The organism is Thermotomaculum hydrothermale (assembly GCF_016592575.1).
Classification (GTDB): Bacteria; Acidobacteriota; Holophagae; order Thermotomaculales; family Thermotomaculaceae; genus Thermotomaculum; species Thermotomaculum hydrothermale.
This window is the reverse complement of sequence record NZ_AP017470.1, coordinates 807,399-922,741: the sequence shown is the minus strand read 5'-3', so window position 1 is coordinate 922,741 and position 115,343 is coordinate 807,399. Positions and strand designations below refer to the sequence as shown.

At 34.2% G+C, this 115,343-nt stretch carries 99 protein-coding genes, 2 tRNA genes and 2 pseudogenes (2 of these 103 cut by a window edge); 31 read left to right on the top strand and 72 right to left on the bottom strand.

What is annotated here, in order from left to right; translation table 11 throughout:
• The 13 genes and pseudogenes from TTHT_RS10910 to TTHT_RS04160 form a co-directional block, all read right to left on the bottom strand.
• Window positions 1-250: the beginning of an ABC transporter substrate-binding protein gene (locus TTHT_RS10910; RefSeq protein ID WP_269089407.1), read on the bottom strand. The gene continues 785 nt to the left of window position 1, outside the view; 250 of the gene's 1,035 nt are visible here — the first part of the coding sequence; it begins with the start codon at window positions 248-250; its stop codon lies beyond the left edge, outside the window.
• Between the two features lie 20 nt (window positions 251-270).
• Complete coding sequence (locus tag TTHT_RS10905; RefSeq protein ID WP_201328790.1) at window positions 271-2,412, bottom strand: methyl-accepting chemotaxis protein; 2,142 nt, start codon at window positions 2,410-2,412, stop codon at window positions 271-273.
• 45 nt (window positions 2,413-2,457) lie between these two features.
• Window positions 2,458-3,757, bottom strand: a pseudogene (locus tag TTHT_RS04210) (acetyl-CoA hydrolase/transferase family protein).
• A gap of 16 nt (window positions 3,758-3,773) precedes the next feature.
• Window positions 3,774-4,886 carry an alanine dehydrogenase gene (locus tag TTHT_RS04205; RefSeq protein ID WP_201328787.1) on the bottom strand — a complete coding sequence of 371 codons (1,113 nt, stop codon included), beginning with the start codon at window positions 4,884-4,886 and terminating at the stop codon, window positions 3,774-3,776.
• Window positions 4,887-4,991: 105 nt separating this feature from the next.
• Window positions 4,992-5,786 carry a DUF481 domain-containing protein gene (locus TTHT_RS04200; RefSeq protein ID WP_201328786.1) on the bottom strand — a complete coding sequence of 265 codons (795 nt, stop codon included), beginning with the start codon at window positions 5,784-5,786 and terminating at the stop codon, window positions 4,992-4,994.
• Entirely contained in the window at window positions 5,744-9,211 is a 3,468-nt protein-coding gene (gene smc / locus TTHT_RS04195; protein ID WP_201328785.1) for a chromosome segregation protein SMC, read from the bottom strand. The genes TTHT_RS04200 and smc overlap by 43 nt, the downstream gene beginning before the upstream one ends.
• Window positions 9,202-11,073, bottom strand: coding sequence for an ABC-F family ATP-binding cassette domain-containing protein (locus tag TTHT_RS04190; RefSeq protein WP_201328784.1), 1,872 nt, complete (start codon window positions 11,071-11,073; stop codon window positions 9,202-9,204). The genes smc and TTHT_RS04190 overlap by 10 nt, the downstream gene beginning before the upstream one ends.
• Window positions 11,074-11,079: 6 nt before the next feature.
• Window positions 11,080-12,399, bottom strand: a complete 1,320-nt coding sequence (locus tag TTHT_RS04185; protein WP_201328783.1) for an OmpP1/FadL family transporter — start codon at window positions 12,397-12,399, stop codon at window positions 11,080-11,082.
• Entirely contained in the window at window positions 12,396-13,604 is a 1,209-nt protein-coding gene (locus tag TTHT_RS04180; RefSeq protein ID WP_201328782.1) for an acetate/propionate family kinase, read from the bottom strand. The genes TTHT_RS04185 and TTHT_RS04180 overlap by 4 nt, the downstream gene beginning before the upstream one ends.
• On the bottom strand, window positions 13,601-14,476 hold the full coding sequence (locus tag TTHT_RS04175; RefSeq protein ID WP_201328781.1) for a 3-hydroxyacyl-CoA dehydrogenase family protein: 876 nt from the start codon (window positions 14,474-14,476) through the stop codon (window positions 13,601-13,603). The genes TTHT_RS04180 and TTHT_RS04175 overlap by 4 nt, the downstream gene beginning before the upstream one ends.
• Window positions 14,477-14,761: 285 nt before the next feature.
• On the bottom strand, window positions 14,762-15,985 hold the full coding sequence (rmuC, locus tag TTHT_RS04170) for a DNA recombination protein RmuC (RefSeq protein ID WP_201328780.1): 1,224 nt from the start codon (window positions 15,983-15,985) through the stop codon (window positions 14,762-14,764).
• 8 nt (window positions 15,986-15,993) lie between these two features.
• A complete protein-coding gene (locus tag TTHT_RS04165; RefSeq protein WP_201328779.1) occupies window positions 15,994-16,266 on the bottom strand; it encodes a EutN/CcmL family microcompartment protein in 273 nt (90 codons plus the stop codon).
• Window positions 16,263-16,526: a EutN/CcmL family microcompartment protein gene (locus TTHT_RS04160; RefSeq protein ID WP_201328778.1), complete on the bottom strand. Its 264-nt coding sequence runs from the start codon at window positions 16,524-16,526 to the stop codon at window positions 16,263-16,265. The genes TTHT_RS04165 and TTHT_RS04160 overlap by 4 nt, the downstream gene beginning before the upstream one ends.
• Before the next feature lie 202 nt (window positions 16,527-16,728).
• Between TTHT_RS04160 and TTHT_RS04155 the strand changes: the two genes are divergently transcribed.
• The 5 genes and pseudogenes from TTHT_RS04155 (at window position 16,729) to TTHT_RS04135 (ending at window position 22,982) form a co-directional block, all read left to right on the top strand.
• Entirely contained in the window at window positions 16,729-18,939 is a 2,211-nt protein-coding gene (locus TTHT_RS04155) for a nitric-oxide reductase large subunit (RefSeq protein WP_201328777.1), read from the top strand.
• Window positions 18,940-19,030: 91 nt separating this feature from the next.
• Complete coding sequence (locus tag TTHT_RS04150; protein ID WP_201328776.1) at window positions 19,031-19,504, top strand: phosphate-starvation-inducible PsiE family protein; 474 nt, start codon at window positions 19,031-19,033, stop codon at window positions 19,502-19,504.
• 17 nt (window positions 19,505-19,521) lie between these two features.
• Complete coding sequence (gene yedF / locus TTHT_RS04145; protein ID WP_201328775.1) at window positions 19,522-20,124, top strand: sulfurtransferase-like selenium metabolism protein YedF; 603 nt, start codon at window positions 19,522-19,524, stop codon at window positions 20,122-20,124.
• A gap of 66 nt (window positions 20,125-20,190) precedes the next feature.
• Window positions 20,191-21,174, top strand: a pseudogene (gene selD / locus TTHT_RS04140) (selenide, water dikinase SelD); the annotation flags it as partial.
• A gap of 2 nt (window positions 21,175-21,176) precedes the next feature.
• Entirely contained in the window at window positions 21,177-22,982 is a 1,806-nt protein-coding gene (locus TTHT_RS04135) for a U32 family peptidase (protein WP_201328774.1), read from the top strand.
• Window positions 22,983-23,027: 45 nt separating this feature from the next.
• Here TTHT_RS04135 and TTHT_RS04130 read toward each other — a convergent pair whose 3' ends face one another.
• The 4 genes from TTHT_RS04130 to TTHT_RS04115 all read right to left on the bottom strand — a co-directional run bounded on the left by TTHT_RS04130 (window position 23,028) and on the right by TTHT_RS04115 (window position 29,811).
• Window positions 23,028-24,407 (bottom strand): MFS transporter, encoded by a 1,380-nt coding sequence (locus TTHT_RS04130; protein WP_201328773.1) that lies wholly within the window; start codon window positions 24,405-24,407, stop codon window positions 23,028-23,030.
• Between the two features lie 128 nt (window positions 24,408-24,535).
• On the bottom strand, window positions 24,536-28,021 hold the full coding sequence (locus tag TTHT_RS04125; RefSeq protein WP_201328772.1) for a vitamin B12-dependent ribonucleotide reductase: 3,486 nt from the start codon (window positions 28,019-28,021) through the stop codon (window positions 24,536-24,538).
• A 132-nt stretch (window positions 28,022-28,153) separates the two neighbouring features.
• The gene (locus TTHT_RS04120; RefSeq protein WP_201328771.1) at window positions 28,154-28,630 is read right to left on the bottom strand and encodes a peroxiredoxin; all 477 of its coding nucleotides are present in this window, start codon (window positions 28,628-28,630) and stop codon (window positions 28,154-28,156) included.
• Window positions 28,631-28,641: 11 nt separating this feature from the next.
• Entirely contained in the window at window positions 28,642-29,811 is a 1,170-nt protein-coding gene (locus TTHT_RS04115) for an FprA family A-type flavoprotein (protein WP_201328770.1), read from the bottom strand.
• A 197-nt stretch (window positions 29,812-30,008) separates the two neighbouring features.
• Here TTHT_RS04115 and TTHT_RS04110 point away from each other — a divergent pair, with 197 nt between their 5' ends.
• The 4 genes from TTHT_RS04110 (at window position 30,009) to TTHT_RS04095 (ending at window position 36,468) form a co-directional block, all read left to right on the top strand.
• Window positions 30,009-31,244 carry an endonuclease Q family protein gene (locus TTHT_RS04110; RefSeq protein WP_201328769.1) on the top strand — a complete coding sequence of 412 codons (1,236 nt, stop codon included), beginning with the start codon at window positions 30,009-30,011 and terminating at the stop codon, window positions 31,242-31,244.
• 124 nt (window positions 31,245-31,368) lie between these two features.
• Window positions 31,369-33,150, top strand: coding sequence for an acyl-CoA dehydrogenase family protein (locus TTHT_RS04105; RefSeq protein WP_201328768.1), 1,782 nt, complete (start codon window positions 31,369-31,371; stop codon window positions 33,148-33,150).
• Between the two features lie 184 nt (window positions 33,151-33,334).
• A complete protein-coding gene (locus tag TTHT_RS04100) occupies window positions 33,335-35,350 on the top strand; it encodes a dipeptidyl-peptidase 5 (RefSeq protein WP_201328767.1) in 2,016 nt (671 codons plus the stop codon).
• On the top strand, window positions 35,347-36,468 hold the full coding sequence (locus TTHT_RS04095; RefSeq protein WP_201328766.1) for a M64 family metallopeptidase: 1,122 nt from the start codon (window positions 35,347-35,349) through the stop codon (window positions 36,466-36,468). The genes TTHT_RS04100 and TTHT_RS04095 overlap by 4 nt, the downstream gene beginning before the upstream one ends.
• Here TTHT_RS04095 and der read toward each other — a convergent pair.
• On the bottom strand, window positions 36,465-37,805 hold the full coding sequence (der, locus tag TTHT_RS04090) for a ribosome biogenesis GTPase Der (protein WP_201328765.1): 1,341 nt from the start codon (window positions 37,803-37,805) through the stop codon (window positions 36,465-36,467). The two genes, TTHT_RS04095 and der, sit on opposite strands and share 4 nt — an antisense overlap.
• 4 nt (window positions 37,806-37,809) lie before the next feature.
• On the bottom strand, window positions 37,810-38,154 hold the full coding sequence (locus TTHT_RS04085) for a histidine triad nucleotide-binding protein (protein ID WP_201328764.1): 345 nt from the start codon (window positions 38,152-38,154) through the stop codon (window positions 37,810-37,812).
• Window positions 38,155-38,344: 190 nt separating this feature from the next.
• Here TTHT_RS04085 and buk point away from each other — a divergent pair, with 190 nt between their 5' ends.
• Genes buk through TTHT_RS04070 form a run of 3 tightly spaced genes read left to right on the top strand, consistent with a single transcriptional unit; the run spans window position 38,345 to window position 40,870 of the window.
• Window positions 38,345-39,412: a butyrate kinase gene (buk, locus tag TTHT_RS04080; RefSeq protein WP_201328763.1), complete on the top strand. Its 1,068-nt coding sequence runs from the start codon at window positions 38,345-38,347 to the stop codon at window positions 39,410-39,412.
• 10 nt (window positions 39,413-39,422) lie between these two features.
• Window positions 39,423-40,271 (top strand): phosphate acyltransferase, encoded by an 849-nt coding sequence (locus tag TTHT_RS04075; protein WP_201328762.1) that lies wholly within the window; start codon window positions 39,423-39,425, stop codon window positions 40,269-40,271.
• Window positions 40,271-40,870, top strand: coding sequence for a phosphate acyltransferase (locus TTHT_RS04070; protein ID WP_201328761.1), 600 nt, complete (start codon window positions 40,271-40,273; stop codon window positions 40,868-40,870). The genes TTHT_RS04075 and TTHT_RS04070 overlap by 1 nt, the downstream gene beginning before the upstream one ends.
• Here TTHT_RS04070 and TTHT_RS04065 read toward each other — a convergent pair.
• Genes TTHT_RS04065 through TTHT_RS04035 form a run of 7 tightly spaced genes read right to left on the bottom strand, consistent with a single transcriptional unit; the run spans window position 40,857 to window position 47,627 of the window.
• Window positions 40,857-41,603, bottom strand: a complete 747-nt coding sequence (locus TTHT_RS04065; protein WP_201328760.1) for a response regulator — start codon at window positions 41,601-41,603, stop codon at window positions 40,857-40,859. The two genes, TTHT_RS04070 and TTHT_RS04065, sit on opposite strands and share 14 nt — an antisense overlap.
• Window positions 41,600-42,847 carry an ATP-binding response regulator gene (locus tag TTHT_RS04060; protein WP_201328759.1) on the bottom strand — a complete coding sequence of 416 codons (1,248 nt, stop codon included), beginning with the start codon at window positions 42,845-42,847 and terminating at the stop codon, window positions 41,600-41,602. Before TTHT_RS04060 ends, TTHT_RS04065 begins: the two co-directional genes overlap by 4 nt.
• Complete coding sequence (gene tsaE, locus TTHT_RS04055) at window positions 42,825-43,244, bottom strand: tRNA (adenosine(37)-N6)-threonylcarbamoyltransferase complex ATPase subunit type 1 TsaE (RefSeq protein ID WP_201328758.1); 420 nt, start codon at window positions 43,242-43,244, stop codon at window positions 42,825-42,827. The genes TTHT_RS04060 and tsaE overlap by 23 nt, the downstream gene beginning before the upstream one ends.
• A gap of 22 nt (window positions 43,245-43,266) precedes the next feature.
• A complete protein-coding gene (locus TTHT_RS04050) occupies window positions 43,267-44,808 on the bottom strand; it encodes an NAD(P)H-hydrate dehydratase (protein ID WP_201328757.1) in 1,542 nt (513 codons plus the stop codon).
• Window positions 44,805-46,052 carry a sensor histidine kinase gene (locus TTHT_RS04045; RefSeq protein WP_201328756.1) on the bottom strand — a complete coding sequence of 416 codons (1,248 nt, stop codon included), beginning with the start codon at window positions 46,050-46,052 and terminating at the stop codon, window positions 44,805-44,807. Before TTHT_RS04045 ends, TTHT_RS04050 begins: the two co-directional genes overlap by 4 nt.
• Window position 46,053: 1 nt before the next feature.
• Entirely contained in the window at window positions 46,054-46,272 is a 219-nt protein-coding gene (locus TTHT_RS04040; RefSeq protein ID WP_201328755.1) for a hypothetical protein, read from the bottom strand.
• A gap of 8 nt (window positions 46,273-46,280) precedes the next feature.
• On the bottom strand, window positions 46,281-47,627 hold the full coding sequence (locus tag TTHT_RS04035; protein WP_201328754.1) for a sodium-dependent transporter: 1,347 nt from the start codon (window positions 47,625-47,627) through the stop codon (window positions 46,281-46,283).
• 154 nt (window positions 47,628-47,781) lie between these two features.
• Between TTHT_RS04035 and TTHT_RS04030 the strand changes: the two genes are divergently transcribed.
• Entirely contained in the window at window positions 47,782-49,308 is a 1,527-nt protein-coding gene (locus tag TTHT_RS04030; protein WP_201328753.1) for a J domain-containing protein, read from the top strand.
• A gap of 3 nt (window positions 49,309-49,311) precedes the next feature.
• Here TTHT_RS04030 and glmS read toward each other — a convergent pair whose 3' ends face one another.
• Window positions 49,312-51,144, bottom strand: coding sequence for a glutamine--fructose-6-phosphate transaminase (isomerizing) (glmS, locus tag TTHT_RS04025; RefSeq protein WP_201328752.1), 1,833 nt, complete (start codon window positions 51,142-51,144; stop codon window positions 49,312-49,314).
• A gap of 275 nt (window positions 51,145-51,419) precedes the next feature.
• On the opposite strand from glmS, the gene TTHT_RS04020 reads away from it, so the two are divergent.
• From TTHT_RS04020 to TTHT_RS04005, 4 genes are all read left to right on the top strand, one after another.
• Window positions 51,420-51,510, top strand: a tRNA-Ser gene (locus tag TTHT_RS04020).
• Window positions 51,511-51,560: 50 nt separating this feature from the next.
• Window positions 51,561-51,652: transfer RNA gene (locus tag TTHT_RS04015), tRNA-Ser, on the top strand.
• Window positions 51,653-51,766: 114 nt separating this feature from the next.
• Window positions 51,767-52,573, top strand: coding sequence for an enoyl-CoA hydratase-related protein (locus TTHT_RS04010; protein ID WP_201328751.1), 807 nt, complete (start codon window positions 51,767-51,769; stop codon window positions 52,571-52,573).
• Window positions 52,566-53,282: an enoyl-CoA hydratase/isomerase family protein gene (locus TTHT_RS04005; protein WP_201328750.1), complete on the top strand. Its 717-nt coding sequence runs from the start codon at window positions 52,566-52,568 to the stop codon at window positions 53,280-53,282. Before TTHT_RS04010 ends, TTHT_RS04005 begins: the two co-directional genes overlap by 8 nt.
• Window position 53,283: 1 nt before the next feature.
• On the opposite strand, the gene TTHT_RS04000 is transcribed toward TTHT_RS04005, so the two are convergent.
• From TTHT_RS04000 to TTHT_RS03960, 9 genes are read right to left on the bottom strand one after another with little or no spacing between them, the layout of a single operon-like run.
• Window positions 53,284-54,243, bottom strand: a complete 960-nt coding sequence (locus TTHT_RS04000) for a FecCD family ABC transporter permease (RefSeq protein WP_201328749.1) — start codon at window positions 54,241-54,243, stop codon at window positions 53,284-53,286.
• The gene (locus TTHT_RS03995) at window positions 54,230-54,928 is read right to left on the bottom strand and encodes an ABC transporter ATP-binding protein (RefSeq protein WP_201328748.1); all 699 of its coding nucleotides are present in this window, start codon (window positions 54,926-54,928) and stop codon (window positions 54,230-54,232) included. The genes TTHT_RS04000 and TTHT_RS03995 overlap by 14 nt, the downstream gene beginning before the upstream one ends.
• Window positions 54,916-55,719, bottom strand: a complete 804-nt coding sequence (locus TTHT_RS03990; protein ID WP_201328747.1) for an ABC transporter substrate-binding protein — start codon at window positions 55,717-55,719, stop codon at window positions 54,916-54,918. The genes TTHT_RS03995 and TTHT_RS03990 overlap by 13 nt, the downstream gene beginning before the upstream one ends.
• Window positions 55,719-56,183, bottom strand: coding sequence for a 6,7-dimethyl-8-ribityllumazine synthase (gene ribH / locus TTHT_RS03985; RefSeq protein WP_201328746.1), 465 nt, complete (start codon window positions 56,181-56,183; stop codon window positions 55,719-55,721). The genes TTHT_RS03990 and ribH overlap by 1 nt, the downstream gene beginning before the upstream one ends.
• Before the next feature lie 14 nt (window positions 56,184-56,197).
• Window positions 56,198-57,391: a bifunctional 3,4-dihydroxy-2-butanone-4-phosphate synthase/GTP cyclohydrolase II gene (locus TTHT_RS03980; RefSeq protein ID WP_201328745.1), complete on the bottom strand. Its 1,194-nt coding sequence runs from the start codon at window positions 57,389-57,391 to the stop codon at window positions 56,198-56,200.
• 49 nt (window positions 57,392-57,440) lie between these two features.
• Window positions 57,441-57,842 carry a riboflavin synthase gene (locus TTHT_RS03975; protein ID WP_201328744.1) on the bottom strand — a complete coding sequence of 134 codons (402 nt, stop codon included), beginning with the start codon at window positions 57,840-57,842 and terminating at the stop codon, window positions 57,441-57,443.
• Entirely contained in the window at window positions 57,839-58,054 is a 216-nt protein-coding gene (locus TTHT_RS03970; RefSeq protein ID WP_201328743.1) for a riboflavin synthase family protein, read from the bottom strand. The genes TTHT_RS03975 and TTHT_RS03970 overlap by 4 nt, the downstream gene beginning before the upstream one ends.
• Before the next feature lies 1 nt (window position 58,055).
• Window positions 58,056-59,108, bottom strand: a complete 1,053-nt coding sequence (ribD, locus tag TTHT_RS03965) for a bifunctional diaminohydroxyphosphoribosylaminopyrimidine deaminase/5-amino-6-(5-phosphoribosylamino)uracil reductase RibD (RefSeq protein ID WP_201328742.1) — start codon at window positions 59,106-59,108, stop codon at window positions 58,056-58,058.
• 51 nt (window positions 59,109-59,159) lie between these two features.
• Window positions 59,160-61,766 carry a pentapeptide repeat-containing protein gene (locus tag TTHT_RS03960; protein WP_201328741.1) on the bottom strand — a complete coding sequence of 869 codons (2,607 nt, stop codon included), beginning with the start codon at window positions 61,764-61,766 and terminating at the stop codon, window positions 59,160-59,162.
• A 228-nt stretch (window positions 61,767-61,994) separates the two neighbouring features.
• Here TTHT_RS03960 and TTHT_RS03955 point away from each other — a divergent pair, with 228 nt between their 5' ends.
• The 10 genes from TTHT_RS03955 to TTHT_RS03910 are packed head-to-tail and all read left to right on the top strand — an operon-like array spanning window position 61,995 to window position 71,341.
• A complete protein-coding gene (locus TTHT_RS03955; RefSeq protein ID WP_201328740.1) occupies window positions 61,995-62,762 on the top strand; it encodes an MlaE family ABC transporter permease in 768 nt (255 codons plus the stop codon).
• Between the two features lie 9 nt (window positions 62,763-62,771).
• Window positions 62,772-63,542, top strand: coding sequence for an ABC transporter ATP-binding protein (locus TTHT_RS03950; RefSeq protein WP_201328739.1), 771 nt, complete (start codon window positions 62,772-62,774; stop codon window positions 63,540-63,542).
• The gene (locus tag TTHT_RS03945) at window positions 63,539-65,014 is read left to right on the top strand and encodes an MlaD family protein (protein ID WP_201328738.1); all 1,476 of its coding nucleotides are present in this window, start codon (window positions 63,539-63,541) and stop codon (window positions 65,012-65,014) included. The genes TTHT_RS03950 and TTHT_RS03945 overlap by 4 nt, the downstream gene beginning before the upstream one ends.
• 4 nt (window positions 65,015-65,018) lie before the next feature.
• Entirely contained in the window at window positions 65,019-66,374 is a 1,356-nt protein-coding gene (gene radA, locus TTHT_RS03940) for a DNA repair protein RadA (RefSeq protein WP_201328737.1), read from the top strand.
• Between the two features lie 60 nt (window positions 66,375-66,434).
• On the top strand, window positions 66,435-66,863 hold the full coding sequence (queF, locus tag TTHT_RS03935; protein ID WP_201328736.1) for a preQ(1) synthase: 429 nt from the start codon (window positions 66,435-66,437) through the stop codon (window positions 66,861-66,863).
• Window positions 66,860-67,690 carry an agmatinase gene (speB, locus tag TTHT_RS03930; protein ID WP_201328735.1) on the top strand — a complete coding sequence of 277 codons (831 nt, stop codon included), beginning with the start codon at window positions 66,860-66,862 and terminating at the stop codon, window positions 67,688-67,690. Before queF ends, speB begins: the two co-directional genes overlap by 4 nt.
• Complete coding sequence (locus tag TTHT_RS03925; RefSeq protein WP_201328734.1) at window positions 67,680-68,369, top strand: MTAP family purine nucleoside phosphorylase; 690 nt, start codon at window positions 67,680-67,682, stop codon at window positions 68,367-68,369. The genes speB and TTHT_RS03925 overlap by 11 nt, the downstream gene beginning before the upstream one ends.
• Window positions 68,357-69,610: an amidohydrolase gene (locus TTHT_RS03920; RefSeq protein ID WP_201328733.1), complete on the top strand. Its 1,254-nt coding sequence runs from the start codon at window positions 68,357-68,359 to the stop codon at window positions 69,608-69,610. Before TTHT_RS03925 ends, TTHT_RS03920 begins: the two co-directional genes overlap by 13 nt.
• Window positions 69,611-69,669: 59 nt before the next feature.
• Window positions 69,670-70,386 (top strand): tetratricopeptide repeat protein, encoded by a 717-nt coding sequence (locus TTHT_RS03915; RefSeq protein WP_201328732.1) that lies wholly within the window; start codon window positions 69,670-69,672, stop codon window positions 70,384-70,386.
• Window positions 70,355-71,341 (top strand): DUF3187 family protein, encoded by a 987-nt coding sequence (locus tag TTHT_RS03910; RefSeq protein ID WP_236578206.1) that lies wholly within the window; start codon window positions 70,355-70,357, stop codon window positions 71,339-71,341. Before TTHT_RS03915 ends, TTHT_RS03910 begins: the two co-directional genes overlap by 32 nt.
• A gap of 146 nt (window positions 71,342-71,487) precedes the next feature.
• On the opposite strand, the gene lpxC is transcribed toward TTHT_RS03910, so the two are convergent.
• The 27 genes from lpxC to TTHT_RS03775 form a co-directional block, all read right to left on the bottom strand.
• The gene (gene lpxC, locus TTHT_RS03905) at window positions 71,488-72,396 is read right to left on the bottom strand and encodes a UDP-3-O-acyl-N-acetylglucosamine deacetylase (RefSeq protein ID WP_201328730.1); all 909 of its coding nucleotides are present in this window, start codon (window positions 72,394-72,396) and stop codon (window positions 71,488-71,490) included.
• Between the two features lie 122 nt (window positions 72,397-72,518).
• On the bottom strand, window positions 72,519-76,433 hold the full coding sequence (locus TTHT_RS03900; RefSeq protein ID WP_201328729.1) for a S8 family serine peptidase: 3,915 nt from the start codon (window positions 76,431-76,433) through the stop codon (window positions 72,519-72,521).
• Window positions 76,434-76,481: 48 nt separating this feature from the next.
• A complete protein-coding gene (locus tag TTHT_RS03895) occupies window positions 76,482-77,423 on the bottom strand; it encodes a carboxypeptidase-like regulatory domain-containing protein (RefSeq protein WP_201328728.1) in 942 nt (313 codons plus the stop codon).
• Window positions 77,424-77,440: 17 nt separating this feature from the next.
• On the bottom strand, window positions 77,441-78,757 hold the full coding sequence (gene rimO / locus TTHT_RS03890; protein ID WP_201328727.1) for a 30S ribosomal protein S12 methylthiotransferase RimO: 1,317 nt from the start codon (window positions 78,755-78,757) through the stop codon (window positions 77,441-77,443).
• Window positions 78,758-78,762: 5 nt separating this feature from the next.
• Window positions 78,763-80,052, bottom strand: coding sequence for an asparagine--tRNA ligase (gene asnS, locus TTHT_RS03885; protein WP_236578198.1), 1,290 nt, complete (start codon window positions 80,050-80,052; stop codon window positions 78,763-78,765).
• A gap of 24 nt (window positions 80,053-80,076) precedes the next feature.
• Window positions 80,077-82,287 (bottom strand): polyribonucleotide nucleotidyltransferase, encoded by a 2,211-nt coding sequence (locus TTHT_RS03880; protein ID WP_201328726.1) that lies wholly within the window; start codon window positions 82,285-82,287, stop codon window positions 80,077-80,079.
• Between the two features lie 26 nt (window positions 82,288-82,313).
• Window positions 82,314-82,580: a 30S ribosomal protein S15 gene (gene rpsO, locus TTHT_RS03875; protein ID WP_408033903.1), complete on the bottom strand. Its 267-nt coding sequence runs from the start codon at window positions 82,578-82,580 to the stop codon at window positions 82,314-82,316.
• A 189-nt stretch (window positions 82,581-82,769) separates the two neighbouring features.
• Window positions 82,770-83,642: a GTPase Era gene (era, locus tag TTHT_RS03870; protein ID WP_201328725.1), complete on the bottom strand. Its 873-nt coding sequence runs from the start codon at window positions 83,640-83,642 to the stop codon at window positions 82,770-82,772.
• A complete protein-coding gene (locus tag TTHT_RS03865; protein ID WP_201328724.1) occupies window positions 83,635-84,840 on the bottom strand; it encodes a hemolysin family protein in 1,206 nt (401 codons plus the stop codon). The genes era and TTHT_RS03865 overlap by 8 nt, the downstream gene beginning before the upstream one ends.
• Complete coding sequence (gene ybeY, locus TTHT_RS03860) at window positions 84,841-85,296, bottom strand: rRNA maturation RNase YbeY (protein ID WP_201328723.1); 456 nt, start codon at window positions 85,294-85,296, stop codon at window positions 84,841-84,843.
• A complete protein-coding gene (locus TTHT_RS03855; protein ID WP_201328722.1) occupies window positions 85,293-87,644 on the bottom strand; it encodes an HD family phosphohydrolase in 2,352 nt (783 codons plus the stop codon). Before TTHT_RS03855 ends, ybeY begins: the two co-directional genes overlap by 4 nt.
• Window positions 87,613-88,614 carry a PhoH family protein gene (locus TTHT_RS03850; protein WP_201328721.1) on the bottom strand — a complete coding sequence of 334 codons (1,002 nt, stop codon included), beginning with the start codon at window positions 88,612-88,614 and terminating at the stop codon, window positions 87,613-87,615. Before TTHT_RS03850 ends, TTHT_RS03855 begins: the two co-directional genes overlap by 32 nt.
• Before the next feature lie 15 nt (window positions 88,615-88,629).
• Window positions 88,630-89,502 (bottom strand): LysM peptidoglycan-binding domain-containing protein, encoded by an 873-nt coding sequence (locus TTHT_RS03845; protein ID WP_201328720.1) that lies wholly within the window; start codon window positions 89,500-89,502, stop codon window positions 88,630-88,632.
• Window positions 89,503-89,596: 94 nt separating this feature from the next.
• Window positions 89,597-90,931 (bottom strand): peptide MFS transporter, encoded by a 1,335-nt coding sequence (locus TTHT_RS03840; RefSeq protein WP_201328719.1) that lies wholly within the window; start codon window positions 90,929-90,931, stop codon window positions 89,597-89,599.
• Window positions 90,932-91,015: 84 nt separating this feature from the next.
• On the bottom strand, window positions 91,016-91,588 hold the full coding sequence (gene ruvA / locus TTHT_RS03835) for a Holliday junction branch migration protein RuvA (RefSeq protein WP_201328718.1): 573 nt from the start codon (window positions 91,586-91,588) through the stop codon (window positions 91,016-91,018).
• Entirely contained in the window at window positions 91,589-93,286 is a 1,698-nt protein-coding gene (locus TTHT_RS03830; protein WP_201328717.1) for a transglutaminase domain-containing protein, read from the bottom strand.
• Between the two features lie 3 nt (window positions 93,287-93,289).
• Window positions 93,290-93,670, bottom strand: coding sequence for an FxLYD domain-containing protein (locus TTHT_RS03825; protein ID WP_201328716.1), 381 nt, complete (start codon window positions 93,668-93,670; stop codon window positions 93,290-93,292).
• 2 nt (window positions 93,671-93,672) lie between these two features.
• Window positions 93,673-94,032 carry a hypothetical protein gene (locus TTHT_RS03820; protein WP_201328715.1) on the bottom strand — a complete coding sequence of 120 codons (360 nt, stop codon included), beginning with the start codon at window positions 94,030-94,032 and terminating at the stop codon, window positions 93,673-93,675.
• Between the two features lie 9 nt (window positions 94,033-94,041).
• The gene (locus TTHT_RS03815; RefSeq protein WP_201328714.1) at window positions 94,042-94,713 is read right to left on the bottom strand and encodes a class I SAM-dependent methyltransferase; all 672 of its coding nucleotides are present in this window, start codon (window positions 94,711-94,713) and stop codon (window positions 94,042-94,044) included.
• Window positions 94,714-95,367 (bottom strand): hypothetical protein, encoded by a 654-nt coding sequence (locus TTHT_RS03810; protein WP_201328713.1) that lies wholly within the window; start codon window positions 95,365-95,367, stop codon window positions 94,714-94,716.
• Window positions 95,345-96,223 carry a branched-chain-amino-acid transaminase gene (ilvE, locus tag TTHT_RS03805; protein ID WP_201328712.1) on the bottom strand — a complete coding sequence of 293 codons (879 nt, stop codon included), beginning with the start codon at window positions 96,221-96,223 and terminating at the stop codon, window positions 95,345-95,347. The genes TTHT_RS03810 and ilvE overlap by 23 nt, the downstream gene beginning before the upstream one ends.
• An 18-nt stretch (window positions 96,224-96,241) precedes the next feature.
• Window positions 96,242-96,637 carry a methylmalonyl-CoA epimerase gene (gene mce / locus TTHT_RS03800; RefSeq protein ID WP_201328711.1) on the bottom strand — a complete coding sequence of 132 codons (396 nt, stop codon included), beginning with the start codon at window positions 96,635-96,637 and terminating at the stop codon, window positions 96,242-96,244.
• Window positions 96,634-97,542 (bottom strand): bifunctional methylenetetrahydrofolate dehydrogenase/methenyltetrahydrofolate cyclohydrolase FolD, encoded by a 909-nt coding sequence (gene folD / locus TTHT_RS03795; RefSeq protein ID WP_201328710.1) that lies wholly within the window; start codon window positions 97,540-97,542, stop codon window positions 96,634-96,636. The genes mce and folD overlap by 4 nt, the downstream gene beginning before the upstream one ends.
• A gap of 75 nt (window positions 97,543-97,617) precedes the next feature.
• Complete coding sequence (locus tag TTHT_RS03790; protein WP_201328709.1) at window positions 97,618-98,358, bottom strand: MBL fold metallo-hydrolase; 741 nt, start codon at window positions 98,356-98,358, stop codon at window positions 97,618-97,620.
• Entirely contained in the window at window positions 98,355-99,077 is a 723-nt protein-coding gene (locus tag TTHT_RS03785) for a lytic transglycosylase domain-containing protein (protein WP_201328708.1), read from the bottom strand. Before TTHT_RS03785 ends, TTHT_RS03790 begins: the two co-directional genes overlap by 4 nt.
• Window positions 99,074-101,683 carry an alanine--tRNA ligase gene (alaS, locus tag TTHT_RS03780; protein ID WP_201328707.1) on the bottom strand — a complete coding sequence of 870 codons (2,610 nt, stop codon included), beginning with the start codon at window positions 101,681-101,683 and terminating at the stop codon, window positions 99,074-99,076. Before alaS ends, TTHT_RS03785 begins: the two co-directional genes overlap by 4 nt.
• Window positions 101,684-101,740: 57 nt before the next feature.
• Window positions 101,741-102,961, bottom strand: coding sequence for a dicarboxylate/amino acid:cation symporter (locus TTHT_RS03775; protein WP_201328706.1), 1,221 nt, complete (start codon window positions 102,959-102,961; stop codon window positions 101,741-101,743).
• Window positions 102,962-103,047: 86 nt separating this feature from the next.
• On the opposite strand from TTHT_RS03775, the gene TTHT_RS03770 reads away from it, so the two are divergent.
• Window positions 103,048-103,350: a hypothetical protein gene (locus TTHT_RS03770; protein WP_201328705.1), complete on the top strand. Its 303-nt coding sequence runs from the start codon at window positions 103,048-103,050 to the stop codon at window positions 103,348-103,350.
• On the top strand, window positions 103,347-105,200 hold the full coding sequence (locus TTHT_RS03765; RefSeq protein WP_201328704.1) for a hypothetical protein: 1,854 nt from the start codon (window positions 103,347-103,349) through the stop codon (window positions 105,198-105,200). The genes TTHT_RS03770 and TTHT_RS03765 overlap by 4 nt, the downstream gene beginning before the upstream one ends.
• Here the strand turns inward: TTHT_RS03765 and TTHT_RS03760 are convergent, their stop codons facing one another.
• On the bottom strand, window positions 105,201-105,800 hold the full coding sequence (locus tag TTHT_RS03760; RefSeq protein ID WP_201328703.1) for a class I SAM-dependent methyltransferase: 600 nt from the start codon (window positions 105,798-105,800) through the stop codon (window positions 105,201-105,203).
• A 99-nt stretch (window positions 105,801-105,899) separates the two neighbouring features.
• On the opposite strand from TTHT_RS03760, the gene trxB reads away from it, so the two are divergent.
• Both trxB and TTHT_RS03750 read left to right on the top strand, forming a co-directional pair.
• On the top strand, window positions 105,900-106,838 hold the full coding sequence (gene trxB, locus TTHT_RS03755; RefSeq protein ID WP_201328702.1) for a thioredoxin-disulfide reductase: 939 nt from the start codon (window positions 105,900-105,902) through the stop codon (window positions 106,836-106,838).
• Window position 106,839: 1 nt separating this feature from the next.
• Window positions 106,840-107,328 (top strand): DUF456 domain-containing protein, encoded by a 489-nt coding sequence (locus TTHT_RS03750; RefSeq protein WP_201328701.1) that lies wholly within the window; start codon window positions 106,840-106,842, stop codon window positions 107,326-107,328.
• On the opposite strand, the gene TTHT_RS03745 is transcribed toward TTHT_RS03750, so the two are convergent.
• From TTHT_RS03745 to TTHT_RS03710, 8 genes are all read right to left on the bottom strand, one after another.
• A complete protein-coding gene (locus TTHT_RS03745) occupies window positions 107,275-107,880 on the bottom strand; it encodes a hypothetical protein (protein ID WP_201328700.1) in 606 nt (201 codons plus the stop codon). The two genes, TTHT_RS03750 and TTHT_RS03745, sit on opposite strands and share 54 nt — an antisense overlap.
• Window positions 107,870-109,015, bottom strand: coding sequence for a DUF4388 domain-containing protein (locus tag TTHT_RS03740; RefSeq protein ID WP_201328699.1), 1,146 nt, complete (start codon window positions 109,013-109,015; stop codon window positions 107,870-107,872). The genes TTHT_RS03745 and TTHT_RS03740 overlap by 11 nt, the downstream gene beginning before the upstream one ends.
• Window positions 109,006-110,739, bottom strand: coding sequence for a tetratricopeptide repeat protein (locus TTHT_RS03735; protein WP_201328698.1), 1,734 nt, complete (start codon window positions 110,737-110,739; stop codon window positions 109,006-109,008). The genes TTHT_RS03740 and TTHT_RS03735 overlap by 10 nt, the downstream gene beginning before the upstream one ends.
• A gap of 78 nt (window positions 110,740-110,817) precedes the next feature.
• Window positions 110,818-111,702 carry a glycosyltransferase family 2 protein gene (locus TTHT_RS03730; RefSeq protein WP_201328697.1) on the bottom strand — a complete coding sequence of 295 codons (885 nt, stop codon included), beginning with the start codon at window positions 111,700-111,702 and terminating at the stop codon, window positions 110,818-110,820.
• 10 nt (window positions 111,703-111,712) lie between these two features.
• A complete protein-coding gene (locus TTHT_RS03725; RefSeq protein ID WP_201328696.1) occupies window positions 111,713-112,276 on the bottom strand; it encodes a LemA family protein in 564 nt (187 codons plus the stop codon).
• 9 nt (window positions 112,277-112,285) lie between these two features.
• Window positions 112,286-113,968, bottom strand: coding sequence for a hypothetical protein (locus tag TTHT_RS03720; RefSeq protein ID WP_201328695.1), 1,683 nt, complete (start codon window positions 113,966-113,968; stop codon window positions 112,286-112,288).
• Between the two features lie 43 nt (window positions 113,969-114,011).
• Entirely contained in the window at window positions 114,012-115,124 is a 1,113-nt protein-coding gene (gene hemW / locus TTHT_RS03715; protein ID WP_201328694.1) for a radical SAM family heme chaperone HemW, read from the bottom strand.
• Window positions 115,108-115,343, bottom strand: the final stretch of a protein-coding gene (locus tag TTHT_RS03710; RefSeq protein WP_201328693.1) for a hypothetical protein. It continues 394 nt past the right edge of the window; 236 of the gene's 630 nt are visible here — the last part of the coding sequence; its start codon lies off the right edge, out of view; its stop codon occupies window positions 115,108-115,110. The genes hemW and TTHT_RS03710 overlap by 17 nt, the downstream gene beginning before the upstream one ends.

The following is a 115,343-nucleotide window of genomic DNA, read 5'->3' as shown; positions in this document are numbered from 1 at the left end:
TAAGGTACGTTTCTTCACCTGCAAAAATAAAATCAATCTCGTTTTTCTCAAACCTTTCAATAGCATATTTATTTCCTTCCTGGCTTAAATCAAAAATTACTCTATCAAGAAAAGGTCTGTTGTGAACAAAATAAATTTCATTTTTCTTTAAAACAATCTTTGTATCTGAATTAAAAAACTCCACCTTAAAGGGGCCTGTGCCAACAAGAGAGACTGTTTCTTTATTGGAATGGTAATCTGCCTGTGATATTATTTTAGCCCCGGTTAAAGTTAATAAATCAAGGAAAAAACAAGAGGTTTTTCAAGGACAAACTGAACAGTATAGTCATCAATAACCTTCACCCCATCTAAATAATTAGTTTGCCCTTCATAAAAAGTCTTAGCTCCTTTTATTGAAAAATAAAGACCAGCCTTTGGAGAGTTAACATTTTTATCCAGTAATCTTTTAAAAGTAGCTAAAACATCATTAGCTGTAAAAACCTGACCATTATGAAACATCACATCTTTTCTTAAATAAAAAGTATATTTTAAACCATCGTCAGATATTTCCCAATGGGTGCACAAATCAGGCACAATATTTGTAAGATGGTTGTACCTAACAAGGCCTGAAAAAATCAAATCAATTATCTGGGTTTCACCTATGGTTTCAGCAAAAGCCGGGTCTAATTTTTTATATGGAATGGTAATCCCACAAACCTTTAAGGTTCCCCCCTGAAATCTATAAGGTAGTCTGAAAAAATCTATTGTTTCTCCTAAGTATTCTCCGTATTTTTTTAAAGAGAGAGAAGTATTGGACATGGTTAAAATATTTTTAAAATTCCTGTTAAAGCCTTCTTTAATCTTGTTTATTGAACCACTCGCCACAGAGTTATTAAGCTCAAGCTCCTCACTTTGCCTCTGAATACGCCTCGTTGAATTTTCAACCTCTTTAAATTCTTTAAGTAACTCCTGAACTTTATTTGCCTGAGCATTTAATGATTTAGTGAGATTATCAATTATTTCAGACATAAAAGTAGTTTTTGTTCCTACATATGCAACAATCTTATCTTCAGCAGACATCAAGTTTGCAATATCCTCTGACAAATCACTTATCTGATGTGCGGCATCCCTAATCTGCTGAGTTCCAAGAGAATGTTCGTTTGAAGCAGTGGCAATATTGTAAAAATGATGACCTATTTCATTTAATCTATTTGAAATATCAGAAAAATTTTCAGTGGTTTGATACATATTTTTTAGAGCTTTTTCCATTGCCTGACTTCCTTCTTTCCCTAACTGGGAAAGCTCCAAAATTACATTCTCAAACTGGACAATGATTTGAGATATTTCTTTTAAGGCAATAGTTGAAGATTCTGACAATTCCATTATTTTTTCAGTAATTATCTCAAAATCGTGGCCATCCCCCTGGCTGTTTTGTGAAAATATTGTAGCGTTTAGGGCAAGCAAATTAGTTCTTTCACCTATTCTTGAAATTGCATCAACAATTCTCTCTATTTTAGAGGATTGTTCCTTTAGCAAATTAATTTTCAAAATAAATGTATTTAAAACCTCTCCTACCTTTTCAACACTAACAAGTGTTTCTTTAGATTGATTCATTCCTAATTTTGAAATTTTTATAATCTCTCTTGTTAAACTTTGGGTGTAATCTATATACTTTGATATTTCTTTAAAGGTTGATTCCATTTCGGTTATTGCACTAAAGGTTTCAAGTGAAAGGGAAGACAAATTCTCGGTATTCTCCGTTACCTTTCTTGTATTTTTTTGAATTTGTTCCATAGCCTCTTTGTTTTCATGTATATACATGGACAATGAATCTACTGTTATTCTTATGTCTTCGTTTTGATTTGAAAAACTTTCAAGAAATTTTACAGTTTTGTCGGTATGTTTTGAAAGATTTTTAGTATCCTGATTTATTTTAACCAATAAATCTTTAACCTCTTCCAGTAGCCTTCCTGTTTGCTCTATACTCTCAATATGATTTTTGGCGTCATAAATATAAACAACCAATTGGTCATCAATTCTGTAAGAATTTTCCTTAATATTTGAGGTAATCCCCCTTAAATTAGCCACAATGCTTTCAAACCTGTTTGTAATTCTAATTAAATCTTCATTAACTTTTGTTAATATTTCATCTTCTTCTTTTGAAGAATGAACCAAAACATTAAAATCTCCCTCACTGAATTTAGATAACTTTTTTTCTATAAGATTTAAAGCGGATTTTACCTTTTTGTTTTTTAAATATACGGTTACCAAAAAATAGCCTGAATAAACCAGAAAAACTGCTATGCTGAACCAAAATTTATTTAATAGGTCATAAATACTTAGCAAAAAAATAATGCTTAATACAAAAATAATAGTTTCACTTGATAGAATAAATTTAAAAAATTTCTGGATCAGGTTTTTATTCTTATTCATACAGGTTAAATATACTAAAAAAAGGGGAGAAAGGCAAGTTCTCCCCTAAACAAGATACCCCAGATTTTTTGCATCTTCTTCAAGTTTATCTCTAAATTTAGGATGAGCTATAGAAATTAAAGCCTTGGCTCTTTCTTCAAGGGATTTACCAAAAAGATAAGCAACTCCAAATTCAGTAACGACATAATGTACATCTGCTCTGGATGTAACAACACCTGCCCCCTGTCTTAAAGTTGGAACAATCCTTGAAATTTCTCCGTTTTTTGCAGTAGAAGGAAGGGCAATTATAGGCTTGCCTCCTTCGCTTCTTGCAGCACCTCTAATAAAATCAACCTGGCCACCAAACCCACTGTAAATCTTTGTACCTAATGAATCAGCACAAACCTGGCCAGTTAAATCAACCTCAATTGCTGAGTTTATTGCAACCATTTTTTTTGTTCTGTGCAATAATAAAGGGGTCATTTCCATATTCAGTAGGATGAAACTCGAAAAGGGGATTATTGTTAATAAAATCATAAAGTTTTTTAGTCCCCAAAGCGAAAGTGGCTACTGATTTGCCTCTGTGAATTGACTTTCTCTCGTTGGTTATAATTCCTTTTTCAACCAGGGTTAACAAGCCATCGGAAAACATTTCTGTATGAATTCCAAGATGCTTTTTATCGTCTAAATAATGTAAAACAGCATCAGGAATGGAACCTATCCCCATTTGAAGAGTTGAGCCATCCTCAATTAATTCAGCACAAAACTGCCCTATTTTGTCTGTTACAGAATTCATTGGTTCTGTTTTTAACTCCATTAGAGGGGTATTTACCTCAACGAAACAATCTATCTTATTCACATGGATAAAACTGTTCCCTAATGCTCTTGGCTGATTGGGATTAACCTCTGCAATTATATACTTTGCGACATCACACGCTGCTTTTGTTATTTCCACCCCGGCCCCTAAACTGCAAAATCCAAATTCATCTGGAGGTGAAACTGATATTAAAGCAACATCTATAGGATAAAGCCCTAATTTAAAAAGTTTTGGAATTTCACTTAAAAAAATTGGAACATATTTGGCATTGCCAGAATTTACCGCTTTTCTTGTATTTGCCCCTACAAAAAATGCCCTGTGGATAAAAGACTTTTTGTATTTTTCATAAGCATAATCAGCAAACCCAAATGTTAGAATGTGGGCAATTTCAACATTTGACAACTCATCCGCCCTTTTAGTAAGTGCTTTTAAAAGAGTCTCTGGAGTGCACGCGCCGGGATGAACATAAACATGGTCTCCAGACTTTACAACTTTAACAGCATCGTCAGGGGTGCAAAGCCTGGAGTTATATAATTTAACCCAGGTCATTTTTTCTCCTTGTTTTTTAGAGCAATGATTCTATGTTTTTAACTGCGTACCCGAAAACATTCTTTAAAACTGGATGGATAGGTATTCCTCTATAAATATAAACCCCTTTCCTTAAAGCATAACTTTTCTGCAAGGCCTTTTCCAGACCCAATTCACTTAAAAGCTCAACATAAGGGTACAAAACATTGTCCAGCGCTAAAGTACCAGTCCACCCTACACATGAAGGGATATTGGGAATACAATAGTGGGTAATACCATGCACCTTATAAACTGGAGATTGAGGAGTAGTAGGTCTTGAAGTTTCAACGCAGCCACCCTGGTCAATTGAGAGATCTATTATAAGAGAACCTTTTTTCATCTTTTTTAACATCTGCTTTGTAATAACATGGGGAGATTTCTCTCCTTTTATTAAAACTGCTCCTATTACAACATCTGCAAGGGAAATAGCTCTTTCTATTGATTTTTTATTTGCGATTGAAGTAATCGCCCTTTTTTGGAATAGCCTCTCTATCTCTCTTAATTTCTCAATATCTTTATCCAGAACAATCACCTGGGCGCCTGCACCTAATGCAGCCATACAGGCGTTTCTGCCAACAGTACCAGCTCCAATAATCACTATAACAGCTGGAGGAACACCTGGAATTCCCCCTAATACAATCCCTCTTCCTCCCCTTATAATTTTCAAGTATTCAGCCGCTATCTGAATGCTCATCTGACCTGCAATTTCACTTGTAGGATAAAGAACAGGCAAATTTCCTTCTTCGTCTTCAATTAATTCATACCCTATTATTGTTACCTTTTTTTCTATCAGTTTTTGAATCATTGAAGGAGAACATACCGCAAGGTGGTGGAAAGCCATGATTATTTGTTCTTCCTGTATTAGGTCTGCCTCTTCTTCTGCAAGTTTTTCTGCTTTAACAAGAAGATTTGCCCTTCCAAAAACTTCTTCATGAGAAAAAACAATTTTTGCACCAGCCTTTTCAAATTTTTCATCAAAAAAATGAATTTTTTCACCTGCTTTTGATTCAACAAAAATATTATTACCTGTTTCTTTTAATATAGCCACACTTTCTGGAGTTAACGCAAGCCTGTTATCACCGCTCATTTCTACAGGAATTCCAATATTCATATAATACCTCCTGAATTAGAAAAATATATTTTAAACTATACCTAATCGCACCCTTTTATAAATGTCATTTTAACAAAAAACTAAAATGCTCACAAAATTAAAATCCTAAAATCTGAAAACTATGTTTACCGTTGTTGTGGTATCAGTTTTCTTTTTACCTGGAACAGGAAGATTCTTAAATTGGTGCAAATAGTTAAATTCTATTGCCATATTTTTATTTAATGACGATGAGTAAGAAATATTGTTAAAAAGCCTGTAATCCTCTGTATCTGAGATATTAACCCTTGTCTCATTTTCAAATTTTAATTTATTTGCATTGTTAAAAGCATATTGAAAACTAAATTCAAAGTACGCAGCAAGACTGGAATTGGTTTTAATTGAATCCTGAATAATTTTTTCCTCTTTAAAACCTTCAAAGCCCAATCCAAATTTCCCTTTCCTTTTTTTACTATCTGAAATTATCCTTGAATAACCACTCGCTATTGATAGATTCTTATTTATTCCTGCTGGCTTGTTTTTAAGCCAGGAAATATTGGCAAAAATACCACTTTTCTTTCCTTTTTTATAGTTGGATTTGAAAGTAAAATAATATTTCTCATCGGTTCTATTTGTTTGGCCTGTGGACACATTTGTAACATCTGTAAAGATGTAGTATGCCTTTGTTTCAAAATAAAACTTTTTAAAAACATATGAAAAATCTACTTTAAAACTACCAGTTGTACTTTTAGCGTTCCCTGAAAGAGAAACATAACCAATTGCCAGGTTTAAACTCTTCTCGTTTTTCCCCTTTGTACTGTATGATGTTTCACTTGAAATAGGAGAAGAAAAAACTGTTAGGTTGAAACATATTGTCAAAATTAAGAATAATCTTCCAGTCTTACCGATAAAACCTTTGAACATCCTGGTTCCTCCAATGTTACTCCATATAGATAATCACATAATTCCATAGTGGTTTTGTTGTGAGTTATCACAATAAACTGTACCCTATCTTTATATCTTTTTAAAAACTTCCCAAATCTCAAAACATTAGCCTCATCCAATGGTGCGTCAACCTCATCAAGAACACACAAAGGGGCAACCCTGTATTCAAAAAGAGCAAAAACAAAGGCAAGAGCAGTCTTAGCCTTCTCTCCCCCTGACAATAGGCTAATTCTTTTAATCGTTTCCCCGGGAACCTTAGCATAAATCTCAACTCCTGAATCCAGAACATTTTCTTCGTCCGAAAGTTTTAAATAAGCTTTCCCCCCTCCGAACAATTCTTTGAAAATCTCGTCAAACTTTTTGTTAATAAAATCAAAAGCATTTGAAAAAAGTGTTTTTGTTGTCTGATCAATCTCTCTAATATCTCTGGTAAGGTTTTTAATAGACTTTTCCAGGTCTTTTTTCTGTTCCATCAAAAAGTTATACCTTTTTTCCTGTTCATCACACTCTTCAATCGCAAGAAGGTTTATTGCACCGAAGTTTTCTATTCTTCTTGAAAGTTTTTCAAACTGAATGTTTAGTTCTTCAAAATTTTCTGTTTTTTCTGATTTAAACTCACCAAAACGAGAAATTTGATAATCCTTTAAATTGTTGAACTTTACTTTAAACTCTGCTTTCTTTATTTCCTTTTCCTGTTTAGCTTTTGTTAACTCTTCCTCTTTTCTTCTTAAATCAAAAACCTTTTTTTCAAGAATAGATAATTCACTTTTCTTTTTTTCAAGGATTTCTTTTTTTTCAGTTAATACTGCTGAAATTTTACGGTATGCATCTACCATAGTATTGGCTTCTGTTTTAAGGTTTTCAATCTCTTTCTCAAGGGTTGCTATTGTATTTTTGTCATTTTCCTTATCCTGATAGGACTTTTCCATTCTGAATTCAATTTCTTTTCTCCTCTGTTTTATAAACTCAAGCTCTTTCTCTATGCTTTTAATAACTGAATTTCTCTTTTCAGCAATCAGTTGAATCTCACTTAACTCCTCCTGCATATATTCAAGTTGTTCTTTGATTTCATTTAGTTCAAGAGATTTTTTTTCTTTTTTCTCGTAAGATTTTTCAATTTTTTCATTCAATTCGCTTAACCTGGAAGATAAATCCTTTATCTTTGTTTCAAGTTCAGCGTCTGTTAGCTTTAGTCTTTCTATTTCACCCTCTAACCTTGACTTTTCCTGTTGCTTCAATTCAAATAGCTGATTGTTTTTATTAAATTCTGTATTAAACGAGTTTAGTTCTTCCTGCAATTCTTCAAGGTTTATATTAACCCGATTAATTTCATTTAAAATTTCATCTCTCTCAAATTTCAGGTTGTCAATCTCCTCATTTATTGCTTTTTCATTGCCTTTTAAATCAATTAATTTCAATTCAATTTCCTTAAGCCTTGCCTTTAAAGAGAGAAAACCATTCTCATCCTTTGTCCCTATGTAATAAATTCCACTATCTGCAAAATAATAATCTCCATTTATAAAAACTGCATTCTTTTCAATAGTTTTGTTACTGTTTTCTATCAAGAAATTTTTCAAAAAAGATTTAAATTTTTCAGGGAGATTTTCTTTGAAAATAAGAAAATCAGTTAAAGAATTTTCTATATTTTCTCCTTTAGAAGGGATTGCATCAGGATTAAGAATTCCTATTCCCTTAAGACCTTTTTCATCACAGTATTCTACAAGTTTTTCAAAACTTTCTTTATTTTTAGGAACAATTATCTGATAAAATCGGGAAATAAAATTATCAAAAAAATTAACCTTTATGTCTTTTGCTTCAATAAAATCCCCTATTACCCCTGAAATCAACTCTGACTTTTCTTTAATCAATTTTTTAACATTTTCTGAAAACCCTTCTCTATTTTCAAGAAAACCCTTTATCTGAGAATATCTATTTTCAAGGGTTTTTATTTCAACTAAAAGCGAGTTTTTCTCATTTTCCTTATTTGTTAATGCCTGATTTAATTCTTCCAGCCTGAAGGCAAGCTCCTGTTTTAACTCCCTTAATTCACCTATTTTTGTTGTCAACTCTTCAATATTTACTTTCACATTTTCTATTTTCTCTTTAAATTCATTTATTTTTTCTTCTATTTCTTTTATCTCTTGTTTTTTGTTTTCAAATTCAGACAACACTGATTCTTTTTCTTTTTTAGAATAATTTAAATCAGAAGAGATTTTATAACTTTCAGTTTCAAAATCCTTTAATTCTCTGTCTATGGAAAAATATTCTTCTTCTTTACTTTTTAATTCCTCTTTAAAAGAGGCAACCTGAGCGGAAAGGGATTCTGTTTTTATACTTAGAGATTCAAAATCCTCTTTTGCAAGGTCAAGGTTTTGCTTTTCCTTATTCTCCTTTTCATCTAAATCGGTTAACTCTTTTTCAAAAAGTTTTAACTCTGTTTCGTAATTCTCAAGCCTTTTTCTTAAATTTTCCAATTGTTCAGTTTTGTTTTTTATCTCTGTTTCAAGCCTCTCAGACTTGAGTTTCTTCTCAAAAAAATCCTTGTTTAAAAGAGCAATATCGTTTTCTCTTTCAAGAATTTCACTTTTTTTAGTCTCCAATTCAGCCCTTATTGAAGCTACCTCGGTGGATAAAGAAACTATATTGTCCTGAATTGAATCAATTTCGCTGTTAAGTTTTTTCAAATCCTGCTCAATCAGGGCTATTTTGTGGGCAGTTACTTTTTTTTCAATAGAAATCAGCTCTTCCTGCAATTTTTTAAACTGCCTTGCCCTTGCTGCCTGCTGCCTTAAACTGTTGAGATTTTTCCTTACCTCTGCAATTATGTCTTCAACCCTGTCAAGGTTTTCCCTCGTTAATCTAATTTTGGATTCTGCCTCTTTCTTTTTTAATTTGTATTTAAGAATACCGGCGACCTCTTCAATAAATACCCTTCTCTCTTCAGGCTTTGCCTCTATCATCTGGGTTATCCTGCCCTGCTCTATCATTGCAAAGGATTTAGAACCAAGGCCTATATCGTAGAGAAAATCCTGTATATCTTTTCGTCTTACCCTCTTCCCGTTTAGCCTGTATTCTCCTTCCCCTTCTCTATAAAACCTTCTCAAAATTTCAACATATCTGTCTTCCCCTTTTTGAGGGTTTAGTTTTTCAAACTTTAAAACAACTTCAGCCATGCCCATTGGAGGGAGTTTGTCTGTCCCTGCAAAAATAACATCTTCCATCTGCCCACTTCTAAAAGCACTGGGAGCCTGCTCGCCCATAACCCAGATCAAGGCTTCTGCAATATTACTCTTACCACTGCCGTTTGGCCCGGTAATTGCCGTAATGCCTCTTGAAAAATCAATTACAGTTTCTCTTGGAAAGGTTTTAAAGCCGTGAAGTTTAAGAGATTTTACTACATACATATTTCACCTAATCTCTGCCATTCGGATAATAATTCTTCAAGTTTTTTGTCAAGTCTATTAAGTTTCTCAGATAATTCTTTAACTTTCAAATAATCGTTTAACACATTTTCCTGATTCAGCAAATTTTCAATTTCCTCTTTATCTTTCTCAAGAGTTTCAATCTCTTTTTCCACCTCTTCAAGCCTCCACTTTGCTCTTAACAACTCATTTTTTGAAATTCCATTTTTCTTTTTTGATACTTCTTTTTTCTCATTCTTCTTTTTTTCAGCCTCAATCTGCGTTTGTTTTTCCTCTTCTTCTTTCACTTTATCAAAATAATAAGAAAGATTGCCTAAAAACAACCTGAAATTACCATCTCTTAATTCTATCACTCTATCTGCAATACTGTCTAAAAAATGTCTATGGTGAGATACAGCCAAAACACTACCTTTAAAATTCTTCACAGCAAAGGTAATAGCATCTGTTAAAAGTATATCAAGGTGATTTGTTGGTTCGTCAAGAATAAGTAAATCATACTCACCTCTCATTAAACAAGCCAATTTTAACCTGCTTCTTTCCCCACCTGACAAAAATTTTACCCTGCTTTCAACCATTTCTTCTCTAAAATAAAAGTAAGCAAGGTAGTTTAAAACCTCGTCTCTATTTAAAAAAGGATCCGCATCCCACAAAGTTTGCAAAACTGTTTTGTTTTCATCTTCAAATTCAACATTCTGGTCAAAGTAAGCCACTTTTATGCCTGGAAAAACTTTAACTTCTCCCTCTAACGGCGAAATTTTACCTGCAATTGTTTTTAAAAAAGTTGACTTCCCGCTTCCGTTTCTTCCAACAATCCCGTACTTTTCTCCCCTTTGAACAAGTAAATTTATACCTTTAATCAATGGGCGATTATAACCAACAATTAAATCTTTACACTCTAAAATATACTTTGATTTTTTTTTGCTTTCTTTAAAGTTAAGATTTATCTTAATGTCTTTAAATAAATTTCTCTCTCCAATTTCAATTTTTTCTATCTTTTTTAGCCTTGATTTTGCCTGTTTTGTCTTTTGCCCTGCAATATTTCTTCTTACAAATTCCATCTCCCTTTCTATCTCTTCCACTTTTCTCCTGTATTCCTTCTCTGCATTTTCTGCAAGCTCTCTTCTTTTCTTCTGATAAAACTTATAATTTCCATTAAAAACAAACACCTTCCCGGCGTTTATTTCAATAATTTTAGACACAGCATTGTCAAGAAGATACTGGTCATGTGAAACAAGGACAAATGCATTTTTACAATTTCTCAAAAAGCTTTCAAACCATTTAACAGCAAAAAGATCGAGGTGATTTGTAGGTTCGTCAAATAAAAATAAATCAGAGTCTGATACAAGCACTCTTGCAAGAAATACCCTTCTCAATTCCCCACCACTAATTTCATTAACAAACCTATCTTTTAAGTGGTATATGCCTATCCCCTGCAATACCTCTTCAACTTTAGCTTTATACCTGTATCCGTCTATTTTCTCGTATTCTTCAAAAATCCCTGTCAAAACTTTTGTATCTGCTACCTTTCCTTCTTCAGCCTCTTTTATCTTTTTTTCAAGTTCAATAACCTTCTCATTTCCCTGATAAACAAAATCAAAGACACTTACACTTCTATCTATTGACTGCAATTGTTCAACATATCCAATTCTTAACCCTTTTTTTCTTATTATCTCTCCACCGTCAAGGTCTAAAATCCCGGCAATTGCTTTAACAAGAGTGGATTTTCCGCTTCCGTTAATTCCAACAAGGCCTATTTTGTCGCCATAATTAATATTCAGGGAAAGGTCTGAAAAAATAACCTTTCCCCCGAATTGTTTATAAGCTTGATTTAAGCTTACAAGCATAGAAAATTAAAACCTGATGTGGTAAGAGTATGTAAAGCCTACAAAGTTTCTATCATATTTACCTGTTGCATCCTGCAGAAGCTCAAGGTAACCTTCTCCAATAGGGCTAAATGTGTACTCCTGCCCCGACACAACATAGTCTTTGTAGTTTTTGAAAAACATTGCAAATTCAAAACCGTTACCTTGGTCAAGATATGAAATTCCCAAAGATATCCAGAACATTTCCCCATTTGCAACAGCAGGATGCCAGTCATCAAGAGGGATAACATCTGAACCGTATCTCATAGCACCCATTATTTTTATCTTCTTTGTAGCCGTGTATTCAAGAGAAAAACCATAGAGACTCATATCATCCCATTTTTTAGAATATCCCCTATCAATAATTGAATCGTTGTTGATAGAATAATCAAAATTTATAACATCGTTGTCAGAAGTGCTTAAACTTAAATAATCCACCTCAATCAACCACCTGTTTGTAGGCCTGTAAGCAACCCCTATAGCAAACTGAGATGGAATTTGAAATTTCGTTGTTAAGGTTTCATTTAGATTTCCAAAAAGCCTGTTGAATGATTCTTCAGCATTTGAAAAACCAACTTCAGTTATTTGCTCAAAACTAACTGGAACATTTTTGAAATCAAAATCCTTTTCTGTCTTGTAACTAAAACCCAATGTCCATTTGGGAAGAAAATTGTACTGAATCCCTACAGTAAAACCGGTATCTGTTTGAGTATCGTCAATTCCACCTTTAACCTCAAAATAACCTATCAATTCATCTGTACCAGTAAGATAATCGTAATAGGGGGATTTGAAAAAGTTGGAAAATTTTAAATATGTAGAGCTGTAATCTACTGAAAAACCAACATTTATCTTTTCGGTTAATTTATATCCCAGCCCTAAAGACAACTCATTTGTCCTTATTTCATACTGGCTTGTAAAAAACCTTCCAGGGAAAGAGTTTTCCCACTGGTCATTCTTAAAAACAGGGGTTGTTATTCCCAGAGCAAGAGTAATTTTCTCATTTAAGGGGTGAGTATAAAAGATACTAACAGGAATATTGCCTTTTTTGGCTGCATCATACTTTGTTCCATCCTGAGATGAGTAAGATAGGTTAGGCAAAATCAATGATGCGTTAAGTTCTAAATCCCTTGTATTAACATTTGCAAGCCCTGCTGGGTTGTAGTAGAGAGCAATACCGGAATTTGTTGATGCTACTACCATTCCGCTTTTTGCAATTCCCTTTCCCCCCTGATCAATCAAATACATATCATTTGAAAAAACAAAAATACTAATTAGTAAAAATAAAAAACTTACGCAAAATTTCTTCATTCTTTTTTCTCCTTAACAATCTTTTCTGTATCTATTGCAATAATATACTCTTCATCAGTTGGGATAACAAATATATCAACTTTTGATTTATCTGTTGAAATCTTTCTCTCTTTTTTGCTCTTTTCATTATTCTTCTCATGATCTAATTCAATTCCCATAAATTCAAGGCCTTCACATACCTTTTGCCTTACATAAGAGCTATTCTCTCCAACACCTGCTGTAAAAACCAAAGCATCTACCCCACCTAAGGCTGCAGCATAGGCACCTATGTATTTCTTAATTCTGTAGCAGTAAATATCAAGGGCAAGCTTTGCCCTGTAACTGTTATTCTGAATCTCCTCTTCTAAATCCCTTACATCGCTTGAAATTCCAGATATGCCTATCAAACCGCTGTGCTTGTTCAAAAGGGAATCAGCTTCCTGCTTGCTTAATTCCTGCAATTCCATTATGTAAAGTATTAAAGCAGGGTCAATATCACCGCTTCTCGTACCCATAACAAGCCCTTCAAGGGGAGTAAATCCCATTGAAGTATCAACAGAAACCCCATCTTTAATGGCACACATACTTGCACCGTTGCCTATATGAGCGGTAATTACCTTCAACTCTTTCAAATCTCTATCATAAAAATTCTTTAACCTTGAAAAAACATACCTATGGGAAGAGCCATGGAAACCATACCTTCTAATCTTGTATTTTTTATAAAAAATGTAAGGAATTGGATAAATATAAGAGTGCTCAGGCATTGTTGAGTGAAAGGCTGTATCAAAAACTGCAACATGTGGTTTATCAGACAAAACCCTTTGAGCAGCCTCAATACCCCTTAAATTTGGAGGATTATGCAACGGAGCAAGCTTAAAATTTTCCTTAATTTTTTCTTTAACTTCATTTGTTATAAGACATGATGCTTTAAATTCTTCCCCACCGTGTACAACCCTGTGTCCCACTGCGTCTATTGCATCGTATGAAGAAATAACCTTTAACTCCTTGTCAACCATCAAATGAAGAATTCCGTCAATTGCCATTGTATGGTCTAAAATCTCTTTTGTTATCTTTTTGCTTTTTCCCTGAGATGTTGAAATTGAAAGAATGGATTGAGCCATTCCAATCCTTTCAACAGAACCCTTGGCCAATTTCTCCCCGGTTGAAGTGTCAATTAATTGGTATTTAACAGAAGAAGATCCACAATTTAATGTCAGAATTTTCATTTTGACACCCTCTTTCCTTCTTTATCATATTTGAAAAAACCCTCACCTGTTTTTAAACCTAACTTCTCTTCCCTGACTAATTTACGCAACAGTGGGCATGGCCTGAACTTTGCCTCTCCCAACTCTTTAAAGAGTGATTCAAGCCATTCAAGTACATAATCAAGCCCAATATAATCTGCAAGGGCAAGTGGCCCCATAGACATGTCGTAGCCTAACCTTATTGCTTTATCAATATCTTCAGCAGTTGCAAGGCCTTCCATTAAAACATGCATAGCCTCATTCAATAACGGTAAAATCACCCTTGTGGTTACATATCCAGGATACTCAAAAACCTCAATGTACTCTCTGCCTAAATCAGAGAGAAACTGCTTTGTTCTTTTAACTGTTTCAGCAGAGGTTTTCAATCCTTTTACAACCTCAACAATAGGCACTTTATATACAGGATGGATAAAGTGAAGCCCTATAAGCCTTGAAGGGTCTCTTAAAATTTTTGAAACCTCAGTTACACTTATTGTTGTTGTTGTCATAATCAACAAAGCTTCTGAATCACTTATAAAATCAAGGTTTGAAATAAGTTCTTTCTTTTCTTCTTCACTCTTACCCTTTGACTCAAAAAAAATGGCAGCGTTTGCAAGGTCTGCCTTTACTGTCGTTGTCTCTATTCTGCTTAAAACCGCTCTCTTTTCACTTTCAGTCATTCCCCATTTTTCAATCTCCCTGTCAATGGAAAACTCAATCCCTTTTAAAGCCTCCTTTAAATCATCTTCGCTTTCATCATAAATAATGACATCAAGGGCATTACGCGCAACAGTCATCGCAATTCCCTGGGCAATTGTTCCTGTTCCAAGAATTGCCACCAAGTTCTGTTTCATAAAGCCTCTCCTTATACAATGTTCAAGGAAATTTTATCATAATTTTATTACATTAGTTGTGAGACATTAATTGTTTCGTAAATAAATTATTTTGTGGAAATCCTTTCATAATAGAAAAATTGTTAAAAGTTCAAATTTTTATTTAAGTTACAGCTAACTTACTGAAAATAAACGCTTTATATCTGCACATATTTTTGTGCAACCTGATTGCAATTAAATGCTGCCCATACTTTACGAATTTTAAACAAGGTTTTCCACAGGGTATTCCACAAAAACTGTGAAGAATTACAAATTTCTGAAATTCTCTATTGAACGGGAAATTTTATTGAGTAATTCAATTGCCTCATCGGTTTTCTTTGAGGCATTTGTAAGGTGGGTTTTTAAGGTTTCAAAACTCTTTACAGAGTTATTTAAATCGTTCTGAAAGGAAACAATCCTGTTTAAAACCTCTTCAACCTTTTCCTCAAGTTCAAAGGCGTTTAATCCCTCTGTAATTATGTGAAAGTAAGAATACAGCGTATTAGGTGAAACAGGAAAAACCCTTTTTGAGACTGCATACCTGTACAACGCTGTGTTTTCCACAAACATTGAATACCATACACTTTCCGAAGGGATATACATAAATGCAAAATTTGTTGTATTCCCCTCAGAAGTTAAAACCTTTATGTATTTTTGAGAAATACTGTCAATCATTTTTTTAATGCCTGAAACAAATTGCCTTGCTTCTCCCTTTCTGTAATCCTCAAACCTGTCAAGGGGAAATTTTGCATCTATTGGAAGTATTTTACCTTCAAGAAAAATTACCGCGTCAACCTTATCATTTCCTATTGAGAATTGAATATCAAACCTGTCGGCTGGGAGAGTATCTTTCAAAAGGTTTTCAAGTAATATTTCCCCAAATACCCCCCTTTGCTTCGGCGGTTTAAGAATATCCTGTAATTGTTTGATATCAGAGGATATTTTTTCAAGATTTTCCAATTTTTCAGTCATTGAGCCTATCTTTGTTGATAAACCTGTTGTTTGCTCCCCAAATGTTTTATTTATATCCCTCATTGTTGTTGTAATCTTATCCATTAAATCCTGTGTTGTATTTGTAAGAGAACGGTTTACCTGAGCAATAGTTGCATTTACTTTGCTTTCAAGCTCTGATAACCTGTTTTTAGTCTCGGATAGGGATTCTGAACTTGTTGATTTTAAATCTAACTTTGTCTTTGTTACCTCTTCTTTTAAACCTGACAAAACATTGACAATTTGCTCCCTGGTATCTGCAAGGCCTCCGGTTACATTCTTCAACAACTTATTTTCAAACTCAAGGTTGAGCGCTGACAAACCAGTTTTTATATCGTTTAAAAGACTTGAATAGATTGATATTTGCTCCTCAAGCCTTGCAAGTTTTTCTGAATTGGCATTTTTCCCTGATTTAACAAGGATAACAATTAAAAGAATTAGGATTATAATCAAAATAACTATGGAAACAACAAGCCCAACACCTAAAAAAGAAAATGACATTAATCCCCCTAATCTATCTCATCAATATGGTCTATCTTTGCCACAATAACAGCATCAACAGGGGCATCATGGTATTTTATTAACTGTACTGCGGCATCACCCTCAATTGTTACAATAACCTTCTCCCCTATTCCCACCCCCACTGTGTCAAAAGCAACCACCTCTTCCCCTGTTTTTTCACCGTTTAAATCAACAATGTCAAGAACATAAAGGGGATAGCCTTCAAGCCTTTTGTTTTTTTCAGTTGAAATTATCTGCCTTGAAACAATTCCTATCTTCATTTTGCTATCTCATCAACCTTTGCTATAACTGTTGAATCTGTTGGAACAATTTGTGGAAGAAAACAATGGGAAGCCTCGTATCCCTGAACAAAAACCACATACTCCCCCTCTCCCACTCCAACACAATCAAGGGCATAAAAAGGCTCTCCATAAGGCTTATAGTTTTTGTCTATCCTTCTTATTGCAAGTATTCTCTTTCCCTCTAAAGGCTTATTCTTGACTGTACTCCATAATTTCCCAACAACAACACCTAATTCCATATCTATCTCCTTATTCAGTTAAATTATAACAAAATTTATTTTCTACAAAATATAACCTTTACCTTAAAGGTAAAATATTTTTACTTTTTTGTAAAATTTATTTATTTTCTTGACATTTGTCAAATATTATATTAATTATTACTTTAAAATAAAATCAACAATTAGCCCTAATTAGGGGCTTCAATAATAATTAGGAGGTTTTATGAGAGGTTTTATTGATAAGATGCTTGAAAAAAAGTATCTTTTCACAGCTTTCTGGTTTATTGCAATTGTAATGGTTGTTGCATTAATCGGATTTACCGCAAGTATGGTAAAAGAGGTTCCACCTATTCCAGAGAAAGTTGTTTCTGAATCAAATGAGGTTTTATACACTTATGATGATGTTGTTCAGGGAAAGGCCTACTTTCAGGAATTTGATTTAATGGACTATGGCACCATGCTTGGTATGGGTGCATATTTAGGACCTGACTTCCCTTCAGAATTTATGCATAGAAGGGTTAAATTTCTTTATGATTATTATTCAAAAGCGCTATACGGGGAAAAATACGATGAATTGCAGGAGCCTATTAACAAAGGTTCGGTTAAGGCTGCCGTAATAAAAGACATAAGGGGAACAAAGTTAAGCGACAAAACTGTTGTTTATACCCACGCATCTGCAGAAGCATATAAAAAGAATGTTGAGTATATTGTAAATTTCCTGGTAAACGGGAACAAAGAACTGGCCTTTCCAGGTGGAGTTATAAAGCCTGAAGAGGCAAAAAAGATTGCTGCATTCTTTGACTGGGGGCAATTAGCAGAAACTTGTTACAGACCTGGCAAAAAAATCACATACACTAACAACTGGCCACATGAGCCGCTTATTGACCAGGATGTAACATGGTCATCAATTGTCTGGTCTTTATTCCAGTTGTTAGCATTGTGGACATTGACAATAATTATTCTCTACCTTGTTTATGAACACCTATTAAACAAAGAAGATAATGACCTTGAAGAACCGCTTAAACTTTCTTCACTTTATCCTTCCCAGAGAAAATTATTTAAATATATCCCGCTTGTTGCCCTATTTTTTGTAATACAGGTTTTCATAGGCGGTTATATTGCACATATTTATACTGAACCTGCTAAAAACTTTGTTTTAAGCCAGAGCATTCTCCCATTCAATGTAATGAGAGCATTACACATTAACATAGCAATTGTATGGGTTGCAATCGGATGGCTTGTTGGCGGTATGTTTATCGCACCGCTTGTAGGAAAAGAAGATTTAAAATTCCCATGGCTCGTCGACCTTTTATGGCTTGCCTTAATTATTGTCGGTGCTGGCGGGTTAATTGGTATTTATATGGGTGCAACAGGGCACATGAGAGATGTCTGGTTCTGGCTTGGAAACGAAGGAAGAGAGTTTTTAAACCTTGGAAGAGTCTGGGATATAGGACTTGTTGTAGGACTTGTACTCTGGTTCTTAATGGTGTTCTCCACAATCAGAAAAGCAAAAGAAAACAATGTAATGGTTGGCACTATAATCTGGTCTGCCTTTGGTATTGCAACACTTTACATGGCAGGTATGGCGCCTGTTCATAAAATCTTCCCCAACTTTACCGTTGACGATTATTACAGATGGTGGGTTGTTCACCTCTGGGTTGAATTAACATTTGAGCTTTTTGCCGCTGGTGTTCTCGCTTACCTTGCCGTTATTTTAGGGCTTGTTTCAAGAAAATCAGCAGAAAGAATTATGCTTTTAGAGCTTGTTTTAGTAATGATGTCAGGGACATTAGGCGTTGCTCACCATTACTGGTGGCAGGGACTTTCAGAATACTGGGTTGCACTTGGAAGTATTTTCTCTGCATTAGAGCCTGTTCCTCTTGTTCTCTTAATGGTGGAAGCATGGAAAGAATATAGACATACAAAAGAAAAGGGAGATTTCCCATTTACAATTCCTTTCCTCTGGCTTACAGGCTCAGCCTTCTTAAACTGGCTTGGTGCAGGTTTTCTTGGTATGGTTGCAAACCTTCCTATCGTTAATTACTATTCACACGGAACATATCTAATAATGCCCCATGGCCATGTCGCATTATTAGGTGCATTCGGTTATATCTCAATTGCGTTCCTTTACATTGTTGCAAGGTCAAAGGCTGCGGTTGACGGCACTGAATGGGACGATAAGTTAAGTAAAATTGGCTTCTGGCTTGTAACAATTGGTATAATTCTCTTTGCAATCCCGACACTTGTTATAGGCTTGCATCAAACTGCAGTTGCAAAAGAATTGGGCTACTACGCAGCAAGGTCAAGAGAGACTATTGAACAGATTATAACCTGGTCATGGATAAGAGTTGTTCCTGATTCAATGATTATATTAGGAGCATTAACAGTATTCTTTGATTTATTCAAGAAAACATATTTAGCAAAGAAAAAATAAAATAATCTAAATTTCAGGAGGGGTTATCCCCTCCTTTTTTTATTTATAGAAAATTTTTACAATTTTATTTTGATTTTAGTATAATTTTAATATGAAGAAGATAACGAAAAATACTATAGACTCCCTCGACAACTTATACAATTTTGTTGAATTGATAATAGCCTATATACTTGTATTCAGTGCAATTGGGTTAATATTTTTTTCCGTTTACGAAGTTATAATTGAATTCCTTGAACATAGAGACACAGTGAAGATTGTTGTAACCCTGATCCATCATTTGCTTTTAATCATGATTATTTTAGAGATTTTATGGACTGTAATCCACTATATGAAGACAAAAAAACTCTCTGTTGAAGCATTTATAATTATTGCAATAATCTCTTCTGTAAGAAAAATCCTCGTTATTAGTGCGTCCCAAAGTGTAGCAGATTCAAAAAGCGCAAGTATAATCAGCAGTTTAACAACAGAAAGCTTTGCCCAGGGGCTTATTGTACTAATTATGGTAATTGCAATCTTTATACTCAGAAAAAGCAGATTGTTTTTAAAAGAGCTTGACGAAGAGTAATTATCCCGGAGGAAAATATGGCTGAAAAAATTGTTGATGCAAAAGGATTGGCGTGTCCACAACCTGTCATTATGACAAAAAATGCATTGAGCGAGATTGAGGAAGGAATTATAAAGGTTTTGGTTGATTCAATTGCCTCAAGGGAAAATGTAAAAAGGTTTGCGGAATCTCAAGGGTGCACTGTTGAGATAAAGGAAAAAGACGGGGTTTTTGAGATTGAAATTGTAAAGGGATACCAGTGCGGTGTTGTTTACAATGATGAAACTGAAGAAAGTGTTTCAAACAAGGTTGTTTTTGTCTCATCAGATGCAATTGGCCCTGATTATGAGCTTGGGAAAGAGTTAATGAAAGGGTTTTTAAAAACCTTTCTTGATTTAGACAAAAAGGATTTGCCGAAGAAGATGATTTTTGTAAATAAAGGCGTTCACATTACCTGCTTCTGGGAAGAGACAATTGAACACTTAAAAGAATTGGAAAAGAGAGGGGTTGAAATATACTCCTGCGGTGCGTGTTTAAATTACTTTAAAATTACCGATGAATTGAAAGTTGGGCAAATTGGCAACGCTTTTGATTCAGTTCAATCCCTTATGCAGGGGGAATCTGTAATAAATTTAGGATAAAAGATGGATAAAAGAAAAAAGATAACCTCATTTGTAAAGGCTGCCGGGTGAGCAGGGAAATTAGGTCCGGGAGACCTTGAAGAGATAATAAAGGGAATAATTCAAACAAATGACAATAAAAATATTATTGTGGATATGCAGACAAACGATGATGCCGGGGTTGTAAGAGTACACGGAAACAAGTGCCTTGTTCAAACTGCTGATTTTATTACTCCAGTCGTTGACGACTTGTATATGTACGGGAAAATTGCCGCAGCAAATTCATTAAGCGATGTATTTGCAATGGGGGGCGATGTTTTAACTGCATTAAACCTTGTTATGTATGACTCCTGCCACATTGAAAAGGAAGAGATGAGGGAGATTCTAAAAGGCGGATTTGACGCTGTTAACGAAGCTGGCGGAATTATTATAGGCGGCCATACTGTTGAAGATAGTGAAATGAAATACGGGCTTTCTGTTACCGGTATTGTTGAAGAGGAAAAGATTGTAAGAAACAATAATGCAAAGGTTGGAGACAAAATCATTCTTACCAAACCGCTTGGAATGGGAATAATTACCACAGCAAACAAGGTTGATATGGTTTCAGAAAAGACGATGAAACAGGCAACAGAGATAATGGGCCACTTAAACCTGTACGCAAAAAATGCAATGATTGAAGTTGGAGTAAACTCTGCAACAGACATTACAGGTTTTGGGCTAATAGGCCACGCATTTGAAATGGCAAAGCATTCAGGTGTTAGTTTTCTCTTTAACACAAAAGAGATTGATTACCTTGACGAGGCCTTGTATCTATCTTCAATAGGTATGGTGCCTGCAGGAAGTTATAACAACAAGCATTACACTGAAAAATATGTTTTATTTGAAAGAGAATTGAAAGATGAAGAGAAGATGATATTCTTTGACGCTCAAACATCAGGCGGTTTGTTAATTTCAGTGCCAGAAGAAAAAGCCTCTTTGCTTGTGGATAAAATAAAGGAAAAAGGCGGAATTTACGCAAAGGTAATAGGCGAAGTTATTGAAAAACAGGACAAAATCCTCATTTTTTCATAGATATGGAAAAACATTTTGAAATTATTGCACCTGCTGGAAATATTCAATCCCTTGCTGCAGCGGTAAAAGCAAAAGCAGATGCTGTTTACTTTGGATTTAAGGGGCAAAATGCAAGGGGAAGGGCTGAAAACTTTGACGAAAAAACAATATTAAAGGCAATAGCATACTTAAAAGAAAAGGGAATTAAAAGCTATATAACCTTAAACACTGTTTTAACCGATAATGAACTTTCCCTTCTTGAAAAAAGGCTTAAAATTCTATCTGCATATCCCCCTGATGCAATAATTATTCAGGATTTTGCAGTGCTTGAACTTGGCAAAAAGATTTTGCCTGACACTGTTGAATTCCATGCTTCAACTCAGATGGGAATTTGTAATTTAGACGGGTTGAGGTTTACAGAGAAAATTGGCTTAAATCAGGTTGTTTTAGCAAGGGAGTTAAGCTTTAAAGAGTTAAAATATTTATCTGAAAACACAAAACTTAAATTAGAGGTTTTTGTTTTTGGTGCAATGTGTTACTCCGCATCTGGCTTTTGCTATGCTTCTTTAAAAGAGCAGAGAAGAAGCGGAAACAGAGGAATATGCGCCCAAATTTGCAGGCACAGATTTAACAACAATTACCCCTTTTCAATGAAGGAGTTAGACTTGATTGAGGAAATACCTGAATTTTTAAACATTGGAATAAAACACTTTAAAATTGAAGGAAGAATGAAAGGGGCAGATTATGTTTACACAATAGTTTCAGCCCTCAATGAATTAAAGAAAGATTTGTCAAATAAAGGCATAGAAAGGGCAAGAGAAATTTTAAAGGAATACCTGTTTTTAAGGGATAGGGGCAAGGGATACTTTTACTTCCCGGAAAACAAAAAGATTTTCACAGAAAAAAAGCATTCAATCCAAATTGAAGCAGGAAAGGTAAAATATGCAAAAGGCAAAACAATAACATTTGAAAGGGAAAACCCCTTATTAAAACAGGGAATAAGAATAAAGATAGGGGAAAAAGCATCAACAATAATAAAAGTAAACAAAAACATTGTTACTCTATCCTCTTTTATTCCAGCAAAAAAGGGGGATAAGGCTTATATCTTTCCAAACAAAGAGAGTATTAAAGGGATTAAAGGCATTGTAAATGAGATTGAAAAAAGAGAGGTTAAACTGAAAATTAACTTAAAGGCTGAAATAACTAAAAATAAACTTAATATTAAAGTGTTTACTAACAAAAAAGTATTAAAAGAGTTTAGTTTTGATATTGAAACTGAACAGGCAAAAGCCAGGCCTTTAAATTCTGAAACACTTTTAGTTAAACTAAAATCCCCTTACTTTGAAATTGAAAGTGCTGAAATAAACAAAAATAATTTTGTAATTAAACACAGTGTTTTCAAAGAGATAAAATCAAAAATTAAAGAGATAATTAAAGAAGAATTAAACAAAATTTTTAATTATTCACCTGATATTTACAAAGAATATCCCCCTTTTAATTATTTGAACCTGAAAGAAAACTGTCAGATTTTACCCCCTGTTTACTATGAGAAAATAAAAACAAATGATAAATGCATAATTGTGAATAATGTTGGTCAACTGATTTTTCCAAATGAAAAGTATACAGGAAAATTTCTGCCAGTTTGCAACAAAGTTGCGGCCTATTTTTTGAAAAAGAATTTTAAGGTTAAAGGCTTTTTAAAACCCTATGAACTTGAACCAACAAAAGACACCCCCCATTTTGTAGTAAGGGTTAAGCCTGAAAAATTGCCCAAAAACTTTAAAATTGAAAAGCAGGGAGAAATATATCTAATTTATAAAATAAATTAATATCCATACCTTTTAAGACTTTTTTAAATAAGGTTAAATTTTCTACTACGCCACCCCATTTTCGTGAAGGTTGCCAAAAGTCTTTTGATATATAAAAAATGCAATAAGGGAAATCAACCCTATTACAGCAAAAGAACCCCATAACATTAAGGGATTCCTTGCCCCCTCTATCGGACAGTATTTTGAAACAAGAATGCCAGCTATCCAGCCACCTAAAAAAGAGCCAACAGCAACCTTAATATGTGCAAAACCTAAATATAGCCCTATTTTATCCTTCGGTGCAATTGAAGCAACATAGTCTAAAAACCTTGGTTGAAATGTCATCTCTCCAAGAGCAAATGTCATTATTGCAATTATAACCCCTGTCATTGTTGGGAAATTGCCCATTATTATCATTGAAACAATACATATTGAAAGCCCTAAAGCCATTGCCTTTAAAGAGGATAGCCTTGAAGTTAATTTTGCAACAGGTAATTGAAAAATCATTATCATACCTGGATTTATAGCAACAAGCCACTCCATAGGGGCAACTGGTGATATCTCTCTTTGAATATAGAGAGGCATTGCAAGGTAAAGTTGCCAGAACATAATCTCAAAACCTGCAAAAATTAAAATAAAAAGCAAAAACCTAACATCTTTAAAAACTGTTACAATACTTGAAACAACCTGAGAAACAGAAGGCTTGTCCCCTGTCTGAATTGTCTTATCCTCAAACTTTAAAATTACGAGAGTAAGAGCAACAAGTGCCATTATTGCAGAAAATGTACAGGCGACCTGCATTCCAAAGCTCTGCCATTGAAGAATATCCCTGACCTGTTCCGGAGTGAAGCCTTTCATTTTCTCCATAGCCCCTCTAACAAGTGGGGAATTTATATCAAATGGTGGAAGTGTTTTAACATAGGCCTTTAATGCATCAAAATCACTCTCCCTGAGCCAGTTTCCTATGTTTAATCTCATAGGCTTAACAATAACCTTTCCTAAAAAACCACCGATATTAACAATCATGTAAAAAATGGCAAAGCCTAATTTACTCTCTCCCTCAGGTGAAAGTTTGGCAACAGAACCGGATATAGTTGGTTTAACAAAAGAACCACCTATAGCAATTAGAATCAATGAAACTATTGCCATCAATTTTACAGGGAAAAGAGCAAGTAAAAAATAACCTGAAAACAGAGTCAAAAAAGCAATTATTAAAGCCTTTCTAAACCCAATTTTATCTGCTATAGCACCGCTAAATGTAGGCAAAAAGTATAAAAATAAGATAAATGCACCACTTAAACTTAGAGCCTCTTTATCTGAAAATCCCACCCTCTGAGTTAAATAAAGGGCAAGTATAATGTTCATACCATAGTAAGCAAGCCTTTCCAACAATTCAACAGTATTTGCAACCCAGAATGTTTCAGGAAACCTTTTAAAAACGCTCATTGCATCTCCTTTTCAATAACTTTTTTTTATTAACAATCTTTTCAATAATAAGGAAAAAATAATTTACAATCAATAAACAAATACAAAAAAAGCGGGGAAAATCCCCGCAATTTTACAATTACAAAATGTCAACTGCAACCGGAGGTTGAACCACATGTTTCACATTTTAGACATGTGCCGTTTCTAACCATTGTAAAGTTTCCACAATTTGGACATGCGTCTCCCTCATATCCCTTCATTTTTGCAATTCTTATTTTTTCAGCAATATCATCAAGCTGGTCAGGTTTCTTGTTTTTACTGCCATTGTATTCAACATTCACATTTTTAGAGTAAGGATGATTACCGTTTTTCTTTTTTTCCTTTTCGCTTCTTATTGCGTCAGAGCGAATATCCTCTGGCTCAACCTGCGCAAGGTCAAACCTGTTAAGATAGGTAATTGCAAGCTCTCTAAATATGTAATCAATCACTGAAGTTGTCATCTTTATGTATGGGTTACCAAAAACCAATCCATTTGGCTCAAACCTTGTAAAAACGAAAGCATCAACATATTCTTCAAGGGGCACACCGTACTGTAAGCCCAGAGAAACAGCAATTGCAAAGCAGTTCATTAAACTTCTGAAAGCAGCACCCTCTTTATGCATATCAACAAAAATCTCTCCAAGCCTTCCATCTTCGTATTCGCCAGTTCTTAAAAATACTGAATGCCCACCAATTTTTGCCTTTTGAGTGTACCCTGCCCTTCTGTACGGCAGTCTTTCCCTCACAGCTTTTCTTGCAAGGCCTTCAGCAACCTTGCCTATGTTTTTCTCAACTATGTCATCAACATTTAAATCAATGTCTGTAAAGGAGGAAAGAGGCTGTGAGAGTTTTGAACCATCTCTATACAGGGCAATTGCTTTAAGCATATATTTATGGGCTTTTAAATAGATATCTTTCACATCCTCAATAGTTGCATGGTTTGGAAGGTTAACAGTCTTTGAAATTGCCCCTGAAATGTACGGTTGTACCGCTGCCATCATCAATAGGTGGCCTTCAGGGGAAATATACCTCTTTCCATACCTTCCACACTTATTTGCACAGTCAAACACTGCTAAATGTTCTTCTTTTAGATAAGGCGCTCCTTCAACAGTCATTGTTCCGCAAATATCGTCATTTGCTTCCTTTATTTCTTCATCACTTAAACCTAAGTATTTTAAAAGATTAAAATTGAAATCATCTAATAGTTTAGAATCAATCTTCAACTCTTTTTCAAGGGTTTCTTTTCCAATATTCCAGACAGAAAAAGCAGATTCAATGTCAAACATTTGAGGAAGAGAGTTTTCTATTTTATCTATAGTTGCATCAGAAAAGCCCTTTGACTTTAAAAACTCTCTTGTCAGTTTTGACTTAGTTCTTGAAAAACTCTGAGTACCAAGGCAATAATCTACAATAGCCTGAATCTGATTTTCTTTATATCCTAACTTTTTTAAAGCAGGGATTATTGAGCGGTTGATAATCTTAAAATAACCGCCACCTGCAAGTTTTTTAAACTTTACAAGGGCAAAATCAGGCTCAATTCCGGTTGTATCACAATCCATAACAAGCCCAATGGTCCCTGTGGGGGCAAGCACTGTAACCTGTGCATTCCTGAACCCATGCTTTTCTCCTAACTTTAGTGCATCATCCCATGCTTTTCTTGCCGCTTTTAAAAGTTTTTTCGGAACAGCATCCTCTTTAAACGGTAAAGGAGTTACACTTAATCCTTCGTATTCACTTGCCTTTGCATTGTATATTGCCCTTCTATGATTTCTAATAACCCTTAACATATGCTCTTTGTTTTTATCAAACTCCTCAAAAGTGCCTAACTCTTTTGCCATTTCCGCTGATATTTTATAGCAAATTCCAGTCATTAAACCAGAAATTGCAGAGGCAATAGCCCTTCCATCAGGGGAATCATAGGGTAACCCCATTGTCATTAATAGGCTTCCAATATTTGCGTAACCAAGGCCAAGTGTTCTGAATTTATAAGAGATATCCGCTATTTCAGGGCTTGGAAATTGAGCCATTAAAACGGAGATCTCAAGGGTAATTGTCCAGAGTTTTGTCGCATGGATAAAAGCATCAACATTAAATTTGCCTGTTTCAGCATTGTAAAATTTAATCAAATTCAATGACGCAAGGTTGCATGCTGAATTGTCAAGAAACATATACTCTGAGCAAGGGTTTGAGGCATTTATCCTACCTGACGCCGGGCAGGTGTGCCATTCGTTAATTATTGTGTCAAACTGCACTCCAGGGTCTGCGCAACTCCAGGCTGCATACCCAATCTTGTCGAATAAATCCCTTGCCTTAACCTTTTTAGCAACCTCTCCGCTTGTCCTGTAAGTTAACTCCCAATCACCATCTTTTTCAAGTATTTCAAAAAACTTAGACGGAATTCTAACAGAGTTGTTTGAATTCTGGCCTGAAACAGTATTATAAGCCTCAGATTCCCACGCTGTATCAAATTCATCAAATAAAATTTCCTTAACCCCCTGCTTTGCAAGCTGTATCACCCTGTAAATGTATGTATCTGGAATTCCTGCCTTTCTTGAATTGTAAACTGCTTCTGCCAATTTTAAATTCTTTTTAGGGTCAAAAGCGTCTTCTCCATCTCCCTCATTGCATGCCTTTAACACATTATTCAGATGAATATTACACTGCCTGCTTCCAGAAACCAAAGCAGCAACCTTTTGCTCTTCCTTTACCTTCCAGTCAATAAACTCCTCAATGTCAGGGTGGTCAAGGTTTAAAATAACCATTTTTGCAGCTCTTCTTGTTGTTCCTCCAGATTTAATAGCTCCTGCGGCTCTGTCTCCAATCTTCAGAAAACTCATTAACCCTGAAGAATATCCTCCTCCGGATAGCGGCTCTCCCTTTCCTCTTATCTTTGAAAAATTAGTACCTGACCCTGAACCGTATTTGAAAATCCTCGCCTCTCTTACCCACAAATCCATAATACCGCCAGGATTAACAAGGGTGTCGTCAATCGAAAGAATAAAGCATGCATGTGGCTGAGGCCTTTCATATGCGCTTGTGGATTTCTTTACCTCTTTTGTATCAGGGTCAACATAGTAATGCCCCTGCGAGGGGCCATCTATTCCATAAGCCCAGTAAAGGCCTGTGTTAAACCATTGAGGAGAGTTAGGTGCTGCTATCTGATGAGAAAGCATGTAAAGCATTTCATCGTAATAAGCCTTTGCATCGTCTTCTGTATCAAAGTAACCGTATTTGTAACCCCAGTATGTCCATGTCCCTGCAAGCCTCTCAAAAACCTGCCTTGAGTCTGTTTCACTGCCAAATCTTTCTTCTTCAGGGAGTTTTTCAAGATACTCCTCATCTGGGACACTTCTTTGAATCCACTCCGGGATTCCCTTTTCTTTAACCTTTTTTGTTTTTTTAGGAACTCCAGCCTTCCTGAAATACTTTTGAACCAGAATATCAACAGCAACCTGAGACCAATTTTCAGGCACTATAATATCTTTTGCTTCAAATATAACTGTCCCATCTGGGTTTATAATTTTTGAATCCCTTTTAACAAAGTTTAAACCAGCATAGGGACTCTTATCCTTGGTAAAAAACCTCTTAATCTTCATAACCTGACCTCTCTTCTTATATTTTGTATTGCTTAAATTTTATACCACAATATATTGTGTTATTCAAGAAAATTATCCAATAAAAAAAGGGGATTAGTAAAATCCCCTTTAACATTAACAAAACAACAAAATTTATAACTCTTCAAGAATTTTCTTTACCTTTTCAACATGCCCTTTTGCCCTTACATTCCTCATTGCTTTTAAAATCTTTCCATCTTCATCAAGGATAAATGTTGAGCGAATAACACCCATTCTAACCTTTCCATACATCTTTTTCTCACCATAAGCACCAAAATCTTCCATAACCTTTTTTTCAGTATCGGAGAGAAGTGGAAAATTTAACTCAAACTTTTCTTTAAATTTTTTGTGGCTTGCAATACTGTCAGGGCTAATTCCCAACACAAATGCTTTATCACCTATTGAATTTAAGTTATCTCTAAAATCACAGGCTTCAGTTGTGCAACCTGGCGTGTTATCTTTGGGATAAAAATACACAACAACTTTTTTACCTTTTCCAAGAAAATCCTTTAAACAAAACTCTTTTTCCTCGCCTTCAGCGGATAATCCTGGAAGGCAAAAATCTTTAACTTTATCTCCCTCATTATACATAATTTCCTCCTCTAAAGGCTCTCATGCCTCTTAACAATCTCTTCTACAAAATTGTCCAGCCTTTCAAAATCTTCTTCTTTGGCAAGTCCTTTTACCATAACAGGCTCAATCCATTCAGCTTTAAGGTTAGAAATAAGAGATTTTAACTGCTCAACTCCCTTTCCCCCCCAGCCGAATGAACCTATCATAGAGACAAATTTAACTTTTGGCCTTAAAGCATTTGCAAGGTATGCAGCATACACGCATTGCGGGTGCAAACCACCTAACACATAGGGAGAACCAAAAACAATGGTGCCTGCATCCACCAAAGCCATTGCAAACTCTCCAACATCGGTGACTGTTAAATTGTAAGGAATCACTTCAATTCCTTTATTCATTAACCTTTCAACTAACTCATTAACAAGGTGCTCGGTACTATCGTGCATTGACACAAATGGAATTAAAACCTTGTTTTCAACCCTGTCTGAAATCCAGTCCTTGTATGCATCAATAATCAAAGATGGTTTGTCATATACAGGGCCATGAGATGGGGCAATTATATCAATTTCTTTCTTTTCTATCTTTTCAATATTTCTTTTTATGTGAGACCTGAAAGGCATCATGATTTCTGCATAGTACCTTTTAGCGTCTTCCACAACTTTGTACTCATCCTTTACAAAGAGGTTTGATGTAGCCCTGTGGGAGCCAAAAAAATCACAGGAAAATAAAATTTTATCTTCCTGTAAATAGGTTGACATTGTTTCAGGCCAGTGAACCCAGGGAGTCATAATAAATTCAAGTGTTTTATCCCCTAAAGAAATAGTATCACCCTCTTTAATTTCAATAAATTTTTCATCTGGAATATGAAGGTGCTCAATTAAAAAACTTTTGCACTTTGCGTTTGTTACAACCTTGCAATCCGGGTATTTTTCAAGAACAAAGGGAATGCATCCTGAATGATCTTGCTCTGCATGATTTGAAATCAAATAGTCAATTCTGTCAATACCAACCTCTTTTATGTGTCTGAAAAAAATATCTTTTTTATAAGGTTCAACAGTATCAATTAATGCTGTTTTTTCACTTCCTAAAATCAAATATGAATTATAACTTGTTCCATCTGGTAAAGGCACAAGTTCGTCAAAAAGGGTTCTATCCCAATCAATTGCACCAACTTCGAAAATTTTATCTTTTAACTTTCTCATCTATTACCTCCTTAATTTTCTTTCAACTAAATTATATAATAAAAATTTTCCTTTACAAGAAATTTTCCAATACTAACTCTCCTTTTTTATTGTACCTTAAAAAAGCCTATTTAAAAACAAAGTATTTATTTGCCAAAAATAATAATTTCAATTAGAATTTTAAAGAACGAAAAAACAAAAGAAAGACGGTGGGGATATTGCTTCTTGCTCTTGATTTACACTCCCATAGTGGCTATTCCGGTGGAGTTGGGAAAATAAGTTTGAAAAAAATAAAAGAATCAATGGACAAAAAGGGGATTGATGTATTTGGAACAGGGGATTGCCTCCACCCATTCTGGCTAAACAAATTAATGAGTAATTTAATTGAAGTAAAAGAAGGAATTTTCGCCCTTTCTCCTAAAGATAACAAATACTTTATCCTTCAAACAGAAATTGTTTTAACGGCACCAATTACCAAAAATAGAAGAAAATCGGTTCACACAGTTTTGCTTTTCCCATCCTTTTCAACAGCAGAAAAGGTAATTAATCTTTTTAGAAACTATGGAGTTAAAAACACAATAGGAAGGCCATTTGTTACCTTTCAATCTACTGAAGAGGTATCTGATTTTTTATTTACCCTTAAAGCAATTGACCCTTTAATTACAATATTTCCTGCACACATAATGACTCCAGACGGAATTTTCGGCTCAAACAATCCAATAACCTATCTTGAGGATTTTTTTGGAGAATACACCGAAAATATCAAACTATTAGAAACCGGATTAAGCGCTGACCCGGAAATGCTTGAAAAAATCCCCCAATGCAGGGAAAGAAATTATATCTCAAACAGTGATTGCCACTCTCATGCAATACACAGGATTGGAAGGGAGTTTACCCTTGTTGAAGTTGATGAAATCTCGTACCCGGCAATTGTTAAAGCACTTGAAGGAAATGGTATAGTATCAACATACGAATTCAACCCAAGAGAGGGAAAATTTTACGCATCAGGGCATAGAAAGGGGAAGTACAATCACCCACAGCATTTTTATACCGAAGATAGTGAAAACTTAATTTGTCCCCATTGCAAAAAACCCTATACAAAGGGAGTAAAACACAGAATTGAAGAGTTAAGTAAAGCACAAAAATTAAATATCCCAATTAAAAAAGAGAGAAAATTTAAAAGGATTATCCCTCTTGTTGAGGTAATTGCACATGGGTTAAATGTAAAAACTTTGACATCAAAAAGAGTTATATCTATCTACGAAAAAATAGTTGAGATAGCAGGAAGTGAAGTTGCTCTCTGGTTGAAATCCATTGATTTTATTGAAAAAGAATTATCGCCTTTCTTAGATGACAAATTATTAAAAACTATAATTTCAGTCCACAAAGGAGAATTTACTTTCGACCCTCCAGGGTTTGACGGAGAATACGGAAAATTAAAAATCTTTGTTTAATCCCGGCCACCTTTCCTCTTATAAAAAATACAATTTTTTATCTATTTTTACTTGACTATTTTTGTAAAAAGAAACATAATAATGAATGACTATTCATTCATTATTCTTTGAAAGGGGGATTAAAATGGCTGAAAAAAGATTTTTAAAGGGCGGTGAATATTTAATTACACCTATGGAAGAATCAGAAATCTTTACAGTGGAAGAGCTTGATGAAGAAATTATTGAGTTCGGAAAAACCGCTGAAAAATTTATGAGGGAAAAGGTACTTCCCAACGCAAAGGAGATTGATAATCACAATTTTGATTTGCTAATCAGCTTAATTAAAGAAGCGGGAGAACTTGGTCTTTTATCAATTGATGTTCCAGAAGATTACGATGGCTTGGGATTAGACAAAAAAACAGCAATGTATGTCGCTGAAAAAATGGGGATAGAGGCGTCATTCTTAACTGCATTTGCAGCACATACTGGAATTGGTACTCTTCCACTTGTTTACTTTGGTAATGAAGAGCAGAAGCAAAAATACCTTACAAAGCTTGCAACTGGTGAATGGATTGGTGCTTATGCTTTAACAGAGCCTGGAGCAGGTTCAGATGCTATGAACATTAAAACTAAGGCTGTACTTTCAGAAGATGGCAAATACTACATTTTAAACGGCACAAAACAGTTTATTACAAATGCAGGTTTTGCTGATTTGTTTACCGTCTTTGCGAAGATTGACGGAGAGAAATTTACTGCATTTTTAGTTGAAAAAGGAACTGAAGGGTTATCATTCGGCCCTGAAGAAGAAAAAATGGGTATTAAAGGCTCATCAACAAGGGAAGTTATCCTTGAAGATGTAAAAGTTCCTGTTGAAAATGTTTTGGGAGAAATCGGCAAAGGCCACAAAATTGCTTTTGGTGTTTTAAACATCGGAAGGTTTAAATTAGGCGTGGTTTGTCTTGGTGCAATAAAAGAGGCACTCTCAATTGGAACAAAGTATGCAAAAGAAAGAAAACAATTCGGTATAGAGCTTGCAAAGTTCGGACTTATAAAAGAAAAAATTGCAAATATGGCATACAGGGCATACGCTCTTGAATCTGCTGTATACAGAACAGCCGGTTTAATAGACAATGAAATTGAGAAGATAGACAAATCAGACCCGGCTTACAACCAGAAGGTTCTTGACGCTATTGGAGAATACGCTATTGAATCCTCTGTAATCAAAGTATTAGGCTCTGAATGGCTTGATTACGCTGTTGACGAAGTTGTGCAGATTCACGGCGGATACGGTTTTTCAGAAGAATATCCTGCTGCAAAAATGTACAGAGATGCAAGGATTAACAGAATATTTGAAGGAACAAATGAAATTAACAGAATTCTTATCCCTGCAATGCTTGCAAGAAAGGCATTAAAGAAAGAGCTTCCTCTCTTAGAGTTTGAAAATGTTATTGTTGACGAAATCAAAAACCCAATGAAACAACCAAGACCAGCTCAGGGAATATTGGGCAATGAAGTAAGATACATTGAGCTTGCCAAGAGAGTTGCAATGTTCCTTGCAGGCGTTGGGATGAAAAAATTTGGTGAAAAGATTAAGAAAGAAGAAGAAATGCTTGCAATTTTAGCAGACCTCTGCATGGGAATATACACTGCAGAATCTGCAATCTTGAGAACAAGAAAGTTTGCTGAAATGAATGGTGAAGACAAAGTTGGTTTAAGGGTTGCTGCAACACAACTTTATGTTAACGAATTCCTCTCACAAGTACCTGCACTTGCACAGAAAGCACTCACCTATATGTTTGAAGGTCCAAAACTTAAAGAGCAGACCCTTGCAATAAAAACATTTATGCCAACTTATGCAATCAACGAAATTGGCTTGAAAAAACAGATTGCTGACCTTGTTATAGAAGAAGAGAAATATCCTTTCTAATCCTCCTCCTCTTACTTTTACGTAAGAATCCGGCGCCCAAATGGGCGCCACTTTTTTTATCCTTCCCAAGAATTTATTACCCCCCATTATTCATTTGTTCACTAATTTGTTTTTATCAATTAAAATAAAAAGGTAAAAAACTCCTGGGAGGATTTATGAAAAAAATTCTAATTGTTATACTTTTGTGCTTTTAGTTTTTAGTTTCAGTTTTGCGGGAGAAAAACACAACTTTACATTTTACGATATGATTAGCATGACAAGGCTTTCTTCCCCTGTTGTTTCCCCTGACGGTAAATTTATCGCATTTACAGGGACAAAGTATTCTCTTGAAGAAAACAAAGGGAACACAGATATTTACATTTACGAAGTTAACACAGGGGAGACAAGGAAACTTACAAACAACAAAGCGGCAGACTTTAACCCTGTCTTTTCAAAAGACGGAAAATATCTTTACTTTCTCTCAACAAGAAGCGGAAAGAGTGAGTTATACAGAATGGATTTAACAGGTGGAGAGCCTGAAAAAATTACAGACTACCCGGTATCAATAGCAAATTTTAAAATGTCTCCAAAGGGAAATTACTTCTCTTTCACCGTTAATGTCTATCCTGAAACAAGCGATTTTGAAAAGATAGCCGAAATTGACAAGAAAAAAAGCGAAAACAAGTGCACTGCAAAGGTTTACACCTCACTTTTTATAAGGCACTGGGACACCTGGGAAGACGGAAAGTGGACTCATGTTTTCTATGTACCTGTTAAAGACGGCAAGCCTGCAGGAAAACCTGTTGACATTATGAAAGGAATTGACGGGAATTGCCCATCAGAGCCTTTTGGTGGCCCCGAAGAATACTCATGGTCTAACGATGAAACAAAGATAGCTTTCACCACAAAGAAGGGCAGAGACAGGGCCTGGACAACAAACTTTGATGTTTATATCTACAATTTAAAAGACGGAAAATACACAAATGTTACAGAGAAAAACAAGGCATGGGATACAACCCCTGTTTTTTCAAAAGACGGGAAAATTCTTTACTATCTCGCAATGAAAACACCGAGATACGAAGCAGACAGGTTTAGAATAATGAAATTAAACCTTGAAAACGGGAAACTTGAAAATTTAACTGAAAAGTGGCAAATTTCACCTTCATCATTCTTTATTGATAATGAAAAAATTTACTTCACAGCTTTATGGCATGCACACATAAGGGTTTATCAATTTGATTTAAGAACAAGAAAATTAAACGAATTGGTTTCAAAACACGACAACAACGGCTTAACAAAGTTTAAAGATACCCTTTACTTTATGCAAAACTCATTAACATCACCTAATGAACTTTACTCATACAATTTAAAAACCAAAAAAATCTCCAAACTTACAGGCATTAACGATGAAATAGTTAAAAAGATAAACTTTTCCAAGCCTTTAGAATTCTGGTTTAAAAACAGAGACGGTATTAAGGTTCATGGATGGTTTTTAAAACCTGTGCCCTTTGAAAAAAACAAGAAATACCCTCTTGCATTTTACATTCACGGCGGGCCGCAGGGCTCATGGGAAGACAACTTCCATTATAGATGGAATTTGCAGATTCTCCCTGCACAGGGCTATGTTGTTGTTGCAATAGACTTTAGAGGAAGCACAGGCTATGGAGATAAGTTTAAAGAGGCAATAAGCGGACACTGGGGGGATAAACCTTTTAACGATTTAATGGACGGACTCAAATTTGTTTTAAAAACATATAAATTTATAGATAAAGACAGAATGGGGGCTTTGGGAGCATCTTACGGCGGATACATGATTAACTGGATTGCAGGAAATGCTCCCGACACCTTTAAGTGTTTAATCTGTCACGATGGATTGTTTGACACATTTAACTCATACTATGCAACAGAAGAATTATGGTTTCCTGAACACGAATTCGGCGGCACTGCATACAATAATCCTGAAGGATACGACAAATGGTCTCCAGCAAGGTATGTTAAAAACTGGAAAACCCCAATGCTAATTATTCACGGGGGAAGGGATTACAGGGTTGTGCCAACAGAGGGAATTTCAGCATTTACAGCATGCCAGAGGTTAGGCATTCCATCTAAACTTATTTTCTTTCCCGATGAAAACCACTTTGTCTTAAAGCCTAAAAACAGCGAATTCTGGCACAAATCTGTCATTGAATGGATGGATAGATGGCTTAAAAACAAAAAATGAGAAGGTTAATTTTAATAGCATTTCTATTTTCAACATTAAGTTACGGCAGGGCTTATTTGCTCTGCCTTTCTCATTCTGGAAACAATAAAACTGAAAAAATAAATTTAATAAAAATAGAAGAGGTTTCAAGAAATCCCCAGCCTTCATTTAAAAATAAATACGGTTATTACAAACTTTCAATAGAAAAAAACGGAAAATATGTATTCTTCACATACTTTAATTCCCTCTTTTATGAGTATTCAACAACAGGGAAAAAAGAGATAAAAAAATTTGAAGAGTGCTTCTTCATTCCCTATGTCAAAACACCATTTAAAATCAAAATTTGCAAATTAGGGAAAACAATATTTGAAACAAAAATTGATAACATAAAAAACACAAACACAATTCTAAAAAGCCAAACCAAAAACGAAAAAGTCATAAAAATTGCTTTTATTTCAGACGGTTATAAATCAAGAAAAGACTTTCTAAACGATAGTAAAAATTTAAAAGAAAAATTCTTCTCTTATAAACCTTACTCTCTTTATATAGATAAAATTAAGTTTACCCCTATTTTTGTTAAAAACCCTGGTTTGACAAATAAAAACACATTTGGAATGAAAAGGTATTTAACCGTCTCAAAGGTTTGTAAAGTCTATGAATTGCTTAAAAACACCAATTGTGACTTTTTTGTTGTTGTAACAAATTCAAAAGATTACGGCGGTTCAGGTGTTTTAAATAATTTCTGTTGCGTAACAGGGAAAAATAACCTTTCGGGCTTTGTCCTGATTCACGAGTTTGGCCATTACTTTGCAGGTTTAGGAGACGAATACTTTTTATCAAAAACAACCTATAATGAATTTTACCCGAAAGGCTTTGAACCGTTAGAACCTAACCTTACGAGAGAAACAGACAGAGGAAAAATTAAATGGAAAAGTTTAATTAATAAAAATACTCCTATCCCAACCCCTCCTCTAAAAAAATACAAAGACTGCGTCGGGCTTTTTGAGGGGGGCGGATACATCTCAAAGGGAATTTTCAGGCCTCAATTGCACTGCATTATGAAGGATAGAGGTTATTCCAAATTTTGCAAAGTCTGCGAAAAGACTATTGAAGAAAGGATAAAATCACTTTTAAACTAACCCTTTTTATCCCTTGAAGGTTTTTTGGTGAAAATCAACTTTATAGGCACATTCTTTAAACCAAACCTCTCCCTTAACTGATTTTCAATATACCTTTCATAGGAAAAATGAGGTGGATACATTGAATTTGTAAATATTGTAAAGGTTTGAGGCAGAACCCCAGTTTGAGTTATATAGTACATTTTAAAAGGTTTTTTTCTAACTGCCGGAGCCTTATGCTTCCTTGAAACCTCTTCCAAAAACTTGTTTAATTCAGAGGTTTTAATCTCCTTTGTCGCCTGAGCCATTACTTCATCAATAATTTTAAAAAGCCTCTTAACCCTCTGCCCTGTCTTTGCTGAAATAAAAACAATAGGTGCATAGTCAAGAAACTTCATTCTCTGCTTCAAAGCCTTTTCATACTCTTTCACAGTATCAGTATCCTTCTCCACCAAATCCCATTTATTAAAAACAATTATGACATTTTTATAGTTGTTGTGGGCAAAACCGGCAATGTTTGCATCAAGCAATGTTGGGTCACCTGTTGAATCTATCAGCATTAAAACAACATCGCTTCTCTTAATATTCTTCTGCGCAAGGATAACACTAACCTTTTCCACAAAGTGCTTTACCTTTTTCTTTTTTCTAATTCCAGCAGTGTCAATAATCCTGTAAGTTTTGCCATTGTACTTGAAAACAGCATCAACCGCATCCCTTGTTGTGCCTGCAACATCAGAAACAAGCGCCCTCTCCTCCCCTATAATCTTATTTAAAAGGGAAGATTTACCTACATTCGGCTTGCCAATAATTGAAATCTTTATCTCGTTTTCTGTTGTTTCTTCCTCATCTTCAATATCATCAAGGTATTGAGAAACTAATTCAAGCAATTCATCAATTCCAGTACCGTGTTCAGAAGAAATTGCAGTATAATGTTCAAAACCCAACGAATAAAAGTCAACAATATTGTCCTTCGCCCCCTTTAAATCAACCTTGTTTACTGCAACAATTACAGGCTTTCCGCTTTTTCTTAAAACATCTGCAACCTCTTCATCCATTGCAGTTAGCCCTGCAAAACCATCAACCATCATAACAATTACATCAGCCTCTTCGATCCCCTTTAATGTTTGAGTTTTCATTTGAGAAAGTATGTAATCGTCAGTTGTCGGCTCAAGCCCCCCTGTATCAACAAGGTTTGCAACCTTCCCATCAGGAAGCTTAATCTTATGGTAAATTCTATCCCTTGTAACGCCGGGCATATCGTTGACAATAGCCTTTCTTTTTCTGGCAAGCCTGTTAAAAAGTGTTGATTTTCCAACATTAGGCCTGCCAACAATGGCAACTATGTTTTTCTTTTTCATAGAATTATTTGCACCTTAATTTCCCTATTGTTTCACCGCCTAATATGTGGAAATGAAGGTGATTAACCTCCTGCCCCCCGTCTTTACCATAGTTTGAAATAACCCTGTAACCTGTTTTATCAATCCCCTCTTTAACTGCAATCTCTTTAATAGCCTTAAAAATCTCTTTTAAATCATCGTAATGCTCTTCATTTAAGTGCTGAACAGACTCAACATGGTTTTTAGGAATAACAAGTATGTGCACCGGGGCAACAGGGTTAATATCTCTGAATGCAATTACCCTGTCGTTTTCAAAAACAATGCTTGAAGGAATCTCTTTATTTGCAATCTTGCAAAAAATACAATCCATACCAACCTCCTATAAAATTTTCAATCGCTTTAAGTATATAAAAAGATGTCAATTTGGTAAATAGCAAAGGAAATGGTGAAGCAAAACTAATTTTAACCTGATTTTTAGGGTGTAATCTCCACATATTAACTTGAAAACTTTTTTTAAAAAGTTAAACTAAATTTGTAAAAAATAATAGGGGGAAGGCTTTATGGATGTTGTTTTTGTTATAAACCCGGGTTCAACCTCAACTAAGGTTGCAATTTTTTCAGAAAAAGGCGCGATTAAGGAAGAAAATATATCCCACGATTTTGAAGAGTTAAAAAAGTTCAAACTTGTTTCAGAGCAGTTTGATTTAAGGTTCAAAGAGGTGGAGAAATTCTTTCTTGAAAACTTTGATAGAGAAAAGTATAACCTTGTGGCTGTTATGGGAAGGGGCTGCCCGTTAAAACCGGTGGAAGGTGGAGTTTACAGAATTAATGATAAAATTCTTGAGGATGCAAAATCCTGTAAGTATTCAAACCATGCAAGCAATTTAGGTTCAATGATTGCTCACAAACTTGCAAAGGAATTCAATGTACCGTCTTTTATAGCAGACCCTGTTACAGTTGACAATTTCTGGGATATATCCAGGGTTTCAGGATTCCCTGGCATTGTAAGAAAGTGCCGCTCTCACGCATTGAACATTAAAGCAACGGCAAGAAGGGATGCAAAGAGTTTAAACAAAAAGCTTGAAGATGTTAATTATGTTGTTGCCCACATAGGCGGGGGAATATCAATATGCGCCCTTGAAGGGGGAAAGATAAGGGATGTAAACGACGGTTTATTGGGGGAAGGCCCATTTTCTCCAACAAGGGCTGGCACCCTTCCATTAAATGGAGTAATTAATTTATGCTTTTCTGAAAAATCCAAAGAGGAGATTGAAAAAGACTTTTCTGTAAACAGTGGATTTCAGGGGTATTTAGGTACAGCAGATTTGAGAGAGGTTTTGAAAAAAATTGAAAATGGAGACAAAGAAGCTGATTTAATTTACAGAACCTTTGTTTTTCAGGTGGCAAAGGAGATTGGAAGAGAGGCTGCAGCCTTAAAGGGTAATTTTGAAGCAATATTAATTACAGGCGGAATTGCACACTCTGAAAAATTTATTTCCGATTTAAAAGAGTATATATCCTTTTTAGGAAAAATTAGGGTTTATCCCGGCGAAGGTGAAATGCAGGCACTTGCAGAAGCAGCCTTTCTTGCTGTAAAAGGAGAAACTGAAATAAAGGAATATAGTTAAGGAGATAAAAATGGTTATAAAAAATTACAACTCTTTAATTGAAACAGCAAAAAAACAAAAGGGAAACAAAACAGTTGCAGTTGCAATGGCAAATGAAAGTAGCGTGCTTAAGGCTGTTGTGAAAAGCGTAAGGGAGGGAATTGTTGACGCAATCTTGGTTGGGAATAAAAATGAAATGGAAGAAATTGCTTCAGAACAAAATTTTTCTCTGTCAGGCTTAAATATTATTGACATAGATAATGAAAAAGAAGCGGCTAAAATATGCGTAAATTTAATTTTAGAAAAAAAAGCCCATTTCTTAATGAAGGGATTTATTAAAACCTCAACCCTTTTAAAGGCTGTATTTAAGGAAAAAAGCCTCAAAGAGAGGGATGTTATCTCCCATGTTGCAGTTTTGGACATTCCGAAAAGAGACAGGCTTTTCTTCTATACAGACGGGGGAATTGTTGAAAAACCGAATAAAGAACAAAAGGTAGCCATAATTGAAAACTTAATCTCTGTAGCCTTCTCCCTTGGAGTAAAAAATCCCTCATTTGGTTTTATATCACCGTACAGAGATTTTTTTGAAGAAGAGAATTTAGAAATAATTGAAACCATTAAGGAAAAGTATCCAGAAGTTACTGTTCACAAAGCACTTGAACCAGGAGAAGCTTTCAAAAATCACGACGGTTTAATTGTTAATGCAATTGAAGAGTGCAACATTGTTACAAAGGCTTTTACCCTTTTTACCGATACTGTTTTTGCTGGAATTATCGCCGGAACAAAGGTACCGATTTGCCTTGTTTCAAGGTCTGATACTGAAAAAAACAAAGCAGCTTCCCTTGCGTTAGGGGCTATCTTTGCAAACAGGGGGGAATAATGAATAGTATAAGAGAGTTTTTTGAAAACTTTTATTCAGGTATAGAAAAAAATAGAGAGTTAAAAATAGATTTTTCTCTTGAAATCGCAAATCTTTTTAAAGAATTATCAAAAGAGTATAAAAAAACTTTTTCAACTGTTGCCAAAATTGAAATTGATGGAAAAACATTTTTTGTTTCAGACCCTTACATTAATATTCAACCATCTTTAAAGCAATTCCCAAAACTTGTATCAAATACAATTGCAGTTGCAAAGTTTTCAGGGATTGAAGAGGTTAAAGTTGCAGTTGTGTCTGCTGTTGAACTTGTTAACCTTAATATGGAATCATCTGTTTACGGCGCTGTGGTTGAAGCAATGGGGAAAAGGGGGCAGTTTGGAAAGGGTGTCTTTGTTGAAGGTCCTCTATCCATGGATGTTGCCCTCTCGGAAAAGGCTGCAAAAGAAAAGAAAGTTTTAACTGATGTTGCAGGGAAGGCAAATGCCCTTGTGTGCCATAGGGGAAGCATTGCAAGAGGTATTGTTGACGGATTGGATTTCAGCGGGAAAGCAAAAACAGAAATCTTTTTAACTGACGGGGAAGAGGTTTTTAAAGTAGTTTAAACTTTTTAAGTTTGCTTTCAATATCTTTCAAAGATACAGGCTTTAACAAATAGTCATCGCATAAATCTTTTTTTAATTTTGAGGGATTTACCCCTGTTGTAAAAACAACAGGGAATTTTTTTATTTTCTTTTCCCTTAATTTTTTCACAAAATCATACCCGCTAATTTCAGGCATCATTATATCCACAAAACAAATACATGGTTTTAATTTTGATTGCTCAATGTCTCTTAACAGGTTATTCCCATTTTTATATGTTTTTGCCCTTACTCCTAAACACTGGGAAAGGTTTTTAAAAATATCAAGAATAAACTCTTCATCGTCAAGAAAGACCACTGTGTTATCGCCATTGGATTCAACAGTAATTCCTGATTTATTGTATAATTCATTCATAATCCTTTTTTTAACATTTTTATTAAATTCAATTACCTTTTTAAACTTTTCATAGCCTGGAAGGGTTGGCGGAATTCTCTCAGGAGAATCATGGGTATCAACATTAAAAAGTAATTCCCCATCTTCGTTTTTAACCACAAGTTTCATGTGAGGATAAAATATATTCCCCAATCTTAAAGCAAAAACATTGGCATCAACCTTCTCAAAAAAAGGAAGAGTAAAGAGATTATTTTCTGATCTCTCAATTTCTTCAACAATTTTTTTAATCCTTTCAGGTATGTTCCCTTCTGGATAGGCATATTTAATGTAAATTTTTATAGCATTTAACAACTTCTTTTTCATACCCTCTCCGGAATCAAAATTTTAACCTTTGTTCCTTCACCTTTTTTGCTTTCAATTGACAGTTCCCCATTTATCATTTCTACAAGCTTCTTACACATTGCAAGTCCTAATCCAAGCCCTTTCAAACTATGTGTTTTGTAATGTTCAACATCAATAAACTGAACAAAAGGGACAAAAGCCTGCTCAAGCTGTTTGTCATCCATACCAATACCAGTATCTGCAACTTCTATTAAAATATACCCCTCTTCTCTGCTACAGAAAATATTTATCATACCGTTTTCTTTATTAAATATAATGGCATTTCTAATAATCGGGTCAATGATTTCAACCAAAAATTCTCTATTTATCTTTATCTTTATAGGTTCAGGGCAGTTAAAACTAACCTTTAAACTCTTTTCTTTAATAAATTCATTATACCTTAATAACACTTCATCAATTGCCTTTGACAATATAATAAACCTCTTGCCTTTTATATTAAAATCAAAACTGTTAAACCTTGCTACCTGATCCATTAATTTCTTAATTCTTAAACTTGAATTAACAATATTGTCTAACAATTTGTTACCTTCAAACCCTAACTCAGCAAAAAATTTCATTTGAAGAATCTCAGAATTTCCTAAAATTGATGACAATGGCCCTTTTATTTCGTGAAAGATAAAATCAAGAAAATCTTCTCTAAATTTTATAAGAGCCTCTAATTTAAGCTTTGCCCTATCAGCCTCAACATAAAGACTGTTAATTGTCCTGCTTTTCTGCTCCAATTCCTTGTTTAATTTTGTTAACTCTTCAACCTTTTCCTGCAAATCCATTACAATCTCATTTGTTATTGCGTCAAAAGAGTCAATATCCACAGAATTTCTTTTATCAAGTTTTTCTTGTTTTAGGTATTTTTTAACAATCTTTTTTAAAGCTAATTTATTTATAGGTTTTGAAACAAAATCCTGACAAATTGTGAGCATTTTTTTCTCAACATCCGTATCTGTTTCAGAGGTCATTGCTATTAAAACCGATTTCTCCAGCCCTTCCATGTTTTTTAGCCTAATTGCCGTTGCATATCCATTTAAAAGAGGCATTACAACATCAATGAAAATAATGTCAGGCTTTTCTTTCTCGGCAATCTTTATCCCTGCAAGGCCATTTTCTGCTTGAAATATTTTACATTTATTACAAACTAAAGAAGAAATCTCATTGTAAATAAAATCTCTGATTGGTTTTGAGTCGTCAATTATCAGTATACTTTTCAAATGTTAACTCCCTTGTAAATTCCTCTGATTTTTTTATTTGCAAAACATAAATGTTTCCTTCGCAATATTCTTTTAACTCATCAACAAACTTTTTCCCCCACTCTATCACTGTAATGCCATTGTCTTGCAACTCTATCAATTCATCAAAAAAAACATCATTACCCTCTAAAATTCTATAAAAATCCACATGGAAGATATCAATTTCTCCACCCTTGTAAATATTGATTAAGGTGAATGTTGGGCTTGAAACATATTCTGGATTTATTCCGAAAAATTCCACAAATCCCCTTACAAATGTTGTTTTACCAGCACCTAACTCTCCATCAAGGATAACAATATCCCCTTTTTTAACAAAAGGAGCTATTCCCTTTTTTGCTATATTGTACGTTTCTTCCACACTATTGGATATAAATTTTAATTTATTCAATACCATAGTTTAAAGCTTTCGAAATTTTATCAATTAGAGAGCCTGCGGTAACTCCCTCTCTACCCTCTGCATTCTCAGCAATTTCTCCTGCAAGCCCGTGGGAAATAACACCTAATAGTACCGCATTGATTAAACTATAACCCTGGCAAATTAAAGAAGTGATTATCCCACCTAAAACATCTCCACTCCCTGCTGTGCCCAATGCACTTGTGCCAGTTGTATTAACAAAAACCTTTTCTCTGTTAGCAATCACTGTTTGATAGCCTTTTAATACAACAACTGCACCTGTTTTTAAAGAAACTTCTTTTGCAACCTCAATTCTGTTTTCCTGAATTTCTTTTGTTGAATAACCTGTAAAAGAGGACATCTCCCCGGGATGAGGGGTTAGCACAATTTCTTTTCCTTTTGTATATTCAGCAAATTCGTCAACCGTAAAATTTTTAAAAACATCTGCATCAAAAACTATAGGTTTGTCAAAAAGCTTTATAACCTTTTTAACAAGGCTTTTCTGATACTCACCAACACCTAACCCCTGCCCGATTAAAACAGCAGATTTTGTATTTAAAAATTCTGTTAAAAAATCGTCGCTGTTTTTTACTTTTGCGAGATAAAACATTACTTCTGGATAAAATGAGGATACAAACGGATAATCGCTTTCTTCAATATAAACGGTAGATAAACCGCAACCACTTTTAAGAGCTGCAAACGACGCTAAAATAGATGCTCCAAGCTTTCCCTTTTCCCCTGAAATTATTCCAGCGTGTCCAAAAGTACCTTTATGAGAATCGGGGGGGAAATCTTTTTTTAACGGTTTTATGTCATCCTTTCCTATCAAATAAAAGTATTCACCTACCTTCTCAAAAACAAAATCAGGTATTGTTATCCAGTCTTCAACAACCCTACCACAGGATTTACTTGCAGGGTAAAGCACATGACAGGGCTTAATTTTGCCAAAAGTAACTGTTAAATTAGCCTTTATATGAGAATAAATATCAGTTGATTTATCGGCAAAAAGGCCAGAAGGTATGTCAACACTTAACACAAAACCATTAAAATCATTGTTGATAGCGTCTATTATCTTTCTATAAAATCCCTCAACAGGCTTTGACAATCCTGTACCAAAAATCCCATCAACAACAATATCGCTTTCAGAAAGATTTTTTCTAAAAACTTCCAATCCATCAGACCGGTCTTTATCTATTACCTCTATTTCAACTGGATAATTCCTGATTATTTCAAGCTGAAACCTTGCATCGCCTTTATAATCATCAGGTTTAGCAAGAAGAATTAGTTTTACATTAACTCCCTTGGATTTTAATTGCCTTGCAACAACAATTGCATCTCCTCCATTATTACCCTTTCCAGCAATGCATAGTACTTTTTTTTCTATTAACCGTCTCCCAAATTCTTTTTCTAATTCCCTCACACATGCTGTTCCTGCATGCTCCATAAGAATTATTCCATTGGAATTTAACATCTCAATAGTTAACCTGTCTGCTTCCCTCATTCTTATTGAATCAACAACAACTCTCATAACTCCCTCTCCTTTTTTTTAGCTTTGAAAGGCACTGTGAGTATAAACTTGGTTAACCCATTTTCTTTTTTAAAGCTTACCTTACCGCCTAATTTATTCATATACTCCTTTACAGTATTTAACCCTAATCCAATACCATTTCCATCTCCTGAAACAAATGTATCAAAGATGTTTTCTTTAATTTTCTCTGAAACCCCTTCTCCGTTATCCCATACTGTTATATTTAAATTTTCACCCTGCTTGCTAAATTCAATTCCCATTTTTTTGTCTTTATTTTTTTCAACCGCTTTTATGGAATTATAGCCTAAATTTTCTACTGCACTTTTAATATACAAAGGGTTAACTGATATAGTTTTTCCTAATAAACTTGAATCAAAATCAAGCTTAAAATCTATACCTAAACTCTTTGTAAGAAGACTAAATTCCTTTTCAAATCCATTTTTAAGCACCTCAATATCAATATTCTCAATTTTTAAATCCTTACCCTCTCTTAAAGCAGCTAAAACCTCTTCCAGAGCAAGGCGCAATTCATTTACTTTTATGTCAACCGAGGTTAACAGGTCTTTAACCTCTTTTTTAGGTTCAAGAGAATTAGCTTTATAAATCATTACAAGTATATAGGCAAGAGAATTTTTCAAATCATGAATAATCCTTGAAGAAACAAGACCTAAATTTTCAAAATGAGTTTTTCTTTGTACAGCTTTTTCAGTTTTTAAATATTCTACATAAACTGTTCTAAAGTTTTCAATTATTCTATCTACTCCCTCAACATCAACTTCAGGCATTTTTTCAGGTACTATTTTCCCATTTGTTGATAGCTCAATTGTCGCATTTGCCCTTGAAATATCTACAAAAATTTTAAAATAAAAGTATAAAGCAACCCATATTAAGAGTAAATCAAATATTACATTCAGATAAATTAAATTCCTACCTATTTTAAAAACCATGGTTTCTTCTAAATTTACTTTTACAACTTGACCATTCCTTTTTATATATAGAGTATTGCCCTCTAAAATAGTTCCTTTCTCTTCTAACTTTTTAAGTTTTTCTCTTCCTAAATTTTTAAGAGAATTTTTATCTACAAAACTGATATTTTTACCGGAATGCGTGAGAATTAAATTTTGAGTTAGTTTTCTCTGTGCATTTCTAAGAAAATAGAATTGAAAGAAAATTATAATGAGAAAAATTAAAATTAGAATTATATATAGTGTTTTAATTGAAAGGGTAAAGTTTTTTTGTTTCATTTCACTCTTCTAAATAAGATAAATCTACTTCACCGTTTGTTATATCCTTTACCAATTCGCTAACTGAATTATATTTTTCTACACATTCAAAATGTACCAATACATAATCGTCTTTAATATGAATTTTCATTAAATTATCCTTCCCTCCAAAAAACAATGCCACTTCATGTGGGGGAATTTTTTTATGGCATACAGGGCAAATAAATTCTTTACCAAACATTTTTCCTCCTAACCTAAGCTTTCGCCAGTTATTAAAAGATACAATAACAATACTGCTATGGCAAGCGGACAAATAAAATATATTGCAAGCTTTAACCAATTGTTAAAATGACTTTTACCAACATGTTCGCAACCTTCAGAAAGGTGTTCTAAAAAATATTCCAGACCCCATTTGTAAGCAACAAACAGACACATCATCAGCCCGCCAAAAGTAAGAAAAATGTTTCCAAAAACAAAATCCATTTTATCCAGAAACCCTATTTTAGTGAAAAATTTATTTGCCCCTAAAGATAAAGCAGAAGGAATACCTAACAATGCGATTACAAAACCTGCACCTATTGCAGCCTTTTTTCTTTCAATTTTCTTCTCGTCAATTAAATAGGAAGTTACAACTTCAAGAAGGGAAACTGTGGAAGTTAAAGCAGCAATTGCCATAAGAATAAAAAATACAATTGCAATTATCTCACCGAAGGGTATTTTTCTAAAAACATCAACCAAAACAACAAAAACAAGAGAAGGGCCTGATTTTGAAGGAGCCCCACCTAAAGCAGGAAAAATTATAAACCCTGCTAAAATAGCTATAAGGGTATCAAAAAAAGTCACATAAAATGCTGATGAAAACAAATCATCATCAGAAGGCAAATAACTTCCATAGGTAATCATTGCCCCCATTCCCAATGACAACGAAAAAAATGCCTGACCCATTGCCATTAATACTGTATGAGAATTTACCTTTGAAAAATCAGGAATAAGATAAAATTTCAATCCATTCATTGCATTAGGTAAAGTCAAAACATACCCTATTAATAAAAGCATCAAAATAAAAAGTAGTGGAAGGAGGATTTTTGCAGCCTTTTCTATTCCCTCTTTAATTCCACCTATTACAACAAACACAGTAAATGCTGAAAAAACAAACAGATAAGTTACCTGTAAAACACCATTTTTAGCAAAATTATTAAAAATTTCTGCCGGATTTACTGAAGAATTGGTTAATCCGCCTGAAACAGCTTTAATTATATAGGCTAAAGTCCACCCAGCAACAACAGAATAGTAAGAAAGGATTCCAAACCCAGCAATAACACCTAAGGCACCAATAATCCACCATTTACTCCCCGGAGCAATAGTTTTAAATGCACCTACAGGATTCTTTTTTGCCTTTCTCCCTATAACCAATTCAACAATCATTACAGGGAAAGCCACTACAAAAACACAAATCAGATAAATTAAAACAAACGCCCCACCACCATTTGCACCGGTAATATAAGGAAAACGCCATATGTTTCCAAGACCAATAGCTGAACCTGACGCCGCAAGAATAAATCCTAATTTTGAGCTCCATTCCTCTCTTTTTTGCATAATCCCCTCTCTTTTTTGTTCTTAATTTATTTTACCTAAAATATTAAAACACCTCAACAAAGGCAAAAGTTTTTTCTTTTAAGTTAACATATTTTTTCCATTTGATTTTTTTTAAGAATGATATAAAATATTTATAAACAAGAGGTGAAGTAAAATGAGTGTAAAAAAATTTGCCAATATATTAAAAAAAATTCATAAGAATAAAATTAGCGGAACCCTAACTCTTGTTTTCCCAAAAGGAAATAGATATGTGTATATAAACGATGGAGAAATTTCCTATTTACGATCTGATTATCCGGAAGAAAAATTAGGCAATATTTTGGTCAGACAAAACTTACTAACTCAAAATGAACTTGATGTAGCACTTAAAGAAAGCAAAAAAGAAGGAATGGTTTTAGGAGAATATCTGGTTAACAACGGTAAAATCTCAATTGAACAAATAAAGCAATCATTAAAAATTCTTTTTTTAATGATTATAGAAGCATGCTTTTTAGAAGATATGAAAGATATAAATTTTGTTGAAAAAGATATAATTATAGACAAAAAACTATTTATGGACATAAAAACAGGAAACCTTGTTCTTGAAACATTTAGAAAGATAAATCATAAAGACTTTGAAGACTTTTACAAGGAACACAAAGATAAGAAGCCTATTTTACATAAAGAAATAATTTTTGATTATAGAAATTTAAATTTAAACCCCCTTGAAGGGTTTATACTATCAAGGATTGATGGAAAACTAACTTTAGAAGAAATTAAGAAAATTGCTTTTACTGATGAAATAACTTTTTACAAAACTATTTTTGCTCTTAATTTTTTGGGATTACTTGATTTCGGAGAGGAAAAAGAAAGTGATGTAAAAGAGGAAACTTATCAACAACAAGCAAAACAGGTAGAACAGAATGAAAACCAAACAAATAATAAACAAAAAAAAGAATTATCTGAAAAAGATAAGCAATTTATTAAACATGTGGAAGACCTTTATGTTGAATTGCCCACTATAAATTACTACGATTTATTGATTGTGGACTATAAATTTAGTGAAGAAGAATTAAAACAAAACTATCACCGTCTTATAAAAAAATACCATCCAGATTCCCATCCTGAGTTAAAGGAAATTCATCACCACCTTCATTCAATAATTTCAAAAATAACAGAAGCATACAACACATTGAGAAACCCTGATGAAAGAGAAAAATATAACAAAAAAATGCACATTAAACCTTTTCCCAAAGAGCCTGAGCAGAAAAAAGAAAAGATAAAAAAAGATATTATAGAGACAGACCAAAAGGAAGAATTAAAAAACAAAATTGAGCAGTATATAAAAGCTGGTATGTTTTATGATGCAATTACCCTGTTAGAAAACGGATGTAGAAAATACAAAGATGATATATATTTCTTCAAAACATTAGGGCTTATTTATTATAGAACACCTACCAAATTAAAACAGGCAATCTATTACCTTGAAAAAGCCCACACAATGAACAGAAAAGATTTAGAAGTCCTAAAAACCCTTGCTTCAGCTTATAAAAAGGTAGAATTTTACAGAGAATCATATAGTTTTTATAAAAAAGTTCTCGCAATAGATCCTGATGATTCGGAAGCAAATAAATTCATTGCTGAAGTTGAAAAGAAAGGTTCATTTTTAGATAAATTCAAAAACCTCTTCAGCAAAGAATAAAATTTATTCGACTGTAACACTTTTGGCTAAATTTCTTGGTTTGTCTATATCACGTCCTTTAAAATCAGCAAAATAATAGGCAAATAATTGCAATGGAATTACATTTATAATCGGCTGTAAAATATCTATAGTTTTAGGAACATAAATAACATCATCGACAATTTCTTTTATCTCTTTGTTGCCCTCTGTTGCAATCGCAATAACCTTTCCACTTCTTGCTTTTATTTCTTGAATATTACTTATCATTTTTTCATAAGTAAAACCATCAGTAGCAATTGCAACCGTAGGGAAATTTTCGTCTATCAGAGATATTGGGCCATGCTTCATCTCTCCTGCTGGATATCCTTCAGCATGCACATAAGAAATCTCTTTTAACTTTAAAGCCCCTTCCATTGCAATTGGGAAATTTAAATGCCTTCCTATATACAAAAAGTTTTTAAAAGGAAGATATTTTTTTGCTATGCCCCTTATGTTCTCACCATTATCAAGAACAAATTTTATGTTTTCAGGCAACTTTTTTATTTCTTTTATTAAATTCATTCCGTCAAAAATTGAAAGTCCTCTTCTTCTCCCTAAAAGCAAGGCAATTAAATTCAAAATAACGCATTGTGAAACAAAGATTTTTGTTGAGGCTACACCAATTTCAGGGCCAGCATGACAATAAACGCCAGCATCAGTTTCTTTTGCAATTGTTGACCCTACAACATTTACGAGACCTAAAACAAGAGCTCCCTTCCTTTTTGCCTCCCTTAAAGCAGCAAGGGTATCTGCCGTCTCCCCTGATTGAGAGATTGCTACCACTCCATCATATTCTGAAAGTTTCAAGTTTCTATACCTGAACTCAGAGGCATAATCAACATCAACATCAAGATCAGTAAGCATCTCAAAAATGTATTTGCCATATAAACCAGCGTAAAATGAAGTCCCGCAGGAAACAAAGGTTAATCTCTTTAAATTCAGTATTCTATCCAGAACAGGCTCTAATCCACCTAATTTTGAGATTCCCTCTCCCTCTATTAATCTTCCTCTTATTGCGTTTTCAACAGTTTTTGGCTGTTCGTAAATTTCTTTAAGCATAAAATGTTTAAAACCAGATTTTTCATTTTCTGTATAATCCCACTCAATTGTTTCAGGCTCTTTTGCTATCTCTTTTAAATTCAAATCAGTTATTGTTATATTTTTATCGTTTAACAAGGCCATTTCATTATCGTTGAGATAAATCACTTTATTTGTATACCTAATAAAAGCATTTATATCAGAAGCGGCAATATACTCGTCTTCCCCTATACCTAAAATTATGGGACTACCTCTCCTTGCTACAATAATCTTTCTTGGAAAATCTTTGTGAATCACTGCAATTCCGAAGGTACCTTCAACCAAAGACAAAGCCTTTCTTACAGCCTCTTCAAAACTTCCGTCAAGATTTTCCTCTATTAAATGAGCAAGTACCTCAGTATCGGTATCAGAAACAAATTTATGCCCTTTTTCAATCAAATCTGATTTCAAAATTTCATAATTTTCAATAATCCCGTTGTGAACAATAAATAATTTTCCTGAACAATCAGTATGTGGGTGCGCATTAATTTCAGTAGGCTTTCCATGAGTTGCCCATCTTGTATGAGCAATGCCGTAATCACAATTTCCATCTTGAGATTTAACCTTTTTTTCCAATTCATTAACCTTCCCAACAGATTTTACAAAAACAAAATCCTTGTTTTTAGAATTAACCGCTGCTAATCCCGCAGAATCGTATCCTCTGTACTCAAGCCTTTTTAACCCTTCCATTAAAATTGGAATTGAATTTTGTTTTCCTATATAACAAATAATCCCACACATACAGTAACTCCCTTATAATTTCAATTTATTTTAACACAAGTTTTGTTTAAAAAGCTTTCTAAAAAAATCTTAAGTGGCCAGGAAACTTATATTTGGCAGCCATCCCATCAACCAAATAGTTCCTGTAACAAAAAAATCGATATTGCCGTTAATTACACACGTTTTTTAGTTTCAAAAAAACTATTGATGTTTACTTAATTAATTCACTTTGGGGAGAGAGTTAAAATCGGGCTTGACATAAAATTGAGGTGACTTTATAATTTATCTTGCTTTGCGGAGGAGTGGCCGAGTGGTTTAAGGCGGCGGTCTTGAAAACCGTTGTGGGGTGACCCCCCACCGTGGGTTCGAATCCTACCTCCTCCGCCATTTTTCTTTGAAAGTTCTTTAAAATGATATAAATTATTTATTGGACTTGCGGAGAGATGCTGGAGTGGTCGAACAGGGCTGCCTGCTAAGCAGTTGTCCCGGTTTTTCGGGACCGAGGGTTCGAATCCCTCTCTCTCCGCCATTTTTTTATCCTCACCTTGCAAACCCCTTTTTAGAAATTCAACTAACTAAAAATCAGGTTTTTCGTTTATAATATTGAAGTATCAAAAAATAAAAGGTTTAAAGGGGAAGCGGTATGGATTTTAATTTTTTTAAGATTGAAAAAGATAATGAAATTCTAAAAGTTTACTTTAACAATGACAAAAGTTTAAATGCGTTAACAATGGATTTTTTCAGTGAATTGCCTGAAGTTGTTAAACTTGCTGAAGAAGATTCTGAAATTTCTGTTGTTATTTTTTCATCTAATACAAAGCATTTTTCTGTTGGTCTTGATGTATTCAGTTTTGGTGTTGCACTGAAAGACATAATCAATATGGAAACAAAGGAAAAGAGAAAAAAACTGTACAAACTTATTAAAGAAATGCAGTCTGGAATGACTTTAATGGAAGAGGGAAGCAAAATCTATATTGCTTCAATAAACGGCTATTGCATAGGAGGGGCGCTTGATTTTATTGCAGCCTGCGATTTAAGGTTTGCCTCAAAGGATGCAATTTTTTCCCTCCGTGAGGCAAAGATAGGTATTACCGCTGATTTAGGCAGTTTGCAAAGGCTTCCTTTTATAATTGGTATTGCAAATACAAAGTATCTCGCATATACAGGAATGGATATAGATGTTAATAAGGCAAAAGAGATGGGGCTTGTAAACGATGTGTTTGAAACAAAAGAAGAGCTTGACGAAAGGGTTTTAAATATTGCTAAAGATATTGCTGAAAATCCAAAGGATGCTGTTTCTAATTCAAAGAAGTTTATAAATAACCTGCATAAACAGATTGTTGAAAAAGAACTTGATATTATTGCAATACACAATTCATCAGCGCTTGATTTTAATGAGATAAACGAGTATTTTCAAAAATCATTAAATAAAGGGAGGAAAAATGGATAGGTTTAAAATAGAAAAGAAGGATAATATTGCATACATAATTATGGATAACAATGAAAACAAGCAGGATTTAGAGTTTGCAAATCAGTTTTTAGATGCATTAAATACAGTTGAGAAAGATGAAAATATTAAGGCGTTAATAATATCTTCAAGCGATGAGAAAAACTGGTCGCAGGGGGTAAATGTTGAGTGGATTCAAAAAGAGTTTGCATTAAAAAACTTTGATAATGTTAAGGCATTTCTCTATAAAATGGACGAGGTTTTCAAAAAGATTATATTTTCACCCTTTCCTGTAATTGCAGAGATAACAGGGCATGCCTTCGGAAATGGCGCTTTGCTTGCCTGCTGCTGCGACTTTAGATTTATGAGAAATGACAGAGGATTTTTCTGTTTTCCAGAGGTTGATGTTAAGATTCCATTCTTGCCTTCAATGATTGCATTTGCAAAAAAGGCTATCCCATATCAAAAGTATCAGGAAATGGTGTTTACAGGAAAAAGGTACACAGCAAAAGAGTTAGAAGAAGCAGGGATAATTGTTAAAGCCACTGAAAACCTTGATGAATTAAAATCAACAACCTTTGAATTTGCAAAAATGTTTAACAAATCAAGGGGAATTTACGCAGAGTTAAAGAGAAGAATGTTCAGGGATATTTTAGAGGCCTTTGACAGGGATAAAGAGGTTATTGAGCCTCTATTTATCTTTGTGCCGTAAACTATTTGTTTCTTAAAATTAAAATATAAATAAAAATCGGTGTCCCTATTATTGCAGTTAAAACCCCTATTGGAAGGATTGATGGGTAAAGTATCTTTACTGAAAGAGCCTGGCACAAAACCAGGGATACCCCACCTAAAAGAAAAGAAAACAATAATCTTTCCCTGTGCAAGCCGTCAAATAGCCTTACCACAATGTGAGGGACAATTATTCCCACAAAGGCAATTGGCCCTGCAATGGATACGCAGAATGCAGTTAAAACACTTACAAGAGTGATAAATATAAGCCTGTACTTTTCAGTATCAAGCCCCTTTGTTTTTGCAATTGTGTCTCCTAAAAGGAATAGGTCAAGTTTTCTTGATAGAAGCATAAGCAAAACCAATACAATGAGGGAAACAATTGCAAGCAACAATAAAAGAGACGGTTTTTCAGGCTTTATTCCGCCTAAAAGCCAGCGGTAAATCTCAAATGTGTCAAATCTGTTTGCAAAGTATTGAAAAAAAAGTATTAAACTTCCAAAAAAGAAATTTAAAGCAACCCCTGAAAGCAAAATTGTCTGCGAGGAATAATAATTTACAACTTTTGCAATTAAAAAGATTACAAAAACAGATAGTAACCCCCCTAAAAGGCTGAAAAAAATCAGGGGAATGTGGATAACTTTTGCAAGAAAAACAGTGTAAATTACAACCCCTAAACTTGCACCGCTTGCCACCCCAAGGGTGTATGGTGTTGCAAGGGGATTATCAAAAACTGTCTGAAAAACAAGGCCTGAAATTGAAAGAGAACCGCCAACTAAAAAGGCAACTATAAACATTGGAAACCTTATGCTTTTAAGGATAAACAAATCAGTATCACTAAATGGGTAATTCAGCCTTTCAGGAAAATACAAAATAACTGCAATAAACAAAACAAAAATTAGAAGTATTAAAGCAACAAAATTCAAAGCATTACGCATAAACATTTTCCTGAAACTCTTTATCAAACAGCAAGTCAATATCCTTTTTCTCAATATCCTTCACTATTTCCCCGTCAACCATTACAAACACCCTGTCTGACAACTCTTTTACCTCATCAAGGTTGTGTGAAACAAAAACAAGGGTTTTCCCCTTTTCTTTAAGTTTAAAAATAAAGTCTATAACCTCTTTTTTTCTGTAAATATCAAGGTGGCTTGTCGGTTCATCAAGGAGAATAAAATCCGCCCCCTGCAAAACAGCCCCTGAAATTAAGACCTTCTGAACCTCTCCCCCGCTTAGTGTGTACATTTTTCTATCAAGCAATTCTTCAATATCCAGCTCTCTAACAGTTTCAAAAATCTTATCCTTTGCTTCCTTATCTGAAAGTTTCACACTATACGGAAAAAGTGAAAGGCTTAAAAATTCCCTGACCTTTAATTCTATTCTCTTTTCAATTAATTGAGGGACATAGGAAACCAAAGATGCAATCTCTCTCATTGAAAGATTTTGCAAATCTTTCCCGTTAATTTCAATCAAGCCCTTGTAATCCCTTAAAATCCCTGAAATGCACTTTAACAGGGTTGACTTACCGCTTCCATTTTTGCCAATAATTGAAACGCATTCCTTTTTTCTAATTTTAAAAGATAGTTTTTTTAATATTTTTCTATAAGTTAAATCTTTTACTTGAAGCATTGTTCCAACTTTACTTCAACCTGATTCAACAAATCTTTAAGCCCGCTTCCAGCGTGCAAAACCTTTTCCCCATAAATATAAAATACCCTTTTGCCCACACAGGCATTTAACTTTTTTAAGGCTTCTCTCTGACACAAAAATTTTTCAGGCTTTTCGGCAGAGAGAACAATTACAAAATCAGGATTGATTTTGTAAAAAGATTCATAGGATATGTCTGGATATGGAATTTTAGTTTTCAAGGCATTTCTAAAGCCTATTGCATTGAAAATTTCTGAAAAGTAATTGTCTCCGCAGGCAAAGAATCTATTGCTTTGGGAGTTTAAAATCAGCAGAACCCTTTTACCTTTGCATTTGTTTAAACTATTCAATTTTTCAAGCAAATTCTTAATCTCATCAACCTTTTGCTGAATTTTACCCTTTTTCACACCTAATTTTTCTCCAATTACCCTGTAACTTTCAAAAACACCATTCAGTTTTAGGAAAGAGAGATATACAACTTTATCCCTTAAAAGAGGAATATCTGATAATTGGGATTTATAGGAAACTTCGGCAAAAATAATGTCTGGATTTAGTTTTATCAACTCTTCAATGTTTAGGTTGTAAAGGGAACCAATTCTTTCAACCTTTAAATCAGGCGGAACAACAGAATAATCTGAAACCGCCACAAGCCTGTTTGCACAGCCGTATTCAACAATTATCTCTGTAATTGATGGAAGAAGTGAAACAACCCCTTTTGAAAAAGAGTGAAATGCAAAAAAACAAAAGAGAAAAAGAATAAATATTTTTTTCATTATCCAATTTTAGACATTAAATCAGCCATCTCTATTGCAGTTAATGCTGCAGCCCAGCCCTTGTTTCCAGCCTTTGTTCCTGCCCTGTCAATTGCCTGCTCAACAGTGTCTGCCGTAATTATTCCAAAAATAACAGGTTTTTCAGTTTGCAACCCAACATTTGCAATCCCCTTTGAAACCTCCGCTGATACATAGTCAAAGTGAGGGGTTTCTCCCCTTATAACTGCACCAAGGCAGATAATAGCGTCAAAATTTCCCTTCTCTGCCAAAACCTTTGCTGTTAATGGAATTTCAAAACTTCCGGGCACCCAGGTAATCTCAATATCGTTCTCTTCGCAGTGATGCCTCTTCAAGCAATCTAAAGCCCCGTCTAAAAGCCTTGTTGAAATAAAATCGTTAAACCTTGAAACAACTATTGCAAACCTTTTGCCGCTGGCATTTAACTTGCCTTCGTTAACCTTCATAAAAATCCTCCGAATCAATCAATTGATAGTTTATGCCCCATTTTTTCCTTTTTTGTTTTTAAATATTTGTAATTTGCAGGATTAGGCTTTATTTCAATAGGCACCCTCTCCACAATCTCAAGGTCATACCCGTTTAATGCAATTACCTTTGTTGGATTGTTTGTCATTAGCCTTATTTTTTTAATCCCCAAATCTTTTAAAATTTGAGCGCCTATTCCGTAATCCCTTAAATCAGGTTTAAATCCCAATTTGCAGTTTGCCTCAACAGTGTCGTGCCCCTCGTCCTGAAGTTTATAGGCAAGTATTTTGTTCCTCAATCCAATTCCCCTGCCCTCATGGGGAAGGTAAACAACAACACCGCCTTCTTTTTCAATCATTCTCAATGCCTCTGCCAACTGGTCACCGCAATCACACCTTAATGAGCCCAATGCATCTCCAGTTTTACACTCAGAGTGCATTCTAACCAAAACAGGCTTTTCAGGGTCAAATTCCTTAACAATTGCAAGGTAATCTTTAGGATCAATATCACAATCGTAATAAATCAGTTTAAAGTGGCCGTATTTGTTTGGAAAGTCAACCTCGGCAACCCTGTGAACTAATTTTTCAAACCTTCTCCTGTATTCAATCAAATCTGCAATTGTGATTATGGGGATGTTGAATTTTTCTGAAATCTTCTCCAACTCAGGCATCCTTGCCATTGTGCCGTCATCGTTCATAATCTCGCACAAAACACCGCTCGGCTTTAATCCAGCAAGCCTTGCAAGGTCAACTGAAGCCTCGGTATGCCCTGCCCTCTTTAACACCCCGCCTTTCTTTGCTATAAGGGGGAAAATATGGCCAGGCCTTGCCAAATCCTCCGGTTTTGAATTTTCGTCAATTAAAACCTTAACTGTAATTGCCCTGTCCTGCGCAGAAATACCAGTCGTCGTCCCTTCAAGCGCATCAACGCTTTCTGTAAAAGCTGTTGAGTGCCTTGCAGTGTTCTTTTGAGCCATTGGCTTTAAATCAAGCCTATCAGCAATCTCCTGAGTAATTGCAACGCAGATAAGCCCCCTGCCCTCTTTTGCCATAAAGTTTATCGCTTCAGGGGAAATTTTTTCAGACGCAATAATAAAATCCCCTTCGTTTTCCCTGTCCTCATCGTCAACAACAATTAAAAACTCGCCCCTTTTAAACCTTTCAATTGCCTCTTCTATTGAAATTCTCATAAAATACACTCCAAAGTTTATTCAAACTCATTATATCAAAAGTGAACACTTATTCACTTAAATTGTCGTAAGTTTTTTGATTTTTAAAAAATTGATAAAGGTATTTGCCAACTATGTCTGTTTCAATATTTACAGCACTTCCCCTTCTTAAAAATTTAAGCGAAGTGTTTTCAAGGGTATATGGGATTAAAGACACGGTTATAATAACCCCGCTTTTCCTTGCAATTGTAAGGGAAACACCGTTTATTGCAACTGAACCGTGCAAAACAGTGAACTTTTCAAACTCTTTTGAAATTCTTATGTCAATTAAATAGGTGTTTGATTGCTTTTTTACCCCTTCAACAATTCCAACGCAATCAACATGACCCTGAACGAGGTGTCCCCCTAACCTTGTTGACAATGTTAAAGCCCTTTCCAGGTTTACCCTATCCCCTGTTTTTAAATTCTTCAATGTTGTTTTTTTAAAGTTTCATTCATTGCAAAGACGCTGAAAACATTTCCATTTATCTCAAAAACAGTCTGACAAACCCCGTCAACTGCAATGCTGTCTTCAACCTTCAAATCCTCAAAAACCCTTTTCCCCTCAATTGAGATTATTCTTCCATCTCCCTTTGTTTTAATTGAAACAACCTTTCCAACCTCTTCCACAATGCCTGTAAACATATCAACTCCTGAATTTAAAACTAAAAAAGCCGTCTTCCCCGTTTAATTCAAGGGGATTATCCATTTTAAAAACTTTTGAAATGGAAAAAGCCCTCTTGCCCTCTCCCAAAATCTTTGGCGCAACAAAAAGCATTAACTCGTTTATAAAACCGCTTTCAACAAACATTCCGGCAACCCTGCTTCCCCCTTCAACCAAAATTGAAGCAATATTGTTTTTGTAAAGGGCTTCAAGAACAAGTTTAATATCTTTATTCTCAACTTCAACAATTTTAACCCTCTTTTTTAAGTAAAATTCCCTTTTCTCTTCTGTTAACCTGTCTTTTAAAACAACAAGGAAACAGTTTTCATCAAAAACATTATAATCACCGTTTAGCCTTCCGCTAAAATCAAGCACAACCTTTTTTGGATTTCTCCCTTCAACAAGCCTTACAGTCAAAGATGGGTTATCGGCCTGAACTGTGCCACTTCCAACTAAAACAGCGTCAACCTCACTCCTCAATTCATGAACCTTTTTTCTGCTTTTCTCATTTGTAATCCACTTTGAATTTCCATCAATATCACCAATAAAGCCGTCAAGGGTTGTTGCAAGCTTTAAAATAACATAAGGCAATTTGTTCTTTATGTGGTAAAAGAAAAACTTATTCAAGTTTTTTGCCTCATTTTCTAAAAATCCGTGAAAAACCTCAATTCCCGCACTCTTTAAAATCTCAACCCCCCTTCCTGCAACAAGGGGATTTGGGTCAAGGGTTGCAATAAAAACCCGCTTAACCTTCTTTTCTGCAAGCATATTTGCACACGGGGGAGTTTTTCCAAAGTGGCTGCACGGCTCTAAAGTTACATAAACATCTGAATTTTCAACAGAAAAGCCTTTGCTCTCTGCATCTAAAACCGCATTTACCTCAGCATGCGCCTCCCCAAATCTCTTATGCCACCCTTCTCCTATAACTTTGCCGTCTTTAACAATTACGCATCCAACAAGGGGATTTGGAGAAACAAAGCCTTTACCCCTTTCCGCAAGGTATAAAGCCCTCTGCATATACTCAATCTTAAACATACCCACCTCATCACGATTATATGAGAGAAAAAAAGAAAAAGAAACGAGAAATTAGCGCCTAATCTTCCTGCGAAGTGAAATAATGAGTTGGTAAACAAGATAAGAAAGTATAATCCAAGAAAAAACAAAAAACGCCTCATAACCGTGAATATGTTTTAAACTATTTGATGAAAAAATTGTTTTCCAAGGATTAATAATTTTGGAAATAGTCACAGCTATAAAATCTACAATTTGTAATGGCTTTGTAACAAAAAATTCCCAGATGTTGAAAATCCTTTGTGTATTATTTTGAGAAAAAGAGAAAAAACCCAATACATACACAAACAAACTAAAAACTAAAGCTTTTATTTTGAAACAATGCTTTGTATCGTCACACTCTTCCAACATTAATAAAAAAATAATGCCACTTAAAAAAATAATAAAAATCAAATAACTTAAAGAAGGCATCTTATTAGTATCCACTAAATTTATAATTGTTAAGGAAGTTACTAAAATGCATATCCATTTTAAAACCCTAACCCAATCTTGTCCAAAGTTTGATGCTATTTTTGAAATTTTAAAAATAATTAAATCTTTCAGAATATTAAAATTATTCTTTTCTTTTTTAGTTTTTAAAAACTTTCTTTTTTCTGTTAAATACTTATCATAAGCCCTCATTTCAAGGGCATAAAAATCATTTCCGTGTATAAAATCCTTTTGATTATCATGCGCAAGTTTCAACTGCCTGTAAATATCCTGCGCTTTTTTAGGATTGCTTTCAAACAAATTAGGGCAAATTCTTTCTTCTGGAATCTCTCCCCAATCAACATTGACAAATTCACAATCTGTTAAAGAACTGTTCTTTATTTTAATTTTAGCCTCTGAAAAATCGCAGTTTACAAAACGCATTCTGTTAAGAAGAGAATTATTTATTTCAAGAAGTGGGTCTCCTCCATCCTTATTTTTCTTATTATTTTCATCTTCTTTTACTTTAAGATTGAATATAATAAATTCTTTTGAATGGTTAATTAAGTTATTAAACTTTAAAACCTCAAGATTCAAATTTCTTAATTCCACCTGTGCCTCTGGGGAAAATTGTGGATTAAAAAATTCGAGACATGTTAAAGGATTATATTTCGAAAGTTCCTCTGAAATTTCTGAACATATTTTTTCAATAATTTCGTAAATATGCTTATCAAAAATTTGGTGATTTTGAGATTCTTCAAAAATTTTTTCCTTTTCTTCATAAATAATTTTATAAATACATTTAATAGAATTATTATTTTCAAATTCTTTTGAAAGCCTTTCTAAAATTTTTGACTCTACTTCTTTAACAATTTCACTTATATGGCTTCTAGAATTTTTATCTTGAAATTTATTTAAATATTTTTTAAGATTCCTGGAACCTACGGTATTAATTATTGATTTAATGCGACTAATGTGGTTGTATTCTATAACAAATTTTGAAGTTATTGTAACAAATCTAAAAACTAGTGATTTCTCAAAAATAGAATCGAAAAAATAAACATCTCTTTGAAATTCTGTTCCTACAAAAGATATATTCCCTTTAAATTTAACTATCCAAAAATATGTTTTATTTTGAAATTTTGCTTCTTTTAAATTTACACTCTCTTTAAATTCTGCTTCCCAAAAATTTACATCTTCTTCAAATTTTGTTTTCCAAAAATTTACATCTCCTTCAAATTTTGTTTTCCAAAAATTTGTATCTCCTTGGAAAACCACTTTATTAAAATATGTATGTTTTTGAAATAGTGTCTTCTCAAAATTTATTTCCCCAATAAATTTTGCTCCTACAAAATACGCCTCTTCTTGGAATTCTGTATTTGTAAAAGAGGAGTTACTTTGAAATTTTACACTTGCAAAAGATGCATCTCCTTGAAATCTTTGCCCACTAAAAGAAACATATTCTTGAAATTCTGAACTTGTGAAATCTGCTAATAATTGAAAATTTCCTCCTTGAAAATATGTTTTATTTTGAAATATTGATCCCCTAAAATAAGCTTCTTCTACAAATTTTGCTCCTTGAAAATATGCAGTTTTTAATAATTTATACTCTTCTTTAAAATACCAAAAATTGAAATCTTTTTTTAAAATTTTGTTTTCATTTTTTTCATTCCCTTGAAATCTATTGAATTTTGGGAAAATGACTGAATTAAAGCTATAATAATTTTTTTGTTGGTTTGTCAACTTTTTTCTATAGTAAGAAACTAGGATAGAGTCAAATTTAACATCATTTAAAATGTTAATAGGAGTGCTAATTGAATAATCAACTGCAAATCTGTAAGCCCTTATTCTTTTCCAGAACTCATCAACAAGGTTTTTTTTCCATTCCGCAGGAGATTTTTCATTAAATTTTCTTTTCTCTTCTCTGGCTTTTTCACGCTTCTCTTTCCATTCTTTGTACTCATCAATATTCTCTATCCAGATTTCATTTTCTTTTTCGCAGTGGAATATACAGCGTAATTGTCCATTATTTAATTTTTTGCTTTCTCCTATTAGCTGGTTAATTCTTTTTTCACTTAGGTTAGAAATATCCTCGTTTTCATTAACATAAATTACTGCTGGTTCAATCACATTCCTTTCAATTATTTTGCAGACTTCGCATTCAACTAACGGTAAACCATCTGTTCCGTCTAAAAATACCGCTTTGTATCCCATATTCCCTCGCTGTAATTCTTTATTTGTAAAAATTATACAAAACAAAGGCTGTTGTGCAAAAAGAAAAATTATAAAATCTATATTTAGCGTAAAATTTTTAAAAAATCCTCAAATTCCGTTAACTCTGTCACATTTTTTTGAAGTTTATGATTAAAAAGGATAAAATTGTTGTAACGAAATTTAAAAAGAGGTATTCTTATAAAAAGAAAATTTTGTCAGAGGGGATAGATGAAGTTTTTTGAGAGAATTGGAAGATGGGTTTTAAAAGGGATTAGCGCCAGCGGTGATTATGCAATTCTAAACTTCAACACCTTAAAATACACATTTAAAAGGCCTTTTGATATTAAAAACTGGTTTAAACAGATGGAGAGAATCGGGGTAAATTCACTTCCTGTTGTTTTCCTCACCGCTCTCTTCACTGGAATGGTTTTAGCATTGCAAATCTATGGCGGGTTCAAAAGGTTTCAGGCAGAGTCAATGGTGGGGGCTATTGTTGGAATAGCGTTATCAAGAGAGCTTGCACCTGTTTTAACAGGCTTAATGGTTGCAGGAAGGATTGGCTCCTCAATTGCAGCAGAGATAGGCACAATGAAGGTTACAGAGCAGATTGATGCCCTTGAAGTAATGGGGGTTGACCCTGTTCATTACCTTTTTGTGCCGAGGGTTTTTGCAGGCACTTTAATGCTTCCTCTCCTTGTTGGATTGGCGGATTTAATTGGTATTTACGGCGGATACTTTTTAGTTGTAAACCTGTTCCACGAAAATCCTTACCTTTATATGAAAAATGTTTACCAGTACACAGAAACATGGGATGTTGTAAGCGGGTTAATTAAGTCATTTGCCTTTGGGTATATTATTGCATCTGTTGGCTGTTATAAGGGATTGAGAACAAAAGGCGGTGCAGAAGGCGTTGGTAAATCAACAACCGAAGCAGTTGTTCTTGCATCTTTAGCAATCTTAATTGCTGACTTCTTCCTATCAAAACTTCTTTTTTAGGCGGGAATTATGAGTTTGATTAAACTTGAAAATGTTTACAAAAGCTTTGGCGAAAAAAAGGTTTTAAACGGATTAAACCTTGAGATAGATAAGGGAGAATCACTTGTAATTTTAGGCGGTTCAGGTACAGGTAAATCAGTTCTTTTAAAGCATATAATCGGATTATTAAAGCCTGACAAAGGCAAGGTTTATATAGACGGGAAAGATGTTACAAACTTTACCAAAAAAGACTGGTATGAGATTAGAAAACGCTTTGGAATGGCTTTTCAGGAAGCGGCTCTCTTTGACTTTATGAATGTTTATGAAAATGTCGCCTTTCCATTGAGAAGGCACACAAATTACACCGAAAAACAAATTGAAAAAAGGGTTTTAGAATGTCTTGAATTAGTTGGATTAAGGGGAAATGAGAAACTCCTTCCATCTGAATTATCAGGTGGTATGAGAAGAAGGGCTGGCTTTGCCAGGGCTATTGCTTTAAACCCTGAAATACTTCTGTTTGACGAGCCCACTACAGGGTTAGACCCAATCCTTACAGACCAGATAGACACTGTAATAAATGATTTGAGAAACTCACTTGATGTTACCTGCATTACAATTACCCACGATATGGTTTCAGCATTTGATATTGCTGATAAAATAGCAATGCTTTACAAAGGTGAGATTATTTTTAAAGGCACACCTGAAGAGTTTATGAAAAGCGACCTTGAGGTAATTAAGGGCTTCCTCAAGGGAAGGATTTGTGAAGAAAATGAAAATCAAAATATAAGAGGTGAAGTATGAACAGTGAGGCAAAAGTCGGTTTATTTTTTGTTATTGCTTTAATTATTATTTGTTTTCTTATTATCAAAACCGGCCAGTTTGAAATTTTCGGTGGGAAAAAAGTTTACCAGATAAGCGCCATACTTGATACAGCATCAGGGCTTGACAATCACACTGATGTTAGAATGGCAGGAGTAAAGATAGGCACTGTAAAAGATATAAGACTTAAAGACGGAAAAGCTCTTGTAATTATGGATATTTTCAGCGATGTAACCCTTCCTGAAGGTTCAATTGTAAAAGTAACATCAAAGGGAATTTTAGGAGATAAGTATATTGAAATATTACCTGGGCATGGTGCAGGCAAGGTTGCAGCCAACTCCACCCTTCCAACAGAAAAATCAGTTACCGTTGATGACATTATGACTATTGTCTATAGTGTCGCATCAGATTTGAAAAAAATCACCAATAGCTTAAGCAATACAATTGGCACCAAAAAGGGTGAACAGCAGATAGGCGAGATAATTGAAAATATTCAAAAAATTACCGAAGATTTAAGGGAAATTACTTCAAGAAATAAAGATAATTTAACCGATTCAATTGACAATATAAAGGCTTTTACAGGGGATTTAAGAAAGGAAATTCCTGTTTTGTCCAAAAAACTTGACAACCTTATGACTCATTTAGACAGTGTAGTTACCGAAAACAAACAGGATTTCAGGGAAACCATTGTCAATGCAAAAGAAAGCACCAAAAAGTTAAGCAAAACCCTCGACTATGTTGAAAGTATTTCAAAGAAAATTGACGAGGGCAAAGGCACAATCGGAATGCTTGTAAACGATGAAAAGATAGGAAAACACTTTGATGAAACCCTTGTATCTTTCAAAAATGCAATGGATGCAGCAACAGACTATTTAAGCGCATTCAGAGACACAGGGGTTTATCTGGGATTTAAGAGTGAATACATGTTTGATGTTGAGGATTCAAAAAGTTATTTTACAATTGACATTGTACCTAACACAAAGAGATATTATCAGGTTCAGATTATTGACAGCCCATACGGAAAGGTTAAAGAAAACACATTTGAACACATAATAACAAATGATGACGGTACTGTTAGAGACCATTACACAGAAACAGTTATCTCAACAAGGGATTCTTTAAAATTCTCTGCAACAATTGGACAGCAATTTGGCGATTTCCTCGTTAAAGTAGGAATGATTGAATCAAAGGGAGGTTTTGGACTTTCCTATCTGCCTAAGGGATTCGACGGCAAACTCTCTTTCACCGTTGACGCTTGGGATTTCAGCAGGGAAAATAATCTTGACCCGCATGTTAAGTTGTTTGTAAGGTATAAATTTTACAAAGACTTTTTCCTCACAGCAGGTGCAGACGATGTTCTTGAAAGTGATTATTCACAGTACTTTTTAGGTGTTGGTATAAGATTCAGAGACGATTACTTCAAAACATTGCTTTCAAATGTAAGTATAAGATAACTTAATGGCTAAAAACAGTTTCTTTGAATGTGAACACTGTGGATATAAATCAAGAAAATGGCTTGGAAAATGTCCAGATTGTGGCTCATGGAATTCATTTATAGAGGTAAAAGAGCAATCAAAAAAAATAAATAAGCGCTCGCTTGCAAGTAATTTATCCTCTCCAAAGCCTATAAATAAGATTAATTCTGCCGAGTATTCAAGAATTGACACTGGAATTGAGGAGTTTAACAGGGTTTTAGGGGGAGGATTTGTTCCAGGCTCGTTAACCCTTTTAGGGGGAGAACCGGGAATAGGGAAATCAACATTAATGCTTCAAATATCAAATAACATTGCTGTAAAAGGGCAGGTTTTATACTTTTCAGGAGAGGAATCCCCTTCCCAGATAAAACTGAGAGCGGAAAGGATAGGTTCAATTAATCAAAATATTCTGCTTTCAGGAGAGGTTGTACTTGAAAACATAGTTGAACAGATTAAAAGTGTTAATCCTTTATTTGTTGTTATAGATTCAATTCAAACAATGTTCTCTTCTGAGTTAACATCGGCACCTGGCACTGTTTCCCAGATAAGAGAAGTTACCACAAGGCTTTTATTTGAAGCTAAAAATTCAGGCATACCTGTGCTGATAATAGGCCATATAACAAAAGAGGGAGCCATTGCAGGGCCAAAAACACTGGAACACATAGTTGATACAGTTTTGTACTTTGAAGGGGATAGATTTCAATCCAGAAGGCTTATAAGAGCAATTAAAAACAGATTTGGTTCAACAAATGAATTGGGGCTTTTTGAAATGACATCAAAGGGGCTTTTGCCTGTTGGAAATCCATCAGAGTTTTTTATAGGGGAAAGGCCGGACGACACAACAGGCTCTGCAATTGTCTGCGCAGTTGAGGGGACAAGGGCATTGCTTGTTGAATTGCAAGCTCTGGTTACTGAAAGCGCATTTGGTACCCCGAGAAGAATGGCAATAGGGATTGATATAAACAGGCTTCACCTTTTGCTTGCAATAATTGAAAAAAGGCTTGATTACCTTATTGGAAGGGACGATGTTTACATTAATGTTGCAGGAGGATTAACAATAAACGAACCATCGGTTGATTTAGGTATTGCATTTGCCGTTGTGTCAAGTTTTTTAAATAAACCACTTGATAAGCATACTGTTTTTATTGGGGAAATAGGGCTTTCAGGGGAGATAAGAAGCGTCTCAGCAATAAACCAGAGGCTAAATGAGGCCGCAAATTTAGGATTTAAAAAAGCGATTATCCCTGACACAAGGGAAAAGATTGATTCAAAGGTAAATAGAAAAATTGAACTTATAAAGGTTAAATCTTTAAAACAGGCATTTGACCTTGTTTTTTGAATAAATTTTATTTTTTCTTATGTGATAAAATAATTACCTAAAAAATTTTAAGGGGGATTTATGCCGCAGGCTGAAGGATTGATTTTGCCGTTTGACGGAAAAGATAAAATTAGAAAGGATTACCTTGAAACAATAGATTTTGACGGAAAACCTCAATTAATTGCCTACTCTACCGATGAGTTTTCCGCAGTATGCCCTTTTTCCGGGTTGCCTGACATTGCAGAAGTTGTGGTTAAGTATATTCCAGATGGAAAGATTGTTGAACTTAAATCTCTCAAGTATTATTTCATCTCTTTCAGGAATGTTGGGGTTTATCAGGAAGAGGCCACTTCCATTATTTTCAATGACTTAAAAGAATTACTTAACCCAAAATTCTTAAGCGTTTATACAAAGTACAACATAAGAGGTGGCATTGAAGCGGAGTGCTATATTGAAACGGAAAACGAAGAAGAAGCATTGAAAAAATATGTACACGAGGTTGAAAAATGAGGTTTATGGGAAGCAAAAAATCTATTGAAAACTGTAAAATAGTCTTAAGGGGATATCCCTTTGACGGGACAGCGTCTTTCAAGTCAGGGCAGAGGTTTGCCCCTGCCGATGTAAGATTAAACTCTGAAGGGATTGAAACCTACTCCCCGCTTTTTGATGTTGACATTGAACAGGACATAAACTTTTACGATGCAAAGGATTTAAGCCTTCCATTTGGAAATACAGAAAAAGCGTTACAGCTTATTGAGGAAGACTCAAAAAAATACTTTGAACAGGGGCGCATACTTTTTGGAATTGGAGGGGAACACCTTGTAACATTGCCTTTAGTTAAAGCATGCTATTCAGTTTATCCAGATTTACACCTAATTCACTTTGACGCACACGCTGATTTAAGGGAAGAATACCTTGGGGAAAAATTATCCCATGCAACAGTGATGAGAAGGATTTTGGACTTCCTTCCTGCCAATAGGTTTCACCAGTTTTTTATCCGCTCAGGGACAAAAGATGAGTTTAACTTTATGAAAGAAAATAAAACATTGAAGAAGAACCCGGAAAATGTTGTCAGGCTTATTGGGGAAAAAGCTCCTGTTTATATTACAATTGATATGGATGTATTAGACCCGTCTGTTTTTCCAGGAACAGGCACCCCAGAACCTGGCGGTATTGATTTCAATACCCTTATTGACACAATTTCAAGATTTAAAAATTTGAATATTGTCGGGATTGACTTTATGGAATTATCTCCCGACATTGACAATACGGAAATTTCAACCATTACAGTATGCAAACTAATTAGAGAATGTATGGGGGTTATCCATGCCAAATAAAATTGCAATTATAGGGGGGAGTAATCTCTTTAATTCAGAGCTTGTAAAGGATATGAAAGAGGAAAGGATTATAACCCCATTCGGCACTGTTGAAGTATTCATTGATGAAAAAACAATGCTAATTCAAAGGCACGGGAAAAAGAATGTGCCTCCCCACGCAATAAATCACAAAGCAAACCTGTATGCCATTAAATCAAGGGATTTTAAAAAAATAATTGCAATAAATTCAGTCGGCTCTCTCAAGCCTTACATCAAGCCAGGTGAGGTTTGTCTTGTTAGCGATTTTATCTCTTTTTACAATATTATAACTGTTGACGCCGACAAAAGAATTCATATTACTCCTGTGCTTTCAGAAACGATAAACCAGAAAATTGAAAACTGCCTTGGAGAGAAGTTTAAAAGGGTAATTTACTGGCAGACAACAGGACCAAGGTTTGAAACCCCGGCAGAAATCAGGCTAATGGCACAATATGCCGATGTTGTTGGAATGACTATGGCAAGTGAATGCACTATTGCCTGCGAATTAGGGTTGCAGTATGCATCAATCTGCGTTGTTGACAATTACGCAAACGGGATATCAGAAACAAACATAGACTTTGACGAATTTAACAGGCTTGTCCTTCAAAATCAAAAGACTGTGGATAAAATGTTAAAGGAGCTTGTAAAATGTCAATTCTAATTAAAAATGTTATCCATTCTTTCAAAAATGAGAAAATAGATGTTTTTGTTGATAAAGGGAAGATTAAAAAAATAGGGAAAAACCTTGATATTCAGGCAGACAAAGTAATAGACGGAACGGATAAAATACTATACCCTGCTCTTGCAAATATGCACACTCATGCAGCCATGGTTCTTTTTAAAGGCTATGCTGACGATTTAAAATTAATGGAATGGCTGCAAACAAAAATATGGCCTATTGAATCAAAACTGACTGAAGAGGATGTTTACTGGGGAACAAAATTTGCCTGCCTTGAAATGATAAAAACAGGGACTACCCTTTTTAACGATATGTACTGGCACTTTGACGCCTGCTTTCAGGCAGTTGAAGAAATGGGAATGAGGGCAATTTTAAATGCTGTAATGATTGATATGTTTGACATTGAAAGGCAGAAGTTTAACGAAAAAAGAACTCTTGAAATATTTGATAAATACTATGAAAAAAATCCTTTAATAAAAGTTGGATTGGGACCTCATGCAGTTTACACAGTATCGGACAAAGGGTTAAGATTTGCTGCTGAACTTAGAAAGGAAAAAGACACATACCTGCATATTCACCTCTCTGAGACATTAACAGAAGTTGAAGAATGCGTTAAGAAAACAGGCAAAAGGCCTCCAGAATACCTTGACGAGTTAGGGGTATTGACTGACAAAACCTTGCTTGCACACTGTATATGGCTTAACCCTAAAGAAATAAATTTGCTTGCTGAAAGAAACTCTATAGCAATCCATACCCCAATTTCAAATATGAAACTTGCAGTTGGCGGCATTATGCCAAAGAAAGAATTGAGAGAAAAAGGTGTTAGAATTTGTCTTGGTACAGATGGGGCTGCATCAAACAACAACCTTGACATGACAGAAGAAATGAAGGTTGCAGCTATTTTACAAAAATGGAGAAACAACGACGCTGAAATTCCTAACGCATACGATGTTGTGTACAGAGCAACAGAGGGATTCAGGATCTTAGGCCTTAATGTTAATAAACTTGAAGAAGGAGATACGGCAGATTTTATTTTATTGAAAATGCACGAGACAATTACCCCGCTCCACAATCCTATTTCAAACTTTGTTTATGCCGCAAGCGGAATATTAACCGATACAGTTGTATGTAACGGTAAAGTGCTAATGGAAAACGGACACATTAAAGGGGAAGAAGAGATAAAAGAAAACTTTTTTAAGGTTATAAACAGGCTCTTTGCTTGACTTTAAAGGGCATTTTTGAGAAGATTTTAGAGAATTTTAAAGCATAAAAGGAGGTATTGGTGGCTGAAAAGAAGTATTCACACAAGCAAATGAAAAAATTAATGAAAGAAGACGAGGTTGCAAGCGTTGTTGATAAGGTACTTTCATGGGGGAAAGAAAACAAAACATTGGTTTACGGCATTGTTATTGCAATTTTTGCAGCAATAGCAATTTATGTTGCTGTAACCTCTTATAGCACAAACAAAACAGAAAAATCAGAACTCGCTTTTTCAAAGGCAACAGAAATTTTTTACTACAAACCAAAGAAAAATGAAGCACCTAAATACAAAAACAAAGAAGAACAGTACAACAAAGCATTAGAAGAGTTTAAAAAACTTGAAAAAGAAAATTTAACAAAATCAGTTAAATTGAGAGCAAAATTCTATGAAGCACTTTGCTACCTTAATTTAAACAACATTGGGGAAGCGGAAAAAATTCTTGAAAATCTTTATAACAGTGCTCCTTATCCCTTTAAAACAACCGTCGCTTTAACATTGGTAAATGTTAAATCAAATAGCGGTGAATTGGATAAAGCAATAGCAATTTTGGACAATTTAATGAAACAGGACACTTTTAAAAATCCTGTTAAAGACTATGAATTGCTCAAAAAGAGCAAAATCCTTGTTAAACAGGGCAAATTAGAGGAAGCAAAAGAGTTGTTAAACCAGTTAATACTTGATTTTCCGGATTCAGCTTTTGCTACAGATGCTAAGAAGGAAAAAGAGAATATCAGCTGACAGGAAGCTAAGCCTCCTGTCGGCTTTTTTAATTTTCACATTTTTTTTAACCACTAATTTATTTTCCCAATCTCTTTTTATAAAAAATAATGCTCCTTTTTACCTTAATATACTCCAGCCTGATTTTGAGCAATTTGACTTTTACAATGGGAAAAAGTATAACATAACATTCACGACACAGTATTCAAATATTTTTGCCTATTCATTTATTGACAACCCTGAATTAGATAAAAACATTGCATTTGACATGGAAACTTTATCAATTACAACAAAAATTGAAAGAAGGCTAACAGCATTTTCAAGCATCTATATTGAAATCCCTGCAATTTATCACTGGAAGGGAATGTTTGATTCTATTATTGAAGATTACCATGACTATGTAGGTTTTAACAATGGGGGAAGGGAGCTTGTAGAAAATAATCAATTTGTGTTTAGAATAGGTGAAATAAACAAAACAACATCAGTTGCAGGGATAGGAGATATTACATTAGGCTATAATATTTATAAAGTCAGAGACATTAGTAATTTCAGGTTTAATTTTTCAATATTTTGTAAACTTCCTGTTGCTTCTGTGTCTGATGGCCTATCATCAGGCTCATTTGATTTCGGCTTCGGGTTTAATGGAGAAAATAGATTTAATAATTTCAATCTATTCTATGGCCTGGGATATTTAAACTATGGAAATCCAGACAAAAAATATGTAACAAGCCTTGATGAAAGCGGGTACATATATTTTGGACTTTCCTACAAAATTAATGAGGATTTTAAAGCAATTGGCCAGCTTTATCTTCAATCTTCCCCATACAACACAGGATTTGACAGAATGGATGATTACATGGCAATGTTTGCTTTAGGAATTCAATACAGAGACTATCAGGTAAGCTTTACAGAAGATGTTTTCACATACACAGCACCTGATATAACCGTAACTGTAACAAAAAAGATTAGGTTTTAGGTTTGGAATACCTAATTTTTGATTGTAAATGTTGGATTAAAAATTTTGGATTTTGAATTGAGGAAAGGATTTTTAAATTAAAAGATTTTTCCTCAATCCATAATATAAAATTTAAAATTTAGAATCAAAAATTTACAATCTTTAATTTATGCAAGTTCTTCCGCAACCTGAATAGCTTTGTCTTCTTTTGCAATAAAATCAAGTTCTCCAGCATTAACAATCTCATAGCTTTCAGGGTCTTTTTTTATCTCTCTGGCAAGGCTTGTATGAATCTCATGTCCTGCCTTGTATGCTACCACATGGCCTAAAATTGGATATCCTAAAAGAGCAAGGTCTCCAATTACATCAAGAATTTTATGTCTTACAAATTCATCGGAAAACCTTAAATGCCCGTTTAAAATTTTATCCGAATCAATAACTATGGCGTTTTCAAGTGAACCCCCTAAAGCCAGCCCATTTTTTCTCAACATCTCAACATCTTTTAAAAAACCAAATGTCCTTGCAGGAGAAACCTCGTTTTCAAAATCATCATCAGATTTTAACTCAAGGGTTCTTGTTTGTCGCCTTATTAGAGGATGGTCAAATTCAATGGTATAGGTAATTTTAAAACCATCATAAGGATAAATAGAAATTCTTCTATCACCATTCAAATAGTGTTTTGGTTTTTTAATCCTTAAATATTTTTTCTCTGCTCTCTGTTTTTTAATTCCAGCTTCCTTTAACAGATAGACAAATGCAGAAGCACTTCCATCCATTATAGGAGTCTCTTCAGCATCAATGTCCACATAGATATTATCTATTCCTAACCCCCTGAGAGTTGCCAATAAATGTTCTGTTGTGGCAATAGAAACTTTATCTTTAGTCAAATTGGTTGCATATGCAAGCTTAGATACATAGGATATATCTGCCTTTATAGGAAAGTGATTTTTATCCACCCTTCTAAAAACAATCCCCGTATTTTCAGGGGCAGGGTGAAACTCTAAATTAACTTTCTTCCCCGAATGCAACCCTATACCAGACGTTTTTACCGACTTCTTTATAGTTATCTGCCTCATCACTCCTCTTTTAATGCAAAAAGGGTGCCAAAATAGGCACCCTTTTCACTATTGAAAATTTTTACACTTTTTCAAAATTTACTGTGTAATTTTTTACACAGTTGTTGAAAAAGTTACACATATTATTCAACATCAACTGCCTTGTATCCACTCATGTAATACCTGTCAAGGTCACCAAACAACGCAAATCCACCTACAGGGACATTAGAGGTAACCTTAATCCACCTAACATCATCTGTAAGCCCTGGTATTAAATCGCTGCTTACTACTCCAACCCACTTCTGGTTAGCGCCTAAGTTTTCATTTAACTCGCCTACCTTTTCACCTAAAGCATTGTATGCTTCAATAGTTAAGTTTGCAGTCTCTTCGTTTGCATTTATTACAACAATTCCACACCACTCACTGGATGTCTGAGTAAATACATACGGGAATGCAATTGAGTTAGACGGATTCATAATTGGCCTTACACCAGCAAGTGCGTCTTCACCATTGTTGTTGCTTCCTTTTGTTGGGTCTATGCCAAACAACTCATAACCTGTAATAGGCTGGTCTGCGGTTATTTTAATCCAGGCTGTATCCTCTGGATACTGTGCATTGTTTGATGTCCAGAACCCCTGAACAAGGTTAACTGCCTTGCTATTTGCAGCAAGTGTAAATGTTACAGGTGTTAAAGCGTTCCCATTGCTGTCGTAAGGAGTCATGGTAACATTAACATCAGCATCATTTACATTGTTGATTACAACCCCTGTCCACCACAACCAGTGTGTATCAACATGAGGAATTATAACAGTTGTTGATGCATCATCGGTGAGAAGCAAAGCTCCTACCTGATCCATTAATGGTGTAGGATCGCTCATATCTTCAAACCTTAACTGGCTGAAAGCTTCCATAGCAACAAACTGTGAACCGTTACCGTCAATTGTTGCCCACCAGTGAGCTTTATCATCAGGTGAATAAGGGAAGTTTTCATTGAATACATCAGAATAAACATCTTCCGCAGCATACAATCCCAGTTTGCCAACACTTCCAAGGTCAACTGGAGTTGAGCCTGGAACAACAAACTTTGGAGCTATAGAAGCAGAACCGGGGTTAGCAACAGATACAAATGTATCCCACTGCTCAGTTTGTTCAGCAATGTGCGGGACATATACTTTTGAATACAATCTGTCTGTACCAGCAATTGCTGCAGAGTTTTCAATGTAATAATTTGCTTCTTTTCCAGGTTTCTTTCTGTTGAATTCAAGTGTTTCAAAATTCATAACAGCTTTAACAGTATTAGAAGATTTTACTAAAATCCAGCCACCGCCTACCGGGAACATTCCTTTATCAATCTTTACTCCTTTCCATCCATGAGGTTCTAATTTAAGTTTTCTCACTGTTGTTGTTATAGTGCCGTCAGGTGCAAGAGGTAAAACCCTTAAATATACACTTTCACTATTCGGATTGGAAAGGTAAAGAGTGCATTGAGTAAATTCATCTTCATCATAATCGTTATTAAAAACAGGAACATATGTTTCTACTGTTAGTTCAGTATCAGCAAATGGATCATAGTAAACAGAAGTTGCATTTGCAGGGTTGTAATGGATAGTTTTTCCGTTAACATCTATTCCATTTATTTCATCAGCATCACTCATTCCATCATTATCTGTATCTGTCAGGTAAACATCACTCCATGCTCCCAACTCTGTACCATGGTTAATTCCGTCACCATCTTCGTCTTCTGTATCACCATGATTTAATACATCGCTTGAAACAAACCTGCCATAGAATGGAAGCTTATACTCATTTCCATAGTTATCTGTGAGAACTACAAAACCCATAAGATGAGTTGCTGCAGGGTCTGTGTAATGCGCTGTTAAAGTTATATCCACACTTTCACCTGGATTTAATGTTTGTTTGGTTGTCGGTGATATGCTTGCATTAACCCTGTCATTTGCACAAATATTTAACAATGAAGGGATAAAAGAAATTGTTGAATTAGTAATGTTTTTAACTGTAAAAGTTTTTGATATTGAACTAACACTTGATGTGTCAACATTACCAAAACTAATGTTTGAAGGCATCAATGTTAATTTAGCATTTACAGCATTCTCCATATTTACAATTCCGCCACCTAAAAATGCTGGAGTTGCGTATCCATTTGTATAAAAGATGTTGTTAATACCATTTTTTGACTGATACAAATCGTAACCAAACCCAGTTGCAGTACACAAAACTCCCTTAATCTCCGCAGGACTTAAATCAGGAAACAATGACTTAAATGCTGCAGCAATACCGGCCGTATAAGGTGTGGAAAAACTTGTACCCTGTGTTTCAGCAAAACCAGTTGCACTGTACATATCACTTGAGTTATTGTCATCCTGAGTAGGAGCCATAATCCTCTGCCCAGGAGCAGCAACATCAGGTTTCAAAAAATAATCATTCTTTGTTGGCCCTGTTGAAGAAAACCATGTTTTGTAACCTGATGCTACTTTCTGGTATTCAGTTTCAACCCAGATTGAAAAGTAAACAGGGCTTGTTGAAGATGCAAGAACTTGTTTTAAGGCAACGCCATCACTGTTTTTAATAAAAAATCCAGGAATGTTTAAAGCATATGGACAATTCTGGCTTGGTCCAACATCCATATTTATTATTCCACCATGGTCAGGGTCATCGTCAGGGTAACTATTGTAAACAATTACAGCCGCAGCACCAGCATCCTGGCAATGCTTAATCTTCTGGCAGAAATAACAATCTCCCCTTTTTACAAGAACCGCCTTACCTGATAAATCAATTCCGTCAAGCGGATTGCATGCTTCATCGTCTGTGGTGTAATCAGCAAGGTCAACAACCTCTGTCTTTGAAAATTCTGTAAGATTTGCACCTACCTGAGTATCCACACCATACTGGATATCTGATAGTTCACTTATTGGCTCATCATCAATATAGAAAGTAGCATGTCTGACTGCCGAATAATTCCTTTCATTGTCGACAGCACCAACTGTAATTGCATCCGGTGCATTACCTGGAGCGGCAACACTCATTGGAACAAGAGAAAATTCATCAAGGTGATTTCTCCATTCATCACAAGTTGGGTCATTTCCACAATACTTAGAAATTAAATCTTCAAAATTATCACCTTCATTTCCTGCAGCAACAAGGCAAACTACTCCAGCATCTATTGCGTTCTCAATTGCCTGAACTTCTGCATCATCTGAAGCGCTTCCGCTTATATCTCCCCCTAAACTCATTGAAATAATATCCATACCATCGTTAACTGCTGCATCTATACCGTTTAATATTGAAGATTGATAAGCGCTGGGACCCTGGGGACCCATAGTAAAAACCTTATAGTTACCTAAATAAGCACCTGGAGCAGCACCTAAAAGTTTATAAAGGAATAAACCATCCTGAACCTCTACATACCTACCTGCTGCACATCCTGCACAAGCGGTACCATGGCCATACTGGTCTGATGCATTCTGGTCTGAACCAAAGTTTTTGGCAACAATTACTTTGTTGTTTGTGTAGTCCTGTTCGTTGTCATCACCAGGGTTAAACCCTTCTGGATATTCAAACCCCTCATCATTAAACATTGGATTTGATATATCAATACCTGTATCAAGTATTGCTATTTTAACTCCCTTTCCTATGTCAAGGTTTGACATGCCCAACCTTCTATAAACTGCAACATTATCGCAAACCCTGTTTGCACCGTCTAATTCCAGTTTATAGATTTTGTCTTTTTGAATATATTTAACCCCGGGAAATTCCTTCAACTTCTCGACCTTATTAGCATCTATCTCAACAAAAACTGCATTTAAAACAGTTTGTATAGAGCCAAACGTCTTCCCTTTTAAATTCTTTTCCACAAAGTTTATAAAATCCTTTTGCTGTTCAAGTACTTCCTGCCTGTACATTTTGGCAGCTTTAGTTTTCACAGCCCTTTTAGCAACTTTAATTACAGGCTGCTTATCAAGGACAACAATATATCTGTCAGCAGCCATAAGGTTGCCAACCGCAAATAACAATACCAACAATGAAACAAATTTTTTCATTAAAGACACCCCCATATAGAAAATTTAAAAGTTTACACGCAATTTCAATTATTGACCTGCTGTTAAACCCTGAATTAATCCCTGGCAATCACCAGCATATTTGCCATTAGGAGCAAGTTCAAGGTATTTTTTTAGCATTTCAACACACTTGTTCATATCACCCTGTCTTAAATACAGCAGACCTAACTGATAGTAAGCATCAGCATACTTGGCATCTACCTGTAAAGTTTTTTCAAGATAAACTTTCGCATTTTTATCATCACCTGCATTTATGTATTCAACCGCTTTATTGTAGTATTCCGCTGGGTCAATAGCGCCCATCTCTTCCGCCTTTTTATGATACTTTTTGTAATTTTCTTCATCGCCCTTTTTCTTGTAAACATCTGCAAGTAAAGCAAATGCAGGCCCCATGCTGCTGTTTAAATCAATTGCCTTTAAAAGCTCCCTTTCAGCATCGTCAAGTTTATTATTCATTAAGTCAATTCTTCCTAAATGGAACCATGCAAAAGCAAGGTCAGGGTTTAATTCAACAGCCTGCTTCAATAATGGATAAGCACCTTTGTCGTCTTTCTTTTTTAAGTATTCAACTGCCTGATTGAATAAAAGAGCTCCTCTGTCTTCTGGAGATAATTTGCTTTCTTCTTGTTTAGCAGCAGCTTTCATACTCATTAATTTAATATTTTCAACCTTTTTATCACTGATAATAGGCTTTGTCAAAGTTTCATATGCCACATATCCTTCTTTTTCAAACTTTACAGTATAAGTTGCAATGTTTAAGGTCACCTTTGCAATTCCCTTTTTATTTGTTTCCAGTACCTTTTTAAATGATTGCCTCTTCTTCATTGTAATTGTGATTTTAACTCCTTCAAGAGGTTTGTTGTTCTCATCAACAACCTTGAAAATAATCATTCCCGCAGTAATTCCCGCTAATGATTTAACTGTAAAAACAAGTACAAGTGTAAATACTGTTAAAAATTTAAAGATTTTCATAATCTTTCTCCTTTCTTCTATAAAATTTTTCCTAAAATATCATAATACATAGCTTTTTCTATTAATACCCTTTTAAAGTCCCCTACATCCGCAAATCCTTCGTTTATCAAAGTAACCCCATCAATATCAGGGGCCTGCCCTTTGTGTCTTCCCTTTAAAAGGTATTCTGTTTCTTCGTAATAGCCTTCAACTACAACATCAAGAGTACGCCCCTCAAAAAGTTTATTAATATTGTAAGATATCTCCTTCTGCATTTCCATAATTTCATTCATTCTTTTTACTTTTGTGTCTTCACTCACATTATCATTGAGAGAAAAAGCGGGAGTATCTTCCTCATGAGAATAGGTAAAAACTCCTAAATGATTGAATTTAGCCTTTTCAACAAATGATTTCAATTCATAAAATTCCTCTTCCGTTTCATCCGGATATCCTACTATTAAAGCTGTTCTTATAAATACATCATCATTAAAAATATCTCTGATTTTATCTATTAATTTTAAATACTCTTTCCCATCCCCAGGCCTTCTCATTGATTTTAAAATTCTTTTTGAGGCATGCTGAAGTGGAATATCAATATAATTACAAATTTTTTCGCTGTTAGCCATAACTTTTAACAAATAATCTGTAATTTCTCCAGGGAATAGATACATTACCCTTATCCAGAAATCACCTTCAATTTTGTCAAGTTGTTCAAGCAGTTTTGCAAGACCGTCTTTCATACCTAAATCTGCCCCATACATGGTTGAATCCTGGGAGATTAAAATTATTTCTTTATAACCGTTATCTACAAGGTTTTTAACTTCGTTAACAATAGAATCAATACTCCTGCTTCTTAGCCTTCCCCTAATACCAGGTATAGCGCAGAAAGAGCAGGAGTGATTACATCCTTCCGATATCTTCACATATTCATAGACGGAATTTGAAAGGATTCTTGGTGATTTTTCTGAATAAACATACTGGGGCATTTTAAATTGAGAGTCTTTATTATTTTCTAAAATATCAACAATTTGTTCAATATCATCAAGGCTAACAAAGTAATCTATTTCTGGAATTTCTTTCTTTAAATCATTTATATATCTTTGAACAAGGCACCCGGCAACAACAAGCTTCCCTATTTTGCCCTGTTGTTTGTATTCAGCAAGTTCAAGAATTCTGTCTATTGATTCCTCTTTTGCAGGCAGGATAAACCCACAGGTATTTACAATGGCATAGTCAACATACTCATCAAGAGTTGCAACAGGTTCAAAACCCCTTTCTAAAAGGCAACCTGCCATAACCTCAGAATCAACAGTATTTTTAGGACAACCTAATGTTATAAAAATAAATTTAGGCATAAATTTTATGGATAAAGCCTGTTAAGCATTCTTGGCCATGGTATTGTTTCCCTTACATGGTGTAACCCACAGATCCAGGCAACAGTTCTTTCTATACCAAGGCCAAAACCGCCATGAGGCACTGAACCATATCTTCTTAAATCAAGGTACCATTTGTAATTTTCTTCTGGGATTCCCTCTTCCCTAATCTTTTCTAAAAGATGTTTTATGTCTGCAGACCTTTCACCACCACCTACAATTTCTCCGTAACCTTCAGGTGCCAGCACATCAACTCCAAGAGCAAGCTCAGGGTTTTCTTTGTCTAATTCAAAATAAAAGGCTTTAAAGCTTGCCGGGAATCTATGAACAAGAATAGGTTTGTCATACTGTTTGGTTAGAATAGTCTCGTCATCTCCACCAAAATCATCACCCCAAACAATATCTGAACCTAACTTATGCAGCTGTTCCACAGCTTCAGTGTAAGTCATTCTAATAAAAGGTCGTTTTATTTTTTCAAGCTTCGAAATGTCTCTTTCAAGAATTTTTAACTCTTCCATCCTTTTATCTAAAACCCTTGCAACAATGTATTCAACAAATTCCTCAGCAAGATTCATAACATCTTCAAGTGTAGCAAAAGCCATTTCAGGCTCAACCATCCAGAATTCCATTAAATGTCTTCTTGTTTTTGATTTTTCTGCTCTGAATGTGGGACCAAAGCAATATACTTTTTTAAATGCTGCTATAGCAGCTTCTGAATATAGTTGCCCACTTTGTGTTAAATATGCCGTTTCACCAAAATAGTCTGTTTTAAACAGAGTTGTTGATCCTTCGGCAGCATTTGGAGTTAGAATAGGGGAATCAACTAAAACAAAATCCCTTTCATCAAAAAAATCTCTGCATGCCTTAATTATCTCGGCCCTTACCCTTAAAATTGCCCACTGTCTTTTTGAGCGCAACCAGAGGTGCCTGTGATCCATTAAAAAGTCAATTCCATGCTCTTTGGGGGTTATTGGAAAAGGCTCTGAAATTTGATAAATTTTCATCTCTTTCACAAGGAGTTCATAGCTTCCATCTCTTGGGTTTTGTTGAACAACTCCTGTGACTTCAATTGAGCTTTCTTGTGTTAGCTTTTTAAAGTCTTCCATTGCCTGGTCTGATGTTTCACCCTTTATGAAGACACACTGGACAAAGGCTGAACCATCTCTTAACTCAACAAACCTTATCTTTCCGTGTTTTCTTTTAAGCCTGACCCAACCTTGAAGAGTAACCTCTTGACCAACATAATCCCCCATGTATTTAGCAAGAATCACAGGCATATTTCCTCCGATTAATTTTTAAATTTATTCGTTATTATTTTCCCTATTACTGTTTCTATCTCTATTATGTCTGTTATCCCTGTTATAATTGCGATTTCTGTCTCTGTAACCACCCTGTCTGTTTCCGCCTCTGTCTCTACCTCTATTATCGCTATCATTACCATCTTCATCTTTTAGCAACGGCTTCCTGCTTAAATTAACCCTGCCCAGATTATCAATATCTTTAACAATAACAAGAACTTTCTGGTTCAATTTTAATTCGTCTGCCACATTTCTAACAAAATGGTTGGCTATTTCGCTTTTATGCAACAATCCTTCCTTACCAGGAAGAATCTCAACAAAAGCACCATAGTCTTCTATTCTTTTAACCACACCTTCGTAAACTTTGCCAACTTCAGGCACGGCAGTAACTGTTTTAATCAGTTCAATAGCCTTGTTTGATGCTTCTTCGTTTGTAGCAGCAATTAGAACTTTGCCATCCTGTTTAATTTCAATCTTAACTCCTGTGGAATCAACAATTTCTTTAATTGTCTTTCCGCCTGGGCCGATTAAATCCCTGATTTTATCGGTAGAGATTTCTATTTCAGTAATCCTCGGCGCATAAGGAGAAAGTTCCTTTTTAGGTTCCGGAATAACTGCTGTCATTTTATCAAGGAGAAAATCTATAGCTCTCCTTGCCTGGTTTAATGCTTCAGCCATTATCTCTTTTGTTAATCCTTTGATTTTGATATCCATCTGCAAAGCGGTTATTCCATCTTTTGTTCCTGCAACCTTGAAATCCATATCGCCGTAATGGTCTTCTGCTCCAGCAATATCTGTCAAAATTGCATATTTCTCTCCCTCTTTCACAAGCCCCATAGCAATTCCAGCAACAGGCTTTTTCATAGGAACACCAGCATCCATTAAGGAAAGAGTGCCGCCACATACTGTTGCCATTGAAGAAGAGCCGTTTGATTCAAGAATTTCAGAAACAACTCTTATAATGTAAGGGAATTCATCCTCCGAAGGAATCATTGGCTCAATTGCCCTCTTAGCCAGAGCACCATGTCCAATTTCCCTTCTTCCAGGGCCTCTCAAAGGCCTCACTTCCCCAACACTGAAAGGCGGGAAGTTATAATGAAGCATAAACTTTTCTTCTTCTTCTCCTTCAAGTCCGTCAATTAACTGGCTATCTCCAAATGTGCCAAGTGTTGTTGTAACTAAAGCCTGAGTTTCTCCCCTTGTAAATAGAGCTGAACCATGGGTTCTTGGCATTACTCCAACTTCAACACTTACAGGCCTTATTTCATCAAAAGCCCTTCCGTCAAGCCTTTTACCCTCGTTAAGCACATAATTCCTGAAAAGCTTTTCTTTAATCTGATCAAACATGTATGAAACATCTGGTTGCAATTCTTCCTCATAACTTTCAACAAGTTCTTTTTTTAACCTTTTCACTTCAGCATAAGACTCTAACTTGCCCTTTATTCTCAAAGCATCAAGAAGCTTTTGGGATATTTCTTTTTCAACTTCGGTAAATAATACCTGGTCAACAAATCTCTCTTCCACTTCCACTTTTTCTGGTTTAATCATTTCAAAAAGTTCTTTTTGGGCCTTTACAAGCTCCTTAATATGATTATGGGCAAACTCAAGAGCCTCAACCATCAATTCATTTGAACCCTCTTTTGCTCCTGCTTCAACCATAACTATTGCTTCTTCAGTCCCTGCAACAACAAGGTCTAACAATGATTTTTCCTTCTCTTCGTGAGTTGGGTTTACAACAAATTCACCGTCAATATACCCCACTCTTACAGCGCCAACTGGAATTGTAAAAGGGATTTTGGATATATAAAGAGCACATGATGCAGCTGTTATAGCTAAAACCTCAGGTTCATTTGCACTATCAAATGAATAAACATTTGCTATAACCTGAACTTCATTAAAGAAGTTATCAGGGAATAATGGCCTTAAAGGCCTATCAATAAGCCTGCTTGTTAAAACCTCTTTTGTGGAAGGCTTGCCCTCCCTTTTGAAAAAACCGCCCGGGATTTTTCCGGCAGAAAATGTGTGTTCTTTATAATCGCAAACCAGAGGGAAGAAATCAATTCCCTCCCTCGGCTCATCTGACATACATGCTGTAACTAAAACCTTTGTATCTCCACTACTAATCAAAATTGCGCCGTCAGCCTGCTTGGCTATAACGCCGGTTTCCATGGTAATTGTCTTTCCACCTATGGAAACGCTTACCTGCTTTTTCATACTTTTACCTTCTTTTTCAATTTTTATTATTTTCTTAAACCTAATTTGTTAACAATGTCTCTATACCTGTTAAAGTCTTTTCTCTTTAGGTATTCAAGCAATTTCTTTCTTTGAGATACAAGCTTTAAAAGACCTCTTCTTGAATGAAAGTCTTTTTTGTGTACCTTAAAATGTTCTGTTAAATAGTTAATCCTCTCAGTAATTAAAGCTATCTGCACCTCGGGGGAACCCGTGTCTTTATCGTGTTTCCCGAAGGCGCCGATAATCTCCGATTTTCTTTCTTTCGTAAGCATCAGCCACCTCCAAATTTTTTATACTATGCCCTAAATGGGACAAAATAGTTTAGCATGTCTTAACATTCTTGTAAAGAGTAAGAAAAATGGTTATATAAATTAAAAAGTTAAGCTTTAACATCTGCAAATCAATGTCCCACTTTTTTCAGGACGAGATACCCAAAACCTGAAATCTTGAACCCTAAACCCCTAAATATTAAACTGCTGAAGGTATTTACCTTTTTGTCTCCACATTTTTTCAACCCTGACAAATAATTCAAGTGAAACCTCTTTCCCAAAGTATTCTCTAAGTTCAGCCTCTGACTCTACCCTGATTTTTTTAATCATACTACCGCCCTTACCTATCAGGATTGGCTTTTGAGATTTCTTTTCCACAATTATATCGCAGAAAATTTCAATATATTCTTCATAGTGGTTAATCTGTCTGACTTCAACATAAGTGGTGTAAGGTAATTCATCTCTCGTATACTTTAAAACCTTTTCTCTAACTATTTCGGCAATGTAAAGCCTCTCGTTTATGTTGGTAATGTATTCCGTATCGTATTGAAATTCACCTTCCGGAACATACTTCAAAACAGCCTCAAGCAAATCATCAATATTTATTCCTGCAGATGCAGAAATAGGCACAATCTCCTCAAAGCCCATATCCTTTAACTCATCAATTAAAGGTAATACTCGTGATTTTTTAATTACATCAATCTTGTTTAAGGCAACAACCTTAGGTTTATTGACCTCTTTTAAGGTATTCATTAAGAACCTTTCTCCGTTTCCAATAGGAACAGAAGCGTCAATTATGTAAAGTATTACATCTGCAGTATCAAGTTCACTGTAAACATTTTGCATCATCACTTTATTCATTTCATAAACCGGTTTATGAAAGCCTGGTAAATCAACAAAGACCAGCTGGTAGTCCTTTTCAGTTAATACACCTAATATTCTATGCCTTGTTGTTTGAGGTTTGTCTGAAACAATTGATATTTTTCTCCCTAAAAGATAGTTTAATAGTGTTGATTTGCCTGCATTAGGCCTTCCTATTAGAGCAACTTCTCCAAATTTAGTCATTTTCATTCTCCTTATTTAATAATTCTACTTTTATTGTTTTTACTCGTCTATTTGTCATTTTTTCAACAGTTATTTTAATATTTTCATATTCTACACTTTCCCCCTCTTGTGGTATTCTCCCAAAAATAGTAAAAACCACGCCGCCCAATGTATCAACATCCTCAAAATCAAGTTCAATCCCTGTCTCTTCGGCAAAAAAGTGTATATTACAACTTCCATCAACGATGTAGGTTGTTTCATTTATTTTCTGAATAACATTTCTGGCTATATCATGTTCGTCATCTATCTCTCCAACAATCTCTTCTACAAGATCTTCAATAGTTACCACTCCAGCAGTCCCACCGTATTCATCTAATACAATAGCCATTTTTAGTTTATTGTTTTGCATCTCCCTTAACAACTCAAGAACCTTTTTTGTTTCAGGAATAAAATAAGGCTTTTGAATTATTTTTGATAAATTAAATTTTTCTTTTTCACTTGCAAGAATGTCTTTTAAATGCACTATCCCAATAATATTATCAATTGAATCCCTGAAAACTGGTAACCTTGAATGCTTTGCTTCTTTAAACTTTTCAATTAAACTTTCATAAGAAATACTTTCCTGTACCGCAATTATATCAGTTCGTGGAGTCATAACCTCTCTAACGATTGTGTCTCCAAACTCCAAAACTCCCTTAATTAAATCTTTCTCTCCCTCTTCAATAATTCCCTCTTCTGTTGCAACATCTATAAAAGCCCTTTCTTCGTCTTCTTTGTCCTCTTCATCGTCAAGCCTTATATCTTCTTTTTTTATCAAAAATAAAGAAAGTTTGTATGCTGGGAAAACAAAAACCTTTACAACAAAGTATAAGGGGGATAAAACAGGCATTAGCATTTTTACTATTTTTTCCCTGCTAATAAACCCCAATAAACCTACAATCACTTTCTCAATTAAAAGGTATATAACCACTAACAAAATTGCTTTTTTAATATCAGAAATTTTCAAATAGAATAACAACCCTAAAAATATAACAGTTAATTCGTTTAAAAAAGAAGAAACAAATTGCATTGAAATCCTTGTTTCAAGTATCTTTTCTACATCTTCCTCTTTTTCTGAAATTTTTTTCAAATCAATTAAAGTTAAATTATTGTATGCAAACTTTAATGCAACACTGATTAAACGGAAAATTATAATAAAAACTAAAAAAATATTTTCCATTTACTCCTCCAAAATTGTAAAAAAAGGTTTTAACTTGTTTTTTAAAACTTTTTGTAAATTCAGCATTCCACCATTGTCTGTTTCATGGTCAAAGCCTAAAAGATGCAAAACCCCGTGCATAAACAAAAACCTCAGCTCTTCTTCAAAAGAATTTCCTATTTCTTCAGCCTGTTTTTTTGCCCTTTCACATGCAATCGCTATACTTCCCAGAAAAACTCTGCCATCTGGAAGTGTGTCTCCGTCTTCAAAACTTAGTACATCCGTCACATAGTCCTTCCCTCTGTAATCTTTATTTAGTCTCCTAATCTCCTCATCACTAACTATTGAAACTTCAATTAAAAATCTATCTGGTAAAAGATGTGATATTTCTTTTTTCAGGCTTTCCCAGAATTCGGAAATTACTTCATCTATATTTTTACAATCAGAAGTATTTATGGAAAAATCCAGTTCACTCATTTATTTCCCTTTTTGCCCTCTTTTTCATTATGCTTATTTTCAGCCTCGTTTTTATCTTCATCTTGTTGTTTATTAAAATCAAATCCTGGATAATCAACCCTTGTATGAAAATAAGCAGTTAGACTTTCCACAAAACTATTTTTTATTTCAGTCAACTCCTTGAATGTTAAATCACTATCTGAAAGTTGCCCGTCATCAATTATATCCTTAACAATTCTATCAACAAGGTGCTGTATTTTCCCAGGTGTAGCGGGGGAATTCAAAGTTCTTGATGCAGCTTCAATTGCATCAGCAATCATTAAAATTGCTGTCTCCTTTGAGGATGGTTTTGGCCCAGGATATCTGTATTCTTCTTCAACAACCTCTTCCCCACTTTCTTCAGCCATATTTAAGGCTTTGTTGTAGAAAAAAGTCATTAATTTTGTACCATGATGTTCTTTTATAAAACTTATGACAACCTCAGGTAAACCATACTCCTCAGCCATATCTACACCATCTTTTACATGGTTCTTCAAGATTAAAGCACTTATTTTAGGTGCAAGTCTTGTGTGTTTGTTTTCTTCTCCCGGTCGTAAATTTTCAATAAAGTAATCAGGCTTTTTTGTTTTACCAATATCATGGTAATATGCGCCAACTTTAACAAGCAAAGCATTTGCACCTACTCTTTGAGCAGCAGCTTCTGCAAGATTCGCAACCCTAACTGAATGCTGGTATGTGCCTGGAGCAGACATTGACAATTCTTTTAAAAGTGGATTATCCATAGTTGATAATTCTGATAACTTCATATCGGAAACTATCTTAAACATAGACTCAAACAGAGGTGAAAAGGTGCTTACAAGCCCACCTGAAAATATTGAGCCAATTACCGTTATTAAAAGTAATGATATTACCAACCCTGAACTAATTTCCAAGCCATAATAAAAGAGTATTAGAAAAGCAATTACAAAATTAAAAAAACCTAAAATAAGAGAAGCAAGCATTAATGAACTGCTTCTTGTAGTTTTTCTTAAAAGATAAATAACAGTAATGGAAGAAAAGATAGTAAAAAGAACAAGCTTAATATTTCCAGCTGTTAAAAGAATTACCAGTACAGTTAAGAAAAATGAGACAATTAAAGCAGCAAAACCGTCAACTAAAACAGCTGTTAAAGATACAGGAAAAACAAAAGGAATAGCAAAGAAAATTATCCCATTTTGTAATAATGACTGAAATTGAAGAGATCTTTCTACAAGGCCAAAAATAAATATAGAGCCTTTAATTACAATTATTCCCAATGTGTTTACCGCCATTATTAAAGGGAAAACATATTTTTTATCTTTTCCTATTTTCTGCCTGTATAATCTTGTTAGTCTGTAACCTAAAAAAGTAAGCAAGGTAAGAATTAATAGATTAGCCAGAAATCTTGTTAAAGTGATCTTGTTTTTAAAAACCTTGTTTTGCTGCTCAATAAATTTATATGCTATTTCATTAACTCTTTCTCCCTTTCTAACTATAATTTCTCCCCTTTTTTTTCTTAAATAACTAACCTCCACCGATTTTAGGGACTTTTCAATGTTTTCTTTCGTCTTTTCTGAATCAAAAATATAATTTGGCTCAAACAGGTTAAATAGAAAATCCCTTATATATTTCCTATCACTTTTTTTTATTTTTACCGTTGTCAAAAAATCCTTTATTAAAGATTTTAACTGTTTTTTATCAATGACAGCAGGCTTTTGTCTTATTAGAAACTCCTGGTTCCTGTTTACATCATATAAAATTGCTTCATTATTCTTTAAAACAAACAGGCTTTTGTTTTCCACAAGGCCTCTTGAATAAATGTATGATACAAAATCTCTTAATTTATTTAGATTTTCTTCATTCGAAAAAAAATTAATTAATGCAGGTAAATACTCTTCACCAATAGGCACCATAGATGTAATTTTCTCTAACAAACCCTGCTTTTGTGCTTCAAGTGCTGATAACTCCACATTGTTTATTTTGTTTAAACCTTTTTTGGCAGCTTCATATTCATTTATTAAAACACTAATTGCATTAATTTTTTCAATTACAAAATCTTTTTTGTCTGATAAATACCTGTACACATTAGGGGTTTTTTCAATTGCTTCCCTTTTTTTCTTTAAAGTTGTAACCTCATCAGGGACTTCTAAATCTGTATACGCGTATATATCGTGTTCTGCAACATCTCCTACTTTTAACTTGATTTTTGTCTGGACAGAGAAAAAATTCAACAAAATCAATAGAGTTGCTATGACAAAAATAAGGGCTGAATAAAAATCAACCGAATGAAACTTTTTTATAAAATCTATAAAAGAAAATTCAACTTTTCTTTTTTTCCTGTTCTTCTTCATAAATCTGATAAGCCTTTATTATTTTTTGCACTATTTCATGCCTTACTACATCTTTTTCATTAAAAAACACAAACTTAATTCCATTAATGCCCTTTAAAATTCTCTGTGCCTCAACCAAACCTGAGCGTTTTCTCGAAGGAAGGTCAATCTGTGTAATATCACCAGTAATAACAGCCTTAGAGTTAAATCCAATTCTTGTTAAAAACATTTTCATTTGTTCAGAGGTTGAATTCTGTGCCTCATCCAAGATTAAAAATGCATCATTTAAGGTTCTTCCCCTCATATAAGCCAGAGGTGCAACCTCTATTTGTCCTCTTTCAAGGAACCTGTTGGCTAAATCACCAGGCAAAATGTCAAATAGGGCATCGTAAAGAGGCCTTAAATAGGGGTCTATTTTAGCCTGCAAATCACCAGGTAAAAATCCAAGGCTTTCTCCTGCCTCCACAGCAGGCCTTGTTAAAATTATTTTGTTTATCGCTTTTTCAACAAGGTATTTTATAGCAACAGCCATTGCAAGATAGGTTTTTCCAGTTCCAGCTGGTCCTATTGAAAATACAACATGGTTGTGCTGTATATGGTGCACATAAAGCTTTTGGTTCAAGGTTTTCGGGTAAATTGGTTTTCTTGAATACGGGACAATAGAACTTACTTCAAGTATCTCATCAAGAGAAATATCCGGTGCATCTTTTTTAATTCTAATCAGGGAAATAATCTCATCGTTTGTTACTTTCCCTTTTTTTAAGATATAAACTTCAATAATTTCCAGCAAATTGACAATCTCATTCTCTTTTTCAGCATCTAAAACTTTAAAAGTCTGTCCCCTTGCTGAAATTTTCACATTATAAAATTTCTCAATAAATTTAATAATTTCGTTGTTTTTGGAATAAAATTGAGGAACAACTTGTGGGTCTATTTCAAATTTACTCATAGCAATAGAAAAAGGCGAAGGCATATATACCTTCGCCGTCATCTAACCTCGTATAAATTATTTTCCGTCAAAAAGGAAGTTTTCTACTGGCCAAGGTCTATTCTTAGCCTCTTTAATAGCCTGTTTTACCTCTTCTTCAGGAACATTTCTCGGAATTTTAAATACCTGTCCAGGATAAATCAAGTCAGGGTCTTTAATCTGAGATTTATTTGCTTTGTAAATAAGTGGCCACTGGAATGGGTCTCCGTAAATCTTTTCGTATCCAGCAATCTTCCAGAGGCATTCACCCTTAACAACAGTCCATTCTCTTGGATGTCTCTTTAATTCTTCTTCAGCAGCTTTTCTTGCAGCTTCTTCAGCTTTTCTCTTTTCTTCAGCAATTCTTTCTTTTTCTGCCTTTGCCATAGCAATAGAGTTCTTCAACACCTTGTGAGCATCTTCAACCATCTCTTTAACCTGATAGTACTTGCATTCATTTGAGGCGTAAAGTTTTTTTGCTTCTTCAAATTTTGCAAGAGCTCTGTTAAATTCATCCTTCGCATATACATTAGCTTCAGCTGCTTTTGCTTTTTCAATGCACTTTTCCATATTAGCAATTGCTTCGTCAGCCATTTTTTTAGCCTTTTCTTTTTCTGCTAAAGCGTCCTGCTCTGCCTTTTTTGCAAGTTCAATGGTCTGCATTGAAAGCTCTTTTGTCTCAGTGCACTTCTTCCATCTCTTACCTTTTTCATAGCGGTCAGTTGCCTTATTCAAAGTTTCTTTAGCCTTGTCAAGTTCAGCCTTCACATAGTCAGCAGCACAAGCGTTTTCTGCTTTTTTTACCGCATCTTTTGCTGTGGCAAGTTCCTCAGGCGGCTTGGTGCAGCAGGCTACCCCTGAAAGCACAACAAGCAAACCGACTAAACCGATAAACCCAAATAGTCTTTTCATTAAATTCACCTCCTAAAAATTGAATTTCATTCAAATATTAACAATTAAAGACTTTATTTGCAACAAAAATTTGGAAAATTGTATAATATTTTCCCTAATCTATCTCCTCCCTGGTCGCATGGTTTAACTTCTTTAATGATAACATAACAAGCCCAAAAGATACAAAGGCTAAAACAGATAAAAGCAAGAAAAATTTACTGTGAGGCCATTTGTGGTAATACCTTCCTACAAAACCGGCAAGGTAATTTCCAATTGCAGTTGCTACAAACCAGCCTCCCATCATCAAACCTTTAATTCTTGGCGGTGCTACCTTAGAAACAAAAGATAAACCCATTGGGCTTAAACACAATTCCCCAAAAGTTACAACCATATAGGTTGAGATAAGCCACATGGGGGATACGCTGTTATTATTTAAATCTCCACCTGCCAATGATGCTGCAACCATTATTAAAAAGGCAAAACCTGTTAAGAGCATTCCAATTCCAATTTTAGCCGGGGTAGAAGGCTCTTTGCCTTTTCTTGCAAGATAACCAAAAAAGCCTACAACAACAGGAGTTAAAATGAGAATAAAAAGAGGATTAAAAACCTGATAGAGTTCAGGTGGTATGGTTAAGGTATATCCAAAAATAGTTATACTTCTCTTTACAGATTCATCTGCAAATAGTGTAAGAGCAAACCCGTTTTGATGAAAAGCCATCCAGAAAAAGATAACTATGAAAAATATAACAAGAAGAGCAAATATCCTTTCTTTTTCCTGCTCAGGTGATATCTCTTTTCCGTTTAGGGAAGCTTCTTCATGTTTAACCCTATCTGAATCCAGATAGAACTCTTTATAAACATTAAAAATTACAAGTGATAAAAGCATCCCTATTGCTGCTGCACCAAATGCAAGATTAAACCCATTTACATTAATTCCAAACCAATTTTTTATATAAATTGGAGCTTTATTTCTTAAAAAACTTGCGGCAAGAGGGGCAAGAAAAGCACCAATATTAATCCCCATATAAAAAATATTGTAAGCAGCATCTTTTAAAGGCGAATTGTTATCATATAAATTCCCAACAAGAACAGATATGTTTGCTTTAAAAAGCCCATTACCAACAACTAAAACTATAAGTGCAAAGTAAAAAAACATTTCAGAGGGATTAGGCACTGCAAGCAAAGCGTAACCAACCATTAAAATTGCTGCACCTATATTTATTGTCTTTCTATAACCTAAATATTTATCTGCTATATACCCACCTATTAGAGGGGTGAAATATACAAAAGCAAGATATAAACCATAAACCTGGCCTGATTTATCAGTATCCCAGCCAAAGTAATGCTTCATATAAAGGGTAAAAAGGGCAAGCATTGTGTAAAAACCAAATCTCTCCCACATCTCAGTAAAGAACAGTACCATTAAACCTTTCGGATGTCCCTTAAACATTTATCCTCCCATACGCTAAATTCTGAAATATTGTATCACAAAGCATTACAAATATTTTTTTTAAAAATATTATATTTTTCAATACTATATAGGGCTTAACCTCTCAAAACATAGTTTAAGGATATCCTCAACACTCTTTGTATCTAAATCTGACTGAGAAATATCCTTTAATACCCTATCAATCTCTTTTCTCTTATAACCTAAATTAAGCAATATCTGGTAAACCTCATCCGGGATATCAACCCTTTCACTTTCGTCTTTAACAAGTTGCCCTTTAAGTTCAAGTATAATTCTCTGAGCTGTTTTTTTACCTATTCCTGGAATTTTAACAAGAAAGTTTGTATTTCCCTCTAAAATTGCATTCTCTACCTTGTCAACACTAAAAGGAGAAAGGATTGCAAGGGCAGTTTTAGGACCTATTCCCCCTATTGAAATCAATTTTTGGAATAAAAATAGTTCTTTTTTTTCAAGAAAACCGTAAAGTTCATTTCTATCTTCTTTTACAAAATGATGTGTGTAAAATAAATATTCTTTATCTTTTTCAAGTTTTGACAGAGTTTGAAAAGAAACAAAAAGCCTATAGCCAATGCTGCCACACATTACTATGACAGCATTGGCCTCTTTTTCAAAAACCTTACCTTTAACACAGGCAATCATCTAAAAACAACTTCTCTTTTCAAAATTATAAAATTTCAAATTTGTATCATAGTCAGTTTTCATCAATTTTTTTGATCTTAATACATCCCACTCAGCAAAACTTTCAACCCTTACATTTGCCTTTCCAATGGTTTTATAATCAACCGAAACATTGTAGTCCCATTTCATATATTTGGAATTTCCACCGCCAACAGTGGTAATTAAAAATCTATTTGCTATGCCTCCAAATGAATAACATTTATCTCCCTGCCACTCTTCGTCTCCTGCATTTACATCAACAGGAATCCAGCCTATTGGAGGAAGGTATATTTCAGCCCACCTATGATAAACATTGTCAAAAGAGGCATCCTCTCCCCTTACAACAACAGAACCAACATATCTTGCAGGTATCCCTGCCGCCCTGCAGAGGGCAATGTATGAAAAGGTGTATTCTGAACAGGAACCTGTCCCCCTTGTAATTACAACAGGCGCTATATCCCAGCCTCCGATCATCTGGTAATTTATCCTGTCTGCAAGAAACTCAAAAAGTTTTCTTGCTTTAAAGTAAAGGTTTTTCTCATTTCCAACTACCTTTTTTATTACATTTTGAATTACAGGGCTTGTTAAAACATACTTCTCATCATCTTTTAGATAAACTTTCTTTACATCTTCTGGAATATCTTTCTCTGTTCCTATCTCGTCAGGGAAAATTTTGTAAGAAATTGCGTAAAACCTTCCCTCAACTTCCATTTTAGAATTTAAAAAATCTCCGTTTTTCATATCTTTGGCAGAATAAACAGCAACCTTCTGGTCATACTGGTCTTTCACCAATTCATACTTGCCATCAAGTTTAGTAACTCTTAATTCCTGATTATCTCTGTTTTCAGGGATTGCTATGTAAACATTTGCATCCTTAATTTCTCCGGTACCCATACACTCAACAGTTGAGTACACAGTTACCTTTGCATCTCTAATATCAAACCTTTCACACTTGTTTTTAATGGAGTTTATATCAGCAACATAAATTTCATCCTTCTGATAGCATGAAACATAAAGTTTGCCATCCCTATAAAAAATACCTGTTGGATACGGCACAGGTGACTTTAAATAAAAAATTGTTAAACCTGATTGAATATCAACAAGGTATAGCCTATCCTTACCTCTGTCAGCAACCCACAAGTATCCTTCTCTCGTTTTTGAGGGCATAAAACACATAGCAGATACAGTAGGAGAAGGGGATTTGATTTCCCTTAAAGTAGTACCGTCATTTTTTGATATTTTAGCAATTGTTTTCCCTCTGTAAATACAAGCCCATAAATTTCCGTCTTTATCAAAAGCAAGTCCTGTAATTCTCTTGTATGGTGCTGGTAATGTTTTTACACAAACACCGGTTTTAAAATCAATTAAATAGATAAATTCTTTTTCAAGGTCTGAAACAGCAAACAATTTTCCATTAAAATCAAGTGCTGAAGGTTCATAATCTGGCAATTCAACAAACTTCTCTATTTTAAAACCATCATTAAAATTTCCTTTGAATTCATAAAGAATGTCTTTGTGCCTATCTGTTGTAAAGAAAGATTGTCCGTCAAATACAAGCCCGTTCGTAAAACCTGTTGGCATATAGGCAATTTTCTTAAACAAAGCCTTGCTGTTGAAATAGTCAGCAGAAAAAACTGAAACGCAGAAAATAAAAAATAAAATGAAGAGTGTCTTTTTCATATTTTACTCCTCTTTATTTGCAGGCTTATAAACAATGCCTTCAAAAGAATAATCAAATCGAGTAATTTTCCCTTCTGGATCTTTTAAAGAGTAGGTAAAAGGAACAGATTTCCCATCCTTCAAGCTGTTAGCAAGGAACACCTTTTTCTTTTCAACAAGTTTGCCTTTGCTATCATAAATGTTTAAAATTATTGAAAGTTTGCCAACTTCCATTCCAGTTACATTTTTTATGTTTGCTTTAAAAGTGATTGTATCTTTCTTTCTCTCAATAACCTGATTTTCAACCTTGACACTCAAGCCTGCTGATTTTTTTTCTTCCTTTTCTCCTTTATTGTTTTCAGTTTCTTTTTCATAAATATGTTTTTCTACATTGTAATCTGTCAAAATTAATTTCTTTTCCCCTTTTTTATATGTCTTCCCCTTTTTTTAATTTTTTTGATTGCTACTTTTTCTCCTTGACCATCACTGTTTACAGCAATACTTAACTTAATCTCTTCAACAGCAGATTTTGGAATCATTACTTTTTTCCCATCTTTTTTAAAGAGATAATAATTCCCCTTTTCTCCTAAATATCTCTCTGCATAGAAAAATTTACCTCCTTTAAGTATCACTTTCACATCAGGTTGTTTAATTAATTTTTTAGTCGCTTTGGAAGACGATGATGTGGAAATAACGGTTAGACCAGAACCAGCAAAGAGAGTAAATCCTAAAAAAAACATTAAAGGAATTACTAAAAATTTTTTCATAACCCACCTCTATTTTTTTAAAATAATTGAATATCCAGGAGTATAATTGCATATTCCAGTCAATCTGTCAATTATGTCTGAAATAAAAAGAAACAGCAAAAGATAAGGTAAAAATATTATAGTTAAAAGCAATACTGAAATATTGTTTTTGCATTCTTTTAACATAGATGCAACCATGTAATGAAGTACTCTAAAAAAACAACCTAACTGTTTAATTTCAACAACACTTAATTCAACATCTTCAGCCATTTGCTTAAAGCCATACTCAGAATACCTGAAAAAATCGTAAGGCCTTTGATGCAATTCCCACATAAAGGGGAATACTGCGAACATTTTTCCATTTTTTTTTAATACCCTTGACAATTCCCTCATAGCTTTAAAAGGATTTTTTAAATGCTCAAAAACAACAACACATATTACAAAATCAAATGAATTATCCTTAAAAGGGAGTAAATGTAAATCTCCAACAACATCAAGAGATGAATAATCCCAGGAAGAATCTCCAACACAATTATCCACTCCAATAACCCTGCAATGGGAAAAATACTCTCTATACTTACCCTCACCAGCACCAGCATCAAGCACAAGGCTTCCTTCCGGGATAGATTTTGCAAACCTTTCTATCTCTTTTTCAACATCCCTGTGGAAATAATCAAGGTAATGCTTAATTTTTTCAAGCATTTATTCCTCTTTCATATTTTTCAGGCCTTCTCCAATTACAACAAACAAAAACATAAGAAAATAAAAAATACCGTAGTGTTTAAGATACTTCATTAAAATGAAAAATAATGCGGGAAAAACAATAAAAAAGTATTGATAAGTGTAAACAGAAATATCCTTTTTTTCCCTGTACTCTTTTTTTGTAACTAAAAATGAAAGAGCCATTCCCATTAAAATTACAAAATTCATCGGCTTTAAAAGGAATAAAAAGTTTGCATAGGAAAAAACCATACCTGAAAGTGAACCTGAAAGTAATAGAAGCACAGGTAAATTATAGCGCCTATACCACACAAGATACAGCAAACTCAATAACCCGCAAACAGTTGAAAGCCAGTAAGAGTAGGTTGAGTAAGCTCTATAATTAAAATATGCCAACGAAAAACCAAAAGTTAGCAACAACAATAAAATCAATATCTTTTTTTCTCTGTAGGCAAGTACATAGAGAATAAAAAATAAAAGCGAAATAAAAAATAGAAATTCAACCGCTTTCGGGGTAAAGAGATTCCCCTGTTTATAGGAAAAATCAAAACCAATTAAGACTAAAACCGCCCCGCCTAAAGACGGGGCAAGGGTTATAAACAACCCTTTAAACTTATTTAAAAGGGATACCATCATACTTTGTTCTCTCTTTAAACCATTCTCTCAATTGCTTAAACACTTGCCCCGGTTTCCCGTCGTTAACAGGCTTTCCGTCAATTGTAACAACAGGAATTAACTCTGCCCCGGAACCTGTTAAAAATACCTCATCGGCAGATAAAAAGCTTTGAACAACCATTCCCTGTTCATGTACCGGTATATCGTGCTCTCTTGCAATCTCCATAATAACCTTTCTTGTTATGCCCTCTAAAATTCCGTGGTAAACAGGGGGGGTGTATAATTCTCCGTTTTTTACAGCAAATATATTGTCCGCTGTGCACTCAGTAACATAACCTTCCGCGTTAAGCATAATACCTTCATCTGCACCCATTCTGTTTGCCTCAATCTTTCCTAAAATATTGTTTAAATAGTTAAGAGATTTAAACATTGGATTGAGCATATCAGGCCTTACCCTTCTTGTTGAAACCACAACCACATCAAGCCCTTTCTCATATCTATCTTCTGGATAAAGTGCAATACCGGTAGCAATAATGTAAATAGATGGCTTTGCACATTTTCGTGGATCAATTCCTAAATCTCCAACTCCCCTTGTAACCAAAAGCCTGATATAGCAATCATCAAGTCCAGTTCTTCTTGCAGATTCAAGAACCAGATCTATCATTTCTTTTTTAGAGACTGGAATTTCAAGAGAAATTCCCTTTGCTGAATTGTAAAGCCTGTCAATATGGTCTTCCAATCTAAAAACAAGGCCATTGTAAGCCCTGATGCCTTCAAAAATTCCATCACCGTATAGTAAACCGTGGTCAAAAACAGGGACAAGTGCCTCTTCCCTGCTTGATACCCATTTTCCGTCAAGATAAACACTTAATGCCATAAACTCACTCCTCTTACTTTATTTTTTTGTTTCACACAATTCAAGCAATACCCCACCTGTTGATGCAGGGTGAACAAAAGCAACGAGTTTTCCATGCGCTCCTTTAACAGGTTTTTCGTTTATTAGCCTAACACCTTTACCTTTTAAGCGCTCTAACACATTTTCAATTCCTTCCACATTGATTGCTATGTGGTGAATTCCCTTACCCCTTTTTTGCAAAAACTTGTAAACAGGAGAGGATTCGTTAATAGGTTCAAGCAATTCAATATTGCTTTCACCAACCTTTAAAAAAGCGGTTTTTACACCCTGTTCATCAACAACTTCAATATGAGAAATAACCAATCCCAGGGCTTCGTAAAAAGCCTTTGCCTCTTCAATTGAATTTACCGCAATTCCAATGTGGTCTATTTTCACTTTCCTCTTCTCCTTAAATGTGATTCAAGGGTATTTTTCATCAACATTGCAATTGTTAAAGGCCCCACTCCACCTGGCACAGGTGTTATAAAAGATGCCTTTTCCTTTGCCTGTTCAAAGTTTACATCTCCAGCTAAAACATAGCCCTTTTCTTCAATTTTTTTCAATTTTTCGCTGTTTTTATCAAATAGTTTCTCCCCTTCTTCAGGAGAATCAACCCTGTTTACCCCCACATCAACAACAACAGCACCCTCTTTAATAAAATCGCCACTAACAAAGTAAGGCTTACCTATTGCAGCAATCAAAATATCTGCACTCCTTGCAATTTCAGCAATATTTTTTGTTCTTGAATGACAAATTGTAACTGTTGCATTTTCGTTTAAAAGTAAAAGAGCCATAGGTTTTCCTACAATATTGCTTCTTCCTAAAACTACCGCATTCTTTCCTTCCATCTTGATTTTATACTCTTTTAAAAGTTCAATAATTCCCCTCGGTGTACAGGGGATAAAGGCTTTCTGGCCTGTAAACAGTTTTCCTGCATTAACAGGATGAAAGCCATCAACATCTTTTTCAGGGGATATTAATTCAAGCATTTTTTTAGAATCAAGGTGGGAAGGAAGGGGAAGTTGAAGGAGTATTCCGTCAATCTCATTATCATTGTTTAAATCACTAATCAAATTTATCAGCTCTTCCTCTTTTGTATCTGCCGGCAATTTAAACTTTTTTGATAAAAACCCCAATTTATTACAGGCTTTTTCCTTCATCTTAACATAAACAGCAGAGGCAGGATCGTCTCCAACTAAAATCACAGCCAATCCCGGTTTTAACCCTTCTCTTTCGCACCTATCCTTTATCTCATCAAGAATTTTATTTGAAAAACTCTTTCCATCTAAAATTTCAGCCATTTACCACCTCATATTCTTAATTACAAAAAAAGTTTAACATAAAAAAAAATTTGTTTGAAGCAAGGAGAATTTAAACTAAAGGTCAATATATGGTTTTTCTTTGTGGTGGTAAAAGTAAACCCTTGATTTTCTCTTTGAAAGCATTTCAAGGAATCTCTTTTTGGTTTTAAGGTTTTGTTTCAGGTTTTCATCAAAGGCTGTCATAAAGTAAGGCTTTTCAAAGTGATAAAAAGTTGGAAACATATCCCCTGCAATTAAATGAAGCCTCTCTCCATAGGCAACAACAACGCTATGGCCTTCAGTATGCCCCGGTGCGTGGATTATTTCAATCTCATTATTAAGGGAAAGGGAATTATCAAAAACAATAGTATCTCCACACCGTGAAAGGTAAGAGGCAATTTCCCTGTTGTAAAAATACCTTGTTCTTTCATCTGGATTTAAGGCACTTTCAAGTTCAATTCTATTGACATAATACTTTGCATTCTTAAAAACAGGGATTATGGTGTCGTATTTCTTCTCAAACGCACCGCCTGAATGGTCATAATGAAGGTGGGTGAAAATTATGTCGGTAATTGATTCAGGAGAAATTTTAAGATTCTTGAGTTGTTGACTTATCTTTTCCCTTGAATCAAATGTACCACAATCAACAAGTATTTTTCTATCTTTTGATTCAATTAAAACAACATTTAAACCTAATTTTATTCTGTTTTTTTCGTCAACTTCAAAGAAATTGCCCCATTTTTCTTTTGGAACAACACCAAATATACTGCCGCCATCAAGGAGAAAGGGGGATGCGTCTAAAACGCTAATTTTCACCTTAAAACCTCAACTTTTTTTGCATTTGATGGGTAGACATTTGATATACAAAGTCTACCTTTTGAGTCATAGTATCTGTAAATTACTGTTTTGTGCTTTGTTTTTTTCTCCTGCGGGGTATCATAAACAGTGTAATCCTGTCCAGTATAGAGAGCCATTATCTTTTTCACATACCTTTTTGTTTCTTTATAGGGAGGAATCCCCTGATACTTTTCCACCGCAGTTTCTCCCGCATTGTATGCAGCAAGCGCTTTTTCTATATCTTTGTACTTATCTATAAGCATCTTTAAATGCTTCACACCTGCCCTTATGTTTTGCTCAGGGTCAAATGGGTCTTTAACCTTGTAAAGCTTTGCCGTTTTATCCATTAATTGCATTAAACCCTTAGCACCAACAGGGGAGACAGCGTGTATATCGTAATCTGACTCAACCTTAATTAAAGCGTGTATAAGGCTTTCATCAACTTTATACTTTTTTGCATACTTTGTTACAAGGCTATTTATTAAAACATTATTGGTTCTTGCAACAGGCCTTCTCTTTGTTGAAAAAGAATTTGCTACCTTTTTTTTCGAACTGCCAAAAACCTTATACTTTTTCACATTACCTTTTGGGGCATCGGTAATTACAATTCTCCCTTTACTGTCTTTATACATGTAAATCTGTGAAAAAACAGGAAAAACAAAGATTAACACACAAAAAACTAAAATAAATTTCCTCATATTAATTCTTTAATACCCTGTATAAGTTTGTCCTTTACTGAAGAGATATCACCCTTCCATTTGCCACCACCCTGTGCCATGGTCGGGTTTCCTCCTCCCCTTCCTTCAAATATTGACGCAATTTCTTTTAAAATTTTACCGCTATTTAATGTTTTTGCAAGGTCTCTGGTAATTGACAGGACAAATGAGCAGCCATTTTCATTGTTTGAAACAACAAAAACAACAGTATTATTCCTTCCATTTTTAAGGTTGTCTGCCATCTCCCTTAAAAGGTTTGGCTTTAAACCGTCTTCCTGTTTTATTACAAGTTTTATGTTGTCTTTCAAATCTTCTTCTATTACCTTTCCGCCCCCTGACATTTTGGCCTTTTCAAGTTCTTTAGTTAATTCTTTAATTTCATCAAGTTTTTTCTTAATCTGAGAAACAATGTCATCGTTACCTGTTTTTAAAACAGATTTTAATTCATAGTGTTCTTTTCTGAAATTGTCAAGGTAATTGAATGCCTTAAAGCCTGTGAAAGCCTCTATCCTTCTAATTCCTGAAGCGGCAGACCTTTCAGATTCAATTACAAAAAGCCCTATCTCCCCTGTCATTGAAACATGGGTGCCACCGCAAAGCTCAACAGAAAATTCAGGAACCTGAACAACCCTTACAATATTCCCATATTTCTCGCCAAAAAGAGCCATCGCCCCCTTTTTCTTTGCATCTTCAATAGGCATTTCCTCAATAATAAGTTTTTTATTTGCAAGAATTTCCCTGTTTACAAGGAATTCAATCTCTTTCAACTCTTTATCGCTTAACTTGTTAAAATGTGTAAAATCAAACCTTAACCTATCAGGGTCAACAAGTGAGCCAGCCTGCTTAACATGGTCTCCAACAACCTTTCTTAAAGCAGCGTGAAGCAAATGGGTTGCAGTGTGGTTTCTCATAATTGCCCTTCTTCTCTCCCCATCAATTTCTGCCTTAACAATGTCTCCTTTTTTTAACTCTCCCTTTACCGCATATACCTTGTGAAGCCTTCTCTTTTCAACAGGTTGAATAAGTTGTTTAACCTCACCTGTAAAATTATTCGATTTAATTACCCCGGTATCGTCAACCTGGCCACCTGATTCAACATAAAAGGGTGTTTTATCAAGTAGAATATAGCCTGTTTCTCCCTGTTTTAAGGTCTCTTTCTCTCCAGAATCGTCAAATATGGCAAGAACCTTTCCTTCAGACTCAAAGTCTTTATAACCTGTAAAAATAGTTTCAGGATAATTTTCAAGTGTTTTAAAGGCATCAGATAAGGTTAAATCAACCTTAACCTTGCTCTTTTTCCTCGTTATCTCTTTTGTCTCTTCAAGTAATTTTTCAAAACCCTTTCTATCAACCTTAACTCCCCTTTCCTCACATACATCTTCAACAAGATCAACAGGAAAACCAAAGGTATCGTAAAGCTTAAAAACCTGTTCAGCGCTTAACCTTTCAGGGCTTTCACTTATCATTGATTCAAGCACCTTAAGCCCATTTTCAAGTGTCTTATTAAACTGCTCTTCTTCAATTTTAATTAACTTTTTGACATTGTTCTTGCTTTCAATCAATTCAGGGTATGCAACGCCTAACTCCTCAACAACAGCATCAACAAAGTTGTAAAGGTAAGGGATTTCAAGGCCTAACTTTTTGCCATACCTTATTGCCCTTCTCATAATCCTTCTCAAAACATACCCTCTTCCCTCGTTTGAAGGAACAACTCCGTCTGTAATAAGGCATACAGTTGCCCTTAAATGGTCTGCAATAACCTTCATAGCAATGTCGTCTGATTGATTTTTACCGTATTCTTTCCCGCTTGCTTTGGCAATTGTCTGGATTATTGATTGAAATAAATCAGTATCGTAATTGGATAATACACCCTGCATAACAGCTGCAAGCCTTTCAAGCCCCATTCCAGTATCAATTGAAGGCTTTGGCAAAGGGGTTAAATTCCCCTCTTCATCCTTGTTATACTGCATAAAAACAAGGTTCCATATTTCAACAAACCTGTCGCAATCGCAACCAACATCACAACTTGGTTTGCCACAGGAATACTGCTCCCCGTGGTCATAGAAAATCTCTGAACAGGGGCCGCAGGGGCCTGTTTCACCCATCTGCCAGAAATTGTCTTTTTCTCCAAACCTGTAAATTCTGTTTTTATCTATTCCAATATGCTTATTCCATATTTCAAAAGCTTCATCGTCGTCTTTGTAAACTGAAACATAAAGCCTTGATTTGTCTATTTTTAAAACCTCGGTTATAAACTCCCAGGCAAACTCAATTGCTTCTTTTTTAAAGTAATCTCCAAACGAAAAATTGCCTAACATCTCAAAAAAAGTGTGGTGTCTTGCCGTTTTTCCAACATTCTCAAGGTCGTTGTGTTTACCCCCTGCCCTGACACACTTCTGGCAGGAAGCAGCCCTTGTATAATCCCTCTTCTCTTTTCCTAAAAAAACATCCTTAAACTGGTTCATTCCTGCATTTGTAAAAAGCAATGTTGGGTCGTTTGCCGGGATTAAAGATGAGCTTTTTACTATTGTATGTCCTTTTGATTTAAAATATTCAAGAAACTTCTGCCTTAACTCTCTTCCTTTCATAACCTCTCCCTTAATTTTTTTCCTTTGTATATTAGCACAAAACGAGAATTACTCAAATTACAGTTCTTTGCAACAATTCTCTTTATCCTCAAGATATGAAATAATCAAAGTGCCAGTTGAATCTGAAAAAACATTTGTTGCAGTCCTGAACATATCAAGAAACCTGTCAACTGCAATTATAAAACCTATCCCCTCAATTGGTAATCCAACCGCCTTTAAAATTATCGACATCATTACAAGCCCTGCCATTGGTATTCCTGCCGCCCCAATTGAGACAAGAAGAGAAGTAATAACGACAATTGCCTGCTGAGAAAAAGTTAAATGTATTCCATAACACTGTGCTATGTAAATTACTGCAACACATTCATACAGTGCTGTCCCATCCATATTTATTGTCGCCCCAAGGGGAAGAACAAACCCGGCCACCCTATTTGGCACACCGACATTTTTTTCAATTGTTTGAATTGTCAATGGCAGTGTTGCAGAGGATGAACTTGTTGAAAATGCCGTTAAAAGGGGAGTTAACATTTTTTTCATAAAATCATAGGGGTTTTTTCTTGTAATCAAATAGGCAAGCAGGGGAAGTGTTATGAAAAAATGGACAAATAAACCTGCTAAAACAGTTAAAAAGTAGAATAAAAGTGTTTTAAATACAGCAAATCCACTTGTTGCTGTCGCTTTATAGAGAAGAGCAAAAATACCGTAAGGTGCAAGAAGAATTACAAATTCTGTTATTTTCATCATTAAAGCGTAAAATGATTCAAAAAAATCAGTTAAAAAATCCCTATTTTTAGATTTAAGTTTTAAGATAAAAAAACCTGTTAGAAGGGCAAAAAATATAACAGGTAAAACATCTCCCTTTGCCATAGCTTTTACTATGTTGTCAGGCACTATTTTCAATAGGATATCTGAGTATTTAAAGTTTGACGCAAGATGCCCTATATCTAAATTTTGAGGGGGAGTTATATTTGCATTTGCCCCAGGCTTTAAAACATTAACAAAAAATTGCCCTGTTAAAATAGCAAGAAGGCTTGTAATTATATAATAAAAAAAGGTTTTAACCCCTATTTTACCAACAGAAGAAGCATCCCTGCTTGATATTGTCCCGCTTACAATTGAGGTAAAAATTAAGGGAATAACAAGCATTTTTAATAATCTTAGAAACAAATCTGCAAAAATTTTTACAAAATTTAAAAATTGAGGGAATAAGAATCCTGCCAAACTTCCTAAAATTACCCCTATTACAATTTGAATATGTAAAGGAATTTTATTTTTCATTGTAACTCCTTAAAAATAGTTAATTTATTGATAAATCATAAAGTTAATTATATAATAATTTTATCTTAATAGGTAAGAGGTTTTTAATGAAGAAGGGAAGTATAGTAATCGTTAACTTACAAAATCCAAGGGAAAAAGTTTTGGGGATTTTGTTAGATATTAATACTGCAGGCTTAACAATTAGAGGAATTGATGTACATTCTTTCAACGACTGGACAAATTCTCTCTTAAATGAAGAAAGCGAAGTCTCCATAACTCCTACAACTGTGTTCTTCCCAATGCACAGGGTATTAAGTTGTTATATTGACGAAGACTCTGGTCCAGTACCCTCTTTCAGCACCCAGTTTAAGCAAAAAACCTCAATAAACCTCAAGGACATTCTTAAATGAGTTTTTTCAAAAAGATTGTTTCAAAAATAAAAAACTCCATCCCGGCACAAATTGAAGAAAAAGAAGAAGTACAGATTAAAAAAGAGATACTTGATATTGATGATTTTTGGAAAGAATTTAATTTAATTAAATTAGAATCAAGCCCTGAAGAAACCTACAATAAGATTAAAGAACTGGTTTTAAATTTAAACCATGACTTAAAAAAACAATTACACAGAATTATAAGAACAAGGCTATACGGCATAGAGGTTGAAGAAAGTGAAAATAGGGAGTTTGTAAAGAATTTTGTTAACTTTAGGATAAAACTTTATAACCCAGTTTACAAAAAAACGCAGGATATCAGACTTGGCAAACTTATTTTAACAGTGTTATCAAGGTATCCGGATGCTATAAAAAACAAAAAAATATCTGAAACCAACACCTCTATTTTTAACAAAGATGATATCGAGATTCAAAAACTCTCAAGCGAATTAATAAACATGTATAAGCTAACTCCAAGTGAAGTTGAGCAAACAATCCAGAAAATTATTGAATACAATAAACAAAATGTAAAATTTACAGACGAAGAAGAAACTGTTTTGACAAATTCTGAATTATTAAGAAATCTTCTTGAATCAATTACATTCTTACTTCAAGAATTTGTAGAAAAATGCAGTAACTGGAAAAAATATTTTCTAAAAACCTTTCTTTTTGACGACCCTGCATTGATTAAGATTCTAAATTTTGACAAAAACCTACTTTTCGGAGATAAATTTCAGGGCAGTGATTTTGTTGAACTTATACTAACAAAAAATGTTAAAGGAGAGCTTGAACCACTTGTTAGTGAACCATTAAAACCTTTATTGAAAAAGGATGTATCGGCAATAATTAACAGATTGAAACTAAAACTTATAAATGAAGAAATAGAATTTATTAAAGATATAACAACTTCAATTGCAGGGAATATAGTGTTGCTGCACCAGTATAATGAATTACCTTCCTTTAAAATTCTCGATTCATTACTTACAAAATCCTTTAAATTCCACCGTAAATACTTTCCTGATTTAATGGATATTGTTGATGTTATAAAAAATAAAATCTTAAATACAATAGGCAAAGATTACCAGGAATTCTGGAAATTTACCGAAATTTATCAAAATGAAATTAATGATTTTATATACTCTTATTCAAAAGAAAATTTTAAAATTACAGTTGACTACCCAAAGTTTATTGAACTGTTAAAAGAAAAACCACAGGAAAAAAAATTAGATTTTACCTATTCTGCATCAAGAGAACTGCTCCCAGAAGAATTAAAATTTATATCGGACAACTTAGATGTTGAGCCAGCAATTATGGAACTAAATGATAAAATTAGGGCTGCAGAGAAAAATATACCTATATTTGAGGATGAATACTTCTATCCCTCAAAAAAAGACTATATAAAAACTGCTTTGCTTGAAACATTAAATACACTTTTAAATACCAGACAGAAACCTGAACTCATACACTCTGTTTTAATGAAAACCATAGATTTATCAGAGGGAGAAAGCTCCAAAATAGCACTGGATTTATTATCAAGTATGAAAATAGAAGGCATAAAGCCTCAAATTGTTAGTAGTTTGCTTAAAAAACAGAAAAACAAAAACCATATCACAAACAAAATAAAATCTTTACTAATTGAGGAGGATGATTTTTTCTATAACAATCAGGAAAACTTAAAGATTGAATTGCAAAAATACTCTAAAATAACTGGAATTGGTTTTTTTATTGCCACGGTAAACAATAATGAAACTTATAAAATAACCGCCCATTTTAAAGAAGGCAAGTGGAAAATAACCCATTACGGCCAAATTAGCGAATATAACTTTTAATTAAACCTTTTCAGCCCTATAAATCTTTGAAACCCAGAATTTATCTTCAAAAATATCTATTCTCTCCCATTTAAACCAATAATAATCAAGATACTCCTCAATGTGTGAGGGAATATGATAGTAAGATTTAATTTTAAATTTTTTCTTGCCTGCCTTTAAAACTGGTGGTTTTTTCTGGTGAATAAGGTTAAAAACAAAAAGACCATTGTTTTTCAGCACCCTGTAAACCTCTTCAATAAAACCTTTCGCGTCTTTTAAATGCACAAACAAAAAATATGCAGTAATTAAATCAACGCTTTCTGATTTTAAGGGAATTGAAAAATCAAGGTCTGCGTTTATTAAATCTAAGTTTCCATGATTTTTAAGGCAATTTTCAAGCATTTTTGAAGAGATATCTATACCATAAAATTTTTCAGAGATTTTTTTAAGATAGTCAACAATTCTACCGTCTCCAATTCCCAAATCAACAGCAATATCTACCCTTTCAGGCAATAATTTTAAAAACTCTCCTTTATCAAACGATTCAAGTTTTCTGTAATCATTTTGATAATTATTTGCGTAAAGGTTGTATCCTTCTTTCGGGTCAACAATATTACTCATAGCAAAAAGATTATAACAAAAAAGGAAAAAAGTTGTTGATATATTGTAGTTAGATTATACTATAAAACGGTTACTAAAAATTTATAGAAGGAGCGGCTTATGACTATAAAAACACATTTTTCTCTGATTATCATAGGTAGTGGTCCAGCAGGATACACCGCAGGGATTTATGCAAGAAGGGCTATGATTGATACATTAATGATTGAAGGAATGCAACCTGGTGGACAGTTAACAATTACAACTGAGGTTGAAAATTTCCCCGGTTTTATATCAATTCAGGGACCTGAGTTAATGGTTAAAATGAGAGAACATGCTGAAAAATTTGGCCTTGCTATCGATGCTGACCATGTGGAAGAGGTTGATTTAAAGACCCATCCTTTTAAAGTAAAAACAATGCTGGGGAAAGAATTTACTGCAAACGCTTTAATTATTGCCACAGGTGCATCAGCTAAATGGCTGGGGATTCCTGGTGAAAAAGAATTTATGGGCAAAGGTGTTAGCGGCTGTGCAACCTGCGACGGATTCTTTTTTAAAGATAAAGTGGTTATGGTGGTTGGTGGCGGAGATACCGCAATGGAGGACGCAACCTATCTTACAAACCACGCAAAGAAGGTTTATGTTGTTCACAGAAGAGATAAACTAAGAGCAAGCAAGGCTATGCAGGAAAGAGCTTTAAACAATCCAAAAATTGAGTTTATATGGAACACAGTTCCTGTTGAAGTGTTAGGTAATAACGCAGTTGAAGGTGTTAAACTAAAAAATGTAAAAACAGGAGAAATTTTCGAAAAAAAGATAGATGGATTTTTTGTTGCAATTGGCCACAAACCCAACACTGAATTTTTAAAAGGACAGCTTGAATTAGACGAATCTGGTTATATAATCACAAAACCTGACTCAACTTACACATCAGTTGAAGGAGTTTTCGCAGCAGGAGATGTTAGAGATAAAGTTTATAGACAGGCTATAACAGCAGCAGGTTCTGGATGTATGGCTGCAATTGACGCAGAAAGATGGCTTGAGGAAAAGAATTTGAAATAAAATGATAGCGAAAATAATTGTTGTTCTATTTTATTTACTCTCCCTGCTTCTTTCCTTTACAGGATTTGCAGGGGGGGTTGTCCTTTTTTTAACCTCTCTAATTTATGGCTACTTTAACCATTTTCAAAATTTCACTCCTACCATTCTGGTAATTTTGGGTATCCTTGCTGTTTTATGTGAAGTAATAGAATTTTTTTCAGGTACTGTTGGAGCAAAAAAGTTTGACGCTTCAAGGCAGGCTGTTTATGGCTCTGTAATAGGGCTATTTTTAGGCTTTTTCTTTGCTATTTTCATATTACAGTTTTACCTTATTTTTATAGGGCTTATTTCTGGAGTAATTTTAGGGGAACTTATTGCGGGAAGAAGAGATTTAAAAACAATATCAAAATCATTAGTTGGAGTATTCTTAGGAAAAATAGGCGGAATTATTCTTAAATCAAGCATTACTTTCATTATGTTTATTATCGGAATCTGGAGACTTTTTTTCTAAAAAGTCTTTAAACGAATAAAACAAAATTAAAGCTATAACTATCTGAATCGCATCTATAGAAAACATAAGGTAAGGCTCTGATTTAAAAAATGGAAATAAATTAAACAAAACACTATAAAGAAATCCGACCACTGTATATAAAAACAATGCAGGGGATAAATCCCTCTGAATTATAGTCATTCTTGTAATTGCGTAAATAATTGCTACAAACGCAATAAACCCAGGCATAACAGCTTTAATTAAAAAAACCTCATACCTTGCTGTAAAAAAGTAAAGTATTAGAAAAAAAATAATCGAAAGTTTAGCAGGAATTTTAACTTTTGCTTTAAGAAAATGAAAAAGAAAAATAAATAGTAAAACCACAAAAGCAACTGAAACATTAATTAAAAAATATGGCAATAAAGCAACAAAAGGGATTATATCTTTAATTATCAGGTAAAAGAAAATACTCTCAGCAAGCAAAAAATATTGAACATTTCCAAGTTTAAAAAAATAAATAAACAAAAATTGGGCAAAGAGAAATAGAACTATCAGTAACCTTTTATTTTTCATCAGTAGCTTTAATCTCCTGATTTAGATAAAAAGAAACCGGCAAAGCTAATCCATATTTTCCGGGAATAATATAACTATTTTCGTTTAACCTAATAAAAACCGCAGGTTTCATAGAAAAAGAAAAATTAAGGAGCCTTTGAATTTCCCTTGCTTTAATCTCTTTTATTTTTGATACTTCATTACTCAATTCAATATACTCAGCATCTTTAAAAGTAGAATAAGATGGAAACAATTCATTTATAGGTGATTTAAAAGAAAAGAAAAGAGTAATTATAAAGATAATCCCAACAACTACCGCAATAAGCAAAATCCTTTCGCTCTTTGTTTCTGCCTTTCTTTTTGAAGTATAGTCAGGAAATGATGGTGCACTAATAACAGTAGGCTCAATAAAGCCCTGCTCTAATAAATCATAAAGGGCTCTATATGTATAAAATTCAATAAGCTTTGATTTTCCTACAATTTCAGAAAGAGATGACATGCCATCAACAAGCCCCAAAACATACTCCATTTCATAAGGCAAATTAGGCTTATTCTCCATCAAAAATTCATCTTCAACCAGAAAAGCGTCAACATCCTGTTTTTTTTCAGGCTCTAATTTTCCAGTCTTTCTGAAAACCATGTCAGGCTTTGAGAGTTTCTTTTCAATGAGAGGCCATTCGTCTATCATTCTCAAGCCTTCCATTAAAACGCTTTCAGTGGATAAAGGCTCAAAGTTTTCTTTATCATAGTCAACACTGGTTAAAGGCTTAAAATGGTAACTACCCCTTCTCCACCTGAATAAACTATAAACTATCTCAAGAACTCTCTTTTTAAGAGCCTCCTTCAAATCATCCTGTGAAATAAAATTCTTTTCAATTAAAATTTGTCCCAATCTTTTCATTGTATTTTTCTGTATTTCAAGGGCTATTTCCAGTTCCTCTTTGCTTATTGCTCCTATTCTAACAAGTAATTTACCTAAAAGATGATCAGATTTCCCTTTCTTTGACTCTGCTCCAACAATCATTCCATCCTGAAAAAAAACGTCTATTTCCTCATCATCTCTTTTTAAAGATAAAATTCCTGTTTTTTTCTGAATTGCAATTAACTGAAAAATATCTGCAAGGCTAAAATCTTTTAAAGTGCCTTTTAAAGCCATGAGTCTTCCCCTCTCTCAAAGAAAACATTAATCAGGTTAATCAGATATACCATCAACACCATTGCAAATAATGGTGCTGTTACGTAAAAGTTATGCGTAATTTTATAAGCATTTAAGGAATCCAACAATAAAACAAAGAAAACCAAAAATATAAAGAAACCAGAAAACACTTTTTGTAAGACAAAAATATTATAGAACCCTGGAAAAATTAATCCTAATCCTACTTCAAAAAATCTCTTTATAGTTAAATACAACCTTACTTCTCTTCTTTTTATTTCCTTTAAATCACTTGAAATATCTCCTTTATTTTTACTTAACAAAGCACATTGAGTACACAATTTATCATTCTGGGATTCAAAAACCTTAAATGGCGTCCCACATTTTATGCAACCTTTTGTTACAGAAATGTCTTTGGAGAAAAAATGAATAATTATTAAAAAAATCAATAAACATAACAAGAAGACAATAATTTTCAGTGAGTGGACAGATTTTGAAAAAGAAAATTCTTTAAGAAAAAGGAATAGTATTTCATTAAAAGATGGAACTGAAATTTGAGGGAATGGCTCTTTAATATTCAACCTCAACCACAAAGAAGTTTTTAAAGGGTTGGAAGAATAAGCAGACTTTAAAGCCTCTTCAGATTCAACAATGTTATACAACTTGGAGTTTAAATAAAACTTGTTGATATTTGGCTCAAAATTTAAACCATTTTTTACCGCTTCATCAAAAAAATTAAGCGCTAATTTTGGTCTTGATAGAAAAATATAAGCGACCCCTATATTGTTTAACGCATATTTATAAAGATTTGAATCTGAATCTATTTCTTTAAAGACTTTTATACTATCAACAGAATTACCCTGCCTTAACAAAGAAACTGCCTTTACAAAATTTTCAAAATTGCTTCTGGTTTTTTTGTCTTTAGAAATTCCTGAAAAAGGTTCAACTAAACTTTCATAATAAAAAGTCTTGTTTTTATAAACATTTTTTGTAAAAGAAGTTAGATATACCCCTATAAAACTTACAATCATTAACAAAGCAATAGCAAAATAGGTAATCACTTTCTCTTTTTTAGTTGAATAGATAAAGAATAAGAGCAACCAGTAAACAGGCAAAAACTTTAAATGAATGGTAAAAAACACAGGTAAAAACACAACTACAAAAAAAGCTATGTAAAGCGCAAGGGAATTATCCCACCCTTTTTTTTCTAAAAGTTTTCTAACATCGTAAAGCAACAGCCTGAAAAACCTTAAAAAAGATATAACACCTAAAATTAAAATAAAATAAAAAATTACAAGGTATGTTTTTGACATACAATTTAAAACAAACGGGAGAAAATTACTGACATTGGAAAGGTAATTTATAAGAGTATCAATAGAAAAAACCCATGCGGATACAAATTTTCTATCCTTAACCATTTTATCAACAGTTGTTTTATAAATTTCAAACTGCCTGGTGTCTACTTTATAAAAAAAGGGAGAATACCTTTGTTTAATTTCATTATTTTTGTCTAATATTCCGTAAAGGTAATTGAAAGAAGAATTACCCTCCGCAAAGAATGTTTTTCTAAAAATATTAAAGTCTTCCTCTTGATTAATATCTGGATTTAAATAAACACGAGTTAAAGAGTTTTGCAACTCATAATCAAAGTTTTGAGAGAAAGTGGGAAGTGAAAAAAGAATTGTCACTGTCAGAAAAACAACTAAATTCAGTTTAAACTTTCCCATAATTTAATAACTCCCCGTATTTAACTTGTAAATTTCTATTAAATTTTAACATTAAAAAACAAAAATCCAATATATTTTTTAATCATTCTCCGTGTCAATATCTTTATAGTACAGGGTAGAAATCTGCTCTGAAATCAATCCCATAAGTAATGTAAAAATTGAAGCAAGTAAAAGTATTCCTGTAAAAAGGGTGTATTTACCTGACACAAAATATCTGTAAAGAAAATGCAAAACAGCACTTACAAAAAGTAAAAGAGAAACCGGGAAAAAAATCTTCATGGGACTAAATAAGGTTGTAATTTTCGCTATTATATTGAAAAACTTTAGCCCATCCTTTAAAATTCTTATCTTGCTTTTCCCCTTTCTTTTTCTCGTTTTAATAGATACATAACAAAGGGAATAGCCTGCTTTTAAAATTGCAAGAGTACTTGTAGATGGATATGAGAACCCGTTCGGGAACATATATAGGAACTTAGATATTACCTCTCTCCTTGCTCCCCTCAATCCACTTGTTAAATCCTTTATTTCAAAATCCGCTACATAGCTTGCAAGTTTATTGTAAACAAAGTTTCCAAAAGCCCTGAAAAAACTCGCCTGAGATTTAGAATCCCTTGCTCCAACAACCAAATGATATCCCTCTTCAAGCTTTTCTAAAATTCTTGCAATGTCTTTCGGATAATGCTGGCCATCACCGTCAATCATTATCACATACTCACCTTTTGCATTTCTTATCCCTGTTTTTACTGCACCGCCATTTCCGATATTGTGCTTATGGTGAATTATTCTCACTTTTTCATCTTTAAAATCATTTAGAATCCTCTCTGTTCCATCACTTGAACCATCATTAACAACAATAATTTCATAAGGAAAACTAAAACTTTTGCAAAATTCTATTACTTCACTTAAAAACGCATCAATATTTTCTTTTTCGTTGTATACAGGAATAATCAACGATAACTTCATTTAAACTCCTTTAATTAAAAGAAATCTTAACATCCTGTCTATCCTCTTCATTTGCCTCGAAAAGAGGAAAAGGCTTATAATTTAACATCCTTGCAATGAAAACCTCAGGGATTTGCTCTATTGCAGTGTTAAACGCAGTGGCTGAAAAATTGTACATTTCCCTTCTATCTGCAAGTGCATTCTCAATGTCAGTTATCCTTCTTTGAAGATTTAAAAAGTTTTCGTTTGCCTTCAATTCTGGATACCTTTCAGATAGTGCAAAGAGTTGCCTTAATGCAGCGGTAATCATATTGTTTGCTTCCAATTTTTCGTCAATTGTGTTTGCATTTGTATACATATTTCTTGCTTTAATAACATTTTCTAAGGTTTCTCTCTCATGCTTAGCATACCCTTTTACCGTTTCAACAAGTTTAGGTATCTCATCATGCCTCTGTTTCAATAAAACATCAATGTTTGCAAATGCCTGAGGCACCTGGTTTTTTAAAGATACAAGCCTATTATATACTCCAACAAAATAAGCAACTATAATAAATACGAGAAAAATAAAAACACCTAAGAATATCAATCCTCCCATTTAATCCTCCTAAAAAATATTTACTGTTAACCATAATGTTAATACTAAACATACCAAACTTCCAATAAAATATAAAGGCAGGGCTATCTTTAACCTTTTTAAAATACTTCTTTCTTTTTCATTAGAAATAACAAAAATACCATTATTTCTATCATAGTCTATCAACAAATCAGCCGCCTGTCCTTTTAATTGCTTATATTCAAGAAATTCATCCCTTAACTTTTTTTGGGCAATTTCCCACTCTTCAAAATCAATAACCCCATTTCCATCTAAATCAAATTTTTTCATCTTTTCTTTATCTTTCTTTATCTCAGACAAAAACTTTCCATAACTTATACTTTTAGAAATTGGTTTTGCTGTACCAAGAACATAAACCTTCTGTCCATCAAGGATATACTCTTCTTTATACCTTACATTGTCAGCACCAAATAAACCATATTGCATTTCATTGAAGGTTGTGTTTGTTGTATAGAGATTTGTCAAAAAGAATGAAGCATTTTTTACATTTACCCCTATCTCACCAGTTTCATCTCTTAATACACAATTTTCTGCACACCCTTCACCAATTTCAACAGTTACCCAGCGAGAATTTCTACCACTTCTTACAAACTTTTCTTTAGTATATCTAAAAAAGACACAGGGAGAACCTGAAATAGGGGAAATAACAGGTTTTGGGGAAGTAATCTTTCCAGAAACCTCAACAAAACCAGCAGCAATTGACCTTAGTTTTGATGTTGGAGTATCCTCTATAATCTGTTTTATTTTCCACACTCTAAACATTTTATAAGTAAAGACAATAAATCCTAACAAAGTAGCAAAAAAGAGATATAACCCGTCCCCTGTTCTGAATGAGAAATAGATAAGAATGAACATAACCGTTAAGGTAAACGCAGGAAGATAAACAATATTGTCTTTAAAGTTTTTCTTTAATAAATGCGACATAATCTTAAATGAATTATTTATTATTTTATGATTGTAAACTGGCTTTTGTTTAAATGACACTTTTTTAAAAAGAGAATCTGGAAGTTTCTGTGAATATAACCCATATTTTAAAGCATACGCAATAAACCTTGACATTAAAACCAAATCCCCTTTAAAAAAACCGCTTTGATAAAAAAAGGTTGAATCAAGTACAACCTCATTTTTTTCTTTAAATTTTTCCAGAGTATTAATTAAATTTGCTTTCCTGGAGACCCCCTTTTTCCCATCTAAATCCAAAATAACTGTATTTGAAAAATCAATTACAAAAGCAGCTTCCTTTGTGACTATTGCAATTTTTTCAGCACTTATAATTGCTTTTTTTAAGGTTAACACTTCCTGTGATTTAATGTCAGACACTACAATTATAGTATCTTTGATAATGTATGAATCCCCTTCATTTGAAACAACTTTTATCCCATCGTTAGCAAGGTTTATCCTTTTTGCGTTTATTTCCTTTATTTCATTTACAACATCAACATAATTTGCTGGAAGAAATGGAATGCCTGCACTTTTCAATCCGGCTGTTATTCTGTTTATCTTTTCAATATCAGGTGTTTTTGATATAAAACCAAGCCCCCTACCAGTAAAAACATTTTTTAGGGTGACAACATCGTAACCTGAAATATCAGCAATTTTTTTAAGCTTTTCTCTATCAAGTTCTTTTGTTTCATCGTAAAATGTTGGAACCATTACTGTTGACCAATTCTCCATTTAACTTTACTCCATTTGAATTTATTTCAAAAATTTTATCATATTAAAAAATAATCTCCTCAAATATCTCATTGGAAAGAAGAAAACCATCAATTGTCAAACTGATTCTATTCCCATCAAATATAAAAAACTCAATGAATTTTTCTATAACAGGTTTGAAGTAATCAAACGGATCAACTCCCCATTTGTCTTTAAATTCATTCCTATCCACCCCTTTTTTCATCCTTAATCCAAGCATAAAAAATTCTTTTACTAAATCTTCAAATTCCAGATTAATAACTTCTGCTTTAAAATTGCTTTTTACAAAATTATTGTAATCTGGCAACTCTGAAAACCTCTTTCCTTTTTTATTTTCTTTCGTATATTTGTATGAGTGGGCTGAAACACCTATCCCAAGGTAATTATTTCCAGTCCAGTAAAGGGAATTGTGAAGGGATTGAAAACCATTTTTTGCAAAATTTGATATTTCATATTGATAAAAGCCTTTACTTCCAAGAAAATCAATTGTGTTTTTATATAGCAATGCTGAAAAATCATCATCTGCTTTCAAATGAATATTTTTATCCCCTTCGAGCATATAAACAGATATATGTTTGAGTTCATCTAATAACGGAAAATTAAATATTTCTTTAACACTTTTTTCTTCCTGGCCTTTTATCCCAATAATAAAATCAACAGATACATTGTTAAAATACCTCAGAGCAAGTTCAACAGAATCCACTGCTTTCTTACTGTTATGCACCCTATTTAGCTTTTTTAAAATATTATCATCTGTGCTTTGCACTCCAATACTTATTCTGTTAACTCCAAGCCCTTTTAACCCTTTTAAATAATCCTGGGTTAATGTTTCAGGGTTTGCCTCAATTGTAATTTCTTTAAAATTTGAAATATCCATAAATCTATTTAAGTTTACGAGAAAGCTCTCAAAAAAGTTCAAACTCATTAAAGAGGGAGTACCTCCTCCAAAGTAAAGAGTTTCAAAGCGTGGAACAAAATCAAATTTTTCTATCAAAAAATTAAAGTGATTTGTCAATGAGTTAAGGTATTTATCCTCTTCTATCTTTCCAGTTCTTGAATAAAAAGAGCAATACTTACACCTTTGAATACAATACGGGATGTGGACATACAATCCCTGAAAATTATTCTTTATTTCCAATAGAAACCTCTAAAGATATTTTATTGTAGAATTCTTTTAATCTCTTTGTTTTCAAATAATAAGAATAAGGATTTAAAGGTAAGGGATTTTTTGCAACTGCATTTTCCAGAGCATACTTCTTCACTCTCTCGGAAACGCTCATACTTTTATTAAAAAATCTTGTTGTTAAATATGAATAAACTATAGTTCCCCTTTTTACTGCAGGATATACTCCAAATA

Excerpts from the sequence above, each read along its gene's own strand:
- TTHT_RS10905 (WP_201328790.1), bottom strand. The coding sequence starts at position 2,412 with ATGAATAAGAATAAAAACCTGATCCAGAAATTTTTTAAATTTATTCTA.
- TTHT_RS04205 (WP_201328787.1), bottom strand. The coding sequence starts at position 4,886 with ATGAATATTGGAATTCCTGTAGAAATGAGCGGTGATAACAGGCTTGCG.
- TTHT_RS04200 (WP_201328786.1), bottom strand. The coding sequence starts at position 5,786 with ATGTTCAAAGGTTTTATCGGTAAGACTGGAAGATTATTCTTAATTTTG.
- smc (WP_201328785.1), bottom strand. The coding sequence starts at position 9,211 with ATGTATGTAGTAAAATCTCTTAAACTTCACGGCTTTAAAACCTTTCCA.
- TTHT_RS04190 (WP_201328784.1), bottom strand. The coding sequence starts at position 11,073 with ATGCTTGTAAGCTTAAATCAAGCTTATAAACAATTCGGGGGAAAGGTT.
- TTHT_RS04185 (WP_201328783.1), bottom strand. The coding sequence starts at position 12,399 with ATGAAGAAATTTTGCGTAAGTTTTTTATTTTTACTAATTAGTATTTTT.
- TTHT_RS04180 (WP_201328782.1), bottom strand. The coding sequence starts at position 13,604 with ATGAAAATTCTGACATTAAATTGTGGATCTTCTTCTGTTAAATACCAA.
- TTHT_RS04175 (WP_201328781.1), bottom strand. The coding sequence starts at position 14,476 with ATGAAACAGAACTTGGTGGCAATTCTTGGAACAGGAACAATTGCCCAG.
- rmuC (WP_201328780.1), bottom strand. The coding sequence starts at position 15,985 with ATGTCATTTTCTTTTTTAGGTGTTGGGCTTGTTGTTTCCATAGTTATT.
- TTHT_RS04165 (WP_201328779.1), bottom strand. The coding sequence starts at position 16,266 with ATGAAGATAGGAATTGTTTCAAGGCAGATAATTTCAACTGAAAAAAAC.
- TTHT_RS04160 (WP_201328778.1), bottom strand. The coding sequence starts at position 16,526 with ATGGAATTAGGTGTTGTTGTTGGGAAATTATGGAGTACAGTCAAGAAT.
- TTHT_RS04155 (WP_201328777.1), top strand. The coding sequence starts at position 16,729 with ATGAGAGGTTTTATTGATAAGATGCTTGAAAAAAAGTATCTTTTCACA.
- TTHT_RS04150 (WP_201328776.1), top strand. The coding sequence starts at position 19,031 with ATGAAGAAGATAACGAAAAATACTATAGACTCCCTCGACAACTTATAC.
- yedF (WP_201328775.1), top strand. The coding sequence starts at position 19,522 with ATGGCTGAAAAAATTGTTGATGCAAAAGGATTGGCGTGTCCACAACCT.
- TTHT_RS04135 (WP_201328774.1), top strand. The coding sequence starts at position 21,177 with ATGGAAAAACATTTTGAAATTATTGCACCTGCTGGAAATATTCAATCC.
- TTHT_RS04130 (WP_201328773.1), bottom strand. The coding sequence starts at position 24,407 with ATGAGCGTTTTTAAAAGGTTTCCTGAAACATTCTGGGTTGCAAATACT.
- TTHT_RS04125 (WP_201328772.1), bottom strand. The coding sequence starts at position 28,021 with ATGAAGATTAAGAGGTTTTTTACCAAGGATAAGAGTCCCTATGCTGGT.
- TTHT_RS04120 (WP_201328771.1), bottom strand. The coding sequence starts at position 28,630 with ATGTATAATGAGGGAGATAAAGTTAAAGATTTTTGCCTTCCAGGATTA.
- TTHT_RS04115 (WP_201328770.1), bottom strand. The coding sequence starts at position 29,811 with ATGAGAAAGTTAAAAGATAAAATTTTCGAAGTTGGTGCAATTGATTGG.
- TTHT_RS04105 (WP_201328768.1), top strand. The coding sequence starts at position 31,369 with ATGGCTGAAAAAAGATTTTTAAAGGGCGGTGAATATTTAATTACACCT.
- TTHT_RS04095 (WP_201328766.1), top strand. The coding sequence starts at position 35,347 with ATGAGAAGGTTAATTTTAATAGCATTTCTATTTTCAACATTAAGTTAC.
- der (WP_201328765.1), bottom strand. The coding sequence starts at position 37,805 with ATGAAAAAGAAAAACATAGTTGCCATTGTTGGCAGGCCTAATGTTGGA.
- TTHT_RS04085 (WP_201328764.1), bottom strand. The coding sequence starts at position 38,154 with ATGGATTGTATTTTTTGCAAGATTGCAAATAAAGAGATTCCTTCAAGC.
- buk (WP_201328763.1), top strand. The coding sequence starts at position 38,345 with ATGGATGTTGTTTTTGTTATAAACCCGGGTTCAACCTCAACTAAGGTT.
- TTHT_RS04075 (WP_201328762.1), top strand. The coding sequence starts at position 39,423 with ATGGTTATAAAAAATTACAACTCTTTAATTGAAACAGCAAAAAAACAA.
- TTHT_RS04070 (WP_201328761.1), top strand. The coding sequence starts at position 40,271 with ATGAATAGTATAAGAGAGTTTTTTGAAAACTTTTATTCAGGTATAGAA.
- TTHT_RS04065 (WP_201328760.1), bottom strand. The coding sequence starts at position 41,603 with ATGAAAAAGAAGTTGTTAAATGCTATAAAAATTTACATTAAATATGCC.
- TTHT_RS04050 (WP_201328757.1), bottom strand. The coding sequence starts at position 44,808 with ATGAGAGTTGTTGTTGATTCAATAAGAATGAGGGAAGCAGACAGGTTA.
- TTHT_RS04045 (WP_201328756.1), bottom strand. The coding sequence starts at position 46,052 with ATGAAACAAAAAAACTTTACCCTTTCAATTAAAACACTATATATAATT.
- TTHT_RS04040 (WP_201328755.1), bottom strand. The coding sequence starts at position 46,272 with ATGTTTGGTAAAGAATTTATTTGCCCTGTATGCCATAAAAAAATTCCC.
- TTHT_RS04035 (WP_201328754.1), bottom strand. The coding sequence starts at position 47,627 with ATGCAAAAAAGAGAGGAATGGAGCTCAAAATTAGGATTTATTCTTGCG.
- TTHT_RS04030 (WP_201328753.1), top strand. The coding sequence starts at position 47,782 with ATGAGTGTAAAAAAATTTGCCAATATATTAAAAAAAATTCATAAGAAT.
- glmS (WP_201328752.1), bottom strand. The coding sequence starts at position 51,144 with ATGTGTGGGATTATTTGTTATATAGGAAAACAAAATTCAATTCCAATT.
- TTHT_RS04010 (WP_201328751.1), top strand. The coding sequence starts at position 51,767 with ATGGATTTTAATTTTTTTAAGATTGAAAAAGATAATGAAATTCTAAAA.
- TTHT_RS04005 (WP_201328750.1), top strand. The coding sequence starts at position 52,566 with ATGGATAGGTTTAAAATAGAAAAGAAGGATAATATTGCATACATAATT.
- TTHT_RS04000 (WP_201328749.1), bottom strand. The coding sequence starts at position 54,243 with ATGTTTATGCGTAATGCTTTGAATTTTGTTGCTTTAATACTTCTAATT.
- TTHT_RS03995 (WP_201328748.1), bottom strand. The coding sequence starts at position 54,928 with ATGCTTCAAGTAAAAGATTTAACTTATAGAAAAATATTAAAAAAACTA.
- TTHT_RS03990 (WP_201328747.1), bottom strand. The coding sequence starts at position 55,719 with ATGAAAAAAATATTTATTCTTTTTCTCTTTTGTTTTTTTGCATTTCAC.
- ribH (WP_201328746.1), bottom strand. The coding sequence starts at position 56,183 with ATGAAGGTTAACGAAGGCAAGTTAAATGCCAGCGGCAAAAGGTTTGCA.
- TTHT_RS03980 (WP_201328745.1), bottom strand. The coding sequence starts at position 57,391 with ATGAGAATTTCAATAGAAGAGGCAATTGAAAGGTTTAAAAGGGGCGAG.
- TTHT_RS03970 (WP_201328743.1), bottom strand. The coding sequence starts at position 58,054 with ATGTTTACAGGCATTGTGGAAGAGGTTGGAAAGGTTGTTTCAATTAAA.
- ribD (WP_201328742.1), bottom strand. The coding sequence starts at position 59,108 with ATGTTTAAGATTGAGTATATGCAGAGGGCTTTATACCTTGCGGAAAGG.
- TTHT_RS03960 (WP_201328741.1), bottom strand. The coding sequence starts at position 61,766 with ATGGGATACAAAGCGGTATTTTTAGACGGAACAGATGGTTTACCGTTA.
- TTHT_RS03955 (WP_201328740.1), top strand. The coding sequence starts at position 61,995 with ATGAAGTTTTTTGAGAGAATTGGAAGATGGGTTTTAAAAGGGATTAGC.
- TTHT_RS03950 (WP_201328739.1), top strand. The coding sequence starts at position 62,772 with ATGAGTTTGATTAAACTTGAAAATGTTTACAAAAGCTTTGGCGAAAAA.
- TTHT_RS03945 (WP_201328738.1), top strand. The coding sequence starts at position 63,539 with ATGAACAGTGAGGCAAAAGTCGGTTTATTTTTTGTTATTGCTTTAATT.
- radA (WP_201328737.1), top strand. The coding sequence starts at position 65,019 with ATGGCTAAAAACAGTTTCTTTGAATGTGAACACTGTGGATATAAATCA.
- queF (WP_201328736.1), top strand. The coding sequence starts at position 66,435 with ATGCCGCAGGCTGAAGGATTGATTTTGCCGTTTGACGGAAAAGATAAA.
- speB (WP_201328735.1), top strand. The coding sequence starts at position 66,860 with ATGAGGTTTATGGGAAGCAAAAAATCTATTGAAAACTGTAAAATAGTC.
- TTHT_RS03925 (WP_201328734.1), top strand. The coding sequence starts at position 67,680 with ATGCCAAATAAAATTGCAATTATAGGGGGGAGTAATCTCTTTAATTCA.
- TTHT_RS03920 (WP_201328733.1), top strand. The coding sequence starts at position 68,357 with ATGTCAATTCTAATTAAAAATGTTATCCATTCTTTCAAAAATGAGAAA.
- TTHT_RS03910 (WP_236578206.1), top strand. The coding sequence starts at position 70,355 with ATGCTAAGAAGGAAAAAGAGAATATCAGCTGACAGGAAGCTAAGCCTC.
- lpxC (WP_201328730.1), bottom strand. The coding sequence starts at position 72,396 with ATGAGGCAGATAACTATAAAGAAGTCGGTAAAAACGTCTGGTATAGGG.
- TTHT_RS03900 (WP_201328729.1), bottom strand. The coding sequence starts at position 76,433 with ATGAAAAAATTTGTTTCATTGTTGGTATTGTTATTTGCGGTTGGCAAC.
- TTHT_RS03895 (WP_201328728.1), bottom strand. The coding sequence starts at position 77,423 with ATGAAAATCTTTAAATTTTTAACAGTATTTACACTTGTACTTGTTTTT.
- rimO (WP_201328727.1), bottom strand. The coding sequence starts at position 78,757 with ATGCCTAAATTTATTTTTATAACATTAGGTTGTCCTAAAAATACTGTT.
- asnS (WP_236578198.1), bottom strand. The coding sequence starts at position 80,052 with ATGCCTGTGATTCTTGCTAAATACATGGGGGATTATGTTGGTCAAGAG.
- TTHT_RS03880 (WP_201328726.1), bottom strand. The coding sequence starts at position 82,287 with ATGAAAAAGCAGGTAAGCGTTTCCATAGGTGGAAAGACAATTACCATG.
- rpsO (WP_408033903.1), bottom strand. The coding sequence starts at position 82,580 with ATGCTTACGAAAGAAAGAAAATCGGAGATTATCGGCGCCTTCGGGAAA.
- era (WP_201328725.1), bottom strand. The coding sequence starts at position 83,642 with ATGACTAAATTTGGAGAAGTTGCTCTAATAGGAAGGCCTAATGCAGGC.
- TTHT_RS03865 (WP_201328724.1), bottom strand. The coding sequence starts at position 84,840 with ATGGAAAATATTTTTTTAGTTTTTATTATAATTTTCCGTTTAATCAGT.
- ybeY (WP_201328723.1), bottom strand. The coding sequence starts at position 85,296 with ATGAGTGAACTGGATTTTTCCATAAATACTTCTGATTGTAAAAATATA.
- TTHT_RS03855 (WP_201328722.1), bottom strand. The coding sequence starts at position 87,644 with ATGAAGAAGAACAGGAAAAAAAGAAAAGTTGAATTTTCTTTTATAGAT.
- TTHT_RS03850 (WP_201328721.1), bottom strand. The coding sequence starts at position 88,614 with ATGACGGCGAAGGTATATATGCCTTCGCCTTTTTCTATTGCTATGAGT.
- TTHT_RS03845 (WP_201328720.1), bottom strand. The coding sequence starts at position 89,502 with ATGAAAAGACTATTTGGGTTTATCGGTTTAGTCGGTTTGCTTGTTGTG.
- TTHT_RS03840 (WP_201328719.1), bottom strand. The coding sequence starts at position 90,931 with ATGTTTAAGGGACATCCGAAAGGTTTAATGGTACTGTTCTTTACTGAG.
- ruvA (WP_201328718.1), bottom strand. The coding sequence starts at position 91,588 with ATGATTGCCTGTGTTAAAGGTAAGGTTTTTGAAAAAGAGGCCAATGCT.
- TTHT_RS03830 (WP_201328717.1), bottom strand. The coding sequence starts at position 93,286 with ATGAAAAAGACACTCTTCATTTTATTTTTTATTTTCTGCGTTTCAGTT.
- TTHT_RS03820 (WP_201328715.1), bottom strand. The coding sequence starts at position 94,032 with ATGAAAAAATTTTTAGTAATTCCTTTAATGTTTTTTTTAGGATTTACT.
- TTHT_RS03815 (WP_201328714.1), bottom strand. The coding sequence starts at position 94,713 with ATGCTTGAAAAAATTAAGCATTACCTTGATTATTTCCACAGGGATGTT.
- TTHT_RS03810 (WP_201328713.1), bottom strand. The coding sequence starts at position 95,367 with ATGATGGTATCCCTTTTAAATAAGTTTAAAGGGTTGTTTATAACCCTT.
- ilvE (WP_201328712.1), bottom strand. The coding sequence starts at position 96,223 with ATGGCATTAAGTGTTTATCTTGACGGAAAATGGGTATCAAGCAGGGAA.
- folD (WP_201328710.1), bottom strand. The coding sequence starts at position 97,542 with ATGGCTGAAATTTTAGATGGAAAGAGTTTTTCAAATAAAATTCTTGAT.
- TTHT_RS03785 (WP_201328708.1), bottom strand. The coding sequence starts at position 99,077 with ATGAGGAAATTTATTTTAGTTTTTTGTGTGTTAATCTTTGTTTTTCCT.
- alaS (WP_201328707.1), bottom strand. The coding sequence starts at position 101,683 with ATGAAAGGAAGAGAGTTAAGGCAGAAGTTTCTTGAATATTTTAAATCA.
- TTHT_RS03775 (WP_201328706.1), bottom strand. The coding sequence starts at position 102,961 with ATGAAAAATAAAATTCCTTTACATATTCAAATTGTAATAGGGGTAATT.
- TTHT_RS03770 (WP_201328705.1), top strand. The coding sequence starts at position 103,048 with ATGAAGAAGGGAAGTATAGTAATCGTTAACTTACAAAATCCAAGGGAA.
- TTHT_RS03765 (WP_201328704.1), top strand. The coding sequence starts at position 103,347 with ATGAGTTTTTTCAAAAAGATTGTTTCAAAAATAAAAAACTCCATCCCG.
- TTHT_RS03760 (WP_201328703.1), bottom strand. The coding sequence starts at position 105,800 with ATGAGTAATATTGTTGACCCGAAAGAAGGATACAACCTTTACGCAAAT.
- trxB (WP_201328702.1), top strand. The coding sequence starts at position 105,900 with ATGACTATAAAAACACATTTTTCTCTGATTATCATAGGTAGTGGTCCA.
- TTHT_RS03750 (WP_201328701.1), top strand. The coding sequence starts at position 106,840 with ATGATAGCGAAAATAATTGTTGTTCTATTTTATTTACTCTCCCTGCTT.
- TTHT_RS03745 (WP_201328700.1), bottom strand. The coding sequence starts at position 107,880 with ATGAAAAATAAAAGGTTACTGATAGTTCTATTTCTCTTTGCCCAATTT.
- TTHT_RS03740 (WP_201328699.1), bottom strand. The coding sequence starts at position 109,015 with ATGGCTTTAAAAGGCACTTTAAAAGATTTTAGCCTTGCAGATATTTTT.
- TTHT_RS03735 (WP_201328698.1), bottom strand. The coding sequence starts at position 110,739 with ATGGGAAAGTTTAAACTGAATTTAGTTGTTTTTCTGACAGTGACAATT.
- TTHT_RS03730 (WP_201328697.1), bottom strand. The coding sequence starts at position 111,702 with ATGAAGTTATCGTTGATTATTCCTGTATACAACGAAAAAGAAAATATT.
- TTHT_RS03725 (WP_201328696.1), bottom strand. The coding sequence starts at position 112,276 with ATGGGAGGATTGATATTCTTAGGTGTTTTTATTTTTCTCGTATTTATT.
- TTHT_RS03720 (WP_201328695.1), bottom strand. The coding sequence starts at position 113,968 with ATGGAGAATTGGTCAACAGTAATGGTTCCAACATTTTACGATGAAACA.